The sequence below is a fragment of the Streptomyces sp. NPDC026092 genome (assembly GCF_040638605.1).
Taxonomy (GTDB): Bacteria; Actinomycetota; Actinomycetes; order Streptomycetales; family Streptomycetaceae; genus Streptomyces.
Genome location: NZ_JBEZYN010000001.1, coordinates 56,759 through 170,461 on the forward strand (window position 1 = coordinate 56,759; position 113,703 = coordinate 170,461).

The following is a 113,703-nucleotide window of genomic DNA, read 5'->3' on the forward strand; positions in this document are numbered from 1 at the left end:
GCGCAGCTGCTGCCGGAGCACTTCAGCGAGTACGAGGTGCGCGAGGGCGGCGACGGCGAGGGCACGCTCGTCCACTGGAAGCTCCAGGCCACCAGCAAGCGCATCCGCGACTGCCTCCTGGAGGTCACCGAACCCACCGACGGGCAGCTCGTGGAGAAGGACCGCAACTCCTCCATGGTCACGACCTGGACCGTCACCCCCGCCGGTGAGGGGAAGTCCAAGGCCGTCGTCTCCACCGTCTGGAACGGCGCCGGCGGCATCGGCGGCTTCTTCGAGAAGACCTTCGCGCCCAAGGGACTTGGCCGGATCTACGACGCCATCCTCGCCAACCTCGCCACCGAGGTGGAGAAGTAACGCCCCCGCGCTCACCGATTCGAGTGGTTTTCCCGCGACCCCCGCAAGAGCGCCCCGCGCACTCGGGGGTCGCGCGGCTCTCCGTAAACGCGCTGATGAGCGCCCCAAGTGCGCCCTGTGGCAGGCCCGTTCACGATCATGGGCGGCACTGAGCTTCCGTACCGTCCGACTTGCTCCCGCTTCGCGCCCAATGCGAAGAATGGCGCGGCGCTGATGTCGTGACGAGGGGAGCAGCACGTGGGTGCGATGACGCTGGTGAAGGGCGAGGTGCCGGGCGTCGCGGACGATCCGCCGGCCGGCTCGGCTCCACCGCTCCCGGCCGAGGACGGCGCCCTCGATCCCCGCCGCGTCCGGCTCGTCTTCTTCGGCCTGATGCTCGCGCTGCTGCTCGCCGCGCTCGAGCAGATGATCGTCGCCACCGCCCTGCCGAAGATCGTCGGCGAGCTCCAGGGCCTGGACAGGATGTCCTGGGCGATCACCGCCTATCTGCTGACCGCCACCATCGGCCTGCCGATCTACGGCAAGCTCGGCGACCTCTTCGGCCGCAAGGGCGTCTTCCTCTTCGCCATCGTGGTCTTCGTCATCGGCTCGGCGCTGGCCGGCTGGTCACGGTCGATGGACGAACTCATCGCCTTCCGGGCCGTCCAGGGCATCGGCGCCGGCGGGCTCATGATCGGTGTCCAGGCGATCATCGCGGACATCGTCCCGGCCCGGGAACGCGGCCGCTACATGGGCCTCATCGGCGCCGCCTTCGGCCTCGCCTCCGTCGCCGGACCGCTGCTCGGCGGCTTCTTCACCGACCACGTCTCCTGGCGCTGGTGCTTCTACTTCAACGTGCCGTTCGGGCTCGTCACCCTCGCCGTCGTCGCCGTCGTGCTCGAACTCCCCAAGCCGAAGACCCGCGCCAGGCTCGACGTCCTCGGCGCGATCCTGCTCGCCGCCGCCTCCACCTGCCTTGTGCTGCTGACCAGTTGGGGCGGGACCGAGTACGCCTGGGACTCCAAGGTCATCATCGGTCTCGCCGCCGGCGCGGCCGGAACGGCCCTGCTCTTCCTGGTCGTCGAGCACTTCGCCCCCGAACCCCTCATCCCGCTGCGGCTGTTCCGCGACTCGGTCTTCACGGTCACCGGCCTCGTCGGCGCGGTCGTCGGCATCGCGCTCTTCGGCGCCGCGAGCTATCTGCCGACCTTCCTGCAGATGGTCGAGGGCGCCACCGCCACCGAGTCCGGCCTCCTCATGCTGCCGCTGATGGGCGGGATCGTCCTCGCCTCCATCGTCTCCGGACAGCTCATCACCCGGACCGGCCACTACAAGATCTACCCGGTGGTCGGCGGGGCGATCTCCGTCGTCGGCATGTGGCTGCTCTCGCGGATGGAGACCGACACCCCGCGCCTGCACCACAGCCTCTGGCAGGCCGTCCTCGGCATCGGCATCGGCCTGGTCATGCCGGTCCTGATCCTGGCCGTCCAGAACTCCGTCCGCCCCGCCGACCTCGGCACCGCCACCAGCGCCCACAACTACTTCCGGCAGATCGGCGGCAGCGTCGGCGCCGCGATCTTCGGCACCCTCTTCGCCTCCCGCCTCGACGACGCCCTCGCCGACTCCCTGCCCCGCACGGCGAGCGCTCCGCTCCCTGCCGCCGAATCGATCACCCCGCAGGCGGTGCACGCGCTGCCGCCCGCGCTGCGCGACGCCTACATCCAGGCGTACGCGGACGCGATGCCGCGCATCTTCCTCTACCTCGTGCCGGTCCTCGTGCTCGGCCTCGTCCTCGCCTTCTTCCTCAAGGAGAAACCGCTGGTGTCCCACCACACCCCCACCACCGAGGCCCCCACCGCCGTGCCCCGCGCCCGCGCGTCCGCCGCCCCCGCGTACACCGCGGGACTCCCCGTCTGCGGCACGGTCCAGCACCACGACGGCAGCCGCGTCCCGCGCGCCGCCCTGACCCTCATCGACGTCCAGGGGCGGCAGATCGGCCGCGGCGGCAGCGGCGAGGACGGCCGGTACGCGCTGAGCGTCCCGGGCCCCGGCTCGTACGTCCTGATCGCGGCGGCCGGCGGCCATCAGCCGCAGGCCGTCTCCGTCACCGTCGGCGAGCGGCCCGTCGAGCTCGACGTGGTCCTCGGCGGCGCGGGCCGACTGGCCGGCTCTGTCGTGACTGCCGACGGAACTCCCGTACGGGACGCGGCCGTCACCCTCACCGACGTGCGCGGCGAGGTCGTCGCCTCGACGCGCAGTGGACGCGAGGGCGGCTACGTCATCACGGAGCTGGTCGCGGGGGAGTACACGCTCGCTGCCAGTGCCCCGGCCTTCCGGCCCGCCGCGCTGCCGGTGAGCGTGCAGGCCTCCCGCGAGACCCGCCAGGACATCGAGCTGGCGGGCGGGGCGGTGCTGCGCGGGACGGTACGGGCCGGGGGCGGCCGGCCCGTCGAGGACGCCCGGGTGACGCTCCTCGACGCGGCCGGGAACGTCGTCGACACCCTGACGACCGGCCCTGACGGCACGTTCCGCTTCGTGGACCTGTCCTCGGGCGAGTACACGGTGATCGCGGCCGGCTATCCGCCGGTCGCCACCGTGCTCCAGGTCGCGGGCGGCGGACGCACCGAACGCGACCTGCAGCTCGGCCACGAGGACTGAGCGGAGCCCGGTCGGCCCGGTTCAGGAGGCGGCGGTCGCCTTGCGCAGCGTGTCGATGCAGCTGCTGATCGCCGCCTGGAGGGCTTCGAGGCGCTGGAGCATGTCGTCCTCCATGACGTCCTCCTCCAGGACCTCGTCGAGGGTCAGCTCCTCGAAGACCTTCGTGGCCTTCTGGAGGCTGTTGTAGAACTTCGTACGGCGCTCCTGGACGCGCAGCGCGGGATCGGCCTCCACGGCCTCCGCGACCATGACCTTTACCGCGTCGTACGCCTCACCGGCCCACTCGCCCGCCTCCTCGGCGTCGTCGAGCTCGTCGATGAGGGAGAGGTGGCGCTCGGCCTCCGCGCGCAGCGCGGCGGGCGCCTCGACGGTCTGCCCGGCGGGCGTCTTGATCTGCCCGTTCTCCACGATCTGCCGCACGTAGCCGATCCGGTCGGCGGCCTTGGCCTCGTTCGCGACGGCCTTCTTCAGATCGCCGGTCCTGGCGATGGCGCGGGCCATCTCGGTCTGCAGCGCCGGGTCCTCCTTCATCCGGTCGAGCAGCGCGCCGCGCGCGGCCTCCGCCGTGCCGGGGTCGGCGAGGATCGCGGCCCGCAGGGCGGTCGGGTTCTCGGCGACCTCGAGGGCCTTCGTCGGCCGGATGCCCTCGGCCTCGGCGGCGGCGGTGATCGCGTGGCCGCGCACGGAGGAGGCACTGGAGCGGGAGGAGTAGTACGAGAGCCAGACGTCGGCCTCGGGCAGCTCGATGTCCTCGCCCGGGGTCAGCGCCTCGAACTGCGGGACGAGGCCGTCGTCGGCGGCCATGTCCCAGGCCTTGTAGAACCGCATGACCCGCTCGGGGGAGCACTCGGCCAGCTCGGCGAAGGCCTTCGCCGAGACCTTCCCGGACTCTCCGGCGGCCTGCCCGCCGGGTCGTACGCTCCGCGCCACCTTGAGCGCGAACGCCCAGCCGCCGGTCCGGGCGTACACCCCGAACTCCCGGGCGTCCCGCACCACGACATCGGGCACGTCCTGGACGACGAAGTCGGCCGCCTCGGGGGCGGTGGCTTCCGAGGGGGCGATCACGGTGGTCACCGAGAGGTCTCCTGACGCAGGGGATAGGGGGCGCGGGGCGAAAAATCCGCAGCGGCCAGCCTATACGGACGGGTTGACGAGATATCGCCCGAATTCGGATCAAGGCGGGCATGGTGCCGCGATCAGTATTGGACCGTCCAGTCCAATACTTGCTACGGTGCTCGCATGGCACGCCCGAAGACGTTCGACGAGGCGCGCGCCCTGGACACCGCGATGCTCCTGTTCTGGGAGAAGGGCTACGAAGCCACCTCCACCCAGGATCTGTGCGAGGCGACCGGTCTGGGGCGCAGCAGCATCTACAACACCTTCGTCAGCAAGCACGCCCTGTTCCTGCGGGCGCTGACGCGCTACACCGAGCTGACGACGGACATGCAACTCGCCCTCCTGGAGGACGAGTCGCTCCCGCCCGCCGACCGGCTGAAGGGCGTCATGGCGTCGGTCGTCGAGATGGAGGAGACCCACCGCAGGGCGGGGATCGGCATCGGCTGCCTCGGCGTCAACACCACCGTCGAACTCTCCGGGCGGGACGCCCAGGTGGCCGCCCTCCTCGGGCGGGACCAGGAGCGCCGGCTCGCGGCGCTCACGGCGACCATCGCCGCCGGTCAGAACGACGGCGTGTTCTCGCGGAACCGTCGGCCCGACGAGTTCGCGCGGTTCTTCACCGCCGCCGTCGCCGGCATGCGCGTCTCGGCGCAGAACGGCGCCGACCGCGCCGTCATCGAGTCCATCGCCGCCGTCGCGCTCGGCGCCATGGCCGTCTGACATCTGTCTGAAGCGCCTGAGGGCGGCCCTGTCGGGGCTCCGCCCCGCTCCTCCGTGCCTTCATTTCGTACTGATCAGTCCAAAACTGACCCTCCCACCCCGAGCAACGAAGGACGTGAACCCACGTGCCACGCGCCGTGTACGTACTGGCCATCGGCATCTTCGCCATGGTCACCAGCGAGTTCGTCGTCGCGGGCCTCATGCCGCAGATGGCGGCCGGGCTCGACGCGACCGTCCCGCAGATCGGCTACCTCATCACCACCTTCGCCGTCGCCATGGCCGTCGGCGGTCCCTTCCTCACCGTCGCCGTGCTCAAGCTGCGCCCCAAGCCCGCGCTCCTCGTGCTCTTCGGCGTCTTCCTGGCGGGCAATCTGCTGGCCGCGACGGCCACTTCGTACGGTGCGATGGTCGCCGCGCGCGTCATCACCGGCGTCGCCTCCCAGGCCTTCTTCGGCGTCGCCATCTCCGTCTGCTCCGCGCTGACCCGGGAGGAGATCCGCGGCCGCGCCATCGGCGTGGCGATGAACGGTCTGATGCTCGGCACCCTCCTCGGGCTGCCCCTGGCGACCTTCATCGGCGGGCACCTTGGCTGGCGCGCCGCCTTCTGGGCCATCGCCGTGCTTGCCGTGCTCGCCGCCGCGGCGGTGGCGGTGGGCGTGCCCCACCTGGAACTGCCGGGGAACGGAGGCGGTTCCTTCCGTGCCGAGGTCCAGGTCTTCCGCCGGCCCTCGCTGTGGGCGGCGCTCGTCACCAGCACGCTCATCATCGGCGCGACCTTCGCCGCCTTCAGCTACTTCAACCCGATCCTCACCGAGGTCAGCGGCTTCGAGGAGGGGACCGTCCCCCTCCTGCTCGTTCTCTACGGCGCCGCCACCGTCATCGGGAACACCGTCGTGGGCCGGCTCGCGGACCGCCGTACGATCGGCGTGCAGGTCGTCGGTCTCGCCCTCAACGTCCTGTTCCTGAGCGGCTTCGCCCTGCTCGCCGACGTCGGCCCGGCCGCCGTGGGCCTCATGATCGGCATAGGCCTGGTGGGCGTCACCATGAACCCGGCCATGGTCACCCGCGTCCAGCGCGCCGGGAACGCCGGGCCGCTGGTGAACACCGTCCACTCCTCCTTCATCACCCTCGGCGTCATCATCGGCTCGTCCGTCGGCGGCCTCCTCGTCGACGCGCACGGGCTCCGTGCGCCGCTCTGGCTCGGCGCCGTCCTCGCCGTCCTCGGTCTGCTGTCCCTGCTGCCCGCACGCGCGCGGCGGCGCGGTGGCGACCGTGTACTCCTAGAGGTCTAGACCATTAAACCTTCTCGGGGTCCTGGCCTGGCCCTTCCTTGCGGCGTAACGTGACGCCGCAGGAGCGTCGTCGTCACCGAACGTGAGGGGACAGGGCCAGTGAAGATCCTGATCAGCGCCGACATGGAGGGCGCCACCGGCGTCACCTGGCCCGGCGACGTCCTGCCAGGGACCCCGCAATGGGAGCGGTGCCGGCCCATGTTCACCTCCGACGTGAACGCGGCGGTCCTCGGCTTCTTCGACGGCGGCGCCGACGAGGTGCTGATCAACGAGGCGCACTGGTCCATGCGCAACCTCCTCCTGGAACAGCTCGACGAGCGGGCCGAGATGATCACCGGGCGGCACAAGACCCTGTCCATGGTCGAGGGAGTGCAGCACGGCGACGTCGACGGCATCGCCTTCGTCGGCTACCACACCGGCGCGGGAACCGAGGGCGTCCTCGCCCACACCTACCTGGCCAACTCGATCACCGGCGTCTGGCTGAACGGCGTCCGGGCGAGCGAGGGGCTGCTCAACGCCCATGTGGTCGCGGAGTACGGCGTGCCCGTCGTCCTCTTCACGGGGGACGACCTGGCCTGCGACGACGCCCTCGGCTACGCGCCCGAGTCGCGCAAGGTCGCGGTCAAGGACTACGTCTCGCGGTACGCGGCGGTCTGCCGGACCCCGAAGCGCACGGCGAGCGAGATCCGGGCCGCCGCGAAGGACGCCGTCGCCCTCGCCGTACGGCACGAGCCGGTGGAGGCCGGGCCGTTCACCTTCGAGCTGGAGTTCGATACCGAGCACCTGGTCGGCGCCGCGACCGTCGTCCCGGGAGTGGCGCGGAGCGGCGAGCGCCGTGTCGCGTACACCAGCGAGAGGATGTACGAGGGCATTCGTACGTTCAAGGCGGTCACCACGATCGTCTCCGCAGCGGTGGAGGAGCAGTATGGCTGAGCCCTTCCGGAGCCTGGACGGCGCGGCGCTGGACGAGGTCGTGACCTTCACCTCCGAGCTGATCCGGATCGACACCACCAACCGGGGCGGCGGCGACTGCCGCGAACGGCCCGCCGCCGAGTACGTCGCCGAGCGGCTCGCCGCCGCCGGGCTCGATCCGACCCTCCTCGAACGGACCCCGGGCCGGACGAACGTGGTGGCCCGGATCGAGGGCACCGACCCGTCCGCCGACGCCCTCCTCGTCCACGGCCACCTGGACGTCGTCCCGGCCGAGCCCGCCGACTGGGCCGTCCACCCCTTCTCCGGCGAGGTCCGCGACGGAGTGGTGTGGGGGCGCGGCGCCGTCGACATGAAGAACATGGACGCGATGGTCCTCGCCGTCGTCCGCTCCTGGGCGCGCCAGGGCATCCGGCCGCGACGCGACATCGTCCTCGCCTACACCGCCGACGAGGAGGACAGCGCCGTGGACGGCTCGGGCTTCCTCGCCGACCGGCACGCCGGCCTCTTCGAGGGCTGCACCGAAGGCATCAGCGAGTCCGGCGCGTTCAGCTTCCATCCGCAGCCCGACCTCACGCTCTACCCGATCGCGGCGGGCGAGCGCGGCACCGCCTGGGTCAAGCTCACCGCGCACGGCCGGGCGGGTCACGGCTCCAAGGTCAACACCGCCAACGCGGTCACCCGGCTCGCCGAGGCCGTCGCCCGGATCGGCGCCCACACCTGGCCCGTCCGCCTCACCCCGACCGTACGGGCCGCGCTGACCGAACTCGCCGCGCTGTACGGCATCGAGACCGACGTGACGGCCGAGGGCTTCGACGTCGACGCGCTCATGGAGAAGCTCGGACCGGCCGCCGCGCTCGTCGAACCGACCGTGCGCAACAGCACCAACCCGACGATCCTCGACGCCGGTTACAAGGTCAACGTCATCCCCGGGCAGGCCGTCGCCTATGTCGACGGGCGCACGCTGCCCGGCGGCGAGGAGGAGTTCGCCGCGACGATGGACCTGCTCACCGGGCCCGACGTGGAGTGGGAGTTCCACCACCGCGAGGTCCCGCTGGAGGCCCCGGTCGACTCGCCGACCTTCGCCAAACTACGGGCCGCCGTCGAGCACTTCGACCCGTCCGGGCACGTCCTCCCGTTCACCATGTCGGGCGGCACCGACGCCAAGCAGTTCTCCCGGCTCGGCATCACCGGTTACGGTTTCTCCCCGTTGAGGCTGCCCCCGGAGCTGAACTACGGCGCGCTCTTCCACGGCGTGGACGAGCGTGTGCCCGTCGACGCCCTGCACTTCGGGGTCCGGGTCCTCGACCACTACCTGAAGTCGGCGTAGGTTGCGTCGAGTTCGAGTTCGCGTGTCCCCGCCCGAGTCCGTGTAAAGGAAGTCGCGATGGTACCCACGGGCGCCTACGGCACCTGGCCTTCCCCGATCGACGCCGCGCTGGCCGCCCGCCACGACGGGCGGCCCGAGTACGTCGGCGTCGTCGGCGACGAGGTGTGGTGGACCGCGCCCCGCCCCACCGAGGGCGGCCGGCGGGCGCTCGTACGCCGGCGCGCCGACGGCACCGAGGAGTCCGTGCTAGCGGCCCCCTGGAACGTCCGCAGCCGGGTGATCGAGTACGGCGGACTGCCCTGGGCGGGCCTGGCGCGCGAGAACGACGGCCCGCTCGTCGTCTTCGTCCACTTCGCCGACCAGCGGCTGTACGCGTACGAGCCCGACGCCCCGGCCGGCGCCGGGCCCCGGCCGCTCACCCCCGTCTCCTCCGTCGGCGGCGGACTGCGCTGGGTCGACCCGGTGTTCCACCCCGGGCGCGGCGAAGTCTGGTGCGTCCTGGAGGAGTTCACCGGCCCCGCGCCCACCGACGTGCGCCGCGTCCTCGTCGCCGTGCCCCTCGACGGATCGGCCGCCGAGGACCGGGGCGCGATCCGTGAACTCTCCGACGGACGGCACCGGTTCGTCACAGGACCCCGGCTCTCCCCGGACGGCCGGCAGGCGGCCTGGATCGGCTGGGACCACCCGCGCATGCCCTGGGACGGCACGGAGGTCCTCCTCGCCGACATCACCCCCGACGGCACCTTCGGCCCGGCACGGACCGTGGCCGGCGGACCAGAGGAGTCCGTGCCGCAGGTCGGCTGGTCGGCCGGCGGCCGGCTCCTGTACGTCAGCGACCGCAGCGGCTGGTGGAACCTCTACCGCACGGATACCGAGGACGGCGGCGAACCGGTCGCCCTGTGCCCGCGCCCCGAGGAGTTCGGCGGACCGCTCTGGAAGATCGGCCTGAGCTGGTTCCAGCCCCTGGAGAACGGCCTCGTCGCCGTCATCCACGGCAAGGGCGCCACCGCCCTCGGAATACTCGACCCCGAGAGCGGCGAACTCGTCGACGCCGCGGGACCGTGGACCGAGTGGGCCGCCACCCTCGCCGTGCTCGGCGACCGGGTCGTCGGCGTCGCCGCCAGCCCGCGCAGCGCGTACGAGGTCGTCGAGCTGGACACCCGCACCGGCCGGGCCCGGGTGCTCGGCTCCGCCCACGAGGACCCGGTCGACCCGTCGTACTACCCCGAGCCCCAGATCCGTACCTTCACCGGGCCCGACAACCGCGAGATCCACGCCCACGTCTACCCGCCCCACAGCCCCGACCGGACCCCGTCCGGGCACGAGCTGCCGCCCTATGTCGTGTGGGCGCACGGCGGGCCGACCGGGCACGCCCCGCTCGTCCTCGACCTGGAGATCGCCTACTTCACCTCCCGCGGCATCGGCGTCGCCGAGGTCAACTACGGCGGCTCCACCGGCTACGGACGCGAGTACCGCGAGCGGCTGCGCGAGCAGTGGGGCGTGGTCGACGTCGAGGACTGCGCCGCCGTCGCCGAGGCGCTCGCCGCCGAGGGCACCGCCGACCCGGCCCGGCTCGCCGTCCGGGGCGGCAGCGCGGGCGGCTGGACCACGGCCGCCTCCCTCGTCACCTCCGAGGTCTACGCCTGCGGCACGATCATCTACCCCATCCTCGACCTCCTCGGCTGGGCCACCGACGAGACCCACGACTTCGAGTCCCGGTACCTGGAGTCGCTCGTCGGGCCGCTCGCCGAGGTGCCGGCCCGCTACCAGGAACGCTCGCCGCTCGACCACGTCGAGCGGATCTCCGCACCCTTCCTGCTGCTCCAGGGCCTCGACGACGTGATCTGCCCGCCCGCGCAGGCCGAGCGGTTCCTCGCGCGGATGGCGGGACGGGGCGTCCCGCACGCGTACATCGCCTTCGAGGGCGAGGGACACGGCTTCCGCAGGGCCGAGACGATGATCCGCGCCCTGGAGGCCGAACTCTCCCTGTACGCACAGACCTTCGGGGTCGTGCGTTCCGACGTCCCGCCGCTGGAGCTGAGGAAATGACCGTGACCCCGCCGACCCGGCCCGCGCGGCTGAGCCCCGGCGCCCGCGTCGCCGTCGTCGCTCCCAGCGGCCCGATCCCGGAGGAGCGGCTAGCGGCGGGCCTCGACATCCTGCGCGGCTGGGATCTGGAACCCGTCGTCGCACCCCATGTCCTCGACGTCCATGGCGAGTTGGGCTATCTCGCGGGCGGCGACGAGGACCGGGCCCGGGACCTCCAGGAGGCCTGGTGCGACCCCGGCGTGTCCGCCGTGCTCTGCGCGCGGGGCGGGTACGGATCGCAGCGGATGGTGGACCTGATCGACTGGTCGGCGATCCGGGCCGCCGGGCCCAAGGTGTTCGTCGGCTACAGCGACGTCACCGCCCTGCACGAGGCGTTCGCCGTCCGCGCCGGACTCGCGACCCTGCACGGCCCGATGGTCGCGGCGGCCACCTTCCTCAAGGACCCGCGCACCCAGGAGTCCCTGCGCGCCACGCTGTTCGAGCCCGAGTCGGTACGGACCCTCGGCCTCGCCACCGCACGCCCGCTGGCCCCCGGCCGGGCGCACGGCGTCACCCTCGGCGGCTGCGTGAGCCTCCTCGCCGCCGACCTCGGCACCCCGCACGCCCGCCCCTCGGCCCGCGGCGGGCTGCTGCTCCTGGAGGACGTGGGGGAGGAGCCGTACCGGCTCGACCGCATCCTCACCCAACTCCTGCGCTCCGGCTGGCTGGACGGTGTCGCGGGCATCGCCCTGGGCTCCTGGGCGGAGTGCGGTCCCTACGAGGACGTCCGCGCGGTCCTCGCCGACCGGCTCGGCGGGCTCGGCGTCCCGGTGGTGGAGGAGCTGGGCTTCGGGCACAGCGAGACGGCGCTCACCTTCCCGCTGGGCGTCCCCGGAGTCCTGGACGCGGAGGCGGCGACGCTGACCCTGGACGTACCGGCGCTCGCCTGAGGTACGCGCCCCGAGGCGCCCCTTCGCCCCGACCTTCACTGAATCTCCGTCAACAACCGCTGTCGGGCGCGTTGACGAGATCTGACACGTGTCACACCATGGGCCCGGTTCGGTACTTACCAGTCGGTATCCTCAGCGTGGAGGCCCCGTGTCCGTGTCCCGTGCGCTACCGCTCTCCCGAAAGCTCCTCGCTCTGGCCGCGAGTTCGGCGCTCGCCGCGCCGCTCGCCCTGGCCGGCCCCGCGAGCGGCGCCGAGCCCGGCGCGTACACCGTCACCCCGCTGACGTTCACCGTCGAGGCGGGCGGGCGCACCTGCGCCGTCGACGCCGACCTGTACCGGCCTGCCGGGGTGGACGCGGCGCACCCGGCGCCCGCCGTGCTCGCCACCAACGGCTTCGGCGGGAGCAAGGCGGACGGGTCCACGGACGCCATCGGGAAGGCCTTCGCCGCGCGCGGCTACGTCGGACTCGTCTACTCCGGGCTCGGCTTCGGCAAGTCCGGCTGCCTGATCTCCCTCGACGACCCCCGCATCGACGGGCAGGCCGCCGCCCGGCTCCTCGACTTCCTCGGCGGCACCCGGGCGGCCGACGACGGCGCCCGCGCGGACTTCGTCACCCAGGACGGCGCGGGCGACCCGCGCGTCGGCATGATCGGCGGCTCCTACGGCGGCGCCATTCAGCTCGCCACCGCCTCCGTCGACCCCCGGCTCGACGCGCTCGTCCCGCTCATCACCTGGAACGACCTCGCGTACTCCCTCGCCCCGAACGCCGCAGACCGGGCCACCCCCGGCGTCTTCAAATGGCAGTGGGCCAACGGCTTCTACCTGATGGGGGAGGGGCAGCCGCTGCTCGTCCCGTCCCTCGATCCGTCCCGGATCAACAGCCTGCGCTGTCTGCACTTCGTCACCGACGCCTGCGACACGGTCCGGCTGCTCAACTCCGGCCGCTACCCCGCCGCCGAGACGAAGAAGATGCTCGACTTCGCCCGGAGCGTCTCCCCGGTCTCGTACCTCGACCGGGTCAAGGCACCGACCCTGGTCGTCCAGGGCCAGGCCGACAGCCTCTTCACCCTCAACGAGGCCCAGGACACCTACGAGCGGCTCCAGGCGCGCGGCGTCGAGACCAAGATGATCTGGCAGTCCTGGGGCCACAGCGGCGGCCAGGCACCCGGCGAACTCGACCTCGGGCAGGGCAATCTGGAGAGCAGCTACGTCGGCGGGCGCGTCCTCGCCTGGTTCGACCGGTACCTGCGCCGCGAGGCGAGCACGGACACGGGCGCCGAGTTCGCGTACTACCGCTCCTGGCAGAGCGGCTACGGCACCGCGGCCGGCGTCCCCGCCCTCAGCCAGAAGCTCTACCTCTCCGGGGACGGCAAGCTCGTCGACAACCGCGCCAAGGTCGCCCGTGGGTCCCGCACGTACTCCAACTGGCTGGTCCCCACGAGCCACTCCGAGTCCTCGCTCGCCGGCCTGATCGGGCTGCCCGACCCGCAGCCGTACGACATCGCGGGCACCCACCTCGCCTGGACCAGCGCCCCGCTGACCGCCCCCGTCGACCTCGTCGGCGCCCCGAAGGCGACGCTCCGGGTCGTCTCCCCGAAGGCCGAGCGGGTCCAGGACTCCGGCGACGCCGCCGACAGGCTGGTGCTCTTCGCCAAGGTCTACGACGTGGCACCGGACGGGAAGAAGACCCTGGTCAACCGACTCGTGGCGCCCGTGCGCGTGCCCGACGTGACCCGGCCGTTCACGGTCGAGCTGCCGGGGATCGCCCACCGCTACGAGGTGGGCCACCGGCTGGAGTTCGTGATCGCGGCGAGTGACGACGCGTACGTCGGGAACCGGGGGCTGAAGCCGGTGATCGTCACCGCCGCGCCGGAGGACACCGGCACGCTGGAGCTGCCACTTGTCAAGGGCCGGGTGGGTTAGCGGCCAGAAGGGTGGATTCACGGGACCTTCGGCCGGTCTTTACCTGTTCTTTTCCCACTCCGCGGGCAGCGGGCCGCAGACTGTGCCTCCGCCTACGCACCGTGAGACGCCGGTGCGGGTGGCATCTCCCCGCCTCGTAGAAGGACCGAAGGCCCCGTGCCACTTCCCCTTGTGCTGTCCGGCCGCACCGTACGGCTGGAACCCCTCGCACCACAGCACGCCGTCGCGATCGCCGCGGCCGGCACCGAGGACCGTACGACGTACGCGTTCACGCCCGTCCCCCACAGCCTGGACGCGGCGGAGATCTATATCGAACGGGCCCTGGCCGATCAGGCCGCGGGCCGGGCGCTTCCCTTCGCCGTCGTCAGTACCGCCGACGGGCGGGTGGTGGGCTCGACCCGCTTCCTGGAGCTCGACTACTGGCAGGGACCGCTGGTCTGGCCCGCGGTCCCCGGGGTGCCCCACGGCGACCCGCTCACCGCGGTCCCCGACGCGGCCGAGATCGGCAACACCTGGCTCTCACCGGGAGCCCAGGGCACCGGCATCAACACCGAGGCCAAGCTGCTGATGCTGCGCCACGCCTTCGAGGCGTGGGGCGTCCGCCGCGTCTCGATGCGCGCGGACGCGCGCAACCTGCGCTCCCGGGCCGCCATCGAACGCCTGGGGGCCACCTGCGAGGGTGTGCGCCGGGCCCACTCGCGCGGCCTGGACGGGGCCGTACGGAGCACCGCCTTCTACTCGGTCCTGGACGAGGAGTGGCCGATGGTCCGCGGCATTCTCGAAGCCCGCACGGCGCACCACGCCCCGCGCGCCTCCGACGCGCAGACCGCCACGGACCCTCGGGGTCCGCTCGTCTGCGCGTAGCCGCCGCGCGAAGCCGCAGGGCAGCCCCCCGCTGGGATCCGCGGGCTGCCCTGACGTGCTCTCAGGCCTCGGTCCGCCGCTCCAGGCGGCTTCCGCGCGGCCGGGCGAGGGACATGATGTCGCTGGGGCCGTTCAGCGTGATCCGGTGCCATCGGCCGCGCGGCACGACCGCCGCGGTCCCGGCCGCCAGCTCGATCCCCTCCTCGGCCCCACCGGGCGACTCGGGGCGGAAGGAGAGCCGTATCCCACCGGTCAGACAGGCCACCACCTCGTCCGCCTCCGTGTGGATCTCCCAGTGGTCGGCGTGCACGTCGGCGTCGTCCTCCACGTGGAACGTCATCACCTGCCAGCCGTCCCGCTCGGGGTCGAACACGGGAGGCACGGCGTGCACCTCACCGCCGGGGTCGATGCGGAGGAACGAGGAGAAGAGGTCGATCGGGGTGACGCTCATGTCGTGAGGCCTTTCCTCGGTGGTGGTCGGGTGGTGGTCGTTCACCCGGTGGGCCCGGTCAGCGCGCGGCGCAGGGCCGCGCCGAGTTCGGCGAGCTGCCGCTGGGAGACGTCGGCCGACAGGATCGCCTGCGAACCGTGGAAGGTGCCGGGCCACTGGTGCAGTTCGACCGGCACGCCCGCCTGGAGCAGGCGCAGCGCGTAGGCGATGTCCTCGTCGCGGAGCGGGTCGAACTCCGCGGTGGAGAGGTACGCGGGAGGGAGCCCGGACAGGTCGGTCGCCCGGGCCGGCGCCGCGTAGGGGGTGGCCTGCCCGGAGCCCAGGTAGTGCCGCCACGCCATCGCTACGGTGGCGCGGTCCTGCGCGGGTGTGTCGGTGAAGGTGCGCTGCGACCAGGTCTCCTGCCGGTCGTCCAGGGCCGGCTGATTGAGCAGCTGGAAGCGGATCGGGGGACCCTGCTCGTCCCGCGCCCGCAACGCCACCGCCGCCGCGAGCCCGCCGCCGGCGCTGTGCCCGCCGACCGCGATCCGGTCCGGGTCGACGCCGAGTTCGGCCGCGTGCTCGGCCGTCCAGGACAGCACGGCGTACACGTCGTCCAGGGCGGCGGGGAACCGGTGCTCGGGGGACCGGCGGTAGTTCACCGAGATCACGACCGCGCCGGAGCCGGCCGCGAGCCGGGCGCCCCAGTGGCGCTCGGTGTCCAGGTCGCCGACGACCCAGCCGCCGCCGCTCAGCCAGAGGACGGCGCCCTGGGCGTCCTTCGGCCGGTAGATCCGTACCGGCACGTCGGGATCGGCGGGCACCGTACGGTCCTCGACGTCCAGGCCCGTGGTGTCGGGCGCCGGTATCGAGGCGGCGAGCGCGGCGACCCTGGCCCGGGCGGCCACCGGTTCGGTCAGGTCCAGTCGGGGGAGCAGGGGGACGAAGGGTTCGAGTTCGGGATCCATGCGGCTCATCCTCACGGCCCCCGACCGCGCGGTCACCCCGTCGCCCGTCGCGTCTCCCGCCCCGATCGCGCACCGATCGGCGCGCCCCTCCGCGCCCCTCGCGCGCTTTACTCTTGCGCCATGGAGGCACTCGCCGTACGGCTGTCGGGACTGGATGCGTACGCCGAAGGCGCGATCCGCGTCGTCGCGTTCTACGACACGCTCATGCGCCGCCGGGTGGACCTTCCGGCGCTCGCGCGGGCCTCTGCGGGCCTTGCCGAGTGCGTGGCCGGGATCCGGCTCCACGGCACGGGACGGGCGCTGCGCGTCGCGCCCGACGGCAGCCCGCCGGCCGACCCGCCGACGCCTGTGCCCGGGGCCGGGTCCGCAGTCGGGTCCGCGCCCGTGCCGATCACCCTGGACGAGGAGGAGATCGGCGAGGTGTGGCTGGAGCGGCCCGGACCTCCGCTGCTCCTCGACGCGGTGGTCCTGGAGCGGCTCGCCCTCGCCGCCGCGACGGTCGTCGAGCGGTACGGACCGGCCCGGACCACCATGGCCGATCCCGCCCTCGTCGAACTGGTCATCAGCTCCGGCGGCGACGAGGCCGCCACGGCACGGGCGTTACGGCTCCTGGGGTTCGCCCCCGACGTGCCGGTGGAGGTCGTCGCCGTACGGTCGCGGCTGCCCCTCCACCGGATCGGCGCCCTGGTCTGCCCGGGCCGCCCGGTGAAGGCGGCCACGGTCGGCGACGTGGGCGTCCTCCTGACCACGGGCGTGGACGAGGACCGGTTCCCTGCGGACGCCCGCGCGGGCATCGGCGCCGCCGACGGCCCGGAACGGTCCTGGCGGCAGGCCCGTACCGCGCTCCGGTTCACCACCCCGCACCGGCCGGTCGTCCACCACGCCCGGCTCGGGGCGCTCGCGCTCCTGGCGCAGGTGCCGCCGGGCGTGGCACGGGAGGACCCGGACGTGGCGGCGATCGCCGCCCTGGCCGGCAACGCGGGCGACCTCGCGACCCTGGACGCCTACTGCGCCACCGGCTCCCAGCGCCGGGCCGCCCAGCTCCTCCACCTGCACCACAGCAGCGTCGCCCGCCGCCTGGAGCAGATCGGGAAGGCCCTGGGCATCGACCTCGCCGAACCCGCGGGCCTTGTCCGGGCCTCCGTCGCGCTCACCACGTGGCGGCTGCTCGCCGACCGCGAGAGCTGACCGGCCCGGACCGGGGTCCTACGCCTACGCGGACGTGAGCGCCGCGTATCCCGGGCGGACGATCTCGTCGATCAGCCGCTGCCGCTCCGGGAGCGGGAGGAAGGCGGCGTCGAGGGCCGCGATCGTGAACTCCTCGAAGACCTCCGGGCCGTAGCCGAAGGCGTCCACCATGTGCTGGAACTCCTCGCTCATGGTGGTGCCGGAGACCAGCCGGTTGTCCGTGTTCAGCGTGATCCGGAAGCCGAGGCGGCGCAGCTCGTCGATCGGGTGCGAGGCGTAGTCCTTGGCGGCGCCCGTCTGGAGGTTGGAGGTCGGGCAGACCTCCAGGGCGATCCGGTTGTCGCGGACGTACGCGGCGAGCCGGCCGAGCGTGCCGTCCTCGGCGATGTCGTCCGTGATCCGCACGCCGTGACCGATCCGCTCGGTGCCGCAGACCTGCACGGCCTCGTGGATCGACTCCGCGCCGACGGCCTCGCCCGCGTGGATCGTGAAGTGGCAGTTGTGCCGCTTCAGGTGCTGGAAGGCGGGCAGGTGACGGGCCGGCGGGTTGCCGATCTCGCCGCCGGCTATGTCGAAGCCGGCCACGCCCTGGTCCCGGTGCGCCACCGTGAGCTGGGCTATCTCCAGCGAACGGTCGGTGTGGCGCATGCCCGTGAGGAGGGTGCGGACGGTGATCCGGCCGCCCGAACGGCGCTCGCCCTCGCGGAAGCCGTCGTTGACCGCCTCGACGACCTCGTCCAGGGTCAGCCCGGCCGCCAGGTGCTGCTCGGGGGCGTAGCGGATCTCGGCGTAGACGACCCCGTCGGCCGCCAGGTCCTCGGCGCACTCGGCCGCGATCCGGTGCAGCGCCTCGCGGGTCTGCATGACCGCGCAGGTGTGGGCGAAGGTCTCCAGGTACCGCTCCAGCGAGCCGGAGTCGGCGGCATCCCGGAACCAGACCGCGAGCGCGGCCGGGTCCTCGGTGGGCAGTGCGGTGTAGCCGCACTCCCGGGCCAGTTCGACGATCGTGGCGGGGCGCAGGCCGCCGTCCAGGTGGTCGTGGAGGACGGCCTTCGGCGCGCGGCGGATCCACTCGGCGACGACGGCAGGGGCAGCGGCAGGGTTGTCAGACAAGTGCATGGCGCGGAAGTGTACGCCACGGCGGGGGCGGGGCGCTGTGACGGCCGTCGCCCGCTCAGTTGGACTGGAGGACCGGCAGCGCCGGCGCACCCGTGGGGAGCATGTGCTTGGCGGCCAGGACCGGGGTCTCCCCGACCCGTACCACCTGGGTGACGAGGACCGCCGGGGTGTCGGCGGGGCGGCCGAGCTGCTCGCCCCTGCGCTGCCCGAGCAGGGTCGCCGTCACGCTGCTGTGCGCGCCGAGCGACACCCCGCGCGAGGCCCCGGCGAGCACCGCCAGCATCGAGGTCCGCTCGGGCGCGGGCTCGGTGCGCAGCGCCTCGGCGAAGGCCGGGTGCGCCCGCTCCAGTACGTCGTCGGCCGCCGCCCACTCCTGGCTGAGCGCGGCCGCCGCACCCTCCCCGGCCAGCAGCGACTCCCAGAACCGCAGCTCCGCCCTGGCCGGGGCGAGCAGGTGCTGGGTGGTGAAGTCGGTCGGCTCCTCGACCGCCCGCAGCAGCGCCCGTACCCGCAGCGGCGCGCCCGCGCCGATCAGCTCCTCCAGGGGCTGGATGTGCTCGAAGCCCCGGCGGGGCGGGTGGTCGTTGACCGTCCGGCCGACCCCGCGCCGTACGGAGAGCAGGCCGTCCTCCTGGAGCAGCAGCAGGGCCTCGCGCAGGGCGGGGCGGCTGACGCCCAGTTCGCCGGCGAGCTTCGGCTCGGAGGGCAGGGTCGAGCCGGGGGGATAGGTGCCGTCGTGGATGGCGTCGGCGATGCGCTCGTAGAGCACCACGACCGGTCGCCGCTGCTGTCCGCTGACCGCCACTGCCCCTCCTCCATCGACTTGTCGGCAAGTGAACGGTATTCCGAATCACAGGTCAAAGGGTCTTGACGTGTGACGCGCGTAGAACTCACTCTGTTCGGGCGTTGCTTGTCAGACAAGCTCGGTTCATCGTTATGACATCCACGGCAAAGGGGCCCACATGTCAGCCACGTCCGACCTCAAGGGCCGAGGTCCCATGCTCCTGGCGATGGTGCTCGCCGTCCTCGGGTACCAGATCAACGCCACCATGCTCAGCCCCGCACTGCCGGATGTCATCGAGCGCCTCGGCACCACCACGGCCGCCGCCGGTCTCTCTCAGACCCTCTTCTTCCTGATGGCGGCCATCGGCCAGGTCACCCTCGCCCGCCTCAGCGACCAGCGCGGCCGCAAGCCGATGATGATCGTCTGCGCCTTCGTCCTGATCGCCGGCAACCTGCTCTGCGTCTTCGCGCCGAACATCGAGATCTTCATCGCCGGCCGCATCCTCCAGGGCATCTCGGCGGCGATGTTCACCCTCGCCTTCCTCACCCTGAACCAGCTGCTCACGCCGGCCGGCTTCGGCAAGGCCGCGGGCATCATCACCGCCGTGAACGGCGGCCTCGCCGGGATCGACGCCATCGCCGGCGGCCAGATCGCCGACACCATCGGCTTCCGCGGCATCTTCGTCTGCTCCACCCTGATCGCCGTCGCGGGCCTGATCGGCGTGCGGAAGTACGTCCCCGACGTCCCGCCCACCGCGACCGACGGCCGCTTCGACTCCCGGGGCATCGCCGCCCTCGCGCTCGGCCTCACCGGCATCCTCGTCGGCCTCGCCCAGGGCGCCGCCTGGGGCTGGACCTCCCCCCTCACCCTCGGCTTCCTGCTCGGCGGTCTCGCCTCGCTGGTCTTCTTCGTCGTCTCGCAGAAGAGCGCGGCCAACCCGGTCATCGACCTCGACGTCCTGGCCTCCCGCCGCGCCTGGCCGCTGCTGCTCACCACGGTCTGCACCCTGGGCGGCGCCTTCGGCGCCATCGCTCTGACCATCCCGCTCTTCTCGCAGGACGCCCGGGTGGGCCTCGGGCTCTCCGCCGTGACCGCGGCCGTCCTCTTCCTCACCCCGATCCAGCTGATCGGTGTGGTCTCCGCCCCGCTGACCGGGCGCCTCGGCCCGAGGATCGGCTGGCGGAAGATCGTCGTGACCGGCGCGATCGCCAACTTCGCGATCTTCCTCCTCGCCACCTTCTTCCTGCACGACGAGTGGATCCTGGTCGCCTCGCTCGCGGCGCTCGGCGTCACCTACGGCGGCTTCATGCTGACCGGCCTCAACGGCCTCGCCGTCACCACCGCCCCCAAGGACAAGCCCGGTTCGCTCTCCGGCCTCAACGGTGCCTGCTTCGGCATCGGGGCCTCCCTCGGCATCGCCCTGGCCTCCGCGATGATCACCGCGGGCAGCGACGCGGGCGGACCGACCGAGGCGGGCTACCAGCACGCGATGTACGCGGCCCTCGCCCTGCTCGGCATCGGCGTCGTCACCGCCCTGCTCATCCAGCGCCCCGACCCGGCTGAGGAGCCGGCCGACGAGCCGCAACTGGTCCTCGCCCACCACTGAGCCGGTCGGCCCACCGACCGGGCTCACCGACCAGGCACGACGGGCGGGGCCGCACCCTCACCCGTACGGCCCTCCCACCGCCCCCGTGCGGACCGGATCCCTCCATCCTGGTCCCACGGGGGCGGCCGCGTACGACGGAGGAGAGGTCCGGGCATGAGTCCCAAGGAGACATCGAGCGGCGCAGCGCCCCGCTCCACCGGACCCTTCACGCCCGGCCGGATCGCGATGGCGGCCGTCGCCGTCATCACCCTCGTCCTGATCTTCGAGAACACCCGCCAGGTCAGGATCCGGCTGCTCATTCCCGAGGTGACGATGCCCCTCTATCTGGCTCTCCTCGCCACGACCCTGCTCGGCGGGGCCTGTGGCTACTACGCGGCGACCCGGCGGCGCGCATGAGGAAGGCGGCGTTCCTCGGCGCCGGTGCCCTGCTCGCCCTCGCGGCCGTGGCGGTCACCTCGGCGGACGACGCGGTCGCGGCCGACGACGGCGTGCCGGTGCCCGCCCGGCCGATGCCGGCCTTCGTCGGCAAGGGCCTCTGGCGGGTCTTCACCGCCCTCGCCCCGCGCACCCGCCTCGACGTCCACGACGTGGGCGGCCGCGACCGGCGGGTGCTCTGGCCGCCGAACTGGTGGGTCTGCACGCAGTTCCCGGACGAGGGTGCGGCCCTCGACGGCCGCACGACGGTCGTGATCGGCGTGGTCAAGCGGGGCGAGACCTGCCCGCCCCGCGTCCGCTCGGCCCGCCGCTGACGTCCCCGCCCTGGCACCCTGGGACCATGTCCGACGATCTTGACCCGTACGTCACCGCCGGCCCGCGCGTCGGCCTGCGCGGCTACTCCCTCGACGACGCCGAGGAGTTCACCGCGCGGGCGCGCGAGAGCCGTGCCACCCACCGGCCCTGGCTCTTCCCGCCCGACCGGCCCGAGCACTACGTCGCGTACGCCAAGGCGCTGACCGAGGACCCCGCCAGGGCGGGGTTCCTGGTCTGCGAGCGCGCGGAGCGGGGCCGGATCGCCGGGTTCCTCAACATCAACAACATCGTCCGGGGCGCGTTCCTCAGCGGCGCCCTCGGCTACGGCGCCTTCACGCACGCGGCGGGGCGTGGGTTGATGGGCGAGGCGCTCGGCCTGCTCCTCCCGTATGCCTTCGGCCCCCTCGGGCTGCACCGCCTGGAGGCCAACATCCAGCCGGGCAACGCCGCTTCGCGCGCGCTCGTGCGCCGGGCCGGCTTCCGGCTCGAAGGGTTCTCGCCCGCCATGCTGCACATCGACGGCGCCTGGCGGGACCACGAGCGCTGGGCGATCACCGCGCCCTGGATCGTGCCCGGAATGTCCGGCCCAGCCCCGGCGCCCGCTCAGCGCTTGTAGTTGATCTTCATCGTGTCCATGTCGGTCACGGACGACCTCAGCGCCCCGTGGGCGTGCCCGAGCTCCGCGAGCGCCGTCTCCACCCGGTCCTCGGCGAGGACGCCGGCCATCTCCTCGCCGTCCGCCGCGTCCGAGACGACGACAAGCCGGTACGAGAAGTGCTTCAGCGTCCTGTCGTAACTGAGCGAGCCCTCCTCGGCGAACCGCATCGACTCGATCCCGTGCGCGTCCACCTCGGCGAGGAGGCGGGCCCGGCTCTCCTCCGACAGACCCTCGAACGCGCTGCGCACGATCACCCGGTAGGTGTGCTGGGTGCTCATCTCTCTCCGTACTCCCGTCACCGTTGAAGATCCAGAGTACGGCGGAGAGGATGGGGCGCATGCGGAATATCGTGGCCCTCGACGCCCCCTCCAACCTCGGCCTGCGACCGCCGGTTCCCGGTACCGTGCCCGGCTGCCACAAGCTCGCCGGGGTCCTCCGCGAGAACCGGATCGTGGCCCGGCTCGGTGCCCTCGAAGGCGGGGTCGTCACCCCGCCCCGCTACGACCTCGGCGACTGGCAGGAGGGCGACGGCGTCTTCAACGCGGCCGCCCTCGCGACGTACACCCGCACCCTCGCCGACCGGATCGAACACCACGTACGGGCCGGGGACTTCCCTCTAGTCCTCGGCGGCGACTGCTCGATCCAGCTCGGCGCCTCCCTCGCCCTGCGCCGCATCGGCCGCTACGGACTCGCCGCCGTGGACGCCTCTCCCGACTTCCGCCACCCCGGCAACTCCGACCGCGTCGGCGCCGCGGGTGGCGAGGAACTGGCCCTCGCCACCGGTCGGGGCCAGCGGGACCTCACCGACCTGGAGGGCCGCGGCCCCTACCTCCGCGAGGAGGACGTCCGGCTCTTCGGCATCCGCGACGCCTACCACGACGACCCCGAACTCGTGGAGCTGCGCGCCCTGAAGGTCCCCGTCGTCACCGTCGCCGACCTGCGCGCCTGGGGACCTGCCGAGCTCGCCGCCGCCACGGTCACCGCCTTCGGGACCCCCGCGCTCGACGGCTTCTGGGTGCACCTGGACGCCGACGTCCTCGACCCCTCCGTGATGCCGGCCGTCGACAGCCCCGACCCCGACGGGCTGCTGCCCGAGGAACTCGTCCCCCTGCTGCGGACCTTGGTCCGCTCCGAGCGCTGCGTCGGCCTCAACGTCACGATCTACGACCCCGATCTCGACCCGGACGGCACGGCCGGAGCGCTCCTCACGGACCTCGTCGTCGCCGCCTTTGCCGAAGACTGACGGACAGACCCCCTGGTCGGACGCGCGCCCGCCGTGTTCGATGGCGCCATGACGACCGTACGACGTGCCGTACTGACCCTGCCCGCGGCCCCGTTGGGCCCGGACAACCCGCTGCCCGCGCTGCGGATCCTCGACGGGACCCCGGCGGTCGACCCACGGGCCGTCGAGGGCGAGCTGCCGCGAGACATGGCCCGGCAGCTCGGGTACGCGCCCCTGCGCACCGTGCTGCCCGCGCCGGTCCGCGACGGCTACGGACGGGAGCGCGTGCCCACCGACCTCGACGCGCTCGTCATCGAGAACGACCGGGTGCGCGCGACCGTGCTGCCCGGCCTCGGCGGGCGCGTCCACTCCCTGCTCCACAAGCCCACAGGCCGTGAACTCGTCCACCGCAACCCGGTGTTCCAGCCGGCCGCCTTCGCGCTCAACGGCGCCTGGTTCGCCGGCGGCATCGAGTGGAACATCGGCGCCACCGGCCACACCACCCTCTCCTGCTCACCGCTGCACGCCGCGATCGTCCCGGCGCCCGGCGGCGGGCAGATGCTGCGCCTGTGGGAGTGGGAGCGGCTGCGCGACCTGCCCTTCCAGGTCGACCTGTGGCTGCCCGAGGGCAGCGACTTCCTCCACGTCGCCGTACGGATCCGCAACCCGCACGAGTGGACCGTCCCCGTCTACTGGTGGTCCAACACCGCCGTCCCCGAGGACCGCAGGATCCTCGCCCCGGCGGAGTCCGCCTGGCTCCCCCACAGCCTGAACGGCGTGGGAGGTACCCCCATCGGCTACGCGCGCGGCCTGCGCCGAGTCCCCGTACCGGTCGCCCCGGACGGCGCGGGCCGGTCCGAGGACCGTACATACCCACTGCGCAGCACCCTTCCCGCCGACTACTTCTACGACGTCCCGGACGCGGGCAGGCGCTGGATCGCCGCCCTCGACGAGACCGGCGGGGGACTCGTGCAGACGTCGACGGACCTGCTGCGGGGGCGGAAGCTCTTCCTCTGGGGCACCGCGCCCGGCGGCCGGCGCTGGCAGGAGTGGCTCACCGCCCCCGGCGCCCCCGGGTACGCCGAGATCCAGGCCGGACTGGCCCGGACCCAGCTGGAGCATCTGAAGCTGGAGGGCGGCGCGGAGTTCAGCTGGCTGGAGACGTACGGACCGCTGGCGGCCGATGCCGGGACCGTGCACGGCGAGGACTGGGCGGCGGCCCGCGCGGACGTGGAGCGGGCCCTGGAGTCGGCCCTGCCGCGCGCCGCCGTCGACGCCGCGTACGCGACCTGGCGGGCCTCGGCCGCCGACGCCGAACCGGTCACCGTCCTCGCGGCGGGCTCCGGCTGGGGCGCCCTCGAAGTCCTGGCCCGTGGGCACGAGCTGCCCGGGACGCCGTTCCCCGCGTCGACGCTGGGGGAGGAGCAGAAGCCGTGGCTGGAGCTGCTCCGTACGGGCGTCCTGCCGCTGCTGCCCGAGGGCGCCCCGCCCGGCCCGTCCCTGGTGGCGGACCACTGGCGGGACATGCTGGAGACCGCGCCGGCCGAGCCGCTGACCGAGTACCACCTCGGGATCGCGCAGTGGCACGCGGGCGACCTCGCGCAGGCGGAACGGAGCTGGGAGCGGGGACTCCAGAAGGAAGGCGGTGTCCGCTGGCCGCTGCTGTACTGCCTGGCCGTCGCCGACAAGGAGGGCGGGCACCCGGCCAGGGCCGCCGATCGGTTCGCCGAGGCCTTCGATGCCCTGGACGGCGACGACCTCCTGGTGACGGGCGCGCTCGGCCGGGAGGCGGTCACCGCGCTCCTGGCGGCCGGGTGCGTCCCGCAGGCCCGCGCGCTCCTGGACCGGCTGCCGGAGGAGGCACGCGCGCGTGGGGCGTTCCGCCTCCTGGAGGCCCGGCTGCTCCTCGCCGAGGGGCGGAGGGCCGAGGCCCGGGCCGTCTTCGACGTGGGCTTCGAGGTCGCCGACCTGCGCGAGGGCGCGGAGACCCTCGGCGACCTGTGGTCGGCCCTGACCGACGAACCGCTGCCGGACGCGTACGAGTTCAGGATGCGGCCCTAGGCGCCAGAACGAGCGAAGGCTGAACACTTGCGGTCGGGTTGATGACTTCCGTTGATGAATGACCGGAAACCGAACACCGGCGTGGCTAGCTTTCGCTCTATGACACACATACGCACAGCGGCCGGGCTCTCCCTCGCGCTGCTGTTCCTCGTGCTGGGCATCGGCGCCCAGCCCGCGTTCGCGCATGTCTCGCGCGAGCACGCGGAGCTTGTGGTCGCCCCCGGTGACGGCGTCACCAGCGGCCGGCTCATCGTCCACCACGACATCGTGACGCCCGAGCGGGCCGGGGCCTGGGCCTCCGGCCTGCTCGCCGCGGGCTGCCCGGCCACCGGCTCGGGCGTCCCCGGTGACAACGGCGGCGCGCCGGGCGGCGTGGTCGTCGAGCTCGCCTGGAGCTGCCGGATCGACGCCCTCGACCTCGGCCCGCTCATCGAGAAGGCAGGCCTGACCCAGGTCGTCGTCGAGTTCGACGGCGCGACCGCCGACGCCACCGCGGCCACGCCGCTCGTCGACTCCGACGGCGTGCACGCCCTCCCGTCGTTCCCCTGGCGCACGGTGCTCACCGTCACCCTGGGCGCGGTGGCCGCCGCCGCGCTGCTGATGGCGGCCCGCCGGCTGCGCGCCTCCACGCGGCGCGTCCAGGCCGCTGCCGCGGGCGCCCTCGCGCTCTCCTTCCTCGCGCCCCAGGCCGCGTTCGCCGACGACACCGCCGAACCCGCCACGGTCACGGTCGAGGGCTCGGTCTTCAAGGACGCCAACGGCAACGGCGAGCGGGACCGGGGCGAGCGCCCCATGCCCGGCGTCGACGTCACCGACGGCGCCGCGTGGACCACCACCGGCGCCGACGGCTCGTACCGGCTCCAGGTCGACCCGGCGCGGCGCGAGACCGATCTCGTCAGCATCGTCTCGCCCGACGGCTACACGCCCGCCCTGCGCGAGGACTGGATCCCGCGGTTCTTCCAGAAGGTCCCCGAGACCGGCGCCACCGGCGTCGACTTCGCCCTCGTCCCCGACCGCAACGCCTCTAACCCCACCGAGAAGTGGGTCATGAACTCCGACCCGGAGGTCGGCAACCGCACCGACGACGAGGCCCGCCGCATCCTGCCCCAGTGGACCGGACAGGTGCAGGCGATGTCCGAGGTCGACGGCGCAACCATGCAGATCGCCACCGGCGACCTCACCGTCACCGACTACGCGGCCGAACCGCGCCGCCAGGGCGGCTACGACCTGTTCAGCAAGGGCCTCCAGGAGGGCCGGCTCGGCCATCCCTTCTACCCGGTCATGGGCAACCACGACTTCGGCGGCACGGCGGCCTCCCAGGGCTACGCCGGCAGCATGGAGTACTACCGCCGCAACCTCGGCCCCGAGTGGTACAGCTTCGACCGCAACGGCCGCCACATCGTCGTCCTGGAGGACAACTACGACGCCGGCGGCCTGAAGGCGCAGCTGGAGTGGCTGCGCCAGGACCTTGCCCGGCACGCGGTCGGCAAGCAGGTCTTCGTCTTCGCCCACCGCTCGCTCTTCACCCAGTGGGGCCCGGGCGCGGGCATGCAGCCCACCATCGACGAACTCGCCAAGTACGACGTACGGATGGTCGCGGCCGGCCACAACCAGCAGGCCGAGTTCCGCCGCGGCGCGTTCCAGCGCTCCGTCGAGATCAACAACCAGGGCACGTACGGCATCGACGGTGCCCGGCCCGATTACAAGGTCCTCGACTTCAGCTCCATCACCGACGACCCGCGCACCCACCGGAACGAGGACACCGGTCATGTGACCGGTATCCACCGCCAGTTCGACATCGACGACGACGCGGCGCTCGTCAGCCCCGCCGACGGCAGCGTCCACGGCCGCAGGGCCGGCGTGCCCGTCGAGGTGTACGCGGAGGACGACGGCCGCACCCCCGCGAAGGCGGTCCTCACCGTCCGCGACAGCCGGGGGCGCGTCGTCGAGCGGGAGGACGTGCGGTTCGGGAAGGGCGCGTCGCGTCCGGGCATCGAGAACTGCTACACCCCGCCCGGCGGCAAGGCCGAGGCCTGCCCCGTACCGCGCGGAGCCTGGACCCGCGCGAGCGGCACCGTGGACGGGCTGCGGCCCGGTACGTACACCGCCGAATCGGCCGCGTACGACACCCGGGGCAAGAAGTTCCCGGTCGTACGGAACACCTTCCGTGTCGTGGACGACTCCGCGCTCGGCAAGCCCCGGGCAGGCCAGGACTGGCTGCGGCAGGGCGGCACCGAGGAGGGCCGTTCCGCGAGCGGCGACGACCCGGGCGCCCAGCTCGACCTGAAGTGGGCCCGGCACACCGGCGAGCAGTTCAACCTCAACGGCTCGGCCGTCGCGGACGGCAGGCTCATCGTCTCCTCGCGCGCCTTCGACTCGCCGTACAGCATGATGCTCGCCTACGACATCGCCAGTGGGCGTGAGGTGTGGCGTACGTACCTCGACGGTGACGCCGAGTCGGCGCCGACGCTCCACGGCGGAAAGGTCTATCTGACCACAGGTGTCGGCCGGATCTACGCCCTCGACGCGGCCACCGGGAAGATCGCCTGGCAGTCGATCGACCGCGAGGAGAACCACGGCGACACCGTGCGCCGCTACGGCCGCGCGGGTGGCCCGGTCAGCGTCTTCTCCCTCATGGGCGGTACGGCGCGGGAAGTCGCCGTCTACCAGGACGCGTACACCGTCCGCTGCCGCGACGCCGAGACCGGCGGCATGCTGCCCGGCGGCTTCGGAGCGTCCTTCTCCTGGGGCCAGGCGCACAGCACGGCCGTGCGCGTGCCCGGCACCGACACCGCCTACCTGCACTCCATGTCGAGCAACACCGTGATCGCCATGGACCTCGCGACCTGCACCCAGCTGTGGGTGAAGGACACGGCGGGCGACATCGACAGCCACTCGTCCCCCGCGCTCACCGACCCGGCGACGGGCACACCGCAGCTGGTGACCCACACCGCGTACGGCACCCGGGGCCACGACCCGGCCACCGGCGCCGTGGTCTGGGAGTCCAAGCTCGGCGGCGGCAGCACCTGCGAGCCGGGGCGCGCCCCGCTCACCAGCCCCGCCGTGTGGGGCACGACCGCGTACGTCGCGGGCCGCGACGGTGTCGTCCGCGCCTACGACACCACCTCCGCCACCCCTTCCCCAAGCTCTCAACTTCGTTCGAGCAGGGGATACCCCATTCAGCCGGTCTGGGAGACCAAGGTCGGTTACCTGCCGGGCGAGAGCCCGCTGGACGACAAGTGGCGCACGGCGGCGGGCTGTTCCGCCGGGGACGGCTCCCCGACGATGCACCCGCTGGTGACGGCGGACCAGGTGTACGTCGGGACCTGGGACGGGCGGCTGCTCGTCCTGGACCGGGCCACCGGCCGGCAGACCGCCTCGTACAACCTCGGCGCGGGAGTGGCCTCGGCCCTCTCCGTCAGCGGTGACTGGCTCTTCGCCCTCACGGACGACGGCACGGTCCACGCGCTGGCCGGGCGCCGGAAGTAAGGGGGAGCACCACCGTGCGAGCTCTGCGCACCGGGGTGCTGCTCCTGCTGACCGCCGTCTCCGCGCTGCTCTTCGGCAGCGCGGGGACGGCGCAGGCGCACCCCTTCGGAACCCCGCCCGTCGTGAAGATCGTGGCGTCCGGCACCGCCGTCGAAGCCACCTGGTCGGCCCAGCCGGACGACGTCGCCGTCCTGAAGGACCGGTCCGGCGGCGACCCGGCCGGCTATCTGCGCCGGCACCTCGTCGTACGCCAGGACGGCCGCGCCTGCCCGGTCGACCGGGCCGAGGGCATGACGGTCCACTTCGCCTGCCCGCGCGCGGCGGACCGCATCGAACTGACGGTCACGGCGCTGACGGACGTGGACGCCGCCTACCGGGCGCTCTCGGTGACCGACTCCGGCGCGGGCGGGCTGCACACGGCCGACGAGCCCACGCGGAGCCTGGCGCTGACGGGGACGGCCGCCGGGTCGGGCCCTTCCGGGTCGGGCGGGTCGGGCGCGTCGGGCCTGTCGGCCTGGAGTTGGACCACCGACCTGACGTCGCTGCTCGACCACGACGCCGCGCTCCCGCTCGCGCTCCTCGTGTCGGCGGCCGTCGGCGCGCTGCACGCGTGCGCGCCGGGACACGGCAAGTCACTGGCGGCCGGGTACCTCGTGGCAGGCCGGGGCAGAGCGCGGGACGCGGTCTGGCTCGGCGGGATCGTGGCCGTCATGCACACCCTCTCGGTGGCGGTTCTCGCGGTGGGCTGGTGGCTGGCGGCGAACAGCACGCCGGACATCGCGGCGCTTACGGGGTGGCTGCAACTGCTCGCCGCGCTGGTGGTGGTCGGGGTGGGGGTGAGTCTGCTGCGGCGCCATCTGCGGGGTCACGGAGGTCATGGCCATCCCCACCATGACCACGATGGAGAGGGGCACACGCACGATCACAGCCACGGCCAGGAGCACGGCCACGGGCACAGCCACAGCCACGGGCACGAGCACGGCCACGGGCACAGCCACCACATCCCCGACGCCCCCTCCCTCCTCACCTGGCGCGGGCTGCTGCTGCTCGGCACCTCGGGCGGGCTGCTGCCCTCGCCCTCGGCGTTCCTGGTGCTGCTGACCGGTCTCCTGACCGGCAAGGTCGGCACCGCCCTCGTGCTGGTCGGCGCCTTCGGCCTGGGCATGGCGCTCACGCTGACCGGCGTCGGCCTTGTCGTGTTGCGCGGCCGGGACGCGCTCCTCGCCCGCGTCTCCGGCTCGGCGGCGCTGCGCCGGTGGAGCCTGCGGGTTCCCGTGGTCGCGGCGTCGGCCGTGGTGGCCGGTGGGACGGTCGCCTCGGCCGTCGCTGCGGGGCATCTCCTCGCGTCCTAGGCGCCTCGGACACCCCTTCTCCTGTCAACCGTGGTTGACAGGAGAAGGGGTGTCAACGTAGGTTGACACCATGACCGATGCAACCGATCTCGCCGCGCGGGCCGGGGACCGTGATCCCCGGATCGGCCTTCGGGCCGTGACCGCACTGCGGCGGCTCCTCGAGCAGTTGGAGGCCGTCCAGGTGCGCAGCGCCCGCGCCCAGGGCTGGTCGTGGCAGGAGATCGCGGCGGAGCTGGGCGTGAGCAGGCAGGCCGTGCACAAGAAGTACGGGAGGCATTGATGTTCGAGCGATTCTCGGCAGGGGCCCGGGCCGCGGTGATCGAGGCCGTGGAGCGGGCCCGGCGCGACCGCGCCGCCCTGGTCACCGAAGAGCACCTGCTGCTCGCGCTGTTCGACGCGGAGGGGACCAGGGTGTCCTTCGTGCTGCGGGCCCTCGGTGCCACCGACCGGCGGGCCTCGCTGGAGGCACAGCTCTCCGACGCCCACCGGCGGGGCGGCTTGTCGAAGGCCGACATGGAGGCGCTCGCGGGCCTCGGGATCGACGTGCCGGAGATCGTCGCCCGGGTCGAGGAGGCCCACGGGCCGGGCGCCCTCGCCGACGACCGCAAGGACGGCTCCCGGCGCTTCGGAGGGCCCACGTTCAGTCGCGAGGCCGCGAGCGTCCTGGAGCGGTCGCTCCGGATCTGCCTCGGCCGCCGCGAGAAGGTGATCGGCGACGAGCACCTGCTCCTCGCCCTGACCGTCCGCCCGGGCGTCGTGGCCGAGGCCCTCGCGGACCACGGCATCACCTACGAGTCGGTGGAACGCGCCCTCGGGCAGGGGGCGTCCGCCGCCTGATCCGGCGGGCCCGCGTACCGCGGGGCGGGGCTCAGGCCCGCCGGTCGACGTACTCGAAGACCGAGCCGTCCGGGTGGACCGCGATCAGATTGCGGCCCACCGGCGTGGGGACCGGGCCGGCCAGGATCTTGGCGCCGGCCTCGGCGAGCGCGGTGAACGCCGCGTCCACGTCCTGGACGGAGATGGTCGCCGCGACCTTGCGCAGGACCTCCAGCTCCTCCTCCGGTCCGCTCATCAGGAGGAAGCACCCGACGGCCGCCACCGACACCCCGCCCCGCTCGAAACGCTGGGCCGGGGTGCCGGTGAGCCGCTCGTAGAAATCCACCGCGGATTCGAGATCGTCGACGCAGATACGCAGAGTGGTCCCCAGAATCACCATGCGAACGAGCCTAGTTGAGGATCACCGGACCCGGCAGAGGATCTCGCCGTGGGGGACCATGAACCAGCCGTCCTCCTGTCCGCCCCACTCCCGCCACGCCTCCGCGATCTCCTTCAGCGTCTCCGGCGTCGCGTGCCCGCCCTCCACGGCCAGCCGGGCGTAGACCGACTCCGTCGTCCGGTCCGCCCACAGTCCGCTCCACCACGCCCGCTCCTCGGGCGTCGCGTAGCGCCAGGTGCCCGCCGTCGTGGTGATGTCGGTGAACCCCGCCGCGCGCGCCCAGGCGAACAGCCGCCGCCCCGCGTCCGGTTCGCCGCCGTTGGCCCGCGCGACCCGCCGGTACAGCTCCTGCCAGCGGTCCAGGACGGGGGAGGCCGGGTACCAGGTGAAGGCCCCGTAGTCGCTGTCCCTGGCGGCGACCACGCCGCCGGGACGGCACACCCGCCGCATCTCGCGCAGCGCCCGCACCGGGTCGCCGACGTGCTGCAGCACCTGGTGGGCGTGGACGACGTCGAAGGAGTCGTCGGGGAAGTCCAGGGCGTGGACGTCGGCGACCGCGAACTCCACGTTCTCCAGGCCGCGTTCGGCGGCGACCGCCCGCGCCTTGGCCAGGACGTCCTTGGAGGCGTCGACCGCGGTCAGGCGGCCCGGCGCGACCAGCGCGGCCAGGTCGGCGGTGATCGTACCGGGGCCGCAGCCCACGTCCAGGACGTCCAGGCCGGACTTCAGCTCGGGCAGCAGATAGGCCGCGGAGTTCGCGGCGGTGCGCCAGGTGTGCGAGCGCAGCACCGACTCGTGGTGCCCATGGGTGTAGACGGCGGTCTCGTGCGGCCTTTGCTGATCGGAGGCATGCGTCATGACCGGACTCCCTCGGAATAGGTGGGTACGGCAACGGTACGCGCATCACCCGCATGGTGAGACCCGTATCTCGCCATGTGGGCAACCGGTCACGCGAACAGACGCCGCCGGTAGCGGAGTTCGTCGAGCGCCCGGCCCGCCGTCGTGTCCTGCACGACGGTGCCGTCCGGCCGCCAGCCCGCGGCCTCGTAGAAGCGGCGCCCCCGCGCGTTGTCCGCGAGGACCCACAGCGCCGCGTCCTGGAACCCGTCCACCACGAGCGCCTCCTCGGACGCGGCCAGCAGCCCCCGGCCCACCCCCGAGCCCCACACCTCCGGCACCACGTAGAGCGCGGCGATCTCCCCGGTCGTGGCCGGATCCAGCCGGTCGTCCGTTCCCGCGTCCGGTCCTTCGCCCGGTCCCTCGGCCGTTCCCGCGTCCCGTTCCTCGCCCGGCCAGGCCCGGAAGCAGCAGAACCCCACCACCTGCCCGGCGGCCCCGTCCTCCGCCGCCACGAGCACGCCCGGCGCCTGCGGCTCCGCGAGCCGCGCCGCCCAGACGGCGGCGCGCTCGTCGACGTCCAGGGAGTCGAGGTACGCGCGGGGGAGCAGGTCGCGGTAGGCGGCCTGCCAGGAGCGGACGTGGACGGCGGCGATCGCCGCCGCGTCCTCGGGCAGCGCTGATCGGATCGGCATGCGCCGCATTCTCCGCGCGCCCGCGCGAGCACAGCGAGCGGATTTCGCGACCCGCCCGCGATCCCGCCCGCGATCCCGGCCACGCCCCGCCGGCGATCCCGTCAGCGCCCCCGCTCCCGCCCCCGCCCGTGCCCCCAGCCGGGACCCCGCCTCCACCCCACGGAGGCGGGGCATACGGGGCGCCCGCCTGGGTACCCGGCCGGTGGGGAGCCCGCCGTGGTCGACCGCCACGGGCCCGTGGAGGAAGGATCTCGATGCGGTACGAAACGATGTCCTCGCTCGCCCGGCAGCTCCGCGTCGACGCCGTGCGCGCGACCGACGCCGCCGGTTCCGGCCATCCCACCTCCGCCATGTCGGCCGCCGAGATCGGTGCCGTCCTCCTCGCCCGTCACCTCCGCTACGACTTCGACCGCCCCGACCACCCGGGGAACGACCGGCTCGTCCTCTCCAAAGGGCACGCCTCGCCGCTGCTCTACGCCATGTACCGGGCTGCGGGCGTCGTCGGTGAGCGGGAGCTGCTCAGTTTCCGCCGCGAAGGCAGCCTCCTCGAAGGGCATCCCACACCCCGGCTGCCCTGGGTCGACGTCGCCACGGGATCGCTCGGCCAGGGGCTGCCCGTCGGCGTCGGCATGGCGCTCGCCGGGAAGTTCCTCGATCACGTCCCGTACCAGGTGTGGGTGGTCGGCGGGGACAGCGAGATGGCCGAGGGGTCCGTCTGGGAGGCCGTCGAGCACGCCGCGTACTGCCACCTCGACAACCTCACCCTGATCGTCGACGTCAACCGGCTCGGCCAGCGCGGCCCCACCCGCCACCAGCACGACCTGGGCGCCTACGCCGAGCGTCTGGAGGCCTTCGGCTGGCACACCGTACGGATCGACGGCCACGACGTGGAGGCCGTCGACGCGGCCCTGCGCGAGGCCCGCGCGACCCTGCGCCGGCCCACGGCCGTGCTCGCCGCCACCCGCAAGGGCCGGGGCGTGGCCGCCGTCGAGAACCGCGAGGGCATGCACGGCAAACCCCTCCCGGACGCCGAGGCGGCCATCGCCGAACTCGGCGGCACCAGCGACCTGCGCGTCGAGGTCACCGAGCCGCCCGCCGCCCTCGTGCCGCGCCCGGTCCCGAGCGGCCCGCCGTCCCTCCCGACGTACGCCCGGGGCAAGGAGGTCGCCACCCGGGACGCCTACGGCGACGCCCTCGCCGCCCTCGGCCGGACGCGCGGCGACGTCGTCGCCCTCGACGCGGAGGTCGGCGACTCGACCCGTACCGACCGCTTCGCCAAGGAGCACCCCGAGCGCCACTTCGAGTGCTGGATCGCGGAGCAGCAGCTCGTCGGGGCGGCGGTCGGGCTCCAGGCGCGCGGCTACGTCCCGTACGCGGCGACCTTCGCCGCCTTTCTCACCCGCGCCCACGACTTCGTCCGGATGGCGGCCGTCAGCCGGGCCGGGATCAACCTCGTCGGCTCGCACGCCGGCGTCTCCATCGGCCAGGACGGGCCCAGCCAGATGGGCCTGGAGGACCTGGCCATGATGCGCGCGGTCCACGGCTCCACCGTCCTGTACCCCTGCGACGCGAACCAGACGGCGCGGCTCGTCGCGACCATGGCCGACCTGGCCGGGGTCCGCTATCTGCGCACCACGCGCGGGGCGACGCCGGTCCTGTACGGGCCCGAGGAGGAGTTCCCGGTCGGCGGGAGCAAGGTGCTCCGCGACCACGGCGAGGACGACCGGGCCACCATCGTCGCCGCCGGGGTGACCGTGCACGAGGCCCTGCGGGCCGCCGACCGGCTGGCGGGCGAGGGGCTGCCGGTCCGGGTGATCGACCTCTACTCGGTCAAGCCGGTCGACGCCGCCACCCTCGACCGGGCGGCCGGGACCACCGGCTGCGTGCTGACCGTGGAGGACCACCGACCCGAGGGCGGCATCGGCGACGCGGTCGCCGAGGCGTACGCCAACGGCCACGGCGGTGTCCCGCGCCTCGCCCGGCTCGCCGTCCGCTCCATGCCGATGTCGGCGACCCCGGAGGAGCAGCTCCACGAGGCGGGCATCGACGCGGACGCGATCGTCTCGGCGGTCGAACTGATGCTGGAGCGCGTGCTGGTGCGCTGAGGCGACCCCTCCCTGACGGACCGTCACAGGACGAAACATGACGAGCCCGTGAACAGATCGTTCCCGGGCCTTCCCCGCGCCTAGCATCGGGCCCGCCGCCCCCCACCCACCGCGTGTCCGCAGCCGCACGGAGGAGAAACGTGCCCCACCAGTCCGCGCCGGCCCGCCGGTCCCTGCTGAAGCTGCTCGCCGCCGCCCCCGCGGCCTCCGCGCTCACCGGCCTTGTCTCAGCGACCCCCGCGAAGGCCGCCACCGCGCCCGGCATCCTCAAGCCGCTGCCGCCGGAGCTGTTCACGATCCGCGGCACCAACGCCGAGTCCCGCTTCGACGCCTTCCAGGACACCGGCCTCCTCACCCCCACGGAACGCTTCTTCGTCCGCAACCACACCTCCACCCCCGTCCTCGACGCCGCCACCTGGCGGCTCACTCTCTGGGGCGACGGTCTCCACGGCCGCGGCCCCGTCCACCTCACGTACGGACAGCTGCGCGACCTCCCCTCCGTCACCCGTACGGCCCTGGTCGAGTGCGCCGGAAACGGCCGCAGCCTCTACGCCGGCCAGCAGGGCGAGACCGTCACCGGCACCGCCTGGACCCTCGGCGCGGTCGGTGCCGCCCGCTGGCGCGGCGCCCGCCTCTCCGACGTGCTGCGACGCGCCGGGATCGCCAGGGACGCCGTGGACGTCCAGCCGCGCGGCCTGGACGACGAGTACGTCACCGGGGGCGTGAACCTCGGCCGGGTCCGCCGGCCGCTGCCGGTGGCCAAGGCGCTCGACGACGTGATCCTCGCGTACGAGATGAACGGCGAGCCCCTCCCGTACGACCACGGCTACCCGGTCCGCGTCGTCGTGCCGTCCTGGGTCGGCATCTCCTCGGTCAAATGGCTCGGCGACATCGAGGTCTCCACCACCCCGCTCTCCTCGCCCTGGTCCACCGACTACTACCGGCTCTTCGGCGCCGCGCATCCCCCCGGCGGCAGCGCGCCGATCACCCGCCAGACCCTCAAGTCCGGGTACGAGCTCCCCTTCGGCGCCACCCTCGAGGCCGGTCGCGTCCACCGCCTCACCGGCCGCGCCTGGTCCGCGCACGCGCCCGTGCGCCGGGTGGAGGTCTCCACCGACGGCGGCGCCCGATGGCGCCCCGCCCGGCTCCTCGACGCGCCCCGCCGCGACGGCTGGGTCCGCTGGACCACGCCGTGGCGCCCGCGCCACGCCGGCCCGGCGACGCTGCTCTCCCGGACCACCGACGCGGCCGGGAACGTCCAGCCCGAGCGGGCCGTCCACAACACGCAGGGCTACCTCTTCAACGCGGTCGTCCGCCACCCGGTCGCCGTCGCCTGAGACGGCGAACCTCCCCGAACCTTCGTATAAAGGCACTGGGGGCGCCGCGCCGGCGCCACCCGATGCTCGGGTGCGCGGGAGGTGCGGGAGATGCGGCAGACGGCCCCGGAAGGGCGCGGACCCGTCAGTTACGGACCACCCGCCCCGGAGCCCGGTCTCCCCGTACTGCCGGGCCTCGCCGCGATCCTCGCCGCCGCCGCGGACCGCACCGCCTTCGAACCGTCCGGCGGCGGCCCCGTGCTCCGCGAGGCCGCGTCCGGCTACTGGTGGCGGCGCGGCCTGCGCACCCACGCCGAGGACGTGGTCGCCGCCCCCGGCGCCCGGCCCCTGATGCTCGCCCTGATCGCCGCCCACGGCGGCGACGTCCTGCTGCCCCGGCCCTGCCCGGCCTGGTGGACCCCGCAGGCCCGGCTCCTCGGCCGCCCCGCCTACCACGTGCCCACCCCCGCCGAGTGCGGCGGCGTGCCCGACCCGTACGCCCTGCTCGAAACCGTCCGCCGGGTCCGCGCCGAGGGCGGCCGGCCCCGGCTGCTGCTGCTCTCCGTCGCCGACGACACCACCGGCACCGTCGCCCCGCCCGAACTCCTCCGCGAGGCCTGCGAGGCCGCCGTGGCCGAGGGGCTGCACATCGTCAGCGACGAGACCTGGCGCGACACCCTGCACCGGCGCGCCGACACCGTCCTGCTGAGCCCCGCCGAGATGTGCCCCGACGACGTCACCGTCCTGTACGACCTGGCGGGCGCCCTCGCCCCGCCGGCCTGGCCCTGCGCCGTGGCCCGCTTCCCGCCCACGGGACGCGACCGCGCCGACCGCTACACCGACCCGCGCGCCCGCACCCTCGACGTCCTCACCGCGCTCGGCGCCTTCGTCGCGGGCCCCGTCGCCCCCGCCGCCGCGCACGCCCTCGACGAACCGGAGGACGTCACCGTACGGGCCGCCCGCGCCGCCGCCCTGCACGGGCAGGTGGCCGCCGCCGTCCACCACGCGGTCCTCGCGGCGGGCGCCCTCGCCCGGCCGCCCCAGGCGGGCCGCCACCTCTACGCGGACCTCGGGCCGCTGCGCTCCGGGCTCGCCGCGCGGGGCGTCACGGACTCCATGGAGCTGGAGAACCACCTCGGCCGGCGGCTCGGCACGCCCGTACCCGGCGGGCACCGCTTCGGCGACGAACTCGGCGCCCTGCGCGTGCGGTTCGACACCGGTGCCTTCCTGGGCGCCGACGAGGAGGAACGGACGGAGTCCCTCACCTCCGCGAACCCGGTGGAACTGCCGCACGTGGCCCGGGCGTTGACCGATTTCGCGGCCGCCCTGGAGGAACTCCGGTGACCGCCGGGGGACTTCGACCGCCGACGAGACCGTTCCGACGAACCGCGTAGAAACGGAGCCCGCAGATGACGGAACAGACGGCACGGCCGACGCAGGCCCCGCAGCCCGTACGCGACGGCCGCACCGCCCCCGCCTCCGCCCCGTCGACCGTCCTCCGGCCCCTCGGCCGGACCAGGACCGACTGGCCCCGCTCCTTCGCCGACCGCCTCACCGCCCCGCTCCCCGGCGTCCGCGCCATGGCCCGGCTCGCCCGCGAGGGCGCCGTCCGCCCCGGCGCCGAGGGGCTGCGCGACATTCCGCTGCTGCCCTTCGCTCCCGGCCCGCTCCCCGAGGCCGGACCCGACACGCTCGCCGTCACCTGGGCGGGCCACGCCAGCTGGATCCTGCGCGTCGGCGGCCTCACCGTCCTCACCGACCCCGTCTGGTCCCGCCGCATCTTCGGGACCCCCGCCCGGATCACGCCCGTCGGGGTCCGCTGGGAGGACGTGCCGCCGGTGGACGCCGTCGTCATCAGCCACAACCACTTCGACCACCTCGACGCCCCGACCCTCAAGCGACTGCCCAAGGACACCCCGGTCTTCGTCCCCGCCGGTCTCGGACGCTGGTTCGCCCGCCGCAGGTTCAGCCACGTCACCGAGCTCGACTGGTGGGAGGCGGCCGAACTCGACGGCGTGCGCTTCGCGTTCGTCCCCTCGCACCACTGGTCCAAGCGGACCCTCCTCGACACCTGCCGCTCGCTCTGGGGCGGCTGGGTGCTCGGCGACCGCACCGGCCGCCAGGTGTACTTCGCCGGTGACACCGGCTACGGCCACTGGTTCGCCGAGATCGGCGCCCGTCACCCGGGCATCGACCTCGCCCTGCTCCCGATCGGCGCCTACGAGCCGCGCTGGTGGCTCCGCGACGTGCACACCGACCCCGAGGAGGCCGTCCGCGCCTTCCAGGACCTCGGCGCGCGCCGGATGGCGCCCATGCACTGGGCGACGTTCGTGCTCTCCTCCGAGCCGGTCCTCGAACCGCTCACCCGCGTCAGAGCCGCCTGGGAACGGGCCGGACTGCCCCGCGAGGCCCTCTGGGACCTCCCGGTCGGCGCCTCACGCGTGCTCGTGCCCTGACCCGTGGCTCTCCGACCCGCCGCCGCTCCCTGATCCCCGGCCCGGCCTGCCGCCGCGTCCCGTGCCCCGGACCCGCCGCCACAGCGCCGGAGCCGCGCTGATCAGCAGGGTAAGTCCGACCGCCGCCACCACGCCCTGCCACGGCTCGGGGAAGAGCGAGCCGCCCAGGATCCCGATCAGCTGGTACGTCGCCGCCCAGGCCAGGCAGGCCGGTACGTCCCCGCGCACGAAGCGCCGCAGCGGCACCTGCGCCAGGAGGCACGCCAGCATCACCGGGATCCGCCCGGCCGGCACGAGGCGCGACAGGACAAGGACCGAGACCTGGTGCGTGGCGAGCTTCTCCTGAGCCTGCGCGAGGCGGTCCGGCGTGACCCGGCCCTCCAGTGCGGCCAGCCACCGCGACCCGTTGCGCGAACGGACCCCGCGCTGCCCGAGCCAGTACAGCGTCACGTCCCCGAGCAGTGCGGCGAAGGCGGCCACGAGGAACACGTAGAGCAGGGAGAGCGGTGAGGTCTGGTGGAAGGCGACCACGGCCGCCGAGCTGACGATCGCCCCCGTCGGCACCACCGGCACCAGTGAGCCGAGGGCCACGAGCAGGAACAGCGAGGGGTAGCCGACCGCCTGCTGCGTCGACTCCGGCGGCAGATCGCCGGCCGCCCCCAACAGACCATGGATCACCGGGCGACCTCGGGCCGCACCCGCGCGCCGTGTCCGAGCAGGTGCACCGCCACCTTCGGCGCGAGCCGCGCCGCCTGCCGCACGAACTCCTCGCCCGGCGCGTGGAACTCGTGCGGGCGCACCGCGTCCAGCCCGATCGGCCAGTACGTGCCGTAGTGCACCGGCACCGCCGCCGCGGGAGAGAGCGCCGCGAGGGCCTGCGCCGCCCGGCCCGCGTCCAGATGGCCATGCCCCAGGTAAGGACCCCAGCCGCCCACCGGAAGCAGCGCCACGTCCACCGGGCCGACCGCCTCCGCCATGTCGTCGAAGAGCCCGGTGTCACCGGCGAAGTACGTCCGCGCCTCGCCCTCGACGACGTACCCGAGCGCGGGGGAGCGGTGCGGCCCCACCGGCAGCCGCCGCCCGTCGTGCCTGGCCGGGACCGCCCGTACCGTCACGCCCTCCACCGTCACCGTGTCGCCCGGGCCCACCTCGGTCACCCGCAGCCCCCGCCCGTCGAGCCTGCGCAGCCCCGGTACGGCCCGGGGCGCGCCGCGCGGCACCACGATCACGGTGCCGGGCGCGAGCCGGGCCAGCGAGGGCAGGTGCAGATGGTCGGCGTGCAGATGGGAGACGAGCACCGCCTCGGCGCGCGCGGCCTCGGGGGGCGGCGGTGCGCCGCGGCGCCGCCGCAGATGCGCCAGCCTGCGGGCGAAGAGCGGATCGGTGAGGAACCTGACCCCGGAGTCCTCGACCGTGCAGGTGGCATGACCCCACCAGGTGACCTCCACCGGCCCGCCGCCTTCCCTGCCGTCCTCGCCTTGTCTCGAGGGTAAATGTCCGGAGCGGGCGACGCGGGGCGTCTACGGTGGGATGCGGGGGTAGCCATCCGTCAGCAAGGGGATGGGAGTCGCGGTGAGCACGATGGGGACGACCTGCAATTCGGCGCAGTGCCCGCGCTGCGGGGGCGTCCTCGCCGTCACCCAGGACGGCTGGAGGATCTGCCACACCTGTGGCTACTCCTCGCCGCCGTGAGGCCCGGGCCCGCCGCCCGGACGTGGCCTCCTCGGGTGCCCCGGTTCGGAGTAGGGTCGGTCCATGGACGACGTTCGGGTGGCGGCGATCGCCAGCCTCACCCCGCTCGAGGAACTCGACAGCGACCCCTTTCTGGTCGACACCCGCAGCCAGCACGCCCTGTGCGCCCGCTGGGCCCTGGACAAGGGCTATGTGGTGGTCAGACAGCTTCTCTTCTACTGCATCCGGCCCGACCACGCCGCGCTCTGGGCGGACGTGGACGCCGGGGAGGTGGACCTCTTCGTCGCCGCCAACGAGCGCGTGCTGGCCCGGGCGTTGACCGATGCGGCCGGGTTCCACGCCGAGTGCGAGCGGCGCGGCGTACGGCTCGAGACCGCGGGTCTCGACGAGCCGGCCTACGACTCCGCCCGCAAGGCCGACGTGCACCGCAGGCTCTCCATGCCCACCGCCGGCTACGACGGCTGCTGACCCCGGCGACCCGCGTACCCCCGCCCCGCCCGGCTCGGCGCCATGTGGGTGATGTGCCACGCTTGAGGCAGGTAACGGGTGAAAGGTGAACCAGGCGTGGGTGACGGGCGATGGCGTACCGACGGCCGCTGGCGGACGGCGGGCAGCGCCCTGGTGCGGGTGATCGTGGTCTGGGCGGTGTCCACCCTGACCATGCTCGCGCTGGCCGGACTGCTCCCCGACTTCCAACTCCAGTCCGCCGACGGCGACAGCATCACCCGCACCGCGCTGACCGCCGTGTGGGGCGCGGGCGCCTTCGGTCTGCTCACCGCGCTCGTGTGGCCCGTCGTCGTCCGCGCGCTCCTGCTCGTACCGGCCCTGGTCCTCGGCCTGTTGGTGTTCTTCCTCAACGGTTCGCTGCTGCTCATCGCGCTCTGGTTGGTCCCCGACGGGCGCGGCGCGGCCGATCCCGAGACGGCCGTCGTGGTCGCCGCCGTGATGTCGGCCGTCGCCTCGGCCACTTCCACCGCCCTCGCGGTCCGGGACGACGACGCCTACCGCCGCCGCCTCTACCGGCTCGCGGACCGCAAGCGGCCCCGTGCGGTGAGCGGAGGCCCGGAGACCGTGCCGGGGACGCTCTTCCTGCAACTCGACGGCGTGGGCCACCGGGTGCTCCGCGACGCGGTCGCCGACGGACTGATGCCGACCGTCGCCGAGTGGCTCGACACCAGCCACCGGCTCACCCCCTGGCGCACCGACTGGTCCAGCCAGACCGGCGCCAGCCAGCTCGGCATCCTGCACGGGTCCAACGAGGACGTGCCCGCCTTCCGCTGGTACGAGAAGGACACCGGCCGGCTGATGGTCTCCAACCGGCCCGCGAGCGCCGTCGAGCTCCAGCGCCGCGCCATTGCCCGCACCGGCGACGGCGGACTGCTCACCGTCGACGGAGCCTCGCGCGGCAACCTGTTCAGCGGCGGCGCGGACCAGCTCGCCCTGGTCCTGTCGATGGCCGCCCGCAGGGGCCGGAGCAACCGCTCCCGCGCCGGGTACTTCACGTACTTCTCCGACCCCGCCAACGCCGTCCGTACGGCCGGCTCCCTCGTCACCGAGGTCGTCCGCGAGATCGCCCAGTCGACGCGGTCCCGGCTGCGCAAGGAGACCCCCAGGGTCTCGCGCGGCGGCCTCTACCCCTTCGTCCGGGCCTTCGCCACCGTCGTCGAACGGGACGTGGTGGTCGCCGCGGTCATCGGTGACCTGCTGGCCGGACGGACCGCCGTCTACGCAGACCTCGTCGCGTACGACGAGGTCGCGCACCACTCCGGACCGCACGGCCACGACACCGACCGGGTGCTCGCCCGGCTCGACCGGTCGATCGCGCTGCTCGCCAAGGTCGCCGAGCACGCGCCCCGCCCGTACCGGATCGTGCTCCTCTCCGACCACGGCCAGAGCGCAGGACCGACCTTCGAGGGTGCCTACGGGCTGACCCTGCGGGATCTCGTCCGGGCCGGCTGCGGGCTGCCCGTACCGCGCAGGGTCCGCCGGACCCGCAGCGGTTCGGAGGCCCGCGACGCGGCCCGCGACGCGCTGCGCAGCGTGCTGCACCGGCCGGTGGACGAGGACGGCGAGCAGCCGGACGAGCAGGTGGGGGAGAAGGCCGAGCCCGTCGTGCTCGCCTCCGGGAACCTGGGTCTCATCTCCTTCCCCGGGGTTCCGCACCGGCTGACCCGCGAGGAGATCGACCGCAGGCACCCCGCGCTGCTGCGCACCCTCGCCAACCACCCGGGCATCGGCTTCCTGCTGGTGGCGAGCGCCGAGCACGGTTCGGTCGTGCTCGGCCGGGACGGCGCGGAGGTGCCGGTCGCCGCGCTCGCCGACGACGGACCGCTCGCGGTCTTCGGGCGCGGCGCGGCGGACGCGGTCCGGCGCACGGACGGCTTCCCGCACGTCGCCGACATCATGGTCAACTCGATGTACGACCCGGCGACCGGGACCGTGCACGCCTTCGAGGAGCAGATCGGTTCGCACGGCGGCCTCGGCGGCGAGCAGGGGCACCCCTTCCTGCTGTGGCCCGTGGACCTCTCGGAGCCGGTGCCCGGCGGGGCCGAACTGGTGGGCGCGGAGCAGGTCCACCAGGTGCTGCGCCGCTGGCTGTGGGAGTGCGCGGGCCCGCAGGTGCCGCTGGAGATTTCCCCGCCCACGAGCGATGCGGAAGCATTTCTTCCGGTTGACCGGCCGGTCGCACCGGAGAAAAACGGCTGATTTGGCGGGGCGTCTCACCTCCCGGACCATGTTCGGGTTTGCACGACGAGAGGCGCACCACCCCCCATGAGCACGGCCCCACCCGAACCGTCCGCGTCCACCGAAGAGACCAGGCACGCCCGCCGGTTCGGACTCCCGATCGCCACCGCCCTGGTCATGGGCAACATCATCGGCGGCGGGATCTTCCTGCTCCCCGCCTCCGTCGCCCCCTTCGGCACGATCAGCCTGGTCGCCTTCGCCATCCTCACCCTCGGCGCGATCGCCCTGGCCCTGGTCTTCGGCCGGCTCGCCCACCGCCACCCGCAGACCGGCGGCCCGTACGTCTACGCCCGCGCGGCCTTCGGCGACTTCGCCGGCTTCCTCGCCGCATGGTCGTACTGGATCACGGCCTGGGTCTCCAACGCGGCGCTCGCCGTGGCCGCCGTCGGCTACCTCGACGTGCTCGTCCCGGTCCACGAGTCGAAGGCCGCCACCATCGCCGCCGCGCTGACCCTCCAGTGGCTGCCGGCGCTCGCCAACCTCGCGGGCACCCGCTACGTCGGGGCGGTGCAGCTGGTCGCGACCGTCCTGAAGTTCGTCCCGCTGCTCCTGGTCGCCGTCGGCGGGCTCTTCTTCTTCGACAGCGCCAACCTCGGCCCCTTCCAGGCGGGCGGCGACAGCGCGCTCGGCGCGGTCTCCGCCTCCGCCGCGATCCTGCTCTTCAGCTACCTGGGCGTCGAGTCGGCCGCCGTCAGCGCGGGCGAGGTCCGCGACCCCCGGCGCAACGTCGGCCGCGCGACCGTCCTCGGCACCCTCGGCGCCGCCACGATCTACCTCCTCGGCACGGTCGCCGTCTTCGGTACGGTCGCCCACGACCGGCTCGTCGATTCCACCGCCCCCTTCTCGGACGCCGTGAACGTCATGTTCGGCGGCTCCTGGGGCGGCACCGCCATCGCCTGCATGGCCCTGGTCTCCATGCTCGGCGCGCTCAACGGCTGGACGCTCCTCAGCGCCCAGACCCCGTACGCCGCCGCCCGCGACGGGCTCTTCCCACAGGTCTTCACCCGCAAGCGGCGCGGCGTCCCGACGGTCGGCGTCCTCGTGACCGTCGTCCTGGCCTCGCTCCTGACGGTCTACAACTACACGGTCGGCACCGAGGGCGTCTTCGAGATCCTGGTCCTCGTCACCACCTTCACCGCCACCGTCCCGTACCTGCTCTCCACCGCCGCGCAGATCTACTTCCTGCTCTCCGGCCGCTCCGAGCGCGTCGACCGCGCCCGGCTCGTCCGCGACGGCGTCCTGGCCGCCGCCGCGTTCGGCTTCTCCATGTGGCTGGTCGCGGGCTCCGGCTACGCGGCCGTCTACCAGGGCGTCCTGTTCCTCTTCGCGGGCGTGCTCGTCTACGCGTGGATGTCGGCCCGCAAGGTGCGCAGGGCGGAGGCGGCCGAGGTGCGGGCGGAGGCCTCCCTTCGTGAAGACGACGGCGTGACCGACGGCGCGGCCGAGCGCGTGAATTCGGGCGTGTCGGCGTAGGCCGCCCGGGCGGATCCGCCGCCCGTTCCGGCACGTCGGGCCCGTCCCGGGGCAGTACGCATCTCCATGAGCCCCGGCACGACCGCCCGCCCCGCGCCCGCCGCTCCGGCGGGCGCGGCCCGGCGTGCCGTGCTCGTCCTCGCACTCGTGCTCGCCGCCCTGTTCGGGGTGGGCGCCGGTGGGGCCGGACCGGCCTGCGCGGAGGCCAGGCACCTGTCGTCGAGTCAGCCGGCCGATCCCGGCGGCGAGGCGCACGAGCTCACCGAGGCGGCCACGGCTCCCGGGCGGCTCCGCTCCCGGCGCCGGGGCGTCCGCCCCCGGGACCCGCGCGGGACCCCGGCCGGGGGCCCGTCCACCGCGCCAGGATCCGGATCCGTCCCCGTCCCCCGTCCGCCCGGCGATGTCCGGCGGTGTGTGGTGATGCGCTGCTGAGAGGGCCGTCCCTCTCGCGCACCTCACCCCCCACCGCAAGGAGCTTCGCCATGCCCGTCGACCCCTTCGCCGTCCTGCGCGCCCTGCTGCGTGCCGAGGCCGCCCGCGCCGAACGGGGCGCGCCCGCCGAGCCGGAACGGCCACCGGCCCGCTCGCCCGAGCCCGCCCCCGGCGGCCCGGGCCGCGAGGGACGTCCCACCCCGTAGGGGACCCGTCGGCGGGCCGGTTGCGGAACGGTGCACGGTGGACGAGGCTGACCCGATGACCTCGACCGACCGGCATCCCACCACCGATCGGTCCGCCGGCCCCACCGGCCGCGACAAGGCCCTCACCGACTGCCTGGGAAGGCTCCGCGACCGGCTCCTGGCCCTCGCCCGCCGGCCCTACTGGGACCGCCCCGACCCCGCGTACCTGATCCGCCGCTGGCCCGACCTGACCGCGCTCTGCGCCGCCACGCTCTTCTTCTGGGCCTCCCTCACCCCCTCGCTCGTCCCGCGCCCCTGGTACCTCCAGGGCGTCGTCGGCGGCATCACGGCCGCCATCGGGTACGCGCTCGGCTCCTCGGCCGCCTGGCTGGTGCGTGCGCTCCCGCCCCGGCTTCCGGGCGAGCGCTTACGGGCCCGGTGCTGGCAGGCGTACTGGGTCATCGCCCCTGTGCTCTCGGGCTGGCTGATCTCCGAGAGCGCCCGGATGCAGCGTCAGCTCCGGGACCTGCAGGGCCTGCCGCCCGGCCTGACCTGGCACACGCCGATGATCGCGCTGATGGCGCTCGCGCTCCTGCTCGCCCTCCTCCTCGTCGCCCGGGCCGTACGGCTGGCCTCCGCCCGGCTGATCCGGCTGCTCGGCCGGCTCCTGCCCAAGCCGGTCGCCTTCGCCGTCGGGGCGCTGCTCTCGACCCTCGCCGTCCTCGTCGGAGTCCGGGACGTGGTCTTCGACCGGGGGATCGTCGACGTCGCCGACCGGATCGCCGAGGCGACCAACGGCGGTACGAAGGAGGGCATCCACCGGCCCGTCTCGCGGTACGTCTCCGGTGGCCCGGGCTCCCTCATCGCCTGGCAGGACCTCGGCTACCAGGGCCGCAACTTCACCGGCTCCGTCCCCACCCGCGCCCGCGTCACCGCCGTGAGCGGCGGTCCGGCCATGGACCCGGTCCGCGTCTACATACCTTCGGCGCTGCCCGCCGCCTTCACGGACGAGCGCCCCTTCGCCGCGCAGGCCCGGCTCGCCGTCCGCGAACTGGAGCGCACCGGCGCCTTCGACCGCCAGGTCCTCGTCGTCGCGGGCACCACCGGCACGGGCTGGGTCAACCCGAACGTGGCCGAGCCGCTGGAGTTCATGTACGGCGGCGACACCGCGATCGTCGCCGTCCAGTACTCGTACCTGCCGAGCTGGGTCTCCTTCCTCGTCGACAAGGAGAAGGCCGGGCAGGCCACCCGGGCGCTCGTCCAGGCCGTGCGCGCCCGGATCGACGCGCTCCCCGCCGAGCGCAGGCCCACGTTCCTGGTCACCGGCGAGAGCCTCGGGGCCTATGCCGTGGAGGCCTCCTTCGACGGCCCCGACGACCTGCTCGCCCGCACCGACGGGGCCCTGCTGCTCGGCACCCCGAACTTCTCCCCGGCCTCCCAGGAGATCCGCCGCGACCGGGACCCCGGCAGCCCGGTGTGGCGGCCGCAGTACGAGGGCGGCGCGCGGGTGCGCTTCGCCCAGTTCCCCGCGGCCGACCTCGCGCGGCCCCCGGCCCGCTGGCAGTTCCCGCGCGCGGTCTATCTGCAGAACGCCTCCGACCCGGTCGTCTGGTGGTCGCCCGACCTCCTCCTGGAACGCCCCGCGTGGCTGGCGGACCCGCTCGGCCCGGACATCACGCCCGAGATCGACTGGTTCCCGTTCGTTGCCTTCTGGCAGACCTCGATCGACATGGCCGTCTCGTACGGAGTGCAGGCCCCGCACGGCCACCGCTACGGGGCCGGCGCCGTGGACGGCTGGGCGGCGGTGGCGCCTCCGGAGGGCTGGACGGCCGCCGACACGACCAGACTGCGGGCCTACATCCAGCACCGGGCGGCCGCGTACTGAGCCGGGGGTCAGACGACGACCGTGAACGCCTGCGCGAGCAGCGCCTGTTCGAGCCGGAGCCGAGTACGTCGTGACGAGCGGCAGCCCCGCGGTCCGGGAGGGCGCGACGATCCTCCAAGCGCCCCGGCAGGAAGGCCCTTTCAGCCCGCTGCCCGGGCGTCCTTGGCCCCCGTGCCCCGGCCGTGCAGGGCGACGAGCGTGATCAGACCGGCGGCGAGGACCACGAGGGCCACGAGGGCGGGGACGAGACCGACGAGCGCGCCGGAGGCGAGGGCGCACACCCCGCCCACGGCGAGGACCGTCGGGCGGCGGCCCGAGGAGCGCAGCACGATCGCGGCGCCGCCGAGCAGGAAGACCCCGACCCCGCCCGTCAGCGACCAGGCGACCACCCCGTGCAGGGGCTCGGCGAGGTCGTAGTGGCCGGTGTCGGCGACCTGTTGCAGGACCTTCTTCATTCCGAGCGCGCAGAGCACGACTCCCGCGACCAGCGGCAGATGCAGGAAGGTGTACGTGTCCCGGGCGAACCGGGTCCGTTCGTCGCCGTCCAGCGCGGCGAGCCGGTGCTCGGCGCCCTCCGCGAGCCGCCAGAAGTACAGCGCCCACAGCGCGGACGAGAGCAGCAGCCCCGCGGCCGCCGCGCCCAGGACGGCGACCGTGACCGGGAAACCGGAGACCCCGACGCCCATCGCCACGATCGACTCGCCGAGCGCGATGATGACGATCAGGCCGTGCCGCTCGGAGAAGTGCGCGGGGGAGTTGACCCGCCAGCCGGAAGCCCCCGTCACATAGATGCCGCCGTAGTCGATGACCACCGCGCCCAGCCACAGCAGGAGTTGGACCCTGCCGGTGTAGGCGGAGCCGATCAGGAGCAGCACCAGCGGCGGCAGGACGGACAGCAGCGCGGTGCGCCGCAGCGTGGCCCGCAGGGCGGCGTCGTCGGGGCTGGAGAGCCAGTACGAGACCAGATGGAGCACGCGTACGGCTCCGTAGCAGAGCACGAAGAGCAGCGGCGCCGAGAGCCCGCCCGGCTGGTCCGCGAACACCTCGGGCACCACGAGCGACACGATGAAGACGACCGCCATCACGGTGACGAGCACGGCGAACAGCGCGCCCGAGTCGGCCCGTACGACATTGCCCAGCCAGGCGAAGCAGCACCAGCACCACCAGAGCAGCGCGAGCACGATCATCGCGCCGACGACCCGGGTCGTCGAGGGATCGGCCGCCATCAGGGCGGTCACCTGGGTGATCGCGTACACGAACACCAGGTCGAAGAAGAGCTCCGCAGGCGTCACCCGGTGTTCGTCCCCGGCCGCGACCATCCGCGCCCGGTCCCTGCGCCACGCCATGTGCGTCTCCCGCCGTCCCGTCGGCGACCCCCGCCGCCACGGCGCGAACACTACCTACGGACGGGGCCGGAACACCCGCAGGTCGCGTACTTCGAAGGACATCTCGCGCGTCCCCGGATCCGGCGCCGGGTGGTAACGGCCCGCGCAGACCGAGAGATTGACGATCAGACAGGCGTGCCAGGACGCGCCGACCCCGCGCCCGTCGGCGAACACCTCGTCGTCGTCGAGCCACCACACCACCGAGCGCGCGCCGAACTCGGTCCGCAGCCGGATCCAGCCGCCGGGCCGCACCGAAGGAGAGCGGTGGTAGAGGTGGGCGCCCCGGACGCGGTTCGACAGTTCGAGCAGGTCGGGGTTGTCGGGGTGGTACTCGAAGACGTCGACCTCCTGGCCGCCGTCCCGCCAGGTCCAGATCGCCGGCCACGCCCCGGTCTCCTCGGGGAGCCGCACCCGCGCCTCCAGGACGTCCCCGGCGCGCACCTCGAACCCCTGCGGACTGCCCTCCGTCGTCAGCAGCCCGGAGTCCCACAGCCCGTCGGGCCTGCGGGTCGCGCGGAAGACCCCGGACCGGCTGTAGGCGGGGTCCTCCACGAGGTGGTCCAGCTTGTTGTCACCCCGGTTGGTCGGTCCGCCGTTCGGATACGCCCAGGAGCGCCCGGCGACCCACTGGTCCCGTGAGGTGAAGTCGGCGGTGAAGACGGGCTCGGAGTCGAGGGGCGAGGACGGCATGGTGGGCTCCTCGGGCAGGGGCTGTGATCGGCCACCCGATGTCTGCCCGCGCCGGCCCCCACCATGCGGAGGTTCTCACTCCTTGTCGAGAACTAGTCACGGTGTGTTGACGTGGTGGCAGGTGCCGTGACGACGCGCGGGAGTGCGGCCGGGTGCTCGCGGACGAGCCAGCCGACGAGCTCCTCGCGCACCGCGCAGCGCGTGGTCCACACGTCGTCGGCGTCCTTCGCGGTCACCAGCGCGCGGACGGTTATGCCGGTCGGGGAGGTGTCCGTGACGGCGAGGTCCCAGCCCCGCCGGTCCCAGGTGGGGCAGGTCTCCAGGAACTCCCGCAGGTGCGCGCGCATCGCCTCGACGGGCGTCGAGTGGTCGCAGTGGACGAAGACCGTGCCGGTCATCTCGGCACCGCCCCGCGACCAGTTCTCGAAGGGCCGGGAGGTGAAGTACGAGACGGGCAGCGTGACCCGTCGCTCGTCCCAGGTCCGTACGGTGAGGAAGGTCAGCGTCACCTCCTCCACCACGCCCCACTCACCGTCGACGACGACCGTGTCGCCGATGCGGACCATGTCGCCGAAGGCGATCTGGAACCCGGCGAAGAGGTTCCCGAGCGTCGACTGCGCCGCGACACCGGCCACGATGCCGATGATCCCGGCCGAGGCGAGCAGCGAGGTGCCGAGGGTGCGGAAGGACGGGAAGGTCACCAGGGCCACCGCCGTGGCGACCACGCCGACGACGACGGCCACCACGCGCAGGATGAGCGTGACCTGCGTACGGACCCGGCGCACCCGGGCCAGGTCGCTGGAGCGCCCGGCGTACCGCGCGTACGAGGACTCGACGACGGCCGCCGCTACCCGCACGGCCAGCCAGGCGCCGCCGCCGATCAGACAGAGCAGCAGGACGTGGCTCACCCCCGCCCGGTGCTCGCGCAACGGCCCCCAGTCCGAGGCGCGCTGGGTCCACCCCAGCAGGGCGGCCAGCAGGACGACGTACAGCGGTGTGCGGCACCGGCGCAGCAGCCCCCAGAGCGGCGTCTCGGGATGGCGGGCGTCCGCGTGCCGCAGGAACAGGTCGGCGGCGCGGGCGACGGCGAAGGTCACGAGCGCCGAACCGCCGAGCACCAGCGCGAGTCGAAGAAGGCTCTCCATGGATCCCCAGAACTCCCCGGTCGATGAGTCGTGGACGCGTACAGGTCGGTCCTGCTCGCCTCACCACCGAACGGCCCGCCAAACCCCCGGCACGCGTGGCCCGGGCCCGGATTACCTCGGACGTAATCGACCCGCGCCCCGCGCGGCGGCATCGTGGTGTCCACCGGAGCTCGGCCGGCGCACTCCGGCCGAGCTCCGGGACCACGACCAGCAAGAACGTCCTCGATGGAGGCTGATCCGCCATGTCCCAGGCCCTGCTCGCCGGACTCTCCCGCACCACCCGGCCGACGTCCATGCTGCGCCGGTTCCTCGCCCTCGACGCCGTGGTCACCGGGGCCAACGGGCTCGCCTACCTCGCCGTCTCCGGGCCGCTCGGCGAGCTGTTCGGCGTCGACTCCGCGCTGCTCGTCGAACTCGGCCTCGTGCTCGCCGTGTACGCCGCCGGTGTCGCATGGGTCGCGAGCCGCGCCGAGCCCCCGGTCCGCGGCGTGAAGCTCGTCGTCGACATCAACGTCCTCTGGACCGTGCTCAGCGTCGGCGCGCTCTTCTCCTCGCTGGAGTTCACCACGGCCGGCGTGGTGTGGAACCTCGTCCAGGCCGCCACCGTCGCCGGTTTCGCCGGACTCCAGTGGTCGGCCCTGCGGGCGGCGACCGCTACGACCTGAGCGACCGCAGATACGCGACCGTCTCCGGGTCGGCCGGGAGCAGCGTCTCGATGGCCAGCTCGGCGACGGTCACGTCCATCGGGGTGTTGAACGTCGAGATCGACGACACGAACGACAGCACCCGGCCGTCGTGTTCGATCCGCAGCGGCAGCGCGAAGTACGGGTAGGGCTCCGGGTCCTCCCGGTCGCCCGGGTCCGCGGCGCCGCCCTCGGGGAGCGGGTACGCCGCCACCTCCTCGTACAGCTCCCGCAGCGGCTGCGAGCGGGACAGGGCGATCTGACGCTCCATCTGGGCCAGCAGATGACCCCGCCACTCCCGCAGGTTCCTGATCCGGGGCGCGAGCCCCTCCGGGTGCAGCGTGATGCGCATCGCGTTCAGGGGCGGGGTGAGCAGGTGCTCCGGCAGCCCGGTGAGCAGCAGCCCGATACTGTCATTGGCGGCCACGACTGTGTACGAGCCGTCCACGACGAGCGCCGGATACGGGTCGTAGCCGCGCAGCAGCTGCTCGATGCCCTCGCGGAGGGTGTCAAGGCGCGGGTCGTCGAGCGTCGACTCCCGGTAGTGGGGGGCGTAACCGGCGGCGAGCAGCAGCGCGTTCCGGTCCCGCACGGGCACGTCCAGGTGCTCGGCGAGGCGCAGGACCATCTGCTCGCTCGGCCGGGAGCGGCCGGTCTCGATGAAGGAGATGTGCCGGGCCGAGGAGTCGGCCCGCAGCGCCAGCTCCAACTGGCTCAGCCGCCGCTCCTCGCGCCAGCCGCGCAGCAGGGCTCCCACGCCGGTGTCCACCGCGCGGCCCGTTCCGGTACCCGTCCCTGTGCCCGTTCCTGTGCTCGTTCCGACCGATGTCATGCTCCGACGCTATCCCAGGTGTCGGTCCGGGTATCGAGTGAAGGGGCCCGTATCGTCACCGTCAGCAACCCGACCGGAGGGAGTACGGACATGGCCACAGAGCCGCTGTCGCAGAAGGAGATCGAGGACCGGCTGCGCGAGCTCCCCGGCTGGTCCCTCAACGACGACCGGATCACCCGCACGTACCGCCTCGGCGACCACTTCGCGGCGACCGCGATGGTCGTCCACGTGGCGCAGATCCAGCAGGAACTGGACCACCACTCCGACCTGACGCTCGGCTACAACACGGTCGCCGTCTCCGTGAACACCCACTCCGCGGGCCCCGCGGTCACCGACAAGGACTTCGAACTGGCCACCCGCGTCGACGACATCGCCCCCGGGCACGGGGCGAGCTGACCCCGCGAACTAGGGTCTCCCCCATGGGGGAGACCACGCTGGACTACGACGCCGAGGCGGAGCGGTACGACGCGACGCGGGGCGGGGTGCCTCGGGCCGAGGCGGCGGCCGGGGCCGTGTCGCGGCTCGTGCCGCCCGGGGCCCGTACCCTGCTCGACCTGGCCTGCGGGACCGGACTCGTCACCGAGCGGCTGGTCAGTCCCGGGCTGCGGGTGTTCGGCGCGGACGCGGCGGCCGGGATGGCGCGCAAGGCGGCTGAGCGGGTCCCGGGCGGGATCGTCCTCGCCGATGCCCGCGCGCTGCCCCTCGCGGACGGGTCCTTCGATGTCGTCAGCGCCGTCTGGCTGTTGCACCTGGTGCCGTTCTCGGATGCGATCGTCGCCGAGGCGGCCCGGGTGCTGCGCCCCGGTGGGGTGTTCGTCGCCACGGTCGACAAGGACGCGGCCCACGACGTCGGCAGCGACATCGACCGCGCCCTCGCTCCGTACCGCTCCCACGCACGGGCCTCCGACCGGGGCGACCGGATTGCGGCGACCGCCGCCTCCCACGGCCTCGCCCCGGCGGGCGCCACCCGCTTCACCGGACACGGCCAGGGCACCACGCCCCGCCGCACGGCGGAGAACCTGCGGCGCGGCTACTACGCCTCCTGGTTCGACGGGTCGCCCGGGACCACGGACGCGCTCGTCGCCGCACTCGCCGACCTGCCCGACCAGGACCGCCCCCGTGCCGATCCGGTCTACCGGCTGGTGTCCTTCCGGCGGCCGGTCACGGGCGGCTGAACTCCATCACCCAGTTCGTCACCCACTCCCCGCCGTCGCGCGCGAACGCCTGCTCCCACCGGGCGGTGTCCGCCGAGATCCCCGACCAGCGGAACCGCACCCGTACCTCCTCTCCCGCATAGCTGTCCTCGCCGTGGAACTCCCCTGTGCCGTCCTCGGCCCACCGGCCCCTGACCGGCGGATCGAGGCGGCCGGTGCGGCTGTTGGACCAGTTCAGGGTCCACTCGCCGGTCTCCGGCTCGTACAGCCGCAGCGTCAGCCCGCTGAACCCCTTCGACGGGAAGACGATCTCGTCGACATGCGCCCGGTCGCCCCAGAAGAGCCGGCCCGTGGTGTGGCCGTCGAACTCCTCCCAGCCGCTGTCGGGGTCCAGGAAGTCGGCGAGCCGGCGGTTGCGGACGCTCCAGCGCCCGTCGAGGAAGGCGAAGCCCCGGTCGGTGGTCGAGCCCTGGTCCTGCTCTGTGGTCACGCCCCGGTCGGTGGTCAAGCCTTGCTCGGTGGTCATGCGCGGTCTCCTGTGGTGCCTTCGGGAAGGGAATCGAGGACGTAGGCGTCCAGGTCGGGGGAGTCCGGCGTCAGGATGTGCCGTACCCAGGCGTTCCGTTCGTGGTGGATCGGCGGCAGCTCCCAGACGCAGCCGATCCAGCGGAGCTCCGTCCGTACGAAGTGGGTGGGGTCCGTGTCCGGGCAGCCGAGGACCGGCTGACCGGCCGCCGCACCGGCGAAGTGGATCACGTTGTCCCACACCCAGCTGTACGCGTTCAGGTACGCGCCGGTGTCGCCGCCCCGGTGCAGCACCACGAAGGACGCGGCCGGCGTGGAGTCGGGCTCGGGGAGGAGCTCCGGCAGCAGCGCGTACGCCGCCTTCTCCACCTCCGGCGCGATACCCGCAGGGTCATGGGTGACGTGGTACCGCTTGACGTGCCGGCCCGCGATCTCGATCGGCGGCGGCACGAAGAGCAACTTCTCTGCGAAAGCCATGGCTGGACTGTAGGAGCGCTTCACTGACACCTTGTGTCAGTGAAGTCCAGCCGACTCATCTCGATCCTTCTCCTGCTCCAGACCCGGAGCCGGATGACCGCCGCCCAGCTCGCCGACGAGCTGGAGGTGTCGGTACGGACGGTCTACCGCGACGTCGAGTCCCTGCACGCGGCCGGCGTGCCGCTCTACGGCGACGCCGGCCATTCCGGCGGCTACCAGCTGCTCGCCGGCCACCGCTTCTCCCGGCTCACCGACCTCTACACCGGGGAGGCGGAGGCGCTCTTCCTCGCCGGGATCCCCGGCGCCGCCGCCGAACTCGGCCTCGGCGCCCACTTCGTCGACGCCCAGCTCAAACTGCGCGCCTCCCTGCCCGCGCCGCTGCGCGACCATGTCGACCGGCTGCGGTCCCGGTTCCACATCGACGCGCCCGGCTGGTACGCGGAGAACACCGACGCGCCGTTCCTGCCCCAGGTCGCCGAGGCCGTGCGCGCGGGCCGCGTCCTGGCTGCGCGCTACCGCCGCTGGAAGGAGCCCACCGACGTCGACCGGCGCCTCGAACCGTACGGCCTGGTCCTCAAGGCTGGCCGCTGGTACCTGGTCGCCGCCCCCGGACCGCGTACGTACCGGGTCGACCAGTTCCTCGAACTCGTCGTCACCGACGAGGAGTTCGACATCCCCGAGGACTTCTCGCTGCCCGACTGGTGGGCCGCCCACCAGGTCGCCTTCCGGGCCCGGCTGCACGGCGGCGACGCCGTCGTCCTGCTCTCCCCGGACGGGGCGAAGCGCCTCACCGGCGAGGCGGCGCGGGCCCTCGCCGCCACCGGACTCCCCGAGCCGGACGGCCGGATCCGCGCCACCCTCCCGATCGAGTCGGTCGCCCACGCTCACCACGCCTTCCTCGCCCTGGGCGCGGACATCGAGGTCCTGGAGCCCGTGGAGCTCCGCGACCGCCTGACCGAGACCGTCTCCCGGCTGGCGGCCCGGTACGGAGTCACGCCTCCGTCGCCCACACCTCCGCCGCGAAGGTCCTGAAGTCGCGCGGTTCGCGGCCCAGGACCCGCTTCACGCCGTCCGTCACCGAGGCGTTGTGGCCGTCGAGCAGCATCGCGAAGAGCGCCGAGAGCCACTGTGCCTCCGGCTCCGGGAGCCCGAACGCCTGGAGCAGGGAGGCGTATTCGCCCTCGGTCAGCGGGACGTACGCCACCTTGACGCCCGACGCGGCCGACAGCTCCTCCGCCACCTCCGCGAAGGTCAGCAGCTGCGGGCCCGTCACCTCGTGCACCAGGCCCGCGTGGCCGTCCTCGGTCAGCGTCGCCACGATCACGTCCGCCAGGTCGTCGGCGTGGATGAACGGCTCGGCCGTCCCGCCCGCCGGGAAGGCGAGCGTGCCCGCGGCGACCCCGTCCGCCAGAGCGCCCTCCGTGAAGTTCTGCGCGAAGAACGAGGCCCGTACGACGGTCAGTTCGGCGCCCGAGGAGCCGAGCCCCGCACGCAGCGCCTCCTCCGCGTGGACCGCGTCCGGCTCGCCGCGCCCGGAGAGCAGCGTCAGCCGCCGCACTCCGTTCGCCGCGGCGAGCTCGCCGAAGGTCCGCATCGCCTCGGCCGCGCCCGGAGCGGCGAGGTCCGGGTAGTAGTTCACGTACGCCGTGTCCGCGCCCCGCAGCGCCGGGGCCCAGGTGTCCACGGACTCCCAGTCGAAGGGGGTCGCGCCGGACCGGGAGCCCGCCCGTACGGTCGCGCCGCGCGCTTCGAGCCGCTCGGCGACCCGGCGGCCCGTCTTGCCGGTCGCACCCGTCACCAGGACCGTGCCCGGGCGGTTCGCGTTCGTGTTCTCGTCGGTGGTCCGCGTGTTGTTCGTGTTCGTCGTCATGGCTCAAGACTCGCGGGATCCGGCCCCGCGTCCCATGCTCCACGAACTCACTCCCATACGCGTGCGTCTACTCTTGCGCCCCATGGACGCTCTCGCCGGACTCCTCGACGGACCACGCGCCAAAGGGGCCTTCCTGCTGCGGATGATCATGGAGTCGCCGTGGTCCGTACGGATCGAGGACCGCGCGCCGCTCTGCCTGATGTGCGTCACGGAGGGCGAGGCGTGGATCGTCCCCGACCGGGGTGATCCCGTCCTGCTGCGCCCCGGCGACGTCGCGATCGCGCGCGGCCCGGAGCCGTACACCGTCGCCGACGCGCCCGATGCCCCGCCCCGCGCGCGGATCGGCCCCGGCGGCGTCTGCACCACCCTGAGCGGGGAGCCGCTCGCCCAGTCCATGCACCTGGGCGTACGGACCTGGGGCAACGCCCTCGACGGCGCGAACACGGTGCTCGTCGGCACGTATCAGATGGGCGGCGAGGTCAGCCGGCGCCTCCTCGACGCGCTGCCGCCCCTGCTGCACCTGCCCACCGACGTGTGGAACTGCCCGCTGATGCCCTTCCTCGACGAGGAGATCTCCCGCGACGAACCCGGGCAGAGCGTCGTCCTCGACCGCGTCCTCGACCTGATCCTCATCGCCGCCGTACGGGCCTGGTTCTCCCGGCCCGGCGCGCAGGCCCCCGCCTGGTACCGCGCCATGGCCGACCCCGTCGTCGGCCGCGCCCTGCGCCTGCTGCAGAACGACCCGGCCCACCCCTGGACGGTCTCCTCGCTCGCGGCCGAGGCGGGCGTCTCGCGCGCCGGGCTCGCCCGCCGGTTCGCCGAGCTGGTCGGCGAGCCGCCGATGGCGTACCTCACCGGCTGGCGGCTCGCACGCGCCGCCGACCTGCTGCGGCAGACGGACGCGACGGTCGAGTCCGTGGCCCGGCAGGTCGGCTACAGCAGCGCCTTCGCGCTGAGCGCCGCGTTCAAGCGGGTCCGGGGGGTCAGCCCGCAGGAGTTCCGGCGGCGGGGATAGCCCGGCGGCGGGGGTGAACCCTGTTGCCGGAACGGCAATAATTCTCGCGTTTCTCGCGCACCGCCCGCAGGCTGTCGCCATGACTCACGACACGCACGGCCACGACCGCGAGCACACCCCCGGGCAGCACCACCACGGCCACGACCACAAGGGCGGCCACCACCACGCCACCCACCTCGACTGGGCCGCGATGGCGCCGCTCCTGGAGCGCCAGGCCGACATCCACAGCCCCCTCTACACCCAGGCCGCCCAGTGGCTCGGCGAGCTCGTCCCGGCCGTCGGCGTCCGCCGGGCCCTCGACGTCGGCAGCGGCCCCGGGGTGATCTCCGCCCTGCTCGCCGAGGCCTTCCCGCTCGCCGAGGTGGTCGCCGTGGACTCCAGCCCGGAGCTCCTGGAGCGGGCGCTCGGACGCGCCGAGGCCAAGGGCCTGACCCGCCGCCTCACCACCCTGCACGCCGAACTCCCCGCGGACTTCGACGCCTTGGGCGAGGCCGACCTGATCTGGGCCGGCAACTCCACCCACCACATCGGCGACCAGCGCGCCGCCCTCGCCTCCTTCGCGGGACTGCTGCGGCCCGGCGGCCTGATCGCCCTCGTCGAGGGCGGGCTCTACGCCCGCCACCTGCCCCGGAACATCGGCTTCGGCCGGCCCGGCCTGGAGACCAGGATCGAGGCCGCGCACGCCGACTGGTTCGCCCAGATGCGGGCCGAACTCCCGGACAGCAAGGACGAGGCGGACGACTGGCGCGGGCTCCTCGCGGCGGCGGGCCTCACCCCCAGCGGCACCCGGACGTTCCTCACCGATGTCCCGGCGCCCCTGCCCGCCCTCCATCGGGAGCAGATCGTCGCCGACTTCACGCGGCTGCGGGAGCCGCTCTCCGAGCGGCTCGACGCGGAGGACCGGGCGAGCCTCGACCGGCTCCTCGACCCGGAGGACCCGCTCTCCGTGCACCGCCGCACGGACCTCTTCATGCTCTCCGCCTCCACCGTCCACACCGCCCGCAAGGGCTGAGCGTCACACGGAAGGCGCGGACACCGGCTCCAACTGCCACCACTGGGAAGGGGAGTCGGTGTCCTCCCACTGCCGTACGTTCCCGCCGTCGTCCATCGAGCCGTCCTCGACCTCCAGGAGCAGCCCGCTGATGAAGCTCACCAGCGCGACCGTGCCCGGCGACTGGAGGTCCTGCTCGATGATCCACTCCTGTGCGCCGAAGTTGTTCGCCTTCCACTGCTGGATGTTGGCGCCGTTCTCCGTCGACGCGTTCGCCACGTCGAGCCGCTTGCCGCTGGCCGCGTTCACCAGGTGGTAGAGGCCGCCGCCGTTGGGCACGGGCAGGATGTGCCAGTGCTGGCCCGGTGTGCCGTTCTCCTTGCCCTGCTGCACGTTCGCGCCGCTGCGGCTCGACCCGTCGTACACCTCCAGAAGCAGCCCGCTGGCCACGTTCCGTACCCGGTAGAGACCCTCGTCGACCGGCGTGGGCGAACCGCTCGCACTGCTCACTGCGCGAACTCCTTTTCCTTGACCGTGATGTTCTTGGCGGTGATGTCCTGGACGGTGATGTCCTTGGCCGTGGTGTCCTCGGACGTGCGATGGAAGGCGCGCCGGTAGGCGGCCGGGGAGATGCCGACCTGGGCGCGCATGTGCTGCCGCAGCGAGTTCCCGCTGCCGAAGCCCGCCCGGTCCGCGATGTGGTCCACGGTCAGATCGCTGGTCTCCAGCAACTGCTTGGCCAGCTCGACCCGTTGGGCGGTCAGCCACTGGCCCGGGGTCGTCCCGGCCTCGTCCCGGAAGCGGCGCGTGAAGGTCCGTACGCTCATCCGCGCGTGCGCCGCCAGCTCGGTCAGCGTCAGCGGACGGTCGAGCCGCTCAAGGGCCCACGCGCGCGTGGGGGCGGTGGTCGTCGTGGTCGGCTCGGGGACCGGGCGCTCGATGTACTGCGCCTGCCCGCCGTCCCGCCACGGCGGGACGACACAGCGCCGTGCGACCGCGTTCGCGGTGGCGCTGCCGTGGTCGCGCCGGACCAGGTGCAGACAGAGGTCGACCCCGGCCGCCGCCCCCGCCGAGGTCAGGACGTCCCCGTCGTCGACGAAGAGCACGTCCTCGTCGAGGCGGACCAGGGGGAAGAGCGACTGGAAGTGGGCGGTCTCCCACCAGTGGGTGGTGGCGGGGCGGCCGTCGAGGAGTCCGGCGGCCGCGAGCGCGTACGCGCCGTTGCAGATCGACACGACCCGGGTGCCCGGCCTGATGCGTGCGAGCGCGCCGGCGACCAGGACGGTGAGGCTGCCGTCGTCGGCGAGGGTGCGCATCTCGACCGTGGGCGGCACGACGACGGTGTCGGCCGCCGCCAGCTCCTCGGGGCCGTGCTCGGGGACGACGGAGAAGCCGTCGGCGGTGCGCACGGGTGAGCCGTCGAGCGAGCAGACGCGCACGTCGTACAGGGGCCTGCCGTCGTTCGTGTAAGCGCCGCCGAGGATGCGGGAGGGGATGCCCAGCTCGAACGGGATGACGCCGTCCAGGGCCAGGACGGCCACCCGGTGGAGCGGGGGCGCGTCAGCCGGTCGCTCTCCCGGCGGGAGGGGCACGCATGAGGTCATGGCCAGATTCTGTCACATCATGGCGTTCTGGCCAGTACCTGCCGGGGTCGCCCCGGCCCAGGCTGGTGGCCATCAGGCAATCGCCCGGCACCAGGAGCCGTCCTCATGAACGACACCGCCACCGACGCCCCCGCCACGATGCGCGCGATCACCGCCACCGCGTGGGGCGGCCCCGAGGTCCTCGCCGAGGCCCGGGTCGCCCGTCCCGAGCCGGGTCCGACCGAGATCCTCGTCCGGGTCCACGCCGTCGGCGTCAACCCCGCCGACTGGAAGATCCGCGCCTCCGGCGGCTTCGGCCCCTGGGGCGAGCCCCCGATCCTCGGCTGGGACGTCTCCGGCGTCGTCGAGGCCGTCGGGTTCGGCGTCACCCTGTACGCGCCCGGCGACGAGGTCTTCGGCATGCCGCAGTTCCCGCAGCAGGGCGGCGGCTACGCCGAGTACGTCGCCGCCCCCGCCCGCCGATTCGCCCGCAAGCCCGCAGGGCTCAGCCACGTGGAGGCCGCCGCGCTGCCGCTCGCCGGGCTCACCGCCTGGCAGGCGCTCGTCGAGACCGCCCGTCTGCGCGCAGGCCGGCGGGTCCTGGTCCACGCGGCGGCCGGCGGCGTCGGCCACCTCGCGGTACAGATCGCCAAGGCGCGCGGCGCGTACGTCGTCGGCACCGCCAGCGGCGCCAAGCACGACTTCCTGCGCTTTCTCGGCGTGGACGAGCCCATCGACTACACGACGACCGACTTCGCCCGGGCCGTACGCGACGTGGACATCGTCCTCGACTGCTACGGCGGCGACTACGGCACGCGCTCGCTGCCCGTGCTGCGCGACGGCGGTTCGCTGGTGACGCTGCCCTCGCCCGACGACGTGCCCGCGTCCGTACGCGGCATCCGCACCGGCTTCACCCTGGTCGAGCCCGACTACGCCGGACTGCTCGCCCTCGCCGCGCTGGTCGAGGCCGGACAGTTGAGGCCGGAGGTCGACACCGTCCTGCCGCTCGCCGAGGCCGCCGAGGCGCACGCACTCGGCGAGTCGGGCCGGACGCGCGGCAAGCTCGTCCTGACGGTCTGACCACCGTACGAGCGGCCGTACGCCGAGGTGGGCGCCGGAAGAAACCGGCGCCCACCTCGGGCCGTACCAGGCGCTCAGGCGCCGACGTTGAACTCGGCCGGGTTCGGGCCCAGGCGCCGGTTCTCGTCTAGGACCGCGATCGCGGCCATGTCCTCGTCGTCGAGGGTGAAGCCGAAGACGTCGATGTTCTCGCGGATACGGGACGGGGTCACCGACTTCGGGATGACCACGTTCCCCGTCTGCAGGTGCCAGCGCAGCACCACCTGGGCCGGGGTGCGGCCGTGCTTCTGCGCGACGGCGACGATCGCCGGGACGTCGAGCAGCCCCTTGCCCTGGCCCAGCGGCGACCAGGCCTCGGTCGCGATGCCGTGCCGGGCGTGCGCCTCGCGCGAGGCGTGCTGCTGCAGGTGCGGGTGGAGCTCGATCTGGTTGACGGCGGGGACGACCGAGGTCTCGCCGATCAGCCGCTCCAGGTGCTCCGGAAGGAAGTTGGAGACACCGATCGCCTTCGCCCGGCCGTCGGCCAGGATCTTCTCGAACGCGCGGTAGGTGTCGACGTACGCGTCCTTCGCCGGCACCGGCCAGTGGATCAGGTAGAGATCCACGTACTCCAGGCCCAGCTTGTCGAGCGACTCGTCGAAGGCCCGCAGGGTCGACTCGAGGCCCTGCTCGCTGTTCCACAGCTTGGTGGTGACGAACAGCTCCTCGCGGGGGACGCCGGACGCGGCGATGGCGCGGCCGGTGCCCTTCTCGTTCGCGTAGATCGCGGCAGTGTCGATCGAGCGGTAACCGGCCTCCAGGGCCGTCGCCACCGCGCTGGTCGCCTCGTCGTCCGGAACCTGCCAGACGCCGAAACCGAGCTGCGGCATCTCCACGCCGTTGTTCAGGGTGAGGGAGGGGACCTTGTTGTCCGTGCTCACGTGCTGTCGATCCTTACGTCTCGGGGGGTGGTACTCCCCACGTCAACACGGACACTGCCCATCTCATTCCCCGCGCCCGCGCCCGTCCCCGTGAGCGCTCTCCTGCGGGGCGGTCGAGCCGAGGTACGCCTCCCTGACCGCCGGGTCGGCCCGGACCTCGGCGGCCGTCCCCTCGGCGAGCACCCGGCCGAGGTCGAGCACGACGACCCGCGAGCACAGCTCCATCACGAAGGCCACGTTGTGCTCGACGAGCAGCACCGCGCAGTTCTCCTCGTCCGCCATGTGTCGTATGACGGCGGCCAGTTGGCGCCGCTCCTCGGCGGTCGTGCCCGACGCCGGCTCGTCGAGCAGCAGGACCCGGGGCGGGTCGGCGAGCGCCCGGGCGAGTTCGACCATGCGGGCCTGCCCGACGGGCAGCGCGCCCGCGTACGAACCCGCCAGGGCGTCAAGGCCGCACTCGTGGAGCACGGCCGCCGCCCGCTCCCGGTGGCGTGCGCCCCGGCGCGCCCCGCCCCGCCAGTCCTGGGCCACGACCAGGTTGTCCGCCACCGTCAACTGCCCGAAGAGCTGCTGGCGTTGGAAGGTCCTGCGGATGCCGTTGCGGGCCCGCCACACGGGGGAGCGGCGGGTGATGTCCGTCCCCGCGTACGAGATCCCGCCCGCGTCCGGGCGGCGGATGCCGGACAGCACGTCGAAGAACGTCGTCTTGCCCGCGCCGTTGGGCCCGATGAGGCCGCAGATCTCGCCCGGCCGGACGTCGATCGTCACGTCGCGCAGGGCGTGGACGCCGCCGAAGCGGACGGAGATCCCGCTCGCGCGGAGCATGGCAGCGGTCATCGGCGGACTCCCGTCCCCAGGTAGGCCTCGGCGAGCCGGTCCGGATCCACCTCGGACCTCGGCCCGGACCAGGCGGTCTCGCCCTGCGCGAGGTACGCGACGGCGTCGGCGAGCGCGAGCACCTCGGCCGCCTTCTCCTCGACCAGAACGAGCGCGGTCCCGTGCGCACGGAGCTCGGTGAGGAGCCCGAAGACCTCGTCCACGACGCGGGGCGCGAGCCCGAGGGACGGCTCGTCGGCGACGAGGACCTCCGGCGGGTGCTGGAGGAGCGGGGCGAGCGCGAGGAGCTGCTGCTCCCCGCCCGACAGGGACCCGGCGTGGACGCCGCGACGGGCGGCGAGCACGGGGAAGCGGGCGTAGACGGCGTCCCGGTCCTCGGCCCCCGGCAGGTGCAGGGCCAGGTTCTCCTCGATGGAGAGCCCCGCGAAGATCCCCCGCCCCTCGGGCGCGAGCCGCACCCCGCGCCGCGCCCGCGCGACCGCCGAGTCCCGGGTCGCGTCCTCGCCCCGTACCCGTACCAGACCCTCGGCGGGCCGCAGCAGGCCCGCCGCGACCCGGCACAGGGTCGACTTCCCGGCCCCGTTCGGACCGAGCAGCACGAGCACCTCGCCCGCGCGCACCGCGAGGTCCACCCCGTGCAGCACGGCCGCGCCGCCGTACCCGGCCCGGACGCCCCGCAGTTCGAGCGCGGGCACCTGCCCGGCGGCCGCTTCGGGCTGCCGGGGTCGTACCGCTTCCCGTACGGGCTGGGCCGGAATCGCCGAAGCCGACGGAGCCGAGGAAGCCGCCCGCGCCGCCCGCCGCGAAGGCCAGGCCGCGCAGTACCCGTCCGGGTCGTTGGCCAGGGCGAGGCCCGCCAGGCCGAAGAGGATCACCGGCAGGTGCGCGGACTCCGTCACGTACGTCGCCATCAGGTGCGGGACCACCGCGAAGACGAGCCCCGCCACCACCGCGAACTGCGGGCGCCGCACACCCGCCGCGACCACGACGGCGAGCCACACCAGGCCCGTCATGGCCGTGAAGTCAGTCGCCGTGATCCGTGTGCTGTACGAGGCGAGCAGCACGCCCCCGAACCCCGCGAGCCCCGCCGACACCGTGAAGAGCAGGAGCTTCGTCCGAACCACCGACACACCCGACGCGGCTGCGGCCTCCGGCGCGGAGCGCACGGCCAGGATCGCCCGGCCCCAGCGCGAGCCGCGCAGCCAGGTCAGCAGCGCCACGACCGCACCGCAGAGCACCACGAGCGCGAGGCCGAGCGCCCGGTCGTCGCCCAGGTCCAGCGGGCCGACGACGGGCCGGGGGATCTCCCAGCCGGTGTCGCCGTTGCGCAGCCATCCCAGTTGAAAGAGCACCTGGTCCGCCAGGAAGGCGAGGGCCAGCGTGGCGAGCGCCAGGGACCGTCCGCCGAGCCGCAGCGCGGGCAGGGCCACCACCGCGCCGAGCACCGCCGCCGCGACCGTGCCGACGGCCGCCGCCGCGACGAACGGCCAGCCGTGGCTCATCAGCAGACCGGCGACCAGGGCGGCGCCGGTCACGAACGTCGCCTGGGCCAGCGACACCATCGCCCCGAGCCCGGTGACCACCGTGAAGGACATGAACACGAGCCCGATGGCCAGGCCTTGGGCCAGGATCCCGCTCCAGAAGGGCGTGGTGACGGTGTAGAACGCCGTACCGAGGAGCACTCCGCCCACCACCCACGCGCCCCATCTGCGGCCCCAGCCCTTCCCGGCCAGGTAGTCGACCGGCGGCGGGTCCGCCGCCGCCGTGCCCGCCGCGCGCCGCCGTTGGGCGAGCACGACGAGGCCGGCGAAGAGGATGAGGAAGGGGACGGCGGTACGGAAGCCGGTGATGTCCTCTGCGAACGAGGAGTACCCGGCCACCAGGTTCTGCAGCACTCCGAGTCCGAGACCGCCCGCGAACGCGAGGGGCACGGAGGCGAAGCGGCCCAGGACCGCCGCCGTCGCCGAGACGAAGAGGAACAGGGTGTAGTCGTGGGCCGAGAGGCCGAGCAGCGGGGTCGCGAGGACCCCGGCGAGCCCGGCGAGGCCCGAGGAGAGCATCCAGGCGATCGAGGACAGCCGGTCGGCGCTGATGCCGCGCAGCTCGGTCAGCGAGCGGTTGTCGACGGCGGCGCGCAGCAGCAGTCCGAGCCGGGTGTGCCGCATCAGCACCCAGAGCCCGGCGGCGGCGAGCGCCGTCGCGACCCAGGTGATGAGCTGGTCGGAGTCGATGCCGACGCCGTCGAGGAGCTGCCAGGACACCGCCGGGCTCGGCCCGACGCCCGGAAGCCCGAACTGGTTCTCGGCGGGCAGGACCGGCGCCCCGGCCCGCTCCAGGAGCTCGACCGCCCACAGCCCGGCCGCCGGCAGGGCGACCAGCAGACCGATCGTCGCCACGATCTGCGCGGTCTCTCCGACGCCCGCCAGCTTCCGGAACATCAGCCGGTCGAGCCCCCAGCCGAGGCCGGGCGCGACCACGCACACCAGGAGCAGCGCGGTGGGCACGGCCGGCCAGCCGAAACCGGAGTGGAGCTCGTAGAACGCCAGCGCGCACAGGTACGCGGTGGCGCCGTGCGCGAAGTTGAAGAGCCCGGAGGCGGAGTACGAGAGCACGAGCCCGGTCGCGAGCAGCGCGTAGAGCGCGCCCGAGACAAGACCGCTCAGGACGAAGCCCAGCAGGTCACCCACGCGAACGCGCCCCTCAGCCGAACGGGATCGGCGGGTAGCACTTGAACGGCACGGCGACCTCGTACCGCCCGTTCTTCAGCCGGACCAGCGACCCGCAGCCGAAGCTCTCCTTCTGCCCCTTGGGCAGGGCGCGGTCGCCGACGAGCGTGCCGGTGTCGGAGAACCCGGACGCGGCCTTCTGGAAGGACTCGACGGTGAGGTCCTTGCCGGCCTTGGCGGCGACGGAGAGGAAGAGGTCGGCGCTCATGTAGCCGGTGAGCATGTGCATGTTCAGGGGGATGTCCTTGCCGCCCGCGGCCTTCCTGATGTCCTCCTTGAACTGGCGCATCGCCGGGCTGTCCGCCTCGAAGGGCTGGAACTGGAGCAGCACGTGCACCCCGTCGAGCGCCTGCTTCGTCGCGTCCTTGGCGAGCAGCCCGGGGTCGTAGTCCGTCGGGTCGGTGAGGATCCCCTTGTAGCCGGAGCGCTTGAGGGCGGTGAACAGGCCGATGTTGTACGGCGTCTGCATCACGGAGACGACGGCGTCGGGCGCGCCGCCGCCGGGCCCCGAGCGCAGGATCTCCTTCGTGTAGGCCGACCAGTCGCTCGGCATCGAGGTCGCGGGCACCACGGCCTTGGCGTACGGGACCTGGAATCCGGCCGACTTGAAGCCCTGGGTGAAGGTACGGATGCCGAACTTGCCGGCGTCGTTGTCGCCCGCGATCAGCGCGACCGACTTGCCGCGCGCGCCGCCGAGGACGGCGGCGAGACCCTCGGGCCAGGTCTGGTTGAGGGTGCCGCCGGGGGTGGGGACGAGGCAGCCGTTGAAGCCGTAGATGTACTCCGGGCCGCAGAAGGAGGGGAGCGTGCCCCAGCCCACGGTCGGGACCTTCTGGCCGTTGAGGAAGTCGGCTCCGGCGAAGGTGACCGAGCTCATGGGGGAGACGGCGAAGACCTTGTCCTGCTGGACGAGCTTGCGGGCCGCGGCGAGGTTCTTCGCCGGGTCCTGGCCGTCGTCCTCGGCGCCCAGGTAGTCGATCTTCCGGCCGTTGATCCCGCCTTCGGCGTTGGCCCGGTCGTAGCGGGCCCGGGCGCCGAGGTCGGTGTCCTTCTTGGAGTAGCCGCTCGCGGTCGTCATGGAGACGATCCCGCCGACCTTGATGGCGTCGGCGGTGACTCCGCGTACGGAGGCGCCGGAAGAGCCGGACGCGCCGGGCTTCTCCGAAGTGCCTCCGGTGGAGGCGGAGTTGCAGGCGGTGGCGAGGAGCAGGGCCGCCGCGGCGGCGGCGAGGGTGCGGATCGGTCGCAGCACGGTCGGTCGTCCCTCCGTCGGGTGACCGCATTCTGTGACCGTGCTGATGAAGGGGCAATAACTGATACAACGTCAATTGACGATGCGTCAGAAAGGTTTGCCCGCGGCCCGGATCAGCCGTACAGCGCGTTGACCTCCGTCGCGTACGCCTGCTCGATCGCCTTCCGCTTCAGCTTCAGGGAGGGCGTGAGGAGGCCGTGCTCCTCGCTGAACGGATGGGCCAGGATGCGGAACGTCCGGATGGACTCGGCCTGCGAGACCAGGGTGTTGGCCGCCACCACGGCCCGCCGGATCTCCGTCTCCAGGCTCGGGTCGCGCACCAGCTCGCCGGGCGGCAGCGGCGGCCGCCCCTGCATCGCCAGCCAGTGCTCCACCGCCTCCTGATCCATCGTCACCAGGGCGGCGATGTACGGCCGGTCGTTGCCGACCACGATGCACTGCGCGATCAGCGGATGCGCCCGTACCCGCTCCTCCAGACCGGCGGGCGAGACGCTCTTGCCGCCGGAGGTCACCAGGATCTCCTTCTTCCGCCCGGTGATCGTCAGATAGCCGTCCTCGTCGAGCGCGCCGAGGTCCCCGGTCGCCAGCCAGCCGCCGTTGAGGACGGCGGCGGTCGCCTGCGGATTGTTCAGGTATCCCGAGAAGATCTGGCCGCCGTGCAGCCACACCTCCCCGTCCTCGGCGATGTGCACCGTCGTCCCCGGCACCGGCTGCCCGACCGTTCCGTACCTGACCCGCTCGGGCGGATTGGCGGTGGCCGCCGCCGAGGACTCCGTCAGGCCGTACCCCTCGAAGATCGTCACCCCGGCCCCCTCGAAGAAGAGCCCGAGCCGCCGGTCCATGCCCGAGCCGCCCGACATCGCGTGCCGGACCCGCCCGCCCATGGCCTCGCGGACCTTCCCGTACACGACCTTCTCGAAGAACTGGTGCTGCATCCGCAGCCCCGCCGACGGGCCGGGGCCGAGCCCGAAGGCCTTGTGCTCCGCAGCCTCCGCGTACTTGACCGCCACGTCGACCGCCTTGTCGAAGGGCCCCGCCTTCCCCTCGCTCTCCGCGCGCCGGCGGGCGGCGTGGAAGACCTTCTCGAAGACGTACGGCACGGCCAGGATGAACGTCGGCCGGAAGGCCGCCAGGTCCGGCAGGAGCGCGGCGGCCTGCAGGACGGGCTGGTGGCCGAGCTTCACCCCGCTCTGGATCGCCGCCACCTCCACCATCCGCCCGAAGACATGGGCGAGCGGCAGGAAGAGCAGCGTGGAGGCCTCGTCGCCCGGCTTGGAGTGGAAGACCGGCTCCCAGCGGCCGGTCAGCATGTCCGTCTCGAACATGAAGTTGGAGTGGGTGATGACACAGCCTTTGGGGCGGCCCGTGGTGCCCGAGGTGTAGATGATCGTCGCCACCGACTCGGGCGTCACCGCCCGGCGGTGCCGCTGCACCACGTCCTCGTCGATCTCGGCGCCCGCCGCCGTCAGTTCGGCGACCGCGCCGGCGCCCGCGTCGAGCTGCCACAGCCGCTGGAGCCTGGGCAGCCGGTCGACGACCGAGCCGATCGTCATCGCGTGGTCCTCGGACTCCACCACGCAGGCGGTGACCTCGGCGTCGTGCAGCATCCAGTAGACCTGCTCGGCCGAGGAGGTCGGGTAGATCGGCACCGGCTGGGCGCCGACCGTCCACAGCGCGAAGTCGAACAGGGTCCATTCGTAACGGGTCCTGGCCATGATGGCGACCCGGTCCCCGAACCGAACGCCGTGCGCGATCAGCCCCTTCGCGAGCGCGAGCACCTCGTCCCGGAACTGCGCCGACGTCACGTCACGCCACTGCCCGGTGGCGTCCTTGCGGCCGAGCGCGACATGGTCGGGGGTCTGCTCGGCACGGTCGAACACGGCGTCCGCCAGACCGCCGACCTGAGGCGCCGCCTCGATGGGCGGCACGGTGAACTCGCGCAATGACCTGCTCCTCGAACGCTCGATGTCGCGCTCCGTACGGCGCGGGTGACGGTACCCCACGGGCCCGACGGGCGGGAGGGCCTTCACCAAGCCGGGACATTGGGTGTTCTCACAGGTCAGGGGAGTTTGAGAGAGCAACTGAGGGACTGCGGAGGGCGGTTACTGACTGTTGAGTAAGTAGCCCGGTCCGCAATCTCCACGGAATCTGTACCGGCCGCTCACCGATCACGCGACGCGGGGAGAGGCGCAGGGGTCGGCCGGGCCGGATCAGTCCGGCCGGTGCAGGCGGACGCCGCCCGCCAGGATCGCGGCGGCCAGCGCGCCGGCCGCCTCCTGCGCCGAACCGGGCCGACGGCCGGTACGGAGTACGAAGTCGACGTCGCCCAGGTCCGGCAGGCCCGCCCGGGCCGGCAACCGCGCCAGACCGGGCGGCACGAGCCCACGGGTGTGCGCCATCACGCCGAGCCCGGCGCGGGCCGCCGCGATGTTGGCGCTCAGGCTGGAACTCGTACACGCGATCCGCCACGCCCGGCCCTGCGCCTCCAGGGCTTCGAGCGCCCGGGCCCGGGTGATGCCGGGCGGCGGGAAGACGATCAGCGGCACCGGACGCTCCGGGTCGAGCCGCAGGCGCGGCGCGCCGATCCAGACCAGCGCGTCCCGCCAGACCAGCTCGCCTCCGCTCTCCTCGGCGCGCCGCTTCGCCAGGATCAGGTCGAGCCGCCCCGCCTCGAGCCGGGCGTTGAGCGTCCCGGACAGCTCGACGGTCAGCTCCAGGTCCACTTCGGGGTGCTCGCGCCGGAACGACTCCAGGATCTCCGGCAGCCGGGTCACCACGAAGTCCTCCGAGGCCCCGAAGCGCAGCCGCCCGCGCAGCCGGGTCCCGGTGAAGAACGCGGCGGCCCGCTCATGGGCGCTGAGGATCGTCCGGGCGAAGCCGAGCATCGCCTCGCCGTCCTCCGTCAACTCCACGCTGTGGGTGTCCCGGGTGAACAGCGGACGCCCCGTGGCGTCCTCCAGGCGCCGCACATGCTGGCTCACCGTCGACTGGCGGACGCCGAGCCGGCGGGCGGCCCGCGTGAAACTCAGGGTCTCGGCGACCGCGAGGAAGGTGCGGAGCTGGGCCGGATCGTACATAGGGCCAGGCTAGCGCGGGTCATCGCGTTCCGTGATGACAGTCAGAGCGCTGTACGGGATTCCCGATCGCCGCCGCGAGGAGCAGGATGGGGAGGCACGATCCTCGACCCGGAAGCACTCTTGATCCGGAAGCATTCCCGCCTCGGGAGCACTTCCGACCGGAAGCACGTCCCCCGAAGCGCTTCCCCCGGAAGCACGTCCGACCCGGAAGCAGTGGAGCACCAGCACATGAGCCGCCGTACGACCCTCCTGCCGTCCTGGCTGCCGATCGACCCGTACATCCTGGTGATCCTCGGCACGGTCGGCCTGGCGGCCCTGCTGCCCGCCTCCGGCGGCGCCGCGACGGTCGCCGACGGCGCCTCGACGGCGGCCATCGCTCTCCTCTTCTTCCTCTACGGCGCCCGGCTCTCCACCCGTGAGGCGCTGGACGGGCTCCGGCACTGGCGGCTCCACGTCACGGTCCTCGCGGCCACCTTCGTCGTCTTCCCGCTCCTCGGGCTCGCGGCGAAGGGGCTCGTCCCGGCCGTTCTCACCCCTCCGCTCTACAGCGGCCTGCTCTTCCTCTGCCTGGTGCCGTCCACCGTCCAGTCCTCGATCGCGTTCACCTCGATCGCCCGGGGCAACGTCCCGGCCGCGATCTGCGCGGGCTCGTTCTCCTCGCTCGCCGGGGTCGTGCTCACCCCGCTGCTCGCGGCGCTGCTGCTCGGTTCCACGGCGGGCGGCTTCTCCGCCGACTCGCTGACGCAGATCGTGCTCCAGCTGCTCGTTCCGTTCCTGGCGGGACAGCTGCTGCGGCGCTGGGTCGGCGGGTTCGTGCTGCGGAACAAGAAGGTGCTCGGGTACGTCGACCGGGGCTCGATCCTGCTCGTCGTCTACACGGCCTTCAGCCACGGCATGGTCGCCGGCATCTGGCACCAGATCACCCCGGGGCGGCTCGGGCTGCTGCTCGTGGTCGAGGCAGTGCTGCTGGCCGCGATGCTGTCGCTGACCTGGTTCGGCGCGCGGCGGCTCGGCTTCGACCGGGGCGACCGGATCGCGATCCAGTTCGCGGGCTCGAAGAAGAGCCTGGCGGCCGGGCTCCCGATGGCGAGCGTGCTCTTCGGGCCGCAGGCCGCGATGGCGGTCCTGCCGCTGATGCTCTTCCACCAGATGCAGCTGATGGTCTGCGCGGTGATCGCCAAGCGCCGCGCGCGGGACCCGGAGGAGACTCCTGAGCCCGAGGCCCGGCCGACGGTCGCGGCGAGCCGGGGCTGAGCGCTGCGGGGACCCCCGGGGTGGCGGGTTCTCGCCCCGCCCTCTGGTGAAGATCACCGGGCCCGCTACCGTTTCCCTCATGCCCGCACCCGATCCCGGCCCCAGCGCACCGGTCCTCGCCGTCCTCACCCTGGACGGATCCGAGTGACCCCGGTCCCGATACGGTACGGCGCCCGCCCCTGCTCCCTGGTCGTCTGCCGCGGCTGCTGCTGCGGCGACGCGGGCAAGAACCCGGGCGTCGACCACGCGGGCCAGCTCGCCCGGCTCCGACGCGCGGCCGAGGAGTCCGGGGGCCGGCTGTCCGTCCGTACCAGCGACTGCCTCGGACCCTGCGCGCAGGCCAACATCGTCGTCGTCCAGCCCTCCACCGAGGGTCGCCGCCGGGGCGGGCGCGCCGCCTGGATCGCGTTCGTCACCGACGAGGACTGCCTCGACGACATCCTGGCCTGGACAGCCGCGGGCGGCCCCGGCCTCGCCGAACCCCCGGCGACCCTCGCGCTCCAGATGATCGACCCACCCGCGGTGGAACCCGCCACGCCCGCCCGCCGCCGACGCTGACGTACGGCCTAGGGCCTGTCCGCCGGCTCGGCGCGCAGCACCAGGGCGAGGAGGCCCGGGAAGCGGGCCTCGAACTCCGCCCGCCGGAGCCGGTTGACCCGCCGGGGGCCCTCGTCGCGCTGCTCGACGAGGCCGGCGCCGCGCAGGACGGAGAAATGGTGGCTGAGCGCCGCCTTCCCGACGGGCACGTCGAAGCTGCCGCAGCTCCGTGACCACTCGGCGGATTCCGCCCGAGGGCTACCGGGTCCCCGACCTGCCCTACCGTCCCGGCCTGGAGGCCTCGGGGCGGATCCGGGCGCTCGGCGCGGGCGTCACCGGCCTGAGCGTGGGCGAGCAGGTGACCGCCCTGACGGACGGCGGGGCGTACGCGGAGGTGGTCCTCGCCGACGCCGCCACCGTCTTCCCGCTCCCGCCCGGCATGGACCTGCGCACCGCCGCCACCCTGCCCACGGTCCTGCCCACGGCGTACGCCCTCGTCCACACCGTGGGCCGGCTCGGGGCCGGCGGGAGCGTCCTGGTCCAGGGTGCTGCGGGCGGAATCGGCACGGTGGTCGGCCAGTTGGCGAAGGCGGCCGGCGCGGGCGCGGTGTACGGCGTGGTCTCCTCCGAGGCGAAGGCGGCCCACGTCCGCGCCCACGGCTACGACGAGGTCTTCGTCGGCGAGTTCGAGAAGGCCGTCCGGGACGCGACCGGCGGTCGCGGCGTCGACCTGGCCCTCGACCCGGTCGGCGGCGAGACCTTCCGCGCCTCCCTGGCCTCGCTCGCGGTCTTCGGCCGCCTGGTCTCCTTCGGCAACGCGAGCTCGGCCGAGCCGTGGCGGGTGGGGCAGCCCGAGCTGTACCCGACGGGCGTCTCCGTCGGCGGCTTCTCGATCCTGACGCTGCCAAGACCGCCCCGGCCGAGCTGCGGAGCCTGGCCGAGCGGGCGTTCGCGACGGTCACCCTGCCGGTCACCGCCGAGTTCCCGCTCGCGGACGCCGCCGAGGCACACCGCCTGATGGGCACGCGGGCGAGCACGGGGAAGCTGCTGCTGAGGGTCGCGGGGAGCTGACAGCCGCGGTACGAGAGGTGCGAGCGGGACAAGCGGTGAGGGCGGTACGAGCGGTACGAGCGGTGCGGGGCCGGCCGGCGCAGGGGGCGCTCCCCGCCGGCCGGTGGCCCGACCCGTGCGGCGGGCGGCGCCCGGTCAGCCGTGCGCGGCCGCGGCCCCGAGGGCGATCCGGTGCTCGCCCGCGTACACGTTCATGTCCTGCCCGCGCAGGAAGCCGACCAGCGTGAGGCCCGTCTCGGCGGCCAGGTCCACGGCCAGCGAGGACGGCGCCGAGACGGCGGCGAGCACCGGGATGCCCGCCATCACGGCCTTCTGCGCCAGCTCGAACGAGGCACGCCCGGAGACCAGCAGGACCGCCCGGGACAGCGGAAGCCGCCCGTCGCTCAGCGCCCGGCCGACCAGCTTGTCCACCGCGTTGTGCCGGCCCACGTCCTCCCGTACGTCGAGCAGCTCGCCGTCCTCGGAGAACAGCGCCGCCGCGTGCAGCCCCCCGGTCCGGTCGAAGACCCGCTGGGCGGCCCTCAGCCGGTCGGGGAGGCGGGCCAGGAGCTCGGGCGTCAACCGGACCGGGGGAGCGTCGGCGATCGGGAAACGGGCCGTGGTGCGGACCGCGTCCAGGCTGGCCTTGCCGCACAGCCCGCACGACGACGTCGTGTACACGTTCCGCTCGAGGGTGATGTCCGGGACGGGGACGCCGGGCGCCAGCTGGACGTCCACCACGTTGTACGTGTTCGTCCCGTCGTCCTTGGCGCCCGCGCAGTACACGATGTTCCGCACGTCCGACGCGGCGCCGAGCACGCCCTCGCTGACCAGGAACCCGGCCGCGAGCGCGAAGTCGTCGCCGGGCGTGCGCATCGTGATCGCGAGCGGCTTGCCGTTCAGCCGGATCTCCAGCGGCTCCTCGGCCACCAGCGTGTCCGGGCGCTCGTTGACGGCCGTGCCCCGGATCCGGATGACGCGCCGTCGTTCGGTGACCCGTCCCATGTGGTTACACCCGATTCTGTACGTGCTGGAAGCCGAAACGGCCTTTGATACAGAGGTTGCCATGGGTCACCGGGTTGTCGTGCGGTGAGGTGACCTTCACGATCTCGTTGTCCTGAACGTGCAGGGTGAGATTGCAGCCCACCCCGCAGTACGCGCAGACCGTCGTCGTCTCCGTCTGCGCCGCCTCGTCCCAGGTCCCGCCCGCGCGCATGTCGAACTCCCGCTTGAAGCTCAGCGCACCCGTCGGACAGACCTCGACGCAGTTGCCGCAGTACACGCACGCGGACTCGGTGAGCGGCCCGTCGTGCTCCACGGCGATCCGGGCGTCGAAGCCGCGCCCGGTGACCGAGATCGCGAAGGAGTTCTGCCACTGGTCCCCGCAGGCGTCGACGCACTTGTAGCAGAGGACGCACTTGTCGTACTCGCGGACGTACAGGTCGTTGTCCACGCGCGGCTCCTCGCCGAGACGGCGCGCCTCCGGGCCGAAGCGGTCGGGCTCCGCCCCGTACTCCTTGATCCACTCGGCGGCGCCCGGGGTGGTGGAGAGGTCCACCGAGGAGGCGAGCAGCTCCAGGACGACCTTGCGGCTGTGCCGGGTGCGCGCGGTGTCGGTACGGACGACCATTCCGGGTTCGGCGCGGCGCGAGCAGGCCGGGGCGAGCGTCCTGGCCCCCTCGACCTCGACCACGCACAGCCGGCAGGCGTTCTTCGGGGTGAGCGTGTCGCCGTGGCAGAGCGTCGGTACGTCCGTACCGGCGGCGCGGCAGGCGTCGAGGATCGTGGCGCCCTCCGGGACGCGGACCGGGGCGCCGTCGAGCGTGAACTCCAGGAGGCGTCGGGGCGGGGCGAGCGGAACGGTGGTCATCGGTAGACCCCCAGTCGGTCGATGGCGGATTCCACGGCGTTCCACGCGGTCTGGCCGAGACCGCAGATCGAGGCGTCGCGCAGGGTCTGCCCGACCTCGCGGAGCAGGGCGATGTCGGCGGCCGCGGCGGCTCCCGTCCGCTCCCGGATCCGGTGCAGAGCCTCCTCCTGGCGGACCGTGCCGACCCGGCAGGGCACGCACTGGCCGCAGGACTCGTCCCGGAAGAACTCGGCGATGCGCAGCAGGATCCTCGGCAGATCCACGGACTCGTCGAGGACGAGGACGACCCCCGAGCCGAGCGTCGTGCCGGCGGCGCGGGTGCCCTCGAAGGTGAGCGGGATGTCCAGCTCGTCGGGGCGGACGAAGCCGCCCGCCGCGCCGCCGAGGAGGACCGCGCTCAGGGCCTCGGGCGGCCCGGCGAGGTCGAGGAGTTCGCGGAGAGTGGCGCCGAACGGGAGCTCGTACACGCCCGGTCGGGTGACGTGGCCCGAAACGCAGAAGAGCTTGGTCTCGTCCGCCCGGAAGGCCTCGGCGCCCCGGGTCAGGATCGGGAGCACGTTCACGAGGGTCTCGACGTTGTTGGCGGCGGTGGGCTTGCCGAAGAGCCCCTTCTCGACCGGGAACGGCGGCTTGGAGCGGGGCTCGCCGCGGTAGCCCTCGATCGAGTTGAAGAGGGCGGTCTCCTCGCCGCAGATGTACGCGCCCGCCCCGCGCCGGATCTCGATGTCGAAGGCGAAACCGCTGCCGAGGACGTCGTCGCCGAGCAGCCCGCGGGCGCGGGCCTCGGTGATGGCCTGGGCGAGTCTCTCGTACGCGCGGGGGTACTCACCCCGGATGTAGAGGTAGCCCCGGTGCGCGCCGACCGCGTACCCGGCGACGGTCATCGCCTCCACGAGCGCGTACGGGTCGCCCTCCATGACGACCCTGTCCTTGAAGGTGCCCGGCTCCGACTCGTCGGCGTTGCACACGACGTAGTGGGGGCCGTCGGCCTGTGAGGCGGTCGCCTGCCACTTCCGCCCCGTCGGGAACGCGGCCCCACCCCGCCCGACGAGCCCGGCCTCCGTGACCTCCCGGATCACCCCGGCGGGCCCGAGCGCGAACGCCCGCCGCAGCGCGACGTACCCACCGTGCGCGCGGTAGTCGTCCACGCTTGACGGGTCGACGACACCGACGCGGGCGAGGAGGGGGAGGGGGCTACGCCACTCGTCCTGGCCTGCCTGCGGGACGGCCGTCACCGCGGGTGCCTCGGGCGCGGCGGACTCGGGGTCCCGCGCGACCTCGGCGAGCTCACCGACCGTGGCCGGTGCGACGACACGGGCCAGGCGTGCGTGCGGGGAGGCAGGCGGGGTGGGCGCCCCCGCTCGTACGAGCAGCGCCGCCGGGGCGCGTTCGCACAGGCCCAGGCAGGGGCTCGGTTCGAAGGCGACCCCCTCCGCCTCCAGGCCCGACGTCAGCGCCGCCGATCCGCGCGCCGCGCACGCCAGGTCCGTACAGACGTGGAGGACCTGCGCCGGGCGCGGGCGTACCGCCAACATCGAGTAGAACGTGGCCACCCCGTACGCCTCCGCCGGCGGCACCGTCAGGCGGCGGCACAGATAGGCCAGGCCCCCCTCGCTGATCCACCCCACCCGGTCGTTGAGCGCGTGCAGCCCCGGCAGCAGCAGGTCACGGCGCTCCCGGGCCTCCCGCCCGCCCCGCGCCCAGCGCAGGTCCTCCGCCGAGCGGTCGTCCGCGCCCTCCCACGCCGACTCCGGCGGGCCGAGGAGCGCGTCCACGGCCTCCCGTTCCTCGTCCGACGGCTTGGCGTCACCGAAGCGGAGATCCATCGGAGCCCACCCTCTCGATCCGTATCGCCGACGCCTTGAACTCCGCCGTCCCCGCGATCGGACAGTTCGCCTCGATCGTCAGCTGGTTGGTGTCCACCTCGTCCGGAAAGTGCATCGTCATGAACGCGAGCCCCGGCCGCAGCGCCGGATCCACCCACACCGGCGCCACCACCGACCCCCGCCGCGAGGTCACCCGGACCTCCTGGCCCACCGCGACCCCGTACCGCTCCGCGTCCTCCGGGCACAGCTCCACGTACTCACCACGCCGCAGCGGCGAGGCGAAACTCCCGCTCTGCACACCGGTGTTGTACGAGTCGAGCCGCCTCCCGGTCGTCAGCCGGATCGGATACCGCTCGTCCGTCAGATCGACGGGCGGATCGTGCCGCACCAGGCCGAACGGGGCCCGCGCGCCCCGCTGTTCGGGATCGGCCTCCCACAACCTGCCGTGCAGGAAGGACGGTTCGAGCCGCTCCAGATCGGGGCAGGGCCACTGGATGCCCTGGTGCTCCTCGAGCCGGTCGTACGTCATGCCCCAGTGGTCCGGGGACACCGCGCGCAGCTCGTTCCAGACGGCCTCGGCGTCCGGGTACGCCCAGCCCTCGTGGCCGAGCCGCCGTGCCAACGCGCAGATGATGTCGATGTCCTCGCGGGCCTCGCCCGGCGGCCGCACCGCCTTCCGTACCCGCTGCACCCGCCGCTCGCTGTTGGTCGTCGTCCCGTCCGTCTCGCACCAGGCCGCCGTCGCCGGCAGGACCACGTCCGCGAACTCGGCCGTCCTCGTCAGGAAGATGTCCTGCACCACCAGGCAGTCGAGCTTCGCGAGCCGGGCCATCGCCTGAGCGCTGTCCGCCTCCGACTGCGCCGGGTTCTCGCCGACGCAGTACACGGCTCGCAGCTCGCCGCTCTCCATCGCCTCGAACATCTCGGTCAGCGTCCGCCCGTAGCGCGGCTGGATCTCCGTGCCCCAGAAGGACTCGAACTTCGCCCGTACCCCCGCGTCCTGGATGTCCTGGAAGCCGGGCAGCCGGTTCGGGATCGCGCCCATGTCGCCGCCGCCCTGCACGTTGTTCTGGCCGCGCAGCGGCTGCACCCCGGAGCCGTACCGCCCCACGTGCCCGGTCAGGAGCGCCAGGTTGATCAACGCCCGGACGTTGTCGGTGCCGTTGTGGTGCTCGGTGATGCCGAGCGTCCAGCACAGCTGGGCCCGCTCGGCCCGGGCGAATGCGTGCGCCAACTCCCGTATCGCGGCGGCCGGTACGCCCGTCACTTTCGAGGCCGCCGTCAGCGTCCACGGCTCGACGAGCGCGCGGTACTCCTCGAAGCCGCTCGTCGCCCGCTCCACGAACGCCCGGTTGTACAGGCCGGATTCGATGATCTCGCGGCCGACGGCGTGGGCGAGCGGGATGTCGGTGCCGACGTCGAGGCCGAGCCAGCCCTCGGCCCACTCCGCGGTCGAGGTGCGGCGCGGGTCGACCGCGTACATCCGCGCCCCGTTCCGGATCCCCTTCAGGACGTGCTGGAAGAAGATCGGGTGCGCGAAGCGGGCGTTGGAGCCCCACATCACGATCACGTCGGTGTGCTCGATCTCCTCGTACGAGGACGTGCCGCCGCCCGAGCCGAAGACGGCAGAGAGGCCGGCGACGCTCGGCGCGTGACAGGTCCGGTTGCAGGAGTCGACGTCGTTGGTGCCCATCACCACGCGGGCGAACTTCTGCGCCACGTAATTCATCTCGTTGGTCGCCCGCGCGCAGGAGAACATCCCGAACGCGCCCCGCGCCGCCCGGAATCCGGCCGCCGCGCGCTCCAGGGCCTCGTCCCAGCTCGCCCGCCGCAGCGGTCCGCCCTTCTCGTCCCGGACGAGCGGGTGGGTGAGCCGGGTGTAGGTCTTCGGGTCGCGGTTCCGGTTCCTCTTCCTCGTGTTCGTCATGCCGAACTCCTGGGCTGGCTGGACGGGGTGGGCCGACGGGACGGGGTGGGCCGGCCGGACTGGCCGGGCCGGCCGGTCGGGTTCGCGAGCAGGTCCGACAGGGCGTGGACGGTCCGGAGCGTGGGCACCGGTACGTCGGTGACGGCCGCGAGCTCCACCACGGCCGCGAGGAGCACGTCCAGCTCCAGGGGCTTGCCCGCCTCCAGGTCCTGGAGGGTGGAGGTGCGGTGGTCGCCGACGCGCTCAGCCCCGGCGAGCCGGCGTTCGACGGAGATGTCGGGGCGGCAGCCGAGCGCCGCGGCGACGGCGAGCGTCTCGTGCATCATCCGCTCGACGACCTGCCGCGTACCGCCGTGCACGCACATCTGACGCATCGTCGCCCGGGTGAGCGCGCTGAGGGGGTTGAAGGAGATGTTGCCGAGCAGCTTGATCCAGATGTCGTGCCGCAACTCCGCCTCGACCGGGCACTTCAGGCCCCCGGCGCGCATCGCCTCGGCGAACGTACGGCAGCGTTCGGACGCCGACCGGTCGGGCTCGCCGATGGAGAACCGGGTGCCCTCCAGGTGGCGGACGACTCCGGGGCCGCTCAGTTCGGTCGCCGCGTAGACGACGCAGCCGATGGCGCGTTCGGGGGCGAGGACGGCCGACACAGCGCCACCCGGGTCGACGCTCTCGACACGATGACCGTCGTGCGGGCCGCCGTGCCGGTGGAAGTACCACCAGGGGATGCCGTTCTGGGCGGCGACGACCGCCGTCGTGTCGTGCAGAAGCGGCGCGACGAGCGGCCCGCACGCCGCGTACGCGTGGGCCTTGAGGCCCAGGAAGACGTAGTCGACGGGGCCGACGTCGGCCGGGTCGTCGGTGGCGTGCACCCGGGCGGTGAAGTCGCCGCGCGGGCTCTCGACCCGCACGCCGTGCCGCCTCATGGCCGCGAGGTGCGGTCCACGGGCGATCAGATGGACGTCGGCGCCCGCGCGGTCGAGCGCGGCTCCGACATAGGCGCCGATCGCACCGGCGCCGAGTACTGCGACCTTCACGTGCGGATCTCCGTTCGGTCGAGGGAACCGTTCGAGGGAACCGGAAAAGGGAGTGTCGACGAAATATTGTCTACAGTATGGAGAGGGGGTCGACAAGGGGCGGCGCGGAACGTCCGTTGTCACGGTCTCCCAACACCTACGGGCGAATCTTGGTGGTTTACGTGCCTGGTTACCGATCAGTCGCTGGTCAGGATGGGAGGTCCTGCTTCCACTTGAACCCAAGGGGGTCCCGAGCATGACGGGCACTCGTATCGCCGCGCTCGGGCACTACCAGCCCGCCAAGGTGCTCACCAACGAAGACCTGGCCAAGCTCGTCGACACCAGCGACGAGTGGATCAGCAGCCGGGTCGGCATCAGGACCCGGCACATGGCCGGACCCGACGAACCGGTCGACGAGCTCGCCGCGCACGCCGCCGGCAAGGCGCTCGCCGCCGCCGGCCTCGAAGCCGCCGACATCGATCTGGTCCTCGTCGCGACCTCCACGGCCATCGACCGCTCGCCCAACACCGCGGCCCGCGTCGCCGCCCGGCTCGGCATGGGCTCGCCCGCCACCATGGACCTCAACGTGGTCTGCGCGGGCTTCACACACGCCCTCGCCACCGCCGACCACGCCATCCGCGCGGGCGGCGCCCGCCGCGCCCTGGTCATCGGCGCCGACAAGATGACCGAGGTCACCGACTGGACCGACCGTACGACCTGCGTGCTCGTCGGCGACGGCGCGGGCGCGGCGATCGTCGAGGCCGTGCCGGACGGCACCGAGCCCGGCATCGGCCCGGTGCTGTGGGGTTCCGTCCCCGAGATGGGGCACGCCGTCCGGATCGAGGGCACCCCGCCGCGCTTCGCGCAGGAGGGCCAGTCCGTCTACCGCTGGGCCACCCAGCAGCTTCCCGCCCTCGCCCGCCAGGCATGCGAGCGCTCCGGCCTCGCGCCGGAGGAACTGGCCGGGGTCGTGCTGCACCAGGCCAACCTGCGGATCATCGAGCCCCTCGCCGCGAAGATCGGCGCGGTCAACGCGGTGGTGGCCCGGGACGTGATCGAGTCCGGCAACACCTCCGCCGCCTCGATCCCGCTGGCCCTCGCCAAGCTCGTCGAGCGCGGAGAGCTCCCGTCCGGCGCGCCGACCCTGCTCTTCGGCTTCGGCGGCAACCTCTCCTACGCGGGGCAGGTCGTCCGGGTTCCGTAGGGCCTGCCGTTTGGATCATGCCGGGCTCGCGGCGTCTGGCACCGCTCCCCCAAGCCCTTCGAGCAGGGGGTACCCCCAGCCGCGTTGACGTCGGTTGCCAACTCCCCGTAGCCCTTCGGGCACGGGAGGTGCCCCCACCGCGTTGACGCCCTCCTCCGCCTTGCGATCCACGGCACCAGACGCCGCTCCCTGATCCGGCCTGATCCAAACGGAAGGCCCTGACTCCCCCTGCCTGCGGTGGGGTTGTTTCGGCCGAGATCGCCGCGGGCCGCATGCCTGGACTTGTGCGTCGGTAGACTGTAGACGATAGCCAATCCATGGTGACCGGTGATCGGTGACTGCCGAGGGTCGATCGCCTACGGCGTACGAGGGGGCCGCGATGTTGTCCGCAGGACTGCCGCAAGGGGCCGTGCCCCGGCTGGAGCGGCCGGGGCCGCTGCGCGACCGGGTCTACGAGGCGCTGCTCGAACTGATCACGACCCGTGCCCTGCGTCCCGGGCAGCACCTGGTCGAGAGCGAGCTCGCCGGTCACCTCGGCGTCTCCCGTCAGCCGGTGCGCGAGGCGCTCCAGCGGCTGAACACCGAGGGCTGGGTCGACCTGCGGCCCGCGCAGGGCGCCTTCGTCCACGAGCCGACCGACGAGGAGGCCGACCAGCTGCTCTCCGTCCGTACGCTCCTGGAGGCGGAGGCCGCCCGGCTCGCCGCCGCGAACTCCGGCTCGGCCGGGATCGCCGCCCTCGAGGAGCTCTGCGCGCGGGGCGAGCAGGCCGTGGCGGACGACGACGTCGACCTCGCCGTGGCGACGAACGCGGCCTTCCACGCCAAGGTCATGGAGCTGGCCGGCAACGTCGTGCTCGCCGAGCTGGCCGGGCAGGTCGACCGCCGCGTCCGCTGGTACTACACGCCGGTCGCCCGGCAGCGCGGCGAGCAGTCGTGGAAGGAGCACCGGCAGCTCATCGCCGCGATCGCGGCCCGCGACGAGACCCGCGCGACGACGGTCATGCGCGCCCACACGGAACACACCCGGGCGACCTACCGGGAGCACAGCCAGGGCTGAGGGGGCGTTTCCCGCCCGCCCGTTCGCCGGCACCTCCGTTCGCCGGTACCTCCGTTCGCCGGTACCTCCGTTTCGCCGGTACCTCCGTTCGGCGGAGCCCGGTGGCGGGGGCCCCGGGCCCGTCCTAGCTTCGGACGGGTCGAGGGTCATCTCGTAGCCGTACGCGGAACCGTCCGCCGCGCGCCCTCGCGTGACCGGGAGGTCGATCGCCATGCGCGCGATACGAGGTGCCGCCACCGCCCTGCTCGCCGCCGCCCTCTGCCTGGGCGCGCCGACGGCCGGGGCCGTGGACGACGTCCCTCCGGTCGGCGCCCCTCCGGTCGAGGTTCCACCGGTCGACGTCCCGCCGGCCGGCATTCCGGCGGCCGAGGCCCCGACGGTCGGCGTCCCCGCCAACGAGGTCCCGTGGAGCGACGTCCCGGGGAGCTCCGGTACGGGTGGCGGTGCCGTCACCGGCGAGGGGACCGGCCACAACATCACCTCCTTCGGCTTCTCCGTCTCGCCCTCGACGGTCGCCCCCGGCGGCAAGGTCACTTTGAAGGCCGACGGCTGCGAGGTCACCACCGTGACCGTCACGGCCGGGGTCTTCGACACCGTCACGCTGAACGAGGGCCGCGAGGGCTCCGCCACCGTCGACGCAGACGCCAAGGTCGGCGCCGAGTACCAGGTGACCTTCGACTGCAAGGGCGAGAAGGGCACCACGAAGCTGATCATCGCCGGCCAGTCGACGGGCGGTCACGAGACGGGCGGCAAGGAGACAGGCGGTCAGGACGGCACCTCCACAGGCACCTCCACCGACACCGGAGCCCACAAGGGCGTCAAGGCCGGCTTCGGCGGCGGCTCCGACGCCATGGGCGCCACCGAGGTTGTCCTCGGCACCGCGCTGATCGCGGGCGCGCTCGGCGTGGGCGGCGTTCTGGTGGCGCGCCGCCACCGCCGAGAGACCGACCGCGCTTGAAACGGCTCCTCCGCCCTGGGATGACGAGGTCCGGGGCGGAGGAGCGCCATCGCGTACAGCGGGAACCGGGAGCGCACATCGTGCAGGGGTCGAACGGGCCGTCCAGGCGCGGCGCGTGGGGCGTCGTCATCGTCGTCCTGCTCGTCGGCGTCCATCTCGTCCGGGGCGGTACAGAGGGGTGGGTGACCGGAGGCCCCCCGCAGCCGCCGGCCGCCGCGGCCCCGGGCCATGCCGCCGCCCTCGCGCCCGTGCGCGCCCCCGACCCCCTGCGTGCCTCCCGGCCCGCCCGCGTCCGCGTGCCCGCCGTCCGCATCGACGCGCCGGTCGCCGCCGTCGGCCTCGACGCCGAGGGGTGGATCGACACCCCGCCCGAGGACGAGCCGAACCTGGCCGGCTGGTTCACCGGCGCCGTCACCCCCGGGGAGAAGGGAACGGCGGTCGTCGTCGGCCATGTCGACACCCCGGTCGGGCGCGCCGTCTTCTACGACCTCGGGGCGCTCGCCAAGGGGCAGCGGGTCGAGGTCCTCCGGCAGGACGGCAGGACCGCCGTCTTCTCCGTGTACGGCACCGAGGTCGTCCCCAAGGAGGGCTTCCCCGCCGAGCGGATCTACCGGGCGTCCCAGCACCCCGAGCTACGCGTCATCACCTGCGGCGGAGGCTTCTCGCGGCAGCGGGGGTACGACGGCAACGTCGTCGTCTCCGCCCGCCTCGTCGAGGTGCGCTGACCCGGTCGGCCGACGGCCCCGCCCGGCCCGCCTTTGTCCTTCTCCGGGAAAAAGTCTGCACGGATCACTGCGTGACTTCTTCCCACCCCCGGACACCACTGCTACGTTCCCCTCGAAAGCCCGGCGGAGAGCCGACTTCCGTCGGGCGCCGAAGGGTTCGCCGACTCGCTAGGGGAGGGGCGCGTGAGACGCATGACCGCACGACCCGCCAACGCGCACCAGGCGCGACTGCTGCGCCTGTTGCGCGACGGAGGCCCCAACTCCCGTGCGCAGCTCGGCGATCAGATCGATCTGTCCCGCTCCAGGCTCGCCGTCGAGGTGGACCGGCTCCTCGACACCGGCCTCGTCGTCGCGGACGGCCTCGCCGCCTCGCGCGGCGGTCGCCGTTCGCACAACATCCGGCTCGCCCCCGAACTCCGCTTCCTCGGCGTCGACATCGGCGCCACGTCCGTCGACGTGGCCGTCACCAACGCCGAGTTGGAGGTGCTCGGGCATCTCAACCACCCCATGGACGTCCGCGAGGGCCCGGTCGCCGTCTTCGAGCAAGCCCTCGCGATGGCCGCGAAGTTGCGGGCGTCCGGGCTCGCCGAAGGGTTCGACGGCGCCGGAGTCGGCGTCCCGGGGCCGGTCCGCTTCCCCGAGGGCATCCCGGTCGCGCCCCCGATCATGCCCGGCTGGGACGGCTTCCCCGTACGGGAGGCCCTCAGCCAGGAACTCGGCTGCCCGGTCATGGTCGACAACGACGTGAACCTCATGGCCATGGGGGAGCAGCACGCGGGCGTCGCCCGCTCGGTCGGCGACTTCCTCTGCGTCAAGATCGGTACGGGCATCGGCTGCGGCATCGTCGTGGGCGGGGACGTGTACCGCGGTACCACGGGCAGCGCCGGCGACATCGGGCACATCCAGGTGGAACCGGACGGCCGCGCCTGCGCGTGCGGCAACAAGGGCTGCCTGGAGGCCCACTTCAGCGGCGCAGCCCTGGCCCGCGACGCCGAGGACGCGGCCCGTGCGGGCCGCTCGGAGGTGCTCGCCGGACGCCTGGAGGCGGCCGGCACGCTCACGGCGGTCGACGTCGCCGCGGCGGCCGCCGCGGGGGACGCCACCTCGCTCGCCCTCATCCGCGAGGGCGGCAACCGGGTCGGGCAGGTCATCGCCGGACTCGTCAGCTTCTTCAATCCCGGTCTGGTGGTGATCGGCGGCGGGGTCACCGGCCTCGGTCACAACCTCCTCGCCAGTGTCCGCACCCAGGTCTACCGCCAGTCCCTCCCGCTGGCCACCGGCAACCTTCCCATCGTCCTCGGCGAGTTGGGCCAGACCGCCGGCGTCATCGGCGCGGCCCGCCTCATCAGCGACCACCTCTTCTCCCCGGCGTAACCGCCGCCTGCGGCCTCGGCCGCCGACGGCAGTCCGTACCCCCATGGGCAGTCCGTGCCTCCCACGGGCAGTCCGTGGCCCCACCGGAGGTCCGAGTCTCCGTACGTACGATCCGGCCCCACACCGGAACGCACCCGCCCGCACCCCGCACCACCTCCGTCACCACCCGCTCAGGCGCAACCCGCATCCGCCGAGGGGATCCCACCCATGCCTCAAGAGTCTCCAGCGCCCCCGCCCCTGCTCACCATGTCCGCCATCACCAAGTCCTTCCCCGGCGTCCGGGCCCTCGACGGTGTCGACCTGGAGGTCGCGTCCGGTGAGGTGCACTGCCTCCTCGGCCAGAACGGCGCCGGGAAGTCCACCCTCATCAAGGTCCTCGCCGGCGCCCACCAGCCGGACGGCGGAAGCATCACCTGGCGCGGCGAACCCGTCCAGCTCCGCTCCCCGATCGCCGCCATGCGCCTCGGCATCGCCACCATCTATCAGGAACTCGACCTGGTCGAAGGGCTCTCCGTCGCCGAGAACGTCCACCTCGGCCACGAACCCACCAGCGCCGGATTCATCGTCAGGGGCCGCGCCGCCCGCAGCGCCACGGCCGCCCTCCTGAAGCGGCTCGGCCACCCCGAGATCGACCCGGGCCGCCGCGTCGGCGAACTCTCCGCCGCCCAGCAGCAGATCGTCTCGATGGCCCGCGCCCTCTCCCACGACGTCCGGCTCATCGTCATGGACGAGCCCTCGGCCGCCCTCGACCCCGACGAGGTCGACAACCTCTTCCGTATCGTCGCCGACCTCACCGCCGCCGGAGTCGCCGTCGTCTACATCTCCCACCGTCTGGAGGAGATCCGCCGTATCGGCGACCGCGTCACCGTCCTGAAGGACGGCCGCGCCGTCGCCGGCGGCCTGCCCGCGGCCTCGACCCCGACGCGTGACATCGTTGCCTTGATGACCGGCCGGAACGTCGAGTACGTCTTCCCGCCGCGCCCCGCGGACCCGCCCGTGGCCGCACCCGTGCTCCAGGTCCAAGGTCTGGCCAGGGAAGGCGAGTTCGAGCCCGTCGACCTCGAACTGCGGCCGGGTGAGATCGTCGGCCTCGCCGGGCTGGTCGGCTCCGGCCGCTCCGAGATCCTGGAGACGATCTACGGGGCCCGGAAGGCCGGCGCGGGCCGGGTCCTCGTCGACGGGCGGGCCCTGCGCCCCGGCAGCGTCCGCGCGGCCGTCCGCGCCGGGCTCGGTCTCGCCCCCGAGGAACGCAAGGCCCAGGGCCTGCTGATGCTGGAGTCCGTCACCCGCAACGTCTCGGTCTCCACGCTCGCCCGCTTCGCGCGCGCCGGCTGGATCGACCGTAACGGCGAACGCGAAGCCGCCCGGGCCGCCACCCGGGAGCTGTCGCTCCGGCCCGAGAACCCGGACGTCCCGGTCCGTACGCTCTCCGGCGGCAATCAGCAGAAGGCCGTCCTCGCCCGCTGGCTGCTGCGCGGCTGCCGCGTCCTGCTCCTGGACGAGCCGACCCGCGGCGTCGACGTCGGGGCCCGCGCCGAGCTGTACGCCGTCATCCGCCGCCTCGCCGACGAAGGCCTCGCCGTCCTCCTGGTGTCGAGCGAGGTGCCCGAGGTCCTGGGCCTCGCCGACCGCGTCCTGGTGCTCAGGGAGGGCCGGGTCGTCCACACGGCGCCCGCCCGTGAGCTCGACGAACACCGCGTACTCGACCTCGTGTTGGAAGGGAGCCCCCGCTCATGACGCTGTCCACCGCCAAGACCACCGAGGCGTCCGCGCAGGACGGCGGCCGGCGTCCGCTCGGTCTGCGGGCCGACGTCCGCAACCTCTCCCTGCTCGGCGTGCTCGCCGTACTGATCGCGGTCGGCGGACTCACCCGCCCCGACGAGTTCCTCGCCGGCTCCAACCTCCAGCTCGTGCTCACCCAGGCCTCCGTGATCGGGGTCGTCACCGTCGGCATGACCTTCGTCATCACCAGCGGCGGCATCGACCTCTCGGTCGGCGCGATCGTCGCCCTCGCCTCCGTGTGGGCGACGACGCTGGCGACACAGGAGTACGGATTCGCCGGCATCCTCTTCACGGCCGTCGTCGTGGGGGTGGGCTGCGGCCTGGTGAACGGGCTGCTCGTCGCGTACGGCGGGATGGTCCCGTTCATCGCGACCCTTGCCATGCTCGCCTCGGCCCGCGGCCTCGCCCTGCAGATCACCGACGGCCGCACGCAGATCGTCACCGTCGACTCGGTCCTCGACCTCGGCATCCCCGACGCCTACATCCTGGGCATACCGCCGCTGGTCCTGGTCTTCGCCGCCGTCACCGTCCTCGGCTGGCTGGTCCTCAACCGGACCACCTTCGGCCGCCGCACCATCGCCGTCGGCGGCAACGCGGAAGCCGCCCGCCTCGCCGGCATCGACGTCCGCCGCCAGCGCCTCTACCTCTATCTGCTCTCCGGCCTGTGCTGCGGCATCGCGGCCTTCCTGCTGATCATCCTGTCCGGCTCGGGCCAGAACACCAACGGCAACCTGTACGAACTCGACGCCATCGCCGCGGCGATCATCGGCGGCACCCTCCTCAGCGGCGGCCGGGGCACCATCGTCGGCTCCGTCCTCGGTGTCCTCGTCTTCACGACGATCACCAACATCTTCGCGCTCAACAACCTGCAGAGCGACGTCCAGCAGATCGCCAAGGGCGCGATCATCGTCGCCGCCGTCCTGGTCCAGCACCGCACCGCCCGCCACGGCGAAGCCACCTGACCCCAGCCCCCAACCCGGCACCTCTCTCCCTCACCCCCCGAAGGGAACCATCGCCATGCCAGAAACCAGCCGCAGAGGACTGCTGTTCGGCACCGCAGCCGTCTCCGCCGGAGCCCTCCTCACCGCCTGCACCAGCAACGAGCCCAAGGCCCAGGCCACGGCGGCGAGCAACGTGCCCGCCGCCGACGACAAGCCCGGCACGCCTGTCACCATCGGCTTCGCCGGCCCCCAGGCCGACCACGGCTGGCTCAACGCCATCAACCAGAACGCCAAGGACCGGGCGAAGAAGTACTCCGAGGTGACCCTGGAGATCACCGAGGGCTCCAACGACACCGCCGTCCAGATCGGCCAGATCCAGACCCTCATCAACAAGAAGGTCGACGTCCTCGTCATCCTGCCCGCCGACGGCAAGGCGCTCACGCAGGTCGGCCTCCAGGCCATGAAGGCGGGCATCCCCGTCATCAACCTGGACCGGATCTTCGCCTCCCCGCAGGCGTACCGCTGCTGGATCGGCGGCGACAACTACGGCATGGGGCTCAACGCCGGCCGCTACATCGGCGAGCAGCTCAAGGACAAGCCGAACGCCACGGTCATCGAACTCGCCGGCATGGACAGCCTCGAACTGACCAAGCAGCGCACCCAGGGCTTCGACGACGCCCTCAAGAACTACCCCAACATCCGTAAGGTGGCCCGCCAGGCGGCCGACTTCACCGTCGAGTCCGGCCAGGCCAAGATGGCCCAACTCCTGCAGGCACAGTCGAAGTTCGACGCGCTGTGGAACCACGATGACGACCAGGGCGTGGGCGCGCTGCGGGCCATCGCCCAGGCCGGCCGCAAGGACTTCCTGATGGTGGGCGGAGCGGGCGCCAAGTCCGCGATGGACGCCATCAAGGCCGACGACAGCGTGCTCAAGGCCACCGTCCTCTACCCGCCGACCATGGCCGCCTCCGCCATCGACCTGGCCCGTGCGCTCGGCCAGAAGAAGGGCGTCGGCGGTCTTTCCGAGCTGGAGATCCCGGCCTCGCTGACCCTCTACTCGGCCGTCGTGACCAAGGAGAACGTCGACGAGTACCTGCCCACCGGCTTCAGCTGACCGGGCTCGGGCCGCCGGCCCGAGCCCGGCACCCCCCACCGTGCAACCGACGAGGAGGAACCCTATGGAACAGCGGGAGAGCGAAGGCGACGAGGCCACGCCGACAGTCACGGCCGCTGCGACGGCCACGACTTCGACGCCGACGCTCGGCATCGGCATGGTCGGCTACGCGTTCATGGGCGCCGCCCACTCCCAGGCGTGGCGCACCGCGGGGCGCGTCTTCGACCTGCCGCTGCGGCCCGTCCTCGCCGCCGTCGCCGGCCGGGACCGGGCCGCCGTGCGGGCGGCGGCGGACAAGCACGGCTGGGCCGCCGCCGAGACCGACTGGCGCGCCCTCGTCGCCCGCGACGACGTCCAGCTCGTGGACGTCTGCACCCCGGGCGACAGCCACGCGGAGATCGCCGTCGCCGCCCTGGAGGCGGGCAAGCACGTCCTGTGCGAGAAGCCGCTCGCCAACTCCGTCGCCGAGGCCGAGGCCATGGTCGCCGCGGCCGAGGCGGCGGCCGCCCGCGGCCAGGTCGCCATGGTCGGCTTCAACTACCGGCGGGTGCCGGCCCTCGCGTACGCCCGCCGGCTCGTCGCCGAGGGCAGGCTCGGCGCGCTGCGGCACGTACGGGTCACGTATCTGCAGGACTGGCTCGTCGACCCGGGCTTCCCGCTGACCTGGCGCCTGGAGCGCGCGCACGCCGGCTCCGGGGCCCTCGGCGACCTCGGTGCGCACGCCGTCGACCTCGCCCAGTACCTCGCGGGGGAGCTCCTGGTCGGGGTCTCGGCGCTCACCGAGACCTTCGTACGGGAACGGCCCCTGCTCGCGGGCGGGTCGGCGGGGCTCTCCGGGGCGGCCACGGGCGGGGCGTACGGGGCGGTGACGGTGGACGACGCCGCGCTGTTCACCGGGCGGCTCGCCTCCGGGGCGCTCGCCTCCTTCGAGGCGACCCGGATGGCCGCGGGTCGCAAGAACGCGCTGCGGCTCGAGCTCAACGGCGAGAAGGGTTCCCTCGCCTTCGACCTGGAGCGGCTCAACGAGCTGTCGTTCCACGACCACACCGAGCCGGCCGCCGCCGCGGGCTTCCGCCGGATCCTGGTGACCGAGCCCGACCACCCGTACCTGGAGGGCTGGTGGCCGCCCGGTCACGCGCTCGGCTACGAGCACACCTTCGTCCACCAGGCCCGCGACCTGGTCCTCGCCGTCGCGTCGGGGGCCGGTCCCGCCCCGTCCTTCGCCGACGGGCTCCAGGTGCAGCGGGTCCTGGCCGCCGTGGAGGAGAGCGCCGAGAAGAACGCCGTCTACACCCCCGTACCGCAGCTCTAGGAGGCCGTTGACCGTGTCCCGTCCCTTCACCCTCTTCACCGGCCAGTGGGCCGACCTGCCGCTGGAGGAGGTCTGCCGGCTCGCCCGCGACTTCGGCTACGACGGTCTCGAACTCGCCTGCTGGGGCGACCACTTCGAGGTCGACAAGGCGCTCGCCGACCCGTCGTACGTCGAGGGCCGCCACGCCCTCCTGGAGAAGTACGGCCTGAAGTGCTGGGCGATCTCCAACCATCTGGTCGGCCAGGCGGTCTGCGACCATCCCATCGACGAGCGCCACCAGGCGATCGTGCCCGCCCGGATCTGGGGCGACGGAGAGCCGGAGGGCGTACGGCGGCGTGCGGCGCGGGAGTTGGCCGACACCGCCCGGGCCGCCGCCGCGCTCGGCGTCGACACCGTCATCGGCTTCACCGGTTCGTCCATCTGGCATCTGGTGGCGATGTTCCCGCCGGTCCCCGAGCGCATGATCGAGCGCGGCTACGAGGACTTCGCGGAGCGCTGGAACCCGATCCTGGACGTCTTCGACGCCGAGGGGGTGCGCTTCGCGCACGAGGTCCATCCGAGCGAGATCGCGTACGACTACTGGACCACGCAGCGCGCGCTCGACGCGGTGGACCGCCGGCCGGCCTTCGGGCTGAACTTCGACCCGAGCCACTTCGTCTGGCAGGACCTGGACCCGGTCGGCTTCCTCTGGGACTTCCGCGACCGGATCTACCACGTGGACTGCAAGGAGGCCCGCAAGCGGCTCGACGGGCGCAACGGGCGGCTCGGTTCGCACCTGCCGTGGGGCGATCCCCGGCGCGGCTGGGACTTCGTCTCGGCCGGGCACGGTGACGTGCCGTGGGAGGACGTCTTCCGGATGCTCCGCTCGATCGGCTACGCGGGCCCGGTCTCGGTGGAGTGGGAGGACGCCGGGATGGACCGGCTCACCGGCGCTCCTGAAGCGCTTGCCCATCTCAAGCGCTTCGACTTCGACCCGCCCTCGGCCTCCTTCGACGCAGCCTTCGGCGGCCGCGACTGAGGTGAGGTTCCAGGTGGGAGCCCGGGCGGCGACGTCACCCGGGCGGCCCCGCCGTGCCCGCGGACGGCTTTGTCCTGTCGCGGTGAAAAGTTCGACAGGGGCAGTGCGCAAGGGCTTTCCGCCCCGGACGAACCCCGCTACGGTCCCTGATGCAGGCACTGATGTGTACATGACGTAACTCGATGGTTGCGACCAGCGTGACGGCGCGCGCCGGTCCCCGGACACCCGCACACACCCGGCCCTACTCCGGAGGACATTCGTGCACAGCAAGAAACGCCCCCGAGCCAGAAAGCCACTCGCCCTCCTCGCCGCCGGACTCCTCGCCCTCGGCGGCCAGCAGGCCCTCGCCGCGGAGACCGAGAACGGCACCGCCGCCCCCGCGGCCGCCGCCGAGGAGTTCCAGCAGGTCACCCTCGCCAAGGGCGGTGAGGAGGTCGGCGAGCCGATGTCGCTGGCCGTGCTCCCCGACCGCAGCGTCCTGCACACCTCACGCAACGGCGAGCTGCGCCGCACCGACGCCGCCGGCAACACCGAGGTCATCGGCACCGTCCCCGTCTACTCCCACGACGAGGAAGGCCTCCAGGGCATCGGCCTCGACCCGGACTTCGCCCAGAACCGGGCCATCTACCTCTACTACGCCCCGCCGCTCGACACCCCCACCGGCGACGCGCCCGAGAACGGCACGGCGGCCGACTTCGCCAAGTACGACGGCGTCAACCGGCTCTCCCGCTTCACGCTGAAGGCCGACGGCACGCTCGACAACGCCAGCGAGAAGAAGGTCATCGACATCCCCGCCACCCGGGGCATCTGCTGCCACGTCGGCGGCGACATCGACTTCGACGCGCAGGGCAACCTCTACCTGTCGACCGGCGACGACTCCAACCCCTTCGCCTCCGACGGCTTCACCCCGATCGACGAACGCCCGGGCCGCAACCCCGCGTTCGACGCCCGGCGGACCTCCGGCAACACCAACGACCTGCGCGGCAAGATCCTGCGCATCAAGGTCGCCGAGGACGGCTCGTACACGGTCCCCGACGGCAACCTCTTCGCCGCCGGCACCGCGAAGACCCGCCCCGAGATCTACGCGATGGGCTTCCGCAACCCGTTCCGCTTCAGCGTCGACAAGGCGACCGGCGTCCTGTACGTCGGCGACTACGGCCCCGACGCCGGCTCCGCCGACCCGAAGCGCGGACCGGCGGGACAGGTCGAGTTCGCCCGGATCACGAAGCCCGGCAACTTCGGCTGGCCGTTCTGTACCGGCAAGAACGACGCCTACGTCGACTACGACTTCGCGACCAAGCAGTCCGGCGCGGCCTTCGACTGTGCCGCGCCGAAGAACGACTCGCCGTACAACACCGGTCTCGTCGACCTGCCGCCGGCCGAGCCGGCCTGGCTCCCGTACGACGGAGGTTCCGTACCGGAGTTCGGCACCGGATCCGAGTCCCCGATGGGAGGACCCGTCTACCGCTACGACGCGGCCTCCACGTCCCCGGTCAAGTTCCCCGAGGCGTACGACGGCGACTTCTTCGCCGGGGAGTTCGGGCGGCGCTGGATCAAGCGCGTCGAGCAGGGCGCCGACGGCACCGTCCAGTCCATCAACCCCGTGCCGTGGACCGGCACCCAGGTGATGGACATGGCTTTCGGCCCCGACGGCGCGCTGTACGTCCTCGACTACGGCACCGCCTGGTTCGGCGGCGACCACAACTCCGGGCTCTACCGCATCGAGAACGCCACCGGCGGACGCTCCCCGGTCGCCGAGGCCGGCGCGAACAAGACCTCCGGCGTGGCGCCCCTGAAGGTCGCCTTCTCCTCCGCCGGGACCACCGACGGTGACGGCGACGCCCTCACCTACAGCTGGGAGTTCGGCGACGGCGGCACGTCCACGGCCGCCAACCCCACGTACACGTACCGGAAGAACGGCACCTACACCGCGACCGTGACCGCCAAGGACCCGAGCGGGCGCACCGGTTCGGCCTCCGTCCACGTCGTCGTCGGCAACACCGCGCCCAAGGTCACCCTCGAACTCCCGGCGGAGGGCGCGCTGTTCGCCTTCGGCGACGAGATCCCCTTCAAGGTCACGGTCACCGACCCGGAGGACGGCGCGATCGACTGCGCCAAGGTCAAGGTCACCTACGTCCTCGGCCACGACAGCCACGGCCACCCGGTCACCTCGGCCAACGGCTGCTCCGGCACCATCAAGACCTCCGCCGACGGCGGCCACGACGACGACGCCAACATCTTCGCCGTCTTCGACGCCGAGTACACCGACAACGGAGGCGGCGGCCAGGCGGCCCTCACCACCCACGACCAGGCCAAGCTCCAGCCGCGCCACCGCCAGGCCGAGCACTTCGACGCCCAGCAGGGCATCACGACGTACGACAAGGCGGAGGCGCACGGCGGCCGGACCGTCGGCGACATCGACAACGGTGACTGGATCTCCCTCAAGCCCTACAACCTGACCGGGGCCACCAAGCTCACCGCCCGCGTCTCCTCCGGCGGCGCCGGGGGCTTCCTCGAAGTCCGCACCGGCTCGCCCACCGGCACCCTGCACGGCTCCGCGCCCGTCCCCGTCACCGGCGGCTGGGAGACCTTCCAGGACATCGACGTACCCCTGCGGAACGTGCCCCGCAAGACCACCGAACTCTTCCTCGTCTTCAAGGGCGGCGCGGGCGCGCTCTACGACGTGGACGACTTCACCGTCTCCAGCGCCCCCATCGACCGGAACGCCAAGCGCGTCCTCGTCTTCTCCCGTACCGCCGGATTCCGCCACGACTCGATCGGCAGCGGCGTCACGGCGCTGAAGGAACTCGGCGCGCAGAGCGGCATCACCGTCGACGCGACGGAGGAACCCCGCCAGTTCACCACCAACAACCTTGCCCGCTACGACGCCGTCGTCTTCCTCTCGACGACCGGTGACGTCCTCAACGCCGAACAGCAGTCCGCCTTCGAACACTACGTCTCCACCGGCGGCGGCTACATGGGCGTCCACGCGGCCGCGGACACCGAGTACGACTGGGAGTTCTACGGCGGGCTCGTCGGCGCCCACTTCCACTCGCACCCGCAGATCCAGCCGGCGACCGTACGGGTCGAGGACCATGCCCACCCGGCCACCGAGCACCTCGACGCCACCTGGCAGCGCACCGACGAGTGGTACAACTACCGCACGAATCCGCGGGGTCAGGCCCGGATCCTCGCCACCCTCGACGAGACGACCTACGAGGGCGGCAACATGAAGGGCGACCACCCGATCGCCTGGTGCAAGTCGTACGGCGGCGGACGGTCCTTCTACACCGGAGGCGGCCACACCAAGGAGTCGTACGCCGAGCCGGCCTTCCGGCAGCACCTCCTCGGCGGACTCCAGTACGCCACCGGCCAGGCCGCGGCCGACTGCCGGCCGCAGACCGGCTACCGCGAGCTCTTCAACGGAGAGACCCGCGAGGGCTGGAAGCAGGCCGGACCCGGCAGCTTCGACGTCGCCGACGGCGAACTGCGCTCGGTGGGCGGCATGGGGATGCTCTGGTACCAGGCCAAGCAGTTCTCCTCCTACTCCCTCACGCTCGACTGGAAGGCCGCGGGCGACGACAACTCCGGCGTCTTCGTCGGCTTCCCCGCCTCGGACGACCCCTGGTCCGCCGTGAACAAGGGGTACGAGATCCAGATCGACGCGACCGACGCCGCCGACCGGACCACCGGAGCCGTCTACGGCTTCAAGTCCGCCAACCTCGCGGCCCGCGACGCCGTGCTGCGGCCGCCGGGCCAGTGGAACAGCTACGAGATCCGCGTCCAGGGCGAACGGCTCCAGGTGTTCCTCAACGGGGTGAAGATCAACGACTTCACCAACGCCGACCCGGCGCGGAGCCTCAAGGACGGCCACATCGGCATCCAGAACCACGGAGCCGACGACCAGGTGTCGTTCCGCGCCATCAAGCTCAGGGAGCTCCCCTCGTAGAGCCCCCTGCCCAGCCGACGGCGGGCGGGGAGGCGCCGTACCCCCCGCCCGCCGTCTCCACCACAGTCCAGGGAGGCAGGGTCGTGACCACAGGAACACGCACGGACGCCGTCGGGCGTACGGGAGTCTGGTTCGTCGGGGCGAGAGGCTCCGTGGCCACCACGGCGGTGGCCGGCTGCGCCGCGACCACCGCGGGCCTGCACCCGCCCACCGGCATGGTGACGGAGACCGCCCCCTTCGCCTCCGCCGGACTCCCGCCCCTCGCCTCCCTCGTCTTCGGCGGACACGACACGGCGGCGTGTCCGCTGCCCAAAAGGGCCGAGGCACTCACCGTCGCGGGCGTCCTCCCGCACGGCCTCGCCTCCGCCGTCGCGGCCGAACTGCGCGCCGCCGACACGGAGATCCGCCCCGGCGGCCCCCTGCCGGGCGACACCCGCACGGAGGAGGAACTGATCACCTCCTTCGCCACCGACCTGACGGACTTCAGGATCCGGCTGGAACTCGACCGGGTCGTCGTGGTCAATGTTGCCTCCACGGAGCCGGCGTCGGGGGGCGCCGAGCTCCCGCCCAGCTCCCTCTACGCGGCGGCCGCGCTCCGCGCCGGCTGCCCGTACGTCAACTTCACCCCCTCGACCGGGCTCCGCCACCCCGCCCTCGCCGACACCGTCGCGGCGAGCGGCCTGCCCCACGCGGGCCGCGACGGGAAGACCGGCCAGACCCTGCTGCGCTCCGTCCTCGCCCCGATGTTCCTCCAACGCGCCCTGACCGTACGGGCCTGGTCGGGCACCAACCTGCTGGGCGGCGGAGACGGCGCGGCCCTCGCCGACCCGGCCGCGGCGGCCGCGAAGAACGCGGGCAAGGAACGGGTCCTCGCGGACGTCTTCGGCCACGCCCCTGAGGGCGAGGTCCACATCGACGACGTCCCGGCGCTCGGGGAGTGGAAGACGGCCTGGGACCACATCGCCTTCGAGGGCTTCCTCGGCTCGCGGATGGTCCTCCAGACCACCTGGCAGGGCTGCGACTCGGCCCTCGCGGCGCCCCTCGTCCTGGACCTGGCCCGGCTGACGGCCCGCGCCCACGAGGCGGCGCTCTCCGGCCCCTTGGCGGACCTCGCCTTCTACTTCAAGGACCCGGAGGGGGAGGCCCCGGCGGGCCTCGCGGACCAGTACGCGCGGCTCGTGGCCTTCGCGGCCCGCCTGGGGGAGGCCCGGTGAGCCGGGTGCGCGGGCGCGTCACGGCCTGGGCGGAGCTGCTGCGGATCTCCGCGCTGGCCACCGTGCCGGGCGACGCCCTGGCGGGCGCGGCGGCGGCCGGCCTCCGCCCCAACCGCTCGACCCTCCTCGCCATCGGGTCCTCCCTGTGCCTGTACGAGGCGGGCATGGCGCTCAACGACTGGGCCGACCGCGCCGAGGACGCCGTCGACCGCCCGGGGCGCCCCATCCCCTCGGGCCGCGTCACGCCACGCGCCGCCCTCGCCGCCTCCGCCGCCCTGACGGCCGCAGGCCTCGGCCTCGCCGCCCGCGCGGGCCGCCCCACCCTGGCGACGGCCACCGCCCTCGCGGCGACGGTCTGGTCCTACGACCTCCACCTCAAGCACACCCCGGCGGCCCCCGCCACGATGGCCACGGCCCGCGCCCTGAACGTCCTCCTGGGCACGGTGGCCACGTCGAGCGGCGGGGCGGCCCGCCCTCGTGCGGCCCGAGCCACGGCGGCCGGCCCCGCTGGGGGCGGGCTGCCGGACCCGGGGCATGGCCGCCGCCCGCCCGCGGCGGCGCTGGGCTCGGCCGCCCTCGTCGGCGCCCACACCTACGCGGTCACCGCGGTCTCCCGCCACGAGACCCAGGGCGGCTCGACCCGCACCCCACTCCTGGCGCTCGCGACCATGCTGGCGGTAGCTGCGGCCACCGCCCGCACACGCACCGGGCCGGGGGAGCCGAACACGGGCCGGGGCGCGAGGACTCCGAAGCCCGCAAACCCCCTGTCGCAACCCGCCTCCGCGACCGGAGTGACCGGCCGCCTGGCCGGGGCGGCGCTCGCCGGAACCGCGTCGCGCAACTCCGCGGTCGTCGACCGCCTCGTCACGGCCGCCCTCGCCGCCTCCTACGCCCGCACCCCCGCCACCCCCCTCCTCCACGCGGCCCTCAACCCGTCACCGCCCCTCACCCAGCGTTCCGTCGGCGCCGGTATCCGTGCCCTGATCCCGCTCCAGGCCACCCTCGCCGCCCGGTCCGGCGCGCCGGGCACCGCGCTCCTGGTGCTCGGCCTCGCCCCCCTCGCCCGAGCCCTCGCCCGGAAGGTGAGCCCGACATGAGCGCCACGCCCCGCGCCACGCCCTCCTCCACGCCCTCCTCCACGCCCTCCTCCACCCCAGGCCCGCCCGCGATCCGACTCGGCTACGGCACCAACGGCCTCACCGACCTGCGGCTCGACGACGCGCTCGCCGTCCTCGCCGACCTCGGGTACGACGGCGTCGGCCTCACCCTCGACCACATGCACCTCGACCCCCTGGCCCCCGAACTCCCCACCCGCACCGCCCAGGTGGCCCGGCGTCTGGACGCCCTCGGCCTCGGGGTGACGGTCGAGACCGGCGCCCGTTACGTCCTCGACCCCCGCCGCAAGCACGGCCCCTCGCTCCTCGACCCTGACCCCGAGGCCCGTGCCGCCCGCGTCCACCTGCTGCTCCGCGCGGTGCGGGTCGCCGCCGACCTCGGCGCCCACGCCGTGCACTGCTTCAGCGGCATCACCCCGGACGGGACCACCGACGAGACCGCCTGGAAGCGTCTCGCCGAATCGATCACCCCCGTCCTCGAAGCGGCCGCCGCCGCCCGCGTCCCCCTCGCCGTCGAACCCGAACCAGGTCACCTCCTCGCCACCCTCGACGACTTCCACACCCTCCGCTCCCTCCTCGGCGACCCGGACCCCCGCCACCTCGGCCTCACCCTCGACATCGGCCACTGCCAGTGCCTGGAGGCCGCGTCCCCGGCCGACTGCGTCCGGGCCGCCGCACCCTGGCTGCACCACGTCCAGATCGAGGACATGCGCCGCGGGGTCCACGAGCATCTCCCGTTCGGCGACGGCGAGATCGACTTCCCACCCGTCCTCGCCGCTCTCGCCGAACTCACCGCCGCCGGCTACCCGGGCCTCACCGTCGTCGAACTGCCCCGCCACTCCCACGCCGGCCCGGAACTCGCCCGCTCCTCCCTCGCGTTCCTGCGCGGCCACTCCGGCCGGCCCACCCCATCGAGGGAGCCGACATGCTGACCCCGACCGCCCGGGCCTGGTTCGACGAGGCCCTCACCGCCGCCACCGACCGCACCGCCCTCTGGGAGCTGCGCTTCGCCTCTGCCGGCCGGCACTGCGGCCCGGAACACGCCGACTCCGTCCGCGTCGCCCTGCTCCGAGCGGCCCGCGCGGAGCCCGCCGCCCTCACCCGGCTCTACCAGCAGGGCTCCGCCCCCGAGCGGCGCGCCGTCCTCCTCGCCCTCCCCTCCCTCGTCACGGGCCCCGAGGCCCTGCCCCTCGTCGAGGACGCCCTGCGCACCCACGACACCCACCTGATCGCCGCCGCCCTCGGCCCCTACGCCGCCGCCCACCTCGCCCCCCACCCCTGGCGGCACGCCCTCCTCAAGTGCCTCTTCACCGGCGTCCCCCTCGACACCGTCGCCGGACTCCACGACCGCGCCCGCGGCGACTCCGAACTCGCCCGGATGCTCACCGACTACGCCACCGAACGCACCGCCGCCGGCCGCTCCGTCCCCACCGACCTCCCCCGCGTCCTCGCCCTCACCACCCCCACGGCCCCCACCGAGGAGTCCTGATGCGCATCTTCGACCCCCACATCCACATGACCTCGCGCACCACGGACGACTACCGCGCGATGTACGACGCCGGAGTCCGCGCCCTGGTCGAGCCCGCCTTCTGGCTCGGCCAGCCCCGCACCTCACCCGCCTCCTTCGTCGACTACTTCGACTCCCTTCTCGGCTGGGAGCCCTTCCGGGCCGCCCAGTACGGCATCGCCCACCACTGCACCCTCGCCCTCAACCCCAAGGAGGCCAACGACCCCCGCTGCACCCCCGTTCTCGACCTCCTGCCGCGGTACCTCGTCAAGGACAACGTCGTCGCCGTCGGAGAGATCGGCTACGACTCCATGACCCCCGCCGAGGACACCGCCCTCGCCGCCCAGCTCCAGCTCGCCGCCGACCACGGCCTGCCCGCCCTTGTCCACACCCCGCACCGGGACAAGCTCGCGGGCCTCCGACGGACCCTCGACGTGGTCCGCGAGTCCGCTCTCACCCCCGACCGGGTGCTGCTCGACCACCTCAACGAGACGACCGTCAAGGAGGCCGCCGACAGCGGCACCTGGCTGGGCTTCTCCGTGTACCCCGACACCAAGATGGACGAGGACCGCATGGTCGCCGTGCTCAAGGACCACGGCCTGGACCGCGTCCTGGTGAACTCGGCCGCCGACTGGGGCAACAGCGACCCGCTGAAGACCCGCAAGGTCGGCGACGCCATGCTCGCCGCCGGATTCTCCGACGACGACGTCGACCGCGTGCTGTGGCGCAACCCCGTCGCCTTCTACGGCCTCAGTGGCCGCCTCGATCTCACCCCTCCTTCCTCCGACGCCCCCACCCATCTGGGCAACTCCGTCCTCCGCGGCGGGGAATGAGGCGGGCCGGCCGATGCGCTTCCGCCACCCGGACGGCTCCACCGTCCACCTCGCCTACTGCACCAACGTCCACCCCGCCGAGACCCTCGACGGCGTCCTCGACCAACTCCGCGACCACTGCGAACCCGTCCGCCGCCGCCTCGGCCGGGACCGCCTCGGCATCGGCCTCTGGCTCGCCCGGGACGCCGCCCACGCCCTGATCACCGACCCGGGCTCGCTGCGCACACTCCGCGCCGAGATCGACCGGCGTGGCTTGGAGGTCGTCACCCTCAACGGCTTCCCGTACGAGGGCTTCGGCGCCGCGGAGGTCAAGTACCGCGTCTACCAGCCGGACTGGACCCGCCCCGAACGCCTCGCCCACACCGGCGACCTGGCCCGGCTCCTCGCCGCCCTCCTCCCCGACGACGTCACCGAGGGCTCCGTCTCCACCCTGCCGCTCGCCTGGCGCACCCCCTTCGACTCCCGCGCCGAGGACACCGCCCTCGCCGCTCTGACCACCCTCGCCGAGCGCCTCGACGCCCTGGAGGAACTCACCGGGAAGAGCATCCGGATCGGACTCGAACCGGAACCCGGCTGCACCGTCGAGACCACCGCCGACGCCATCGCCCCCCTCACCGCCGTCTCAAGCCCCCGCGTCGGCATCTGCCTCGACACCTGCCATCTCGCCACCTCCTTCGAAGACCCGACCACCGCCCTGGACGCCCTCGGCGCCGCCGACATCCCCGTCGTCAAGGCCCAGCTGTCCGCCGCCCTGCACGCCGAGCACCCCCACCTCCCGGAGGTCCGCGCCGCACTCGCCGCCTTTGCCGAGCCCCGCTTCCTCCACCAGACCCGCACCCGGACCGCCGCCGGCCTGCGCGGCACCGACGACCTGCCCGAAGCGGTCTCCGGCCGGGCCCTCCCCGACGGCGCCCCCTGGCGCTCCCACTTCCACGTCCCCCTGCACGCCCCGCCCGAGCCTCCGCTCACCTCCACTCTTCCGGTCCTCCGCGCCACCCTCGCCCTCCTCCTCGGCGGCCCGCGTCCACGCACCCACCACCTGGAGGTCGAGACCTACACCTGGCAGGCCCTCCCGGCCGACCGGCGCCCCCGCAACCGCGCCCGCCTCGCCGACGGCATCGCCGCCGAACTCACCCTGGCCCGCGACCTGCTGACCGACCTCGGCCTCAAGGAACTGCCATGACCAGCCCCCGGAGCGACACCCGGCCCACCCCCCTTCTCGTCCTCGACGTCGTCGGTCTCACCCCCCGCCTCCTGGAGCACATGCCCCGGCTGCGGGCCCTCGGCGCGGCCGGCTCACAGGCCCCGCTCACCACTGTCCTGCCGGCGGTCACCTGCACCGCTCAGACCACCTTTCTCACCGGCACCCTCCCCTCCGAGCACGGCATCGTCGCCAACGGCTGGTACTTCCGCGAACTGGGCGACGTCCTCCTGTGGCGCCAGCACAACGGCCTCGTCTCCGGCGACAGGCTCTGGGACGCCGCCCGCCGCGCCCACCCCGGCTACACCGTCGCCAACATCTGCTGGTGGTACGCCATGGGCGCCGACACGGACATCACCGTCACCCCCCGCCCCGTCTACTACGCCGACGGCCGCAAGGAACCCGACTGCTACACCCGACCACCCGCCCTCCACGACGAACTCACCGAGGAACTGGGCACCTTCCCCCTCTTCCACTTCTGGGGCCCGGGCGCCGACCTGGTCTCCAGCCGGTGGATCATCGACGCCACCCGCCACATCCTGCGCACCCGCCACCCCGATCTCGCGCTTGCCTACGTCCCGCACCTGGACTACGACCTCCAGCGGTACGGCCCGGACGACCCGCGCGCCTTCCAGGCCGCGGCCGACCTGGACGCCGCGCTCGCCCCCCTCCTCGACGACGCCCGAGCCGAGGGCCGCACGGTCGTCGCCCTCTCCGAGTACGGCATCACCCGCGTCAGCCGGCCGGTCGACATCAACCGCGCCTTGCGCCGCGCCGGCCTCCTGGAGGTCCACACCCAGGACGGCATGGAGTACCTGGACCCGATGACCTCCCGCGCCTTCGCGGTCGCCGACCACCAGCTCGCCCATGTCTACGTCCGCCGCCCCGAGGACCTCGACGCCGTCCGCGAGACCCTCACCGGGCTCCCCGGTGTCGAGCGGCTCCTGGACGACGAGGGCAAGAAGGAGCACGGCCTCGACCACCCGCGCTCGGGCGAGCTCGTCGCCCTCGCCGAGCCCGACGCGTGGTTCACGTACTACTACTGGCTCGACGACGCGCACGCGCCCGACTTCGCCCAGCTCGTCGAGATCCACCGGAAACCCGGCTACGACCCCGCCGAACTCTTCATGGACCCGCTCGACCCCTACGTACGGGTCAGGGCGGCGAAGGCGATCGCCCGCAAGAAGCTCGGCATGCGCTACCGGCTCGCGGTCGTCCCCCTGGACCCCTCACCTATTCGCGGCAGCCATGGCCGCCTCCCCACGAGCGAGGACGAAAGTCCGCTCATTCTGTGCTCCACCCCCCGCGCTGTGAGCGGCCGCGTAGCGGCCACCGATGTGAAGTCCCTCTTGCTCCGACTGGCCGGTCTTTCCTGACCGATCTCCAGTGAAGCAGAGCCCACCGACAACGAGGAGTTATCCACAGATGACCCGCTCCCGCCGCATCTCGTCCGCCACCCCCGACCCAGAGCTGACCCGCAAGCTCAGCAGACGGAACATGCTCGGCGTCGCCGCCGGAACCACCGCCGCCGCCCTGCTCGGAGCGGCAGCGGCCGCCCCGCAGGCCGCCGCGGCCCAGTCGACCGACCGCCACGAAGGCAACGGCGGCGACCACGGCAAGGGCCGCCCCGTCCTCCCGCCCGGCCGCCTCGGCATCCAGCTCTACTCCCTGCGCGACAAGGTCGCCACCCTCGGCTTCGCCGCGGTCTTCGCCGAACTGAGCAAGTACGGCTACGACGAGGTCGAGTTCGCCGGATACGGCCAGGGCTCCGCCGGCCCGATCACCCTCGCCGAACTCAAGAAGCTCACCCGGGAGAACGGACTGCGCGGCATCGGCAGCCACGTCGGCTACTACAACGACGGCGACCCGAACGCGTACACCTTCGCGCAGAACCTCGACAAGGTCCTCGACGACGCCCAGGCCCTCGGCCTCCCGCACATCGGCACCGCCTCGGGCCCCTGGCGCTACGGCGCCACCGTCGACGGCTGGAAGCGCTGCGCCGAGGAGTTCAACCAGTACGGCGCCGAGGCGAAGAAGCGCGGCATGAAGTTCTACCAGCACAACCACGCCGAGGAGTTCTCCTTCGCCACCGACCGGCCCAACGTCCGGCTCTACGACGTCCTGCTCGCCGAGACCGACCCCGATCTCGTCCACCTCGAAATGGACGTCTACTGGGCGTACGTGGCCCAGCACCGGTTCTCCCGCCGGGCCGACGGCACCCCCGCCCCCTTCGACCCGCTGCGCTACGTCCTCGCCCAGCCCCACCGCTACCCGCTCTTCCACGTGAAGGACGGCGAACGCGACGAATCCGTCCGCGACGGCTACCGGATGGCGGACGTCGGGGACGGAGACATCGACTACCGGCGCTTCATCTCGGCGGTGAACCGCACCCACCACGGCTACCGCGCCCACCACTGGCAGGCCGAACACGACAACCCGGTCGAGTCCTTCGCGTTCGCCCGCAAGTCCAGCGCGCACCTGCACTCGCTGCGCGAGAAGCACCGCTGAGCCGCAGGGCCGTCACGGTCACACGTCGCGGCTGATCGGCCGCGGGTTCGCCGCCACCCGGCGGGCCCGCGGCCGCCCCGGCGGATGCAGGAACAGCGCCACGAAGCCGGCGAACAGCGAGATCGACCCGGCGAGCACGAAGGCGCCCGAGTAGTCCCAGGCCGAGACCACGACCGCGCCCATACCGGAGCCGAGCAGCCCCGAGACCAGCTTGGAGCTGTAGACCAGGCCGTAGTTGGAGGCGTTGTTGTTCTCCCCGAAGTAGTCCGCCGTCATCGCCGCGAACATCGGGAAGATCGCGCCGCCGCCGAAACCGGAGATGCTGGAGAAGACCAGGAACAGCGGCAGGTTGTGGATGCTGCCCGACCAGAGGATGCCGTACTGGGCGAGCCCCAGGACGACACAGACGAAGATCAGGCACTCCTTGCGGCCGTAGCGGTCGGAGAGCCAGCCGATCACGCCCCGCCCGGTGCCGTTCACGATGGCCTTCAGGGACATCGCCGTGGCCACGATCCCGCCCGCGAACCCCGCCTCGTCACCGAACGGCACCTGGAAGGCGATGCCGAAGATGTTGACGCCCGAGGTGCACAGCAGACAGAACCACATCAGCGCGACCCGCCCGGTCCGCCAGGCCTCGATCGGCGTGTACTGCTTCACCGCCGGCGGGTTCTTCTCCATGGCCCTACGCGCGCGTGGGTCGTCCGGTTTCCGCAGCGGATCCACCTGGGCCGGCCACCAGTTCTTCGGCGGGTCCTGGAAGAAGTACCCGGCCACCGCGACCATCGCGGCCAGGAAAAGCCCGACGGAGACCAGCACCCAGCGGAAGTTCGTCAGGTCCATGTAGCCGGTGAAGATGAAGACGAACGGCACCGAACCATAGGCGAAGCCGCCGTTCACGAAACCCGTCTTGCCGCCCTTCCGTTCGGGATACCACTTGCCGACCATGTTCACGCAGGTCGCGTAGACCATGCCCGCGCCCATACCGCTGAACATGCCGAAGCCGAGATAGGCGACGATCACATGCGGGGCGAAGGCGAGCGAGAGGTAGCCGAGCAGCGTGCCGACGGCGCCCAGCATCATCGCCCAGCGGGCCGGCAACCGCCCGCTCTCCCGCAGCTTCCCGGCCGGGAAGGCCACCGCGGCCTGGAAGAAGACCCAGACCCCGAGCATCCAGAAGATGTGCGCACTGCTCCAGCTGTGCGCGGTGTGCAGGGTGTCCTCGGCGGACGCGAACGCGTACTCCGCCGAGCTGATGCCCATCATGCCCACCCAGGGCAGGATGACCATCCACTTGCGTGTGCGGCCCATCAGCTCGACGTCGGTCTCACCGAGCCGGTACGTACGGCCGTTGGCGTCCGTCACCTCCCTGTAAGGGAGGGTGGTGGTGATGTCGGTTGTCGTCATGGAGATCGAACCCCTCGCGTGGAAGAAGTCTGGCCAGCGCCCCCTGTCCGTTCCCTTCGCACCGGGGCCCGCGGCGGGCGGGATACGGCCGCCGCGAGCCCCGTGGTTCGAGCTGTCGCTCAGCTCACCGCATCACCGCCCAGGAGCCCCGCCGCCCGTGCCCAGCGGTACTTCGCGCCGAGCACCGCCACCGGCCGCTCCGTCGTGTACGGGTAGGCCACGACCCCCCGTTCGAACAGGTACTGGCAGGCCTCCTCGACCTCGACGTCGCCCGCCAGCGAGGCGACGACCGGCTTCTCGACGCCCCGCTCGCGGAACTCCGCCACCACGCGCGCGGTGAGCTCGGCGAACACCATGGGGGGAGTGACGATGGTGTGCCAGTAGCCGAGGACGAGCGCGTGGATCCGCGGGTCCTCCATGCCGAGCCTGATGGTGGCCTCGTACGTCGACGGCGGCTCGCCGCCCGTGATGTCGATCGGATTTCCCGAGGCCCCGAAGGGCGGGATGAACGCCTTGAAGGCGGCGTCCAGGTCGTCCGGGATCTCCATCAGCCGCAGCCCGTTGTCGACGATCGCGTCCGACAGGAGGACCCCCGAACCACCGGCCCCCGTGATGACGACGACGTTGTCCCCGCGCGGCGCCGGCAGCACGGGCAGCGCCCGCGCGTACTCCAGCATGTCGCTCAGCCCCGGCGCCCGGATGACCCCCGCCTGCCGCAGGACGTCGTCGTAGACCGCGTCGTCCCCCGCGAGCGCTCCCGTGTGCGAACCGGCCGCCCGCGCCCCCGCGCTGGTGCGCCCGGCCTTCAGGACGACCACCGGCTTCTTCGGCACGGTCAGCCGGGCCGCCTCGACGAAGGCCCGCCCGTCCTTGAGGTCCTCCAGGTGCATCGCGATGCAGTCGGTACGCGGATCCTCACCGAACCAGGTCAGCAGATCGTCCTCGTCGATGTCCGACTTGTTGCCGAGCCCGACGATCGCCGACACTCCCGTCCGCGTGGTCCGGGCGAAGCCCAGGATCGCCATCCCGATCCCGCCCGACTGCGAGGTCAGCGCCACACCGCCCTTGACGTCGTACGGCGTGCAGAACGTGGCGCACAGGTCCTGCCAGGTGGAGTAGTACCCGTAGATGTTCGGGCCCAGGAGCCGGATGCCGTACCGCTCCGCCACCGCCACGATCTCGTCCTGCAGCGCGTGCTCCCCGGTCTCGGCGAAACCGGACGGGATCAGCACCGCGTTCGGGATGCCCTTGCGGCCCACCTCCTCGAGCGCCGCGGCCACGAACGGAGCGGGGATCGCGAAGACCGCCACATCCACCTCACCGGGAACGTCCGTGACACTCTTGTACGCCTTGCGGCCGAGGATGTCATCGGCCCGCGGGTTCACCGGATGAATCTCCCCGGGGAAGCCGCCGTCGACGAGGTTGCGCATCACCGAATTGCCGATCTTCCCGCGCTCGTTGGAGGCCCCGATCACGGCCACCGCGCGCGGCTCCATCAGCCGGCGCATCGAGCGGAGGATCTCCTCACGGCCGAAGGTCCGCCGAGGGACGGGCACCTCGGCGGCGAGGATCACGCGGATGTCGGCCGCCATGGCGCCCTCGGGGGTGGCGATCACCGGGTTGAGGTCGACCTCGGCGATCTCGGGGAAGTCGTCGACCAGTCGGGAGACGCGCCGGATCTGCTCGGCGAGCGCCCAGCGGTCGACGGCCGGCGCGCCGCGGACCCCGCGCAGGATCTCCGCGGCCCGGATGGAGTCCAGCATCGACACCGCCTCGTCGGCGGTCACCGGGGCCAGCCGGAAGGTGACGTCCTTCAGCACCTCCACGAGCACCCCGCCGAGGCCGAAGGCGACGACCTTGCCGAAGGCCGGATCGGTGACGGCGCCGACGATGACCTCCTGCCCCGGCCGCAGCAACTGCTGCACCTGGACCCCGTCGATGCGCGCGCCCGGCGCGTAGGCCCGGGCGTTCTCGACGATCCGGCAGAACGCCTCGCGGACCTGCGAAGCCCCCTCCGCCCCGACGACCACACCGCCCGCGTCGGTCTTGTGGAGGATGTCGGGGGAGACGATCTTCAGGACCACCTTCCCGCCGAGCCGGTCGGCCTGTGCCACCGCCTCGTCCACGTCCCGGGCGAGCGCCTCGCCCGGCACGGCGATCCCGTACGCGTCGGCGAGCAGCTTCCCCTCGGGCGCCGTCAGGGCCGTGCGACCGTCCGCCCGGACCGCGTCGAGGAGTTCGCGTACGGCCCGCTGGTCGAAGCCGTGCGCCGTGCTCCGCGCAGTGCTGTGCGCCGTGCTGTGCGCAGTACCGTACGCCGTGTTGTCCGCGCTCACCTAGATCACCCCACTCGTCTTCAGCAGCCGCAGCTCCTCGTCGCCGAGGCCCAGCTCGCCGACGTACACCTCTTCGTTGTGCTCGCCGAGCAGCGGGGAGCTGACGACCTCCACCGGGGAGTCGGAGAGCTTGAGCGGGGAGCCCACCGTCGTGAAGCTGCCGCGCTCGGGGTGCGGAACCTCGACCACCATCTCGTTGGCGACCAGCGAGGCGTCCTCGATGATCTCCTTGGTGGAGAGGATCGGACCGCACGGAACGCCCCGGGCGTTGAGCCGCTCCAGGACCTCCCACTTGGGCAGAGTCGAGGACCACTCCTCGATCAGCTGGAACATCTTGGAGAGCTTGGGCAGCCGGGCCTCCGGCGTCGCCCACTCCGGGTCCTCGGCGAGTTCGGGCCGGCCGATGAGCTCCGAGAGCGGGGCCCATCCGACGGGCTGGACGATGACGTACACGTAGTCGTTCGGCCCGCCGGGCGCGCACCGCACCGCCCAGCCCGGCTGGCCGCCGCCGGAAGCATTACCCGAACGGGGGACTTCCTCGCCGAAATCTTCGTTGGGATACTCGGAGAGCGGTCCGTGGACAAGCCTCTGCTGATCCCGCAGCTTCACCCGGCAGAGATTCAGCACCGCGTGCTGCATCGCGACGTTCACCCGCTGCCCCCGCCCGGTGTTCTCGCGCTGGAAGAGCGCCGCCAGGATTCCCGCCACGGCATGGATGCCGGTGCCGGAGTCACCGATCTGGGCGCCCGTCGCCAGCGGCGGCCCCTCCTCGAACCCGGTGGTGGCCATCGAGCCGCCCATGGCCTGAGCGACGACCTCGTACGCCTTGAAGTTGGTGTACGGGCCGTCCCCGAACCCCTTGATGGAGGCATAGACGATCCGTGGATTGATCTCCTGGATCCGATCCCAGGTGAAGCCCATCCGGTCGACGGCCCCCGGGCCGAAGTTCTCGACCATGACGTCACTGCGGCGGATCAGCTCGGTCAGCAGCTCCTTGCCGCGCTCGGTCTTGGTGTTCAGGGTGATGCTCCGCTTGTTGCAGTTGAGCATCGTGAAGTAGAGCGAGTCGACGTCCGGGATGTCCCGCAGCTGCTTGCGGGTGATGTCACCGGACGGGGCCTCCAGCTTCACCACGTCCGCACCGAGCCAGGCGAGCAGCTGGGTGGCCGAGGGACCGGACTGCACATGCGTCATGTCGAGGACACGAATGCCTTCGAGCGCCTTCGCGCCGAGCGCGTTCGTACCGGGAGCCGTGGTACCGAGAGCCTTGGTCATGATGAAGACCCCTCACTTGTACATGGTCTGGTTCATGGTTCCGGGGGCGTACGCGTCCGGGTCGACCCACACGTTGATCAGCGACGGCAGCCCGGACTCGCGGGCGCGCCGCAGCGCCGGGGCGATGTCGGCGGGGTCCCGCACCTCCTCGCCGTAACCGCCGAGCATCCGGGCGAACTTGTCGTAGTGCACGTCGCCCAGCGTGTTGCCGACCCGCTCGCGCTCCGGGCCGTACTTCTGGGCCTGGCCGTAACGGATCTGATTCATCGAGGAGTTGTTGCCGACGATGCCGACGAAGGGGAGGTTGTAGCGGACGAGGGTCTCGAAGTCCCAGCCGGTGAGCGAGAACGCGCCGTCGCCGAAGAGCGCCACCACCTCCTTGTCCGGGCGGGCCTGCTTGGCCGCCAGGACGAAGGGGATGCCGACCCCGAGCGTGCCGAGCGGACCCGGGTCCATCCAGTGCCCGGGTGACTTGGGTTGGACGACCTGGCCGGAGAAGGTGACGATGTCCCCGCCGTCGCCGATGTAGATCGAGTCCTCGGTGAGGAAGTCGTTGATCTCGCTGACCAGGCGGTACGGGTGGATCGGCGAGGCGTCCGACCGCAGCTGCGGCAGCCGCTTGTCCAGCGCGGTCTGCTCGGCGGTGCGCAGCTCCTCCAGCCAGGCCTTGCGTTTGATGGCGCCACCGTTGAGCCGGCCGGTCGCCGCCTCCGTGACCGACTTCAGGATCAGCCCCGCGTCGCCGACGATCCCGAGGTCGACGTCCCGGTTCTTGCCGACCGTCCGGTAGTCGAGGTCGATCTGGACGACGGTGGCGTCCGGGGCGAGCCGCTTGCCGTAGCCCATCCGGAAGTCGAAGGGGGTGCCGACGATGACGATGACGTCCGCGTTGGCGAAGGCGTAGCGCCGGGAGAGCTGGAAGTGGTGCGGGTCGCCGGGAGGCAGCGTGCCGCGCCCCGCCCCGTTCATGTACGCGGGGATGTTGAGGGTCCGTACGAGCTCGACGGCCGCGTCCGTGGCGCGGGTCGTCCAGACCTGGCTGCCCAGCAGGACGGCCGGCTTCTCGGCGTGCACCAGCAGGTCGGCGAGCCGCTCGACCGCCTCGGGGTCGCCGCCGCTGCGGGTGGAGGCCCGGTAGTGGCCGGCCTTGGGCACGCGCGCCTTCTCCACGGGGACGGTGGCGTCCAGGACGTCGCGCGGGATCTCCAGGAAGGAGGGCCCGGGGGCGCCGTGGTAGCACTCGCGGAACGCCATGGACACCATGTCCGCCGCGCGGGCCGTGTCCGGCACGGTGGCGGCGAACTTGGTGATCGGCGTCATCATGTCGACGTGCGGGAGGTCCTGCAGGGAGCCCATCTTGTGCTGGGTGTGGGCGCCCTGACCGCCGATCAGGAGCATGGGGGACTCGGCGCGGAAGGCGTTGGCGACCCCGGTGACCGCGTCGGTGGTGCCGGGCCCTGCCGTGACCACGGCGCAGCCGGGCTTGCCGGTGATCCGGGCGTATCCGTCGGCCGCGTGCGCGGCGACCTGCTCGTGGCGTACGTCGACGACTTCGATGCCCTCGTCGACACAGCCGTCGTAGATGTCGATGATGTGGCCGCCGCAGAGCGTGTAGATGACGTCGACGCCCTCCGCCTTGAGGGCCTTGGCGACCAGATGTCCACCGGAGATGCGTTCCTGTGCGGGCTGCTGCTGCCTGTCGTCGGGCATGGCGAAGTCCTGTCCCTTCGTAGGGGAGTTGAGGGTGATCGCGGTCGATTGCATACAGTCGACGAATACTGTATGAAGCTTGTTATCCCGCATCGCCCGGATGGTGTCCAGGGGGTGTGCGGCACTTTCGAGCGAGGGAGCCGAGATGGACCTGTACGAGTACCAAGCGAGGGAAATCTTCAAGGGCCACGGCATCGCGGTCCCCGACGCGGCCGTCGTCGACCACCCCCGAGAGGCCCGCCGCGCCGCCGAACTCCTCGGTGGGCGCGTCGTCGTCAAGGCGCAGGTCAAGACCGGTGGCCGGGGCAAGGCCGGCGGAGTCAAAGTCGCGGCCGACCCCGCGGCCGCCGAGCTCACCGCCCGCCAGATCCTCGGCATGGACATCAAGGGCCACCCGGTCCGCCGGGTCATGCTCGCCCAACCCGTCGACATCCAGGACGAGTTCTATGTGAGCTACGTCCTCGACCGGGCGGCCGGCACGTTCCTCGCCATCGCCTCGGCCGAAGGCGGCATGGACATCGAGGAGGTCGCCGCCACCCGCCCCGAGTCCGTCGCGCGGATCCCGGTCGACCCGGCCGAAGGGGTCTCCGAGGTCAAGGCCGCCGAGATCGCCGCGGCGGCGGGGCTGCCGCCGGAGACCGCCGACACCCTGGCCCGTCTCTGGCAGGTCCTCGTCCGCGAGGACGCCCTGCTCGTCGAGGTGAACCCGCTCGTCCGCACCACCGCCCACCAGATCCTCGCCCTCGACGGCAAGGTCACGCTGGACGACAACGCCCGCTTCCGCCAGGCGCGTTGGGGCGAGGCATCGGAGGTGCGTGACACCGACGGCGACCCGCTGGAGGCCGCCGCGGCGGCCAAGGGCCTCACGTACGTCAAGCTCGACGGAGAGGTCGGCGTCATCGGCAACGGAGCCGGACTCGTCATGTCCACCCTCGACGTCGTCGCCGGCGGGGGCGCCCGCCCCGCCAACTTCCTCGACATCGGCGGCGGCGCCTCCGCGCAGGTCATGGCAGACGGCCTCGACGTCATCCTCTCCGACCCCGACGTCAAGGCCGTCCTCGTCAACGTCTTCGGCGGCATCACCGCCTGCGACGCCGTTGCCGAGGGCATCGTCCGGGCCCTGGACGCCGTCCACCTCACCCGGCCGCTCGTCGTCCGCCTCGACGGCAACAACGCGGCCCGGGGCCGGGCGATCCTCGACGCCCGCGCCCACCCGCTGGTCGAACAGGCCACCACGATGGACGGCGCCGCCGCCCGAGCCGCCGAACTCGCTCTGATTCAGAGCTCTTAAAGCACCGCTGAAGGGATGTGAACCCATGGCCATCTTCCTCACCGAGCAGAGCAAGGTCCTCGTCCAGGGCATGACGGGCGCCGAAGGCATGAAGCACACCCGCCGCATGCTCGCCGCCGGCACCGACGTCGTCGGCGGAGTCAACCCCCGCAAGGCGGGCACCACCGTCGATCTCGACGGCCGCCGGATCCCCGTCTTCGGCACCGTCCGCGAGGCCGTCGCCGCCACCGGGGCGGACGTCACCGTCGTCTTCGTCCCACCGGCCTTCGCCAAGGCGGCGGTCCTCGAAGCCGTCGACGCCCGCGTCGGCCTCGCCGTCGTCATCACCGAGGGCGTCCCCGTCCACGACACCGTGGCCTTCCAGGCGTACGCCCGCACCCACGGCGGCACCACCCGGATCATCGGCCCCAACTGCCCCGGTCTGACCAGCCCCGGCCGGTCCAACGCGGGCATCATCCCCGCCGACATCGCCCCCGAGCCGGGCCGGATCGGACTCGTCTCCAAGTCCGGCACGCTCACCTATCAACTCATGTACGAACTGCGGGAGTACGGCTTCTCCTCAGCCGTCGGCATCGGCGGCGACCCGGTCGTCGGCACCACCCACATCGACTGCCTCAGCGCCTTCGAAGCCGATCCCGACACCGAACTCATCGTGATGATCGGCGAGATCGGCGGCGACGCCGAGGAACGCGCCGCCGACCACATCGCCGCGCACATCACCAAACCCGTCATCGCCTACGTCGCCGGTTTCACCGCCCCCGAGGGCAAGACCATGGGCCACGCCGGCGCCATCGTCTCCGGTTCGTCCGGTACGGCCGAGGGGAAGCGGAAGGCCCTGGAGGCGGCCGGGGTCGAGGTCGGCTCCACCCCCACCGAGACCGCCGCCCTCGTCGTCGCCCGGCTGGCGGCGGCCGACACCCGCACCCACAATTGACGCGGCCATCGCCCTTCCCGCCCCGACTGTGCACCGAGAGCGGAGAACACTCCATGGCACCGACCCCCGCCCCCACCCCTGACGCCACCCCCACCCTCACCCTCAAGCCCGGCACCGCCTGGCCCGACGCCTGGCAGCGCTGCCTGACCGTCGCCCCCGAGGCGTTCCGCGACGACACCGTCCTCAACCTCTGGGCCGGTACCTGGCAGCCCGACGGCCGGCCGCTGCCCGCCACCAGCCCCGTGGACGGCAGCCCGATCGTGGGCCCGCCACGCCTCGACGCGGCCACCGCCCACCAGGCCGTACGCGCCTCGCTCGACCAGCACCGGGCCTGGCGCCACGTCCCGACCGCCGAGCGCCGCGCCCGCGTCTCCGCGACCCTCGACGCGCTCACCGCCCACCGCGAACTGCTCGCCCTCCTCCTCGTCTGGGAGATCGGCAAGCCGTGGCGGCTCGCGCAGGCCGACGTGGACCGTGCGATCGACGGCGTGCGCTGGTACGTCGACGGCATCGACACCATGCTGGCCGACCGCGCCCCGTTGCCCGGCCCGGTCTCCAACATCGCCAGCTGGAACTACCCGATGTCCGTCCTCGTCCACGCCCTGCTCGTGCAGGCCCTGGCCGGGAACGCGGTCATCGCCAAGACCCCGACCGACGGCGGCCTCGCCTGCCTGACCCTCGCCGCCGCGCTCGCTGCCCGCGAGGGCATCCCGATCACCCTCGTCAGCGGCAGCGGGGGCGAGCTGTCCGAGGCCCTGGTCCGCGCCCCCGAGATCGGCTGCGTCTCGTTCGTGGGAGGTCGCGACACCGGCGCGCGCATCGCCATCGAGGTCGCCGACCTGGGCAAGCGCCACATCCTCGAACAGGAGGGTCTCAACACCTGGGGCGTCTGGAAGCACAGCGACTGGCCGGCACTCTCCGCCGTGATCCCCAAGCTCTTCGACTACGGCAAGCAGCGCTGCACCGCGTACCCCCGCTTCGTCGTCGAGCGCACCGCCTTCGCCGACTTCCTCGCCGCCTACCTGCCGCCCGTCCGGGCCCTGCGCTTCGGGCATCCGCTCGCCGTCGAGCACCCGGAGGATTCCCTTCCCGAGCTCGACTTCGGCCCGCTCATCAACGCGGCCAAGGCCAAGGAACTCGGCGACCAGGTCGCCGAGGCCATCGACCGGGGCGCGATCCCGCTCCACCGGGGCTCCCTCGCCGACGGCCGGTTCCTGCCGGGCCAGGACACCTCGGCGTACCTCCCGCCCGTCACGCTCCTCAACCCGCCCCCCTCCTCACCCCTCCACCACGCCGAACCCTTCGGCCCGGTCGACACGATCGTCCTCGTCGACACCGAGGCCGAACTCCTGGCCGCGATGAACGCCTCCAACGGCGCCCTCGTCGCGACCCTCGCCACCGACGACCCGGAGACGTACGCCCGCCTGGCCCCCCAGATCCGAGCCTTCAAGACCGGCCACGGCAAGCCCCGCTCGCGCGGCGACCGCGACGAACTCTTCGGCGGCTTCGGCGCCTCCTGGCGCGGCGCCTTCGTAGGCGGCGACCTCCTGGTCAAGGCCGTCACCGAGGGCCCGGAGGACGAGCGACTCCCGGGCAACTTCCCGGACTACCACCTGATGCCGTAGGCCCTTGGCATGATGGCTCGATGATCGATTCGATACCGGCGGTGGTTCCGGCGGGCCGTATGAGCGACGGTGACCAGCCGGTCTTCCACCTCGGCGGAGGCTTCGAGCTGAGGCAGTGGCGGGAGGACGACGCTGGGGTGCTGGCGGAGTCGTGCGGCGATCCGGACGTCCAGCGGTGGAACCGCCCCGGGCATCTGACGCTGGAGGGGGCGGTCGCCAGGATCGAGGCCTGGCGGCAGCGTTGGCTCGCGGAGCGGGCCGCGATCTGGGCGATCGCCCCGCCCGGCGAGGGCGGGCCGGTCGGCCTGATCGGCCTGGGCGACATGGACCTCCACGGGGGAAGCGCCGAGTTCCTGTACTGGCTGCTGCCGCAAGGTCGCGGCCACGGGGTGATGACGCGGGCGACGGTCCGGATCAGCCGGTGGGCCCTGGACGACCTGGGTCTGCACCGGCTCCGTATCACGCACTCCGTCGCCAACCCCGCGTCCTGCCGGGTCGCGACCCAGGCGGGCTTCCCGCTGGAGGGGACGATGCGGAGCGCCCTGCTCCACGGGGACGGATGGCACGACGAGCATCTGCACGCGCGCGTGCAGGGCGACCCGTGGCCGGCGCCGTCGCACGGCGCGTCGTGACGACCGGGCACCGCCCCTCTCACCCGATCCCCTGACGATCCCCCTCCAGCGCGAACGCGCGGTCGGCAGCCTCCGGTGTTGTGCGCTCGATCAGTTGGGTCAGCAGGGTGCGGTGCCGGAGGAGGGGTTCGCGGCGGTCGGCCGGTGCCATGG

Annotated in this window: 99 protein-coding genes and 2 pseudogenes (2 of these 101 only partly in view); 64 read left to right on the plus strand and 37 right to left on the minus strand. The window is 73.0% G+C overall.

The window, feature by feature from the left end; genetic code table 11:
• Together AB0F56_RS00250 and AB0F56_RS00255 are read left to right on the plus strand one after the other, a co-directional pair.
• Positions 1-354, plus strand: the 3' portion of a protein-coding gene (locus AB0F56_RS00250; protein WP_362002402.1) for an SRPBCC family protein. 90 nt of this gene lie to the left of the window's left edge; 354 of the gene's 444 nt are visible here — the last part of the coding sequence; its start codon lies off the left edge, out of view; its stop codon occupies positions 352-354.
• Between the two features lie 246 nt (positions 355-600).
• Positions 601-2,991 carry an MFS transporter gene (locus AB0F56_RS00255; RefSeq protein WP_362003180.1) on the plus strand — a complete coding sequence of 797 codons (2,391 nt, stop codon included), beginning with the start codon at positions 601-603 and terminating at the stop codon, positions 2,989-2,991.
• A 21-nt stretch (positions 2,992-3,012) separates the two neighbouring features.
• Here AB0F56_RS00255 and AB0F56_RS00260 read toward each other — a convergent pair whose 3' ends face one another.
• The gene (locus AB0F56_RS00260) at positions 3,013-3,999 is read right to left on the minus strand and encodes a hypothetical protein (protein WP_362003181.1); all 987 of its coding nucleotides are present in this window, start codon (positions 3,997-3,999) and stop codon (positions 3,013-3,015) included.
• Between the two features lie 231 nt (positions 4,000-4,230).
• Here AB0F56_RS00260 and AB0F56_RS00265 point away from each other — a divergent pair, with 231 nt between their 5' ends.
• From AB0F56_RS00265 to AB0F56_RS00300, 8 genes are all read left to right on the plus strand, one after another.
• Entirely contained in the window at positions 4,231-4,827 is a 597-nt protein-coding gene (locus AB0F56_RS00265; protein ID WP_362002404.1) for a helix-turn-helix domain-containing protein, read from the plus strand.
• Between the two features lie 125 nt (positions 4,828-4,952).
• Positions 4,953-6,119: an MFS transporter gene (locus AB0F56_RS00270; RefSeq protein ID WP_362002406.1), complete on the plus strand. Its 1,167-nt coding sequence runs from the start codon at positions 4,953-4,955 to the stop codon at positions 6,117-6,119.
• 99 nt (positions 6,120-6,218) lie between these two features.
• Positions 6,219-7,052: a M55 family metallopeptidase gene (locus AB0F56_RS00275; protein WP_362002407.1), complete on the plus strand. Its 834-nt coding sequence runs from the start codon at positions 6,219-6,221 to the stop codon at positions 7,050-7,052.
• On the plus strand, positions 7,045-8,379 hold the full coding sequence (locus AB0F56_RS00280) for a M20/M25/M40 family metallo-hydrolase (RefSeq protein WP_362002409.1): 1,335 nt from the start codon (positions 7,045-7,047) through the stop codon (positions 8,377-8,379). The genes AB0F56_RS00275 and AB0F56_RS00280 overlap by 8 nt, the downstream gene beginning before the upstream one ends.
• A 57-nt stretch (positions 8,380-8,436) precedes the next feature.
• Positions 8,437-10,428 carry a prolyl oligopeptidase family serine peptidase gene (locus tag AB0F56_RS00285; RefSeq protein WP_362002411.1) on the plus strand — a complete coding sequence of 664 codons (1,992 nt, stop codon included), beginning with the start codon at positions 8,437-8,439 and terminating at the stop codon, positions 10,426-10,428.
• Positions 10,425-11,357 (plus strand): LD-carboxypeptidase, encoded by a 933-nt coding sequence (locus AB0F56_RS00290; protein ID WP_362002413.1) that lies wholly within the window; start codon positions 10,425-10,427, stop codon positions 11,355-11,357. Before AB0F56_RS00285 ends, AB0F56_RS00290 begins: the two co-directional genes overlap by 4 nt.
• Positions 11,358-11,511: 154 nt before the next feature.
• The gene (locus tag AB0F56_RS00295) at positions 11,512-13,281 is read left to right on the plus strand and encodes a CocE/NonD family hydrolase (RefSeq protein ID WP_362003183.1); all 1,770 of its coding nucleotides are present in this window, start codon (positions 11,512-11,514) and stop codon (positions 13,279-13,281) included.
• A 156-nt stretch (positions 13,282-13,437) separates the two neighbouring features.
• A complete protein-coding gene (locus AB0F56_RS00300; protein WP_362002414.1) occupies positions 13,438-14,145 on the plus strand; it encodes a GNAT family protein in 708 nt (235 codons plus the stop codon).
• A gap of 61 nt (positions 14,146-14,206) precedes the next feature.
• Here the strand turns inward: AB0F56_RS00300 and AB0F56_RS00305 are convergent, their stop codons facing one another.
• On the minus strand, positions 14,207-14,596 hold the full coding sequence (locus AB0F56_RS00305; RefSeq protein WP_362002416.1) for a cupin: 390 nt from the start codon (positions 14,594-14,596) through the stop codon (positions 14,207-14,209).
• Positions 14,597-14,637: 41 nt separating this feature from the next.
• On the minus strand, positions 14,638-15,543 hold the full coding sequence (locus tag AB0F56_RS00310) for an alpha/beta hydrolase (protein WP_362002418.1): 906 nt from the start codon (positions 15,541-15,543) through the stop codon (positions 14,638-14,640).
• Between the two features lie 120 nt (positions 15,544-15,663).
• Between AB0F56_RS00310 and AB0F56_RS00315 the strand changes: the two genes are divergently transcribed.
• Positions 15,664-16,731, plus strand: a complete 1,068-nt coding sequence (locus tag AB0F56_RS00315) for a helix-turn-helix domain-containing protein (protein ID WP_362002420.1) — start codon at positions 15,664-15,666, stop codon at positions 16,729-16,731.
• Positions 16,732-16,755: 24 nt separating this feature from the next.
• Here the strand turns inward: AB0F56_RS00315 and AB0F56_RS00320 are convergent, their stop codons facing one another.
• Together AB0F56_RS00320 and AB0F56_RS00325 are read right to left on the minus strand one after the other, a co-directional pair.
• A complete protein-coding gene (locus tag AB0F56_RS00320; protein WP_362002422.1) occupies positions 16,756-17,850 on the minus strand; it encodes an adenosine deaminase in 1,095 nt (364 codons plus the stop codon).
• A 55-nt stretch (positions 17,851-17,905) separates the two neighbouring features.
• A complete protein-coding gene (locus AB0F56_RS00325; protein WP_362002424.1) occupies positions 17,906-18,655 on the minus strand; it encodes a GntR family transcriptional regulator in 750 nt (249 codons plus the stop codon).
• A 157-nt stretch (positions 18,656-18,812) separates the two neighbouring features.
• Between AB0F56_RS00325 and AB0F56_RS00330 the strand changes: the two genes are divergently transcribed.
• From AB0F56_RS00330 to AB0F56_RS00345, 4 genes are all read left to right on the plus strand, one after another.
• Positions 18,813-20,240 carry an MFS transporter gene (locus AB0F56_RS00330; RefSeq protein WP_362002426.1) on the plus strand — a complete coding sequence of 476 codons (1,428 nt, stop codon included), beginning with the start codon at positions 18,813-18,815 and terminating at the stop codon, positions 20,238-20,240.
• Between the two features lie 153 nt (positions 20,241-20,393).
• Positions 20,394-20,636 (plus strand): DUF1049 domain-containing protein, encoded by a 243-nt coding sequence (locus tag AB0F56_RS00335; RefSeq protein WP_362002427.1) that lies wholly within the window; start codon positions 20,394-20,396, stop codon positions 20,634-20,636.
• Entirely contained in the window at positions 20,633-20,989 is a 357-nt protein-coding gene (locus AB0F56_RS00340) for a hypothetical protein (RefSeq protein WP_362002429.1), read from the plus strand. The genes AB0F56_RS00335 and AB0F56_RS00340 overlap by 4 nt, the downstream gene beginning before the upstream one ends.
• A 26-nt stretch (positions 20,990-21,015) precedes the next feature.
• Positions 21,016-21,606: a GNAT family protein gene (locus AB0F56_RS00345; RefSeq protein ID WP_362002430.1), complete on the plus strand. Its 591-nt coding sequence runs from the start codon at positions 21,016-21,018 to the stop codon at positions 21,604-21,606.
• On the opposite strand, the gene AB0F56_RS00350 is transcribed toward AB0F56_RS00345, so the two are convergent.
• Positions 21,594-21,926 carry a DUF6204 family protein gene (locus AB0F56_RS00350; RefSeq protein WP_362002432.1) on the minus strand — a complete coding sequence of 111 codons (333 nt, stop codon included), beginning with the start codon at positions 21,924-21,926 and terminating at the stop codon, positions 21,594-21,596. The two genes, AB0F56_RS00345 and AB0F56_RS00350, sit on opposite strands and share 13 nt — an antisense overlap.
• 59 nt (positions 21,927-21,985) lie before the next feature.
• Here AB0F56_RS00350 and AB0F56_RS00355 point away from each other — a divergent pair, with 59 nt between their 5' ends.
• The 6 genes from AB0F56_RS00355 to AB0F56_RS00380 all read left to right on the plus strand — a co-directional run bounded on the left by AB0F56_RS00355 (position 21,986) and on the right by AB0F56_RS00380 (position 30,609).
• The gene (locus AB0F56_RS00355) at positions 21,986-22,891 is read left to right on the plus strand and encodes an arginase family protein (protein WP_362002434.1); all 906 of its coding nucleotides are present in this window, start codon (positions 21,986-21,988) and stop codon (positions 22,889-22,891) included.
• Between the two features lie 48 nt (positions 22,892-22,939).
• Positions 22,940-24,931, plus strand: coding sequence for a DUF5107 domain-containing protein (locus tag AB0F56_RS00360; RefSeq protein WP_362002435.1), 1,992 nt, complete (start codon positions 22,940-22,942; stop codon positions 24,929-24,931).
• A gap of 99 nt (positions 24,932-25,030) precedes the next feature.
• A complete protein-coding gene (locus AB0F56_RS00365) occupies positions 25,031-28,420 on the plus strand; it encodes a PQQ-binding-like beta-propeller repeat protein (protein ID WP_362002436.1) in 3,390 nt (1,129 codons plus the stop codon).
• Positions 28,421-28,434: 14 nt separating this feature from the next.
• On the plus strand, positions 28,435-29,772 hold the full coding sequence (locus AB0F56_RS00370; protein WP_362002437.1) for a hypothetical protein: 1,338 nt from the start codon (positions 28,435-28,437) through the stop codon (positions 29,770-29,772).
• Between the two features lie 70 nt (positions 29,773-29,842).
• Positions 29,843-30,052: a helix-turn-helix domain-containing protein gene (locus tag AB0F56_RS00375; protein ID WP_362002439.1), complete on the plus strand. Its 210-nt coding sequence runs from the start codon at positions 29,843-29,845 to the stop codon at positions 30,050-30,052.
• On the plus strand, positions 30,052-30,609 hold the full coding sequence (locus AB0F56_RS00380; RefSeq protein ID WP_362002440.1) for a Clp protease N-terminal domain-containing protein: 558 nt from the start codon (positions 30,052-30,054) through the stop codon (positions 30,607-30,609). The genes AB0F56_RS00375 and AB0F56_RS00380 overlap by 1 nt, the downstream gene beginning before the upstream one ends.
• Positions 30,610-30,640: 31 nt before the next feature.
• Here AB0F56_RS00380 and AB0F56_RS00385 read toward each other — a convergent pair whose 3' ends face one another.
• From AB0F56_RS00385 to AB0F56_RS00395, 3 genes are all read right to left on the minus strand, one after another.
• Entirely contained in the window at positions 30,641-30,988 is a 348-nt protein-coding gene (locus tag AB0F56_RS00385; protein ID WP_362002442.1) for a VOC family protein, read from the minus strand.
• A 21-nt stretch (positions 30,989-31,009) separates the two neighbouring features.
• Positions 31,010-31,846 (minus strand): methyltransferase domain-containing protein, encoded by an 837-nt coding sequence (locus AB0F56_RS00390; protein ID WP_362002444.1) that lies wholly within the window; start codon positions 31,844-31,846, stop codon positions 31,010-31,012.
• 89 nt (positions 31,847-31,935) lie between these two features.
• Positions 31,936-32,520, minus strand: a complete 585-nt coding sequence (locus AB0F56_RS00395) for a GNAT family N-acetyltransferase (RefSeq protein WP_362002445.1) — start codon at positions 32,518-32,520, stop codon at positions 31,936-31,938.
• A gap of 254 nt (positions 32,521-32,774) precedes the next feature.
• Between AB0F56_RS00395 and AB0F56_RS00400 the strand changes: the two genes are divergently transcribed.
• The 4 genes from AB0F56_RS00400 to AB0F56_RS00415 all read left to right on the plus strand — a co-directional run bounded on the left by AB0F56_RS00400 (position 32,775) and on the right by AB0F56_RS00415 (position 38,397).
• A complete protein-coding gene (locus AB0F56_RS00400; RefSeq protein ID WP_362002447.1) occupies positions 32,775-34,625 on the plus strand; it encodes a transketolase in 1,851 nt (616 codons plus the stop codon).
• A gap of 140 nt (positions 34,626-34,765) precedes the next feature.
• Positions 34,766-35,962, plus strand: a complete 1,197-nt coding sequence (locus tag AB0F56_RS00405) for a sulfite oxidase (protein WP_362002449.1) — start codon at positions 34,766-34,768, stop codon at positions 35,960-35,962.
• A gap of 90 nt (positions 35,963-36,052) precedes the next feature.
• The gene (locus AB0F56_RS00410) at positions 36,053-37,285 is read left to right on the plus strand and encodes an aminotransferase class I/II-fold pyridoxal phosphate-dependent enzyme (protein ID WP_362002450.1); all 1,233 of its coding nucleotides are present in this window, start codon (positions 36,053-36,055) and stop codon (positions 37,283-37,285) included.
• 65 nt (positions 37,286-37,350) lie between these two features.
• The gene (locus tag AB0F56_RS00415; RefSeq protein WP_362002452.1) at positions 37,351-38,397 is read left to right on the plus strand and encodes an MBL fold metallo-hydrolase; all 1,047 of its coding nucleotides are present in this window, start codon (positions 37,351-37,353) and stop codon (positions 38,395-38,397) included.
• Here the strand turns inward: AB0F56_RS00415 and AB0F56_RS00420 are convergent.
• Both AB0F56_RS00420 and AB0F56_RS00425 read right to left on the minus strand, forming a co-directional pair.
• A complete protein-coding gene (locus AB0F56_RS00420; protein ID WP_362002453.1) occupies positions 38,377-39,075 on the minus strand; it encodes a VTT domain-containing protein in 699 nt (232 codons plus the stop codon). The two genes, AB0F56_RS00415 and AB0F56_RS00420, sit on opposite strands and share 21 nt — an antisense overlap.
• A complete protein-coding gene (locus tag AB0F56_RS00425; RefSeq protein WP_362002454.1) occupies positions 39,072-39,845 on the minus strand; it encodes an MBL fold metallo-hydrolase in 774 nt (257 codons plus the stop codon). Before AB0F56_RS00425 ends, AB0F56_RS00420 begins: the two co-directional genes overlap by 4 nt.
• 307 nt (positions 39,846-40,152) lie before the next feature.
• Between AB0F56_RS00425 and AB0F56_RS00430 the strand changes: the two genes are divergently transcribed.
• The 6 genes from AB0F56_RS00430 (at position 40,153) to AB0F56_RS00455 (ending at position 46,809) form a co-directional block, all read left to right on the plus strand.
• Positions 40,153-40,557, plus strand: coding sequence for a recombinase family protein (locus tag AB0F56_RS00430; RefSeq protein WP_362002456.1), 405 nt, complete (start codon positions 40,153-40,155; stop codon positions 40,555-40,557).
• Positions 40,558-40,653: 96 nt separating this feature from the next.
• A complete protein-coding gene (locus AB0F56_RS00435; RefSeq protein WP_362002457.1) occupies positions 40,654-42,795 on the plus strand; it encodes a phage holin family protein in 2,142 nt (713 codons plus the stop codon).
• Between the two features lie 66 nt (positions 42,796-42,861).
• On the plus strand, positions 42,862-44,307 hold the full coding sequence (locus tag AB0F56_RS00440) for an amino acid permease (RefSeq protein ID WP_362002459.1): 1,446 nt from the start codon (positions 42,862-42,864) through the stop codon (positions 44,305-44,307).
• Between the two features lie 66 nt (positions 44,308-44,373).
• The gene (locus AB0F56_RS00445; RefSeq protein WP_362002460.1) at positions 44,374-44,739 is read left to right on the plus strand and encodes a hypothetical protein; all 366 of its coding nucleotides are present in this window, start codon (positions 44,374-44,376) and stop codon (positions 44,737-44,739) included.
• Between the two features lie 50 nt (positions 44,740-44,789).
• Entirely contained in the window at positions 44,790-44,945 is a 156-nt protein-coding gene (locus AB0F56_RS00450; protein WP_362002462.1) for a hypothetical protein, read from the plus strand.
• Positions 44,946-45,000: 55 nt separating this feature from the next.
• Positions 45,001-46,809 (plus strand): alpha/beta hydrolase, encoded by a 1,809-nt coding sequence (locus AB0F56_RS00455; protein ID WP_362002464.1) that lies wholly within the window; start codon positions 45,001-45,003, stop codon positions 46,807-46,809.
• A gap of 140 nt (positions 46,810-46,949) precedes the next feature.
• On the opposite strand, the gene AB0F56_RS00460 is transcribed toward AB0F56_RS00455, so the two are convergent.
• The 3 genes from AB0F56_RS00460 to AB0F56_RS00470 all read right to left on the minus strand — a co-directional run bounded on the left by AB0F56_RS00460 (position 46,950) and on the right by AB0F56_RS00470 (position 50,029).
• Positions 46,950-48,155 carry a low temperature requirement protein A gene (locus AB0F56_RS00460; protein WP_362002466.1) on the minus strand — a complete coding sequence of 402 codons (1,206 nt, stop codon included), beginning with the start codon at positions 48,153-48,155 and terminating at the stop codon, positions 46,950-46,952.
• A gap of 54 nt (positions 48,156-48,209) precedes the next feature.
• On the minus strand, positions 48,210-48,884 hold the full coding sequence (locus tag AB0F56_RS00465; protein WP_362002468.1) for a beta-glucanase: 675 nt from the start codon (positions 48,882-48,884) through the stop codon (positions 48,210-48,212).
• A 92-nt stretch (positions 48,885-48,976) separates the two neighbouring features.
• Complete coding sequence (locus AB0F56_RS00470) at positions 48,977-50,029, minus strand: mechanosensitive ion channel domain-containing protein (protein ID WP_362002470.1); 1,053 nt, start codon at positions 50,027-50,029, stop codon at positions 48,977-48,979.
• Positions 50,030-50,271: 242 nt separating this feature from the next.
• Between AB0F56_RS00470 and AB0F56_RS00475 the strand changes: the two genes are divergently transcribed.
• On the plus strand, positions 50,272-50,694 hold the full coding sequence (locus AB0F56_RS00475) for a hypothetical protein (RefSeq protein ID WP_362002472.1): 423 nt from the start codon (positions 50,272-50,274) through the stop codon (positions 50,692-50,694).
• Here the strand turns inward: AB0F56_RS00475 and AB0F56_RS00480 are convergent.
• A complete protein-coding gene (locus tag AB0F56_RS00480; protein ID WP_362002474.1) occupies positions 50,684-51,544 on the minus strand; it encodes a helix-turn-helix transcriptional regulator in 861 nt (286 codons plus the stop codon). The two genes, AB0F56_RS00475 and AB0F56_RS00480, sit on opposite strands and share 11 nt — an antisense overlap.
• Before the next feature lie 90 nt (positions 51,545-51,634).
• Here AB0F56_RS00480 and AB0F56_RS00485 point away from each other — a divergent pair, with 90 nt between their 5' ends.
• Both AB0F56_RS00485 and AB0F56_RS00490 read left to right on the plus strand, forming a co-directional pair.
• Positions 51,635-51,940: a 4a-hydroxytetrahydrobiopterin dehydratase gene (locus AB0F56_RS00485; protein ID WP_362002476.1), complete on the plus strand. Its 306-nt coding sequence runs from the start codon at positions 51,635-51,637 to the stop codon at positions 51,938-51,940.
• 23 nt (positions 51,941-51,963) lie between these two features.
• A complete protein-coding gene (locus tag AB0F56_RS00490; RefSeq protein ID WP_362002478.1) occupies positions 51,964-52,719 on the plus strand; it encodes a class I SAM-dependent methyltransferase in 756 nt (251 codons plus the stop codon).
• Here the strand turns inward: AB0F56_RS00490 and AB0F56_RS00495 are convergent.
• On the minus strand, positions 52,706-53,224 hold the full coding sequence (locus AB0F56_RS00495) for a hypothetical protein (RefSeq protein WP_362002480.1): 519 nt from the start codon (positions 53,222-53,224) through the stop codon (positions 52,706-52,708). The genes AB0F56_RS00490 and AB0F56_RS00495 overlap by 14 nt on opposite strands.
• Positions 53,221-53,700, minus strand: coding sequence for a hypothetical protein (locus tag AB0F56_RS00500; protein ID WP_362002482.1), 480 nt, complete (start codon positions 53,698-53,700; stop codon positions 53,221-53,223). The genes AB0F56_RS00495 and AB0F56_RS00500 overlap by 4 nt, the downstream gene beginning before the upstream one ends.
• Positions 53,701-53,739: 39 nt before the next feature.
• Between AB0F56_RS00500 and AB0F56_RS00505 the strand changes: the two genes are divergently transcribed.
• Positions 53,740-54,732 carry a WYL domain-containing protein gene (locus tag AB0F56_RS00505; RefSeq protein WP_362002483.1) on the plus strand — a complete coding sequence of 331 codons (993 nt, stop codon included), beginning with the start codon at positions 53,740-53,742 and terminating at the stop codon, positions 54,730-54,732.
• Here the strand turns inward: AB0F56_RS00505 and AB0F56_RS00510 are convergent.
• Complete coding sequence (locus AB0F56_RS00510) at positions 54,692-55,570, minus strand: NAD(P)H-binding protein (protein WP_362002485.1); 879 nt, start codon at positions 55,568-55,570, stop codon at positions 54,692-54,694. The genes AB0F56_RS00505 and AB0F56_RS00510 overlap by 41 nt on opposite strands.
• An 82-nt stretch (positions 55,571-55,652) precedes the next feature.
• Between AB0F56_RS00510 and AB0F56_RS00515 the strand changes: the two genes are divergently transcribed.
• Positions 55,653-56,585 (plus strand): AraC family transcriptional regulator, encoded by a 933-nt coding sequence (locus tag AB0F56_RS00515; protein WP_362002487.1) that lies wholly within the window; start codon positions 55,653-55,655, stop codon positions 56,583-56,585.
• 79 nt (positions 56,586-56,664) lie between these two features.
• Positions 56,665-57,597, plus strand: a complete 933-nt coding sequence (locus AB0F56_RS00520) for a class I SAM-dependent methyltransferase (protein WP_362002489.1) — start codon at positions 56,665-56,667, stop codon at positions 57,595-57,597.
• A 3-nt stretch (positions 57,598-57,600) separates the two neighbouring features.
• On the opposite strand, the gene AB0F56_RS00525 is transcribed toward AB0F56_RS00520, so the two are convergent.
• Positions 57,601-58,086 (minus strand): RICIN domain-containing protein, encoded by a 486-nt coding sequence (locus tag AB0F56_RS00525; protein ID WP_362002491.1) that lies wholly within the window; start codon positions 58,084-58,086, stop codon positions 57,601-57,603.
• Positions 58,083-59,180, minus strand: a complete 1,098-nt coding sequence (locus AB0F56_RS00530; RefSeq protein ID WP_362002493.1) for a helix-turn-helix domain-containing protein — start codon at positions 59,178-59,180, stop codon at positions 58,083-58,085. The genes AB0F56_RS00525 and AB0F56_RS00530 overlap by 4 nt, the downstream gene beginning before the upstream one ends.
• Before the next feature lie 105 nt (positions 59,181-59,285).
• Here AB0F56_RS00530 and AB0F56_RS00535 point away from each other — a divergent pair, with 105 nt between their 5' ends.
• A complete protein-coding gene (locus AB0F56_RS00535) occupies positions 59,286-60,239 on the plus strand; it encodes an NADP-dependent oxidoreductase (protein ID WP_362002495.1) in 954 nt (317 codons plus the stop codon).
• A 74-nt stretch (positions 60,240-60,313) separates the two neighbouring features.
• Here the strand turns inward: AB0F56_RS00535 and AB0F56_RS00540 are convergent, their stop codons facing one another.
• From AB0F56_RS00540 to AB0F56_RS00565, 6 genes are all read right to left on the minus strand, one after another.
• On the minus strand, positions 60,314-61,108 hold the full coding sequence (locus AB0F56_RS00540) for an aldo/keto reductase (RefSeq protein ID WP_362003184.1): 795 nt from the start codon (positions 61,106-61,108) through the stop codon (positions 60,314-60,316).
• Positions 61,109-61,222: 114 nt separating this feature from the next.
• On the minus strand, positions 61,223-61,996 hold the full coding sequence (locus tag AB0F56_RS00545) for an ABC transporter ATP-binding protein (RefSeq protein WP_362002497.1): 774 nt from the start codon (positions 61,994-61,996) through the stop codon (positions 61,223-61,225).
• Complete coding sequence (locus AB0F56_RS00550; protein ID WP_362002498.1) at positions 61,993-64,683, minus strand: ATP-binding cassette domain-containing protein; 2,691 nt, start codon at positions 64,681-64,683, stop codon at positions 61,993-61,995. The genes AB0F56_RS00545 and AB0F56_RS00550 overlap by 4 nt, the downstream gene beginning before the upstream one ends.
• 13 nt (positions 64,684-64,696) lie before the next feature.
• On the minus strand, positions 64,697-65,974 hold the full coding sequence (locus AB0F56_RS00555; RefSeq protein ID WP_362002500.1) for an ABC transporter substrate-binding protein: 1,278 nt from the start codon (positions 65,972-65,974) through the stop codon (positions 64,697-64,699).
• 113 nt (positions 65,975-66,087) lie between these two features.
• Complete coding sequence (locus AB0F56_RS00560; protein WP_362002502.1) at positions 66,088-67,917, minus strand: long-chain fatty acid--CoA ligase; 1,830 nt, start codon at positions 67,915-67,917, stop codon at positions 66,088-66,090.
• 267 nt (positions 67,918-68,184) lie between these two features.
• Entirely contained in the window at positions 68,185-69,051 is an 867-nt protein-coding gene (locus AB0F56_RS00565; RefSeq protein ID WP_362002504.1) for a LysR substrate-binding domain-containing protein, read from the minus strand.
• Between the two features lie 228 nt (positions 69,052-69,279).
• On the opposite strand from AB0F56_RS00565, the gene AB0F56_RS00570 reads away from it, so the two are divergent.
• Together AB0F56_RS00570 and AB0F56_RS00575 are read left to right on the plus strand one after the other, a co-directional pair.
• Positions 69,280-70,305, plus strand: coding sequence for a bile acid:sodium symporter family protein (locus AB0F56_RS00570; protein WP_362002506.1), 1,026 nt, complete (start codon positions 69,280-69,282; stop codon positions 70,303-70,305).
• A gap of 144 nt (positions 70,306-70,449) precedes the next feature.
• Positions 70,450-70,863 carry a (2Fe-2S) ferredoxin domain-containing protein gene (locus tag AB0F56_RS00575; protein WP_362002508.1) on the plus strand — a complete coding sequence of 138 codons (414 nt, stop codon included), beginning with the start codon at positions 70,450-70,452 and terminating at the stop codon, positions 70,861-70,863.
• 8 nt (positions 70,864-70,871) lie between these two features.
• On the opposite strand, the pseudogene AB0F56_RS00580 reads toward AB0F56_RS00575, so the two are convergent.
• A pseudogene (locus AB0F56_RS00580) lies at positions 70,872-71,087 on the minus strand (helix-turn-helix domain-containing protein); the annotation flags it as partial.
• Between the two features lie 8 nt (positions 71,088-71,095).
• Here AB0F56_RS00580 and AB0F56_RS00585 point away from each other — a divergent pair.
• Positions 71,096-71,913: pseudogene (locus AB0F56_RS00585) on the plus strand (zinc-binding dehydrogenase); the annotation flags it as partial.
• A gap of 135 nt (positions 71,914-72,048) precedes the next feature.
• Here AB0F56_RS00585 and fdhD read toward each other — a convergent pair.
• From fdhD to AB0F56_RS00610, 5 genes are read right to left on the minus strand one after another with little or no spacing between them, the layout of a single operon-like run.
• Entirely contained in the window at positions 72,049-72,897 is an 849-nt protein-coding gene (gene fdhD, locus AB0F56_RS00590) for a formate dehydrogenase accessory sulfurtransferase FdhD (RefSeq protein ID WP_362002510.1), read from the minus strand.
• A gap of 4 nt (positions 72,898-72,901) precedes the next feature.
• Entirely contained in the window at positions 72,902-73,762 is an 861-nt protein-coding gene (locus AB0F56_RS00595) for a 2Fe-2S iron-sulfur cluster-binding protein (RefSeq protein WP_362002512.1), read from the minus strand.
• Positions 73,759-75,588: an NADH-ubiquinone oxidoreductase-F iron-sulfur binding region domain-containing protein gene (locus AB0F56_RS00600; RefSeq protein WP_362002514.1), complete on the minus strand. Its 1,830-nt coding sequence runs from the start codon at positions 75,586-75,588 to the stop codon at positions 73,759-73,761. Before AB0F56_RS00600 ends, AB0F56_RS00595 begins: the two co-directional genes overlap by 4 nt.
• Positions 75,569-77,515 (minus strand): molybdopterin-dependent oxidoreductase, encoded by a 1,947-nt coding sequence (locus tag AB0F56_RS00605; RefSeq protein WP_362002516.1) that lies wholly within the window; start codon positions 77,513-77,515, stop codon positions 75,569-75,571. Before AB0F56_RS00605 ends, AB0F56_RS00600 begins: the two co-directional genes overlap by 20 nt.
• Positions 77,512-78,552, minus strand: a complete 1,041-nt coding sequence (locus tag AB0F56_RS00610) for a 2-dehydropantoate 2-reductase (protein WP_362002517.1) — start codon at positions 78,550-78,552, stop codon at positions 77,512-77,514. Before AB0F56_RS00610 ends, AB0F56_RS00605 begins: the two co-directional genes overlap by 4 nt.
• A gap of 235 nt (positions 78,553-78,787) precedes the next feature.
• On the opposite strand from AB0F56_RS00610, the gene AB0F56_RS00615 reads away from it, so the two are divergent.
• The 19 genes from AB0F56_RS00615 to AB0F56_RS00705 all read left to right on the plus strand — a co-directional run bounded on the left by AB0F56_RS00615 (position 78,788) and on the right by AB0F56_RS00705 (position 102,343).
• A complete protein-coding gene (locus AB0F56_RS00615; RefSeq protein ID WP_362002519.1) occupies positions 78,788-79,735 on the plus strand; it encodes a beta-ketoacyl-ACP synthase III in 948 nt (315 codons plus the stop codon).
• A gap of 379 nt (positions 79,736-80,114) precedes the next feature.
• Positions 80,115-80,792, plus strand: coding sequence for a GntR family transcriptional regulator (locus tag AB0F56_RS00620; protein WP_362002521.1), 678 nt, complete (start codon positions 80,115-80,117; stop codon positions 80,790-80,792).
• A gap of 211 nt (positions 80,793-81,003) precedes the next feature.
• Positions 81,004-81,750 carry a hypothetical protein gene (locus tag AB0F56_RS00625; RefSeq protein ID WP_362002523.1) on the plus strand — a complete coding sequence of 249 codons (747 nt, stop codon included), beginning with the start codon at positions 81,004-81,006 and terminating at the stop codon, positions 81,748-81,750.
• An 80-nt stretch (positions 81,751-81,830) separates the two neighbouring features.
• Positions 81,831-82,475, plus strand: coding sequence for a class F sortase (locus AB0F56_RS00630; RefSeq protein ID WP_362002525.1), 645 nt, complete (start codon positions 81,831-81,833; stop codon positions 82,473-82,475).
• Between the two features lie 192 nt (positions 82,476-82,667).
• Positions 82,668-83,849, plus strand: coding sequence for an ROK family transcriptional regulator (locus AB0F56_RS00635; protein WP_362002526.1), 1,182 nt, complete (start codon positions 82,668-82,670; stop codon positions 83,847-83,849).
• 246 nt (positions 83,850-84,095) lie between these two features.
• Positions 84,096-85,586, plus strand: a complete 1,491-nt coding sequence (locus tag AB0F56_RS00640; protein ID WP_362002528.1) for a sugar ABC transporter ATP-binding protein — start codon at positions 84,096-84,098, stop codon at positions 85,584-85,586.
• Positions 85,583-86,593, plus strand: coding sequence for an ABC transporter permease (locus AB0F56_RS00645; protein WP_362002530.1), 1,011 nt, complete (start codon positions 85,583-85,585; stop codon positions 86,591-86,593). The genes AB0F56_RS00640 and AB0F56_RS00645 overlap by 4 nt, the downstream gene beginning before the upstream one ends.
• A 55-nt stretch (positions 86,594-86,648) precedes the next feature.
• A complete protein-coding gene (locus AB0F56_RS00650) occupies positions 86,649-87,686 on the plus strand; it encodes a substrate-binding domain-containing protein (protein ID WP_362002532.1) in 1,038 nt (345 codons plus the stop codon).
• A 157-nt stretch (positions 87,687-87,843) separates the two neighbouring features.
• Positions 87,844-88,998 carry a Gfo/Idh/MocA family oxidoreductase gene (locus AB0F56_RS00655; RefSeq protein ID WP_362003186.1) on the plus strand — a complete coding sequence of 385 codons (1,155 nt, stop codon included), beginning with the start codon at positions 87,844-87,846 and terminating at the stop codon, positions 88,996-88,998.
• Positions 88,999-89,011: 13 nt separating this feature from the next.
• Positions 89,012-90,016, plus strand: coding sequence for a sugar phosphate isomerase/epimerase family protein (locus tag AB0F56_RS00660; RefSeq protein WP_362002533.1), 1,005 nt, complete (start codon positions 89,012-89,014; stop codon positions 90,014-90,016).
• A 259-nt stretch (positions 90,017-90,275) separates the two neighbouring features.
• Positions 90,276-93,965, plus strand: coding sequence for a ThuA domain-containing protein (locus AB0F56_RS00665; protein WP_362002535.1), 3,690 nt, complete (start codon positions 90,276-90,278; stop codon positions 93,963-93,965).
• 83 nt (positions 93,966-94,048) lie between these two features.
• Complete coding sequence (locus AB0F56_RS00670) at positions 94,049-95,179, plus strand: inositol-3-phosphate synthase (protein ID WP_362002537.1); 1,131 nt, start codon at positions 94,049-94,051, stop codon at positions 95,177-95,179.
• Positions 95,176-96,276: an SCO3242 family prenyltransferase gene (locus tag AB0F56_RS00675; protein ID WP_362002539.1), complete on the plus strand. Its 1,101-nt coding sequence runs from the start codon at positions 95,176-95,178 to the stop codon at positions 96,274-96,276. The genes AB0F56_RS00670 and AB0F56_RS00675 overlap by 4 nt, the downstream gene beginning before the upstream one ends.
• On the plus strand, positions 96,273-97,226 hold the full coding sequence (locus AB0F56_RS00680; protein ID WP_362002541.1) for a sugar phosphate isomerase/epimerase family protein: 954 nt from the start codon (positions 96,273-96,275) through the stop codon (positions 97,224-97,226). Before AB0F56_RS00675 ends, AB0F56_RS00680 begins: the two co-directional genes overlap by 4 nt.
• Positions 97,220-97,783: an EboA domain-containing protein gene (locus tag AB0F56_RS00685; protein ID WP_362002543.1), complete on the plus strand. Its 564-nt coding sequence runs from the start codon at positions 97,220-97,222 to the stop codon at positions 97,781-97,783. Before AB0F56_RS00680 ends, AB0F56_RS00685 begins: the two co-directional genes overlap by 7 nt.
• Positions 97,783-98,634 (plus strand): TatD family hydrolase, encoded by an 852-nt coding sequence (locus tag AB0F56_RS00690; RefSeq protein WP_362002544.1) that lies wholly within the window; start codon positions 97,783-97,785, stop codon positions 98,632-98,634. The genes AB0F56_RS00685 and AB0F56_RS00690 overlap by 1 nt, the downstream gene beginning before the upstream one ends.
• A 13-nt stretch (positions 98,635-98,647) precedes the next feature.
• Positions 98,648-99,817 carry a metabolite traffic protein EboE gene (gene eboE / locus AB0F56_RS00695; protein WP_362002546.1) on the plus strand — a complete coding sequence of 390 codons (1,170 nt, stop codon included), beginning with the start codon at positions 98,648-98,650 and terminating at the stop codon, positions 99,815-99,817.
• A complete protein-coding gene (locus tag AB0F56_RS00700) occupies positions 99,814-101,211 on the plus strand; it encodes a nucleotide pyrophosphatase/phosphodiesterase family protein (RefSeq protein WP_362002548.1) in 1,398 nt (465 codons plus the stop codon). Before eboE ends, AB0F56_RS00700 begins: the two co-directional genes overlap by 4 nt.
• Before the next feature lie 49 nt (positions 101,212-101,260).
• Positions 101,261-102,343 carry a sugar phosphate isomerase/epimerase gene (locus AB0F56_RS00705; RefSeq protein WP_362002550.1) on the plus strand — a complete coding sequence of 361 codons (1,083 nt, stop codon included), beginning with the start codon at positions 101,261-101,263 and terminating at the stop codon, positions 102,341-102,343.
• Positions 102,344-102,361: 18 nt separating this feature from the next.
• Here the strand turns inward: AB0F56_RS00705 and AB0F56_RS00710 are convergent, their stop codons facing one another.
• The 4 genes from AB0F56_RS00710 to AB0F56_RS00725 form a co-directional block, all read right to left on the minus strand.
• Positions 102,362-103,747 carry an OFA family MFS transporter gene (locus AB0F56_RS00710; RefSeq protein WP_362002552.1) on the minus strand — a complete coding sequence of 462 codons (1,386 nt, stop codon included), beginning with the start codon at positions 103,745-103,747 and terminating at the stop codon, positions 102,362-102,364.
• 119 nt (positions 103,748-103,866) lie between these two features.
• The gene (locus tag AB0F56_RS00715; RefSeq protein ID WP_362002554.1) at positions 103,867-106,083 is read right to left on the minus strand and encodes an acetate--CoA ligase family protein; all 2,217 of its coding nucleotides are present in this window, start codon (positions 106,081-106,083) and stop codon (positions 103,867-103,869) included.
• Positions 106,084-107,358, minus strand: coding sequence for a formyl-CoA transferase (gene frc / locus AB0F56_RS00720; RefSeq protein ID WP_362002555.1), 1,275 nt, complete (start codon positions 107,356-107,358; stop codon positions 106,084-106,086).
• 12 nt (positions 107,359-107,370) lie between these two features.
• Positions 107,371-109,068, minus strand: a complete 1,698-nt coding sequence (locus AB0F56_RS00725; RefSeq protein ID WP_362002557.1) for a thiamine pyrophosphate-binding protein — start codon at positions 109,066-109,068, stop codon at positions 107,371-107,373.
• 145 nt (positions 109,069-109,213) lie between these two features.
• Here AB0F56_RS00725 and sucC point away from each other — a divergent pair, with 145 nt between their 5' ends.
• Genes sucC through AB0F56_RS00745 form a run of 4 tightly spaced genes read left to right on the plus strand, consistent with a single transcriptional unit; the run spans position 109,214 to position 113,550 of the window.
• On the plus strand, positions 109,214-110,359 hold the full coding sequence (gene sucC / locus AB0F56_RS00730; RefSeq protein ID WP_362002559.1) for an ADP-forming succinate--CoA ligase subunit beta: 1,146 nt from the start codon (positions 109,214-109,216) through the stop codon (positions 110,357-110,359).
• A 25-nt stretch (positions 110,360-110,384) separates the two neighbouring features.
• Positions 110,385-111,293, plus strand: coding sequence for a succinate--CoA ligase subunit alpha (gene sucD, locus AB0F56_RS00735; RefSeq protein WP_362002560.1), 909 nt, complete (start codon positions 110,385-110,387; stop codon positions 111,291-111,293).
• A 53-nt stretch (positions 111,294-111,346) separates the two neighbouring features.
• Entirely contained in the window at positions 111,347-112,918 is a 1,572-nt protein-coding gene (locus AB0F56_RS00740; RefSeq protein ID WP_362002562.1) for an aldehyde dehydrogenase family protein, read from the plus strand.
• Between the two features lie 20 nt (positions 112,919-112,938).
• A complete protein-coding gene (locus tag AB0F56_RS00745; RefSeq protein ID WP_362002564.1) occupies positions 112,939-113,550 on the plus strand; it encodes a GNAT family N-acetyltransferase in 612 nt (203 codons plus the stop codon).
• Between the two features lie 19 nt (positions 113,551-113,569).
• Here AB0F56_RS00745 and AB0F56_RS00750 read toward each other — a convergent pair whose 3' ends face one another.
• Positions 113,570-113,703: the 3' end of a DUF2254 domain-containing protein gene (locus AB0F56_RS00750; RefSeq protein ID WP_362003188.1), read on the minus strand. Its footprint extends 1,135 nt past the window's final position; 134 of the gene's 1,269 nt are visible here — the last part of the coding sequence; its start codon lies beyond the right edge, outside the window — the gene reads right to left on this strand; the stop codon is at positions 113,570-113,572.

Excerpts from the sequence above, each read along its gene's own strand:
- AB0F56_RS00255 (WP_362003180.1), top strand. The coding sequence starts at position 601 with ATGACGCTGGTGAAGGGCGAGGTGCCGGGCGTCGCGGACGATCCGCCG.
- AB0F56_RS00265 (WP_362002404.1), top strand. The coding sequence starts at position 4,231 with ATGGCACGCCCGAAGACGTTCGACGAGGCGCGCGCCCTGGACACCGCG.
- AB0F56_RS00280 (WP_362002409.1), top strand. The coding sequence starts at position 7,045 with ATGGCTGAGCCCTTCCGGAGCCTGGACGGCGCGGCGCTGGACGAGGTC.
- AB0F56_RS00285 (WP_362002411.1), top strand. The coding sequence starts at position 8,437 with ATGGTACCCACGGGCGCCTACGGCACCTGGCCTTCCCCGATCGACGCC.
- AB0F56_RS00290 (WP_362002413.1), top strand. The coding sequence starts at position 10,425 with ATGACCGTGACCCCGCCGACCCGGCCCGCGCGGCTGAGCCCCGGCGCC.
- AB0F56_RS00305 (WP_362002416.1), bottom strand. The coding sequence starts at position 14,596 with ATGAGCGTCACCCCGATCGACCTCTTCTCCTCGTTCCTCCGCATCGAC.
- AB0F56_RS00310 (WP_362002418.1), bottom strand. The coding sequence starts at position 15,543 with ATGGATCCCGAACTCGAACCCTTCGTCCCCCTGCTCCCCCGACTGGAC.
- AB0F56_RS00315 (WP_362002420.1), top strand. The coding sequence starts at position 15,664 with ATGGAGGCACTCGCCGTACGGCTGTCGGGACTGGATGCGTACGCCGAA.
- AB0F56_RS00320 (WP_362002422.1), bottom strand. The coding sequence starts at position 17,850 with ATGCACTTGTCTGACAACCCTGCCGCTGCCCCTGCCGTCGTCGCCGAG.
- AB0F56_RS00330 (WP_362002426.1), top strand. The coding sequence starts at position 18,813 with ATGTCAGCCACGTCCGACCTCAAGGGCCGAGGTCCCATGCTCCTGGCG.
- AB0F56_RS00335 (WP_362002427.1), top strand. The coding sequence starts at position 20,394 with ATGAGTCCCAAGGAGACATCGAGCGGCGCAGCGCCCCGCTCCACCGGA.
- AB0F56_RS00340 (WP_362002429.1), top strand. The coding sequence starts at position 20,633 with ATGAGGAAGGCGGCGTTCCTCGGCGCCGGTGCCCTGCTCGCCCTCGCG.
- AB0F56_RS00345 (WP_362002430.1), top strand. The coding sequence starts at position 21,016 with ATGTCCGACGATCTTGACCCGTACGTCACCGCCGGCCCGCGCGTCGGC.
- AB0F56_RS00350 (WP_362002432.1), bottom strand. The coding sequence starts at position 21,926 with ATGAGCACCCAGCACACCTACCGGGTGATCGTGCGCAGCGCGTTCGAG.
- AB0F56_RS00355 (WP_362002434.1), top strand. The coding sequence starts at position 21,986 with ATGCGGAATATCGTGGCCCTCGACGCCCCCTCCAACCTCGGCCTGCGA.
- AB0F56_RS00360 (WP_362002435.1), top strand. The coding sequence starts at position 22,940 with ATGACGACCGTACGACGTGCCGTACTGACCCTGCCCGCGGCCCCGTTG.
- AB0F56_RS00365 (WP_362002436.1), top strand. The coding sequence starts at position 25,031 with ATGACACACATACGCACAGCGGCCGGGCTCTCCCTCGCGCTGCTGTTC.
- AB0F56_RS00375 (WP_362002439.1), top strand. The coding sequence starts at position 29,843 with ATGACCGATGCAACCGATCTCGCCGCGCGGGCCGGGGACCGTGATCCC.
- AB0F56_RS00380 (WP_362002440.1), top strand. The coding sequence starts at position 30,052 with ATGTTCGAGCGATTCTCGGCAGGGGCCCGGGCCGCGGTGATCGAGGCC.
- AB0F56_RS00385 (WP_362002442.1), bottom strand. The coding sequence starts at position 30,988 with ATGGTGATTCTGGGGACCACTCTGCGTATCTGCGTCGACGATCTCGAA.
- AB0F56_RS00390 (WP_362002444.1), bottom strand. The coding sequence starts at position 31,846 with ATGACGCATGCCTCCGATCAGCAAAGGCCGCACGAGACCGCCGTCTAC.
- AB0F56_RS00395 (WP_362002445.1), bottom strand. The coding sequence starts at position 32,520 with ATGCCGATCCGATCAGCGCTGCCCGAGGACGCGGCGGCGATCGCCGCC.
- AB0F56_RS00400 (WP_362002447.1), top strand. The coding sequence starts at position 32,775 with ATGCGGTACGAAACGATGTCCTCGCTCGCCCGGCAGCTCCGCGTCGAC.
- AB0F56_RS00410 (WP_362002450.1), top strand. The coding sequence starts at position 36,053 with ATGCGGCAGACGGCCCCGGAAGGGCGCGGACCCGTCAGTTACGGACCA.
- AB0F56_RS00415 (WP_362002452.1), top strand. The coding sequence starts at position 37,351 with ATGACGGAACAGACGGCACGGCCGACGCAGGCCCCGCAGCCCGTACGC.
- AB0F56_RS00430 (WP_362002456.1), top strand. The coding sequence starts at position 40,153 with ATGGACGACGTTCGGGTGGCGGCGATCGCCAGCCTCACCCCGCTCGAG.
- AB0F56_RS00440 (WP_362002459.1), top strand. The coding sequence starts at position 42,862 with ATGAGCACGGCCCCACCCGAACCGTCCGCGTCCACCGAAGAGACCAGG.
- AB0F56_RS00445 (WP_362002460.1), top strand. The coding sequence starts at position 44,374 with ATGAGCCCCGGCACGACCGCCCGCCCCGCGCCCGCCGCTCCGGCGGGC.
- AB0F56_RS00450 (WP_362002462.1), top strand. The coding sequence starts at position 44,790 with ATGCCCGTCGACCCCTTCGCCGTCCTGCGCGCCCTGCTGCGTGCCGAG.
- AB0F56_RS00455 (WP_362002464.1), top strand. The coding sequence starts at position 45,001 with ATGACCTCGACCGACCGGCATCCCACCACCGATCGGTCCGCCGGCCCC.
- AB0F56_RS00460 (WP_362002466.1), bottom strand. The coding sequence starts at position 48,155 with ATGGCGTGGCGCAGGGACCGGGCGCGGATGGTCGCGGCCGGGGACGAA.
- AB0F56_RS00465 (WP_362002468.1), bottom strand. The coding sequence starts at position 48,884 with ATGCCGTCCTCGCCCCTCGACTCCGAGCCCGTCTTCACCGCCGACTTC.
- AB0F56_RS00470 (WP_362002470.1), bottom strand. The coding sequence starts at position 50,029 with ATGGAGAGCCTTCTTCGACTCGCGCTGGTGCTCGGCGGTTCGGCGCTC.
- AB0F56_RS00475 (WP_362002472.1), top strand. The coding sequence starts at position 50,272 with ATGTCCCAGGCCCTGCTCGCCGGACTCTCCCGCACCACCCGGCCGACG.
- AB0F56_RS00480 (WP_362002474.1), bottom strand. The coding sequence starts at position 51,544 with ATGACATCGGTCGGAACGAGCACAGGAACGGGCACAGGGACGGGTACC.
- AB0F56_RS00485 (WP_362002476.1), top strand. The coding sequence starts at position 51,635 with ATGGCCACAGAGCCGCTGTCGCAGAAGGAGATCGAGGACCGGCTGCGC.
- AB0F56_RS00490 (WP_362002478.1), top strand. The coding sequence starts at position 51,964 with ATGGGGGAGACCACGCTGGACTACGACGCCGAGGCGGAGCGGTACGAC.
- AB0F56_RS00495 (WP_362002480.1), bottom strand. The coding sequence starts at position 53,224 with ATGACCACCGAGCAAGGCTTGACCACCGACCGGGGCGTGACCACAGAG.
- AB0F56_RS00500 (WP_362002482.1), bottom strand. The coding sequence starts at position 53,700 with ATGGCTTTCGCAGAGAAGTTGCTCTTCGTGCCGCCGCCGATCGAGATC.
- AB0F56_RS00510 (WP_362002485.1), bottom strand. The coding sequence starts at position 55,570 with ATGACGACGAACACGAACAACACGCGGACCACCGACGAGAACACGAAC.
- AB0F56_RS00515 (WP_362002487.1), top strand. The coding sequence starts at position 55,653 with ATGGACGCTCTCGCCGGACTCCTCGACGGACCACGCGCCAAAGGGGCC.
- AB0F56_RS00520 (WP_362002489.1), top strand. The coding sequence starts at position 56,665 with ATGACTCACGACACGCACGGCCACGACCGCGAGCACACCCCCGGGCAG.
- AB0F56_RS00530 (WP_362002493.1), bottom strand. The coding sequence starts at position 59,180 with ATGACCTCATGCGTGCCCCTCCCGCCGGGAGAGCGACCGGCTGACGCG.
- AB0F56_RS00535 (WP_362002495.1), top strand. The coding sequence starts at position 59,286 with ATGAACGACACCGCCACCGACGCCCCCGCCACGATGCGCGCGATCACC.
- AB0F56_RS00540 (WP_362003184.1), bottom strand. The coding sequence starts at position 61,108 with ATGCCGCAGCTCGGTTTCGGCGTCTGGCAGGTTCCGGACGACGAGGCG.
- AB0F56_RS00545 (WP_362002497.1), bottom strand. The coding sequence starts at position 61,996 with ATGACCGCTGCCATGCTCCGCGCGAGCGGGATCTCCGTCCGCTTCGGC.
- AB0F56_RS00565 (WP_362002504.1), bottom strand. The coding sequence starts at position 69,051 with ATGTACGATCCGGCCCAGCTCCGCACCTTCCTCGCGGTCGCCGAGACC.
- AB0F56_RS00570 (WP_362002506.1), top strand. The coding sequence starts at position 69,280 with ATGAGCCGCCGTACGACCCTCCTGCCGTCCTGGCTGCCGATCGACCCG.
- fdhD (WP_362002510.1), bottom strand. The coding sequence starts at position 72,897 with ATGGGACGGGTCACCGAACGACGGCGCGTCATCCGGATCCGGGGCACG.
- AB0F56_RS00595 (WP_362002512.1), bottom strand. The coding sequence starts at position 73,762 with ATGACCACCGTTCCGCTCGCCCCGCCCCGACGCCTCCTGGAGTTCACG.
- AB0F56_RS00600 (WP_362002514.1), bottom strand. The coding sequence starts at position 75,588 with ATGGATCTCCGCTTCGGTGACGCCAAGCCGTCGGACGAGGAACGGGAG.
- AB0F56_RS00605 (WP_362002516.1), bottom strand. The coding sequence starts at position 77,515 with ATGACGAACACGAGGAAGAGGAACCGGAACCGCGACCCGAAGACCTAC.
- AB0F56_RS00615 (WP_362002519.1), top strand. The coding sequence starts at position 78,788 with ATGACGGGCACTCGTATCGCCGCGCTCGGGCACTACCAGCCCGCCAAG.
- AB0F56_RS00620 (WP_362002521.1), top strand. The coding sequence starts at position 80,115 with ATGTTGTCCGCAGGACTGCCGCAAGGGGCCGTGCCCCGGCTGGAGCGG.
- AB0F56_RS00625 (WP_362002523.1), top strand. The coding sequence starts at position 81,004 with ATGCGCGCGATACGAGGTGCCGCCACCGCCCTGCTCGCCGCCGCCCTC.
- AB0F56_RS00635 (WP_362002526.1), top strand. The coding sequence starts at position 82,668 with ATGACCGCACGACCCGCCAACGCGCACCAGGCGCGACTGCTGCGCCTG.
- AB0F56_RS00640 (WP_362002528.1), top strand. The coding sequence starts at position 84,096 with ATGTCCGCCATCACCAAGTCCTTCCCCGGCGTCCGGGCCCTCGACGGT.
- AB0F56_RS00645 (WP_362002530.1), top strand. The coding sequence starts at position 85,583 with ATGACGCTGTCCACCGCCAAGACCACCGAGGCGTCCGCGCAGGACGGC.
- AB0F56_RS00650 (WP_362002532.1), top strand. The coding sequence starts at position 86,649 with ATGCCAGAAACCAGCCGCAGAGGACTGCTGTTCGGCACCGCAGCCGTC.
- AB0F56_RS00655 (WP_362003186.1), top strand. The coding sequence starts at position 87,844 with ATGGTCGGCTACGCGTTCATGGGCGCCGCCCACTCCCAGGCGTGGCGC.
- AB0F56_RS00680 (WP_362002541.1), top strand. The coding sequence starts at position 96,273 with ATGAGCGCCACGCCCCGCGCCACGCCCTCCTCCACGCCCTCCTCCACG.
- AB0F56_RS00685 (WP_362002543.1), top strand. The coding sequence starts at position 97,220 with ATGCTGACCCCGACCGCCCGGGCCTGGTTCGACGAGGCCCTCACCGCC.
- AB0F56_RS00690 (WP_362002544.1), top strand. The coding sequence starts at position 97,783 with ATGCGCATCTTCGACCCCCACATCCACATGACCTCGCGCACCACGGAC.
- eboE (WP_362002546.1), top strand. The coding sequence starts at position 98,648 with ATGCGCTTCCGCCACCCGGACGGCTCCACCGTCCACCTCGCCTACTGC.
- AB0F56_RS00700 (WP_362002548.1), top strand. The coding sequence starts at position 99,814 with ATGACCAGCCCCCGGAGCGACACCCGGCCCACCCCCCTTCTCGTCCTC.
- AB0F56_RS00705 (WP_362002550.1), top strand. The coding sequence starts at position 101,261 with ATGACCCGCTCCCGCCGCATCTCGTCCGCCACCCCCGACCCAGAGCTG.
- AB0F56_RS00710 (WP_362002552.1), bottom strand. The coding sequence starts at position 103,747 with ATGACGACAACCGACATCACCACCACCCTCCCTTACAGGGAGGTGACG.
- frc (WP_362002555.1), bottom strand. The coding sequence starts at position 107,358 with ATGACCAAGGCTCTCGGTACCACGGCTCCCGGTACGAACGCGCTCGGC.
- AB0F56_RS00725 (WP_362002557.1), bottom strand. The coding sequence starts at position 109,068 with ATGCCCGACGACAGGCAGCAGCAGCCCGCACAGGAACGCATCTCCGGT.
- sucC (WP_362002559.1), top strand. The coding sequence starts at position 109,214 with ATGGACCTGTACGAGTACCAAGCGAGGGAAATCTTCAAGGGCCACGGC.
- sucD (WP_362002560.1), top strand. The coding sequence starts at position 110,385 with ATGGCCATCTTCCTCACCGAGCAGAGCAAGGTCCTCGTCCAGGGCATG.
- AB0F56_RS00740 (WP_362002562.1), top strand. The coding sequence starts at position 111,347 with ATGGCACCGACCCCCGCCCCCACCCCTGACGCCACCCCCACCCTCACC.
- AB0F56_RS00745 (WP_362002564.1), top strand. The coding sequence starts at position 112,939 with ATGATCGATTCGATACCGGCGGTGGTTCCGGCGGGCCGTATGAGCGAC.